The following is a 102,133-nucleotide window of genomic DNA, read 5'->3' as shown; positions in this document are numbered from 1 at the left end:
GGGACGGTGGGGGTGAAGCGGTACAACTTCTCGGCGTTACCACGAAGAAGCTTGTACTGGGTGGCCTCAGGCAGATGCTGGATCTGCTTACGCGCCACATTGATCGAATCCGGCCACGTCGAATCCGAATGCGGATAATCGGTTTCGAACATGATGTTGTCCTCACCGATCAAATCGATGTTCGCGATACCGGCCTCATCCTGAATGAAACAGCCATACACATGATCTTTGAAACGCTGCCGGATATCGAGATCCATCGGAACCTCGGTAGCAGCATGACCCTCATACTTCACACCCTTGGCAGCCCAAAAACGCTGCTTGTCATACACCTGCTCCGCCCGCTCCAGAAAATACGGAATCCACCCGATATTGCCCTCCGACAACGCGATCTTCAGATTCGGGAACTTCTCGAAATAATCACTGAACAACCACTGCAACATCGTGCCGGCAGTACGGGTGGCACCCCAGGTCAAGTTCGCCATGAACGGCGCATCAGAGGCGATCGTCGGCAACCGCGACGACGACCCCACATGCATCGAAATGACCAGATCATGATCAGCCGCAGCAGCCATCACCGGATCCCAATACCGGCCCGGATCGTTGATCGTCGGCAACCCCAACGGCTCCGGATTCTCCGAAAACGCCACACTGCGCGCACCCAGGGCCGCAGTACGTTCGATCTCCTTGACCGCCAGCTGCGGATCCCACAACGGGATGATCACCAACGGAATGAACCGGCCCGGATCGGTGGCGCACCACTCCTCAAAAATCCAGTCGTTATACACCTGCAAACACCGCAACGCCAGATCCTTGTCCTGGGCCTCATAAAAGATCTGGCCACAAAACCGCGGGAACGACGGAAAACCCAACGACGCCAAAATCCCGGCCTCGTTCATATGCTCCAAACGCGCCTTCGGGTCATAACACCCCGGATGCATATCGGCATACGTGATCGCCTCAGGACTGAACTCCTCCCGCGACTTACCCACCACCGCCGACAACCCACTGGTCGGCACCACCCGACCCTCATACACCCAGGTCTCCTTGTCACCGGTCCGCACCAACTTCGGCGCCCGATCACGATCCTTCGCCGCAATCCGGTCCTGCCAAATATGCGGCGGCTCCAAGATGTGGTCATCAACAGAAATCAACCAATTCAAATCAAGGGCACTGTGCTGCGCAGTCACTGTCATCTCCATTCACGGTTCAAAGGGATGGACACGGAACCGGTATGGACCGCCGATCTCCCTGTAACTAGAATCACACTCTCGTACAGTATAGAACGACGTTGCCGTTTGCAACGAAAACGAGAGCAGAAGTATTGGAGGGCAGCACAGGTCTACCCGAGAGCTGGCAGCAGAGGTCTACCCGAGAGCCGGGCTGTGTAGCGTTTACCCGCGCGTGCGGTTCAGAGTTGTTTGGTCAGTGAGGTTGTGGCGTCACTGACCGGCAAGAGTGGGAAATGGCAGGCCGCGTACTGTCCGGGACGGACTTCGCGAACTTCTGGTTCCGTTGTGGCACAGCGGTCTTGCGCGTTTGGGCAGCGGGTGCGGAATCGGCATCCGCTGGGCGGCGAGAGCGGTGAGGGCACGTCGCCCTCGAGGGCGGGGCCGGCGAAACCCTTGTCCGGGTCGGTCAGGGGTACCGAGTCCAGCAGGGCTCGGGTGTAGGGGTGTGAGGGGTTGTCGTAAACCTGCACGGAGTCGCCGAACTCGCAGACCTTACCCAGGTACATGACCATGACCTTGTCGCTGACTGTGCGTACGACGCCGAGGTCGTGGGCGATGAACACCACGGTCAGATCGAACTCGGCCTTGAGTTCTTCGATGAGGTTGAGGATCTGGGCTTGCACGGATACATCGAGCGCCGAGACGGGCTCATCGCAGATCAGCAGACGCGGACTCAGTGCCAGAGCGCGGGCGATCGCCACCCGCTGGGCCTGACCGCCGGACAGGGCGCGCGGGAGAACGTCCGAATAGCGTTCGGGTGCAAGGCCAACGGAGTCCAGAACCTGAGCTGATGTGGCGGCGCGGTCGGCTTTCGGTGCGCCGGCCACAGACATCCCTTCCACAACGATGTCCTTGACGGACCGGCGCGGATTGAGTGAGCTGACCGGATCCTGGAAGATCATCTGCATGTCGCGTCGCAAGACCCGCATGGCTTTCTCGTCGGCCTTTTCGATCCAGTCGTCCCCGAACCGGATGCGTCCGGCGGTGACCCGGTCCAGGCGCAGGACCGCGCGGCCGGTGGTCGATTTTCCGCACCCCGATTCGCCGACGATGCCCAGGGTTTCCCCGGGCAGCACATCGAAGCTGATCTTGGAGACCGCCTGCACTGTGCCTGCGCTGGTGGGGTATTCGACGACGAGGTCCTCGACACTGAGCAGTGCCTGATCGCCGCGTAGATGAGCGGTTCCGCTGCCGGCCATGAGATCTACCTTCCAGACAGAGTGAGAGTTTTTACCCGGTGCGGAGCGACCGGGTGCAGGCACGCCACCTCGTGGTCGGCGCCCACCGACTCCAGGACGGGTCCCGGGGTGAGGCAGTCGGACTGTGCGTGCTCGCACCGAGACGCGAACCGGCATCCCTGCGGCTGCCTGGTCGGGTCGGGTAGAGATCCTGAGATCACCCGCAACGGTGCGTGACGGGTGTGGTCGATGGTCGGAGTCGCGCCGAGGAGCGCGTGGGTGTAGCGATGCATCGGGGAGTCGAATACCGTCCGGGTGGCACCGACTTCGGCCAGGCGTCCGGCGTACATGACCGACACGCGATCGGTGCGGCCGGCCACGACGGCCAAGTCGTGACTGATCAGCATCATCCCCATATCCCGTTCCTTCTGGACACGGCGCAGCAGATCGAGGATTTGCCGTTGGATCGTCACATCCAGTGCTGTGGTCGGCTCATCGGCGATCAACAGGTCGGGCTCACAGGCCAGCGCGATCGCGATCATCACGCGCTGACGCATGCCGCCTGACATCTCGTGGGGATAGTTCCGCAGTCTGCGCTGTGGATCTGGGACCCCGACCTCTTGCAGGAGTTGCAGTGCCCGGCCCGTGGCTTCGGAGCGACCGATCCCGAGATGTTTGCGCATGCCTTCGGTGAGTTGGCGTTCGACCCGGACGACCGGGTTGAGTGAACGTCCCGGATCCTGAAAGACCATAGCGATCTGTTTGCCCCAGACCTCCAGCTTTTCTTTTTTCTTCAGGGCCAACAGATCCCGCCCCTGGAAGGTCACTTCACCCGAGCGTGCCGAGCGCGGCGGCATCAGGCCCATGATCGCCCGGGCCATCACCGATTTGCCCGAACCGGACTCCCCCACGATCCCCAGCGCCTGGCCGGTCTGCAGCGACAGGGACACATCGTCCACCGCCCGGACCGTCCCGCGGGCGGTGCCGATATAGGCCCGCAGATTGTTCACCTCCAGGAGCGGTGTGGCCCCCGGAAGTGGTGTGTCCGCCGACAGTGGTGATCCATTGTCATGGTTGTCCGTCGACCCGATAGTCATGGCGCCTCTACCCTTTCGCTCTCGCGAGTCAGTGGAATCTCAGATCCTGTGAATGACGAATTACGCAGTGCTGAAACATGTTCAGTGCTGAAGAGATTTGTCGAACCTGGTGCGTAGGTGGTCGCCGAGTTGGTTGAGGGCGAACACGGTGAAGAAGATGGCCAGCGCCGGTACGAAAACCAGATGTGGGGAGGTGGCCAGGGCGTCTTTACCGTCGCTGATCATGCCGCCCCAGCTCGGTGTGGGTGGCGGGATACCGAGACCGAGGAAGCTCAGCGAACCTTCGGCCACGATCAGCGCGGCCATCACGATCGGGAGGTACGACGCCAGCGGTGCGATGACGTTGGGCAAGATCTCCTTGAACAGGATCCGCGGATGGCCGGCGCCCATATTCCGCGCGGCCCGAACGAATTCGCGAGAGGACCAGGCCATCGTGTTGGCGCGGGACAGACGAATGAAGGCCGGAACGACAACCATCGTGAGACCGATGAGCATCGTCGTCACACTGGGTTCGAAGATGGAGGCCAGGGCAAGCAGCAGGATCAGCGGCGGGAAGGCGAGCATGGCGTCGGTCAGCAGTGAAATGCCGTTGTCGAGGTGACGGCCAAAATACCCACCGACCAAACCGACCAGCGATCCGATGGTGAAACCGACCACGCCGGCAGCGGTTCCCACCACCAGTGACACCCGCGCACCGTAGACGATTCGCGACAGCTCCGAGCGGCCGAAATTGTCTGTCCCCAACAACAAATCGAGAGATCCCCAGGCGGGCTTGAGCCGGGGCGCGCCGACGGGAACGTCGTAGGGAGCGATCGGCAACATATTGGCGAACAACGCCGCCAGGATCAGCGTCACCAGCCAACCCACCGACAGATACACCAGGATGGTGCGGGGCTTTCGGACCGCCGGCACCTGCAGTGCCGGGGTGCTCTCGCGCTCGCTCGTGGACGAGATGATCGTTTCGTTGGAAATCAGGTCGGTCATGCTGCTGCCGTCACCTTTCGGATGCGCGGGTCGATCAGTCCATAGCTCAGATCGACAATGGTGTTGATGGCGACGTAGACAACAGCGATGAAGACCACGATGCCCTGGACCATGATCAGGTCGCGGGTGGTGATCGAAGCCGCGATCAACTGTCCCAAACCTGGTAGCCCGAACAGGGTTTCAACGATCACGGTGCCGCCTATCAACCGGCCGAGATTCATTCCGGCCAGGGTGATCAATGAAAACGACGACGGCCGGAACGCGTGCCGGAACATGACATAGGTTCCCGACATCCCCTTGGCGCGCGCGGCAGCGATGTAGTCCTCACCCAGGGTGCCGATCAGGTCGGTGCGCAGGAGCCGGTGGAACGAGGCGATCTCGGTCAACGCGATCGCTATCGCCGGCAGCAGCGCACTCTGAAGATTGGGGCCAAGCCCCTCACTGAGGTCCGACCAGCCCAGAACCGGGAAGATCTGCAACTGGATGGCGAAAAAGTAGATGAGGATCGGTCCGGCGATGAAGGCCGGCACCGACAAGAACACCGCCGAGAGGGCGTTGATACCGCGGTCCAGAGCCGAACCGGGCCGCACCGCAGAAAGTACCCCCATCACGATCGCAACAACGAGGGCAATGATCAGTCCCAGCGCTGCGAGTTCCAACGTGACCGGCAAACGCTCAGCAATCGCCTCGGTCACCGGCTGATTGGTCAACGGTGACGTGCCGAGGTCACCGGTGACAGCGTTCTTGAGCCAGTCCAGATACTGGGACCAGACAGGTTGATCCAAGCCCAACTCGGCGTCCATCTCGGCGATGGCCTCCGGAGTGGCGTTCTCACCAAGGATGACCTCCGACGCCGATCCGGGAGCCAAGCTCAGCAGGGCCACGACCGCCATGGTCACCAACAGCACCACCGCAATGCTGCGTCCCAGACGTGTTGCGATTGTCTGAAGCATCAACAGCCAGCCTTCGTCCGGCGCGCTGCGCTGGTCCGATTCGTCGAAACCATCTGTCTCACAGTCCCTTTCTCGTCCAGAACATGCGCGGGTTGGCGGGGGTTCGACGCCCCGACAGCCGCTACACGGGGCCGGCTCGCATCACCAACGTTTCCGATTCTTTCCGGACACGTAGGGTCGGAATTAGAGTCCATACATTGGTAGAACATGACTCTCGTCGAAGACAGTGCCACGTACTCGCCATTTATGCAACCAAGATCACTATTTAGGCAGGTTGTGGTGCGCGCCATAAGGGCTGGATGGCGGGTCGCACCGTGCCCTAGCGTCAGTGGCATAGCGGATCACCGGCAGCATCAGCGATGCCGACGACGCCGTTCAGGAATCCTGGCTGAGCCTCGACGCAGCCGACAGCGACTCGATCGACCTCAGTGCCTCGCCGACAACGGTGACCGGCCGAATCTGCCTCGACCGCCTCAAATCAGCGGCCGTCAATCGCGAAAGCAAGGCGGGCCAACGGCTTCCGGAACCAATCGTGACGCCGATAGCCCCGGCTTCGCAGTAGGAGGCGATACGGGCGCCCGAGGCTCAGAGAACCTTCTTCACAACGCTCGACTTCAGCTGCATCTGTCCGAAACCCGGCACCTTCGCATCGATGTCGTGATCGCCCACACCATCGGTGATCAGCCGAATACCGCGCACCTTGGTGCCGATCTTGACGACCCCACCACCGGCACCTTTGACCTTCAGGCTCTTGACGATGGTCACGGTGTCGCCATCGGCGAGGACGTTCCCGACTGAATCGGTGACGACCTGCCCGGACTCAGCATCGTCGCCGGCACCGGGCGCCCACTCGTGACCACACATCGGGCAGACCAGTAACGCGCCGGACTCATATGCGAACTCACTCGCACACGCCGGACACGGAGGTACAACGTCAGACATTGAAGCGGAATTCCACGACATTTCGCTACCGATAAACGTTTCGGCTAGTATTGGGCGGATGACCACCGCTCGAACCCCTGCTCAGCGCCGCCGACGTACCGCCGCGCCCTCCCCCACGCCCTCCACCGCCCGCCGCCGGGCGTTCATCTATCTGCGCGTCAGCCTCGACCCGACCGGCGAGCGGCTGACCGTCCGCCGTCACGAGAAGGACTGCCGTGCGCTCTGCGCGCAGCGTGGCTGGGACGTGGCGCGGGTGTTCACCGACAACTCCGTCTCGGCGAAGGGTGATGTCTACCGAAAGGATTTCGCGGCGATGCTCGAAGCCATCGCGGCGGGCGGGGTGGATGTCGTGGTGGCGTGGGCGCTGGACCGGTTCGTCCGCAGCGCCCGTGACCGACTCACGCTGGTGGAGACGTGTCGCGAACACGGCGTGATGATTTCACTGGTCCAGGGCAGCGACATGGACCCCGCCACTGCGGCCGGTCGCATGATCATCGACGTGATCGGCGGGGCGGCGCAGATGGAGATCGACATGAAGTCCGAGCGCCAGCAGAGTGCGGCGCTGCAACGCGCCACCCTGGGTCGTCCACCGCTGGGGACGCGGCTCACCGGCTACACGCCGAAGGGCGAGATCGTGCCCGAGGAAGCGGCGCTGGTGCGCCGAATCTTCGCCCTGTTCCACGCCGGTGAATCGCTGCGCTCGATTGCCCGGACGCTCACCGATGAGGGCGTGACGACGCACGCGACGAACGCGGAGATCGCACGCACGGCGAAGCGAGCCGAGCAAACCCGCGACGCCCTCTCGACCGGGCGACCGGACCCGCACGCGAACCTGCCCGCGAAGAAGCGGCGGGTGTCACCCGAGTGGAACCCGTCGAGCATCACCAGCATTCTCACGAACCCGCGCTACGCCGGACGGGCGATCTACAACGGCGAGGTCATCGAGGGCGTGAACGCGACGTGGGAACCGCTGGTGAGCGGTGAGGTGTTCGACCTCGTGGCGGCGCGGCTGTCCGATCCCCGCCGCATCACCAACCGCGTCGGCACCGACCGCCGCCATCTCGGCTCCGGGCTCTACGTCTGCGAGACGTGCGAGGCGGCGGTGACATCGTTCAGCGGCGCACGCTATCGCTGCAAGTCGGCCTGCGTGAACCGAGCGCAGCGGGCCGTGGATGCGTACGTGCGGGAGGTGGTCGCCGAACGGCTGCGACGACCCGACCTCGCGGCGCTGCTCGCCCCGGCCGGAGTCGACGCCGCGCCGCTGCTCGACCAGATGGAGCGGCTGCGGGCTCGGTTGGCCACTGTCGCAGCCGATTACGACGCCGGGGTAATCGACGGGCTGCGGTACCGCGCAGCGACCAGTCGTGTGAACACCGAGCTGGCCGAGGTCGAGCGCGAGCTGTCCACGCTTCGCACCGGTGCGGCACTGGGCGAGTTGATCGCCTCCCCCGACCCCGCTGCCGCGTTCCTCGACGCGGGACTGATGGCGCAGCGCAGCGTGATCGACACACTGTGCACCGTGCGGCTGCGCCGGGGCACCCGTGGATCGAAGGTGTTCGACCCCGCGACGGTGCAGATCGTGTGGCGTTCATAATGCCCTCTAAGCGGGTATTCTCTTGCCTGCCAACACCTTTGCATTTTCCGTACTGACGGCTATCAGCTATCATTAGAGTTGCGTGCCGCATCGAAACGCCGCCCAGCAGCCAGCGGCACGCCCTCGCCGATCCGCCCATGCGGTGACCGAGGACGACGCCGCTGCCCGGGCACCGCGAGGTGTCCACACGTGTTACCCGACGACCTGCTGGGGGTCGAGCCTCGGGTTCAGCGCGTGAAACCCACCGAACCCTCGGGAAGTTTCACGTGTCCACAGCACCCCCCACCACAGCACCCACCACCGTCGATACGACTCGCCTACTCACCACCGGCCAGCTCGGGGAACGCCTCGGTGGCCTGACAATCCAGACCATCCGGCGCTGGGTCGCCGTCGAAGGTCTACCGTGCCACCGCATCATGCGCCGCCTGTACTTCGACCCCGATGCGGTCGATACGTGGCTGCGGGAACGCCACGCGCAACCCAACGACGACGCCGAGCGCCGGGCGTCGATCCGGGCGCTGGTCGACGCCGCACCTACGCTGACCGCTGACCAGGCCGCGCAGATCCGCACCGTGCTGAGCGGCGGTGTGAAATGAGCAAGAAGCGCACAACGAGCAAGAAGCGCAAACCCCGCGAGAGCCTGATGGACTTGGGCGACGGCGCGGTGATGCCCCGCTCGATTCCGGCACGACCGGCGTCCTCTCGTCACGCCCCAGGCGTCTGCACGGTCCTTCCGTAGCGTGTCGTCACCAGACCGACGAGAGGACGCCGCCGTGACCGACACCGCCGCGCTGCCCGTGCTGCTCACCGAAACCGAAGTCGCGCAATGGCTCGGCATGTCCACCGAGTCGTTGCGGGCGGATCGGGCGCGTGGCGTGGGGCTGCCGTTCATCAGGCTGGGCCTCCGGCGTGTCCGCTACAGCGCGGACGACGTGCGCGAGTACCTCGCCGCCCGGACCGTCCGGCCACGGGCCGCGCCGGAAGCGCCTGCGCCGCAAGGACAGTGACCGACAGACAGCGATGCCGCCCCCGGGTGTCCCAGGGGGCGGCATCACCCTCAGCGCGTCGCCGTAACCGAACAGGAGCGGACTGACGTGCAGCTCTGAATCTACGCCGCCGGTAGGCACGAACGCCGCCGATACGGCGAAGCTCCCCCGGCATGGCGAAGGCCCCGGAGTTCACCCGGGGCCACCTACCACCGCCCGGCCCACAACCGAAAGCGAAGGACACCATGACAATACCCGACGACCGCCCGGCCGATGAGGCACGCGACGAGCGGCCCACCGGGTTCGCCGACCTACTCGACCTGCTCAACTTCGAGGACGACGAGCGGCTGTCGATCTGCTCGCAGAAACCCGACGGGCCATTCGAGCACACGGCACCCCTCGACCGCGCCAACGCGGTGGGGGTGGCGACCTCGCCGCTCTACGTCGACCACCGGTGCGTGTGGTTCTCGGTCAACCCGGTCGCCGTGCCGCCCGGGTATCTCGGGCGCGGAACCGACGAGCATGTGACGAGGGTGGCCGCGCTGTTCGCCGACGTGGACCACAAGGCGGGCGGGGTGACCGACGCCGATACCGCGAACACAGTCACCAAGGCGATCAGCGCCGCGCTCGGGCAGTTCCCGGCGGCGGTGGTGTTCAGTGGCAACGGCGGGCATCCGTACTGGGTCACCGACCCCGAGGACGACGCCTGGACGCTCGACACCGAGGACAAGCGCGCCGCTGCGGCGGCGCTCTACCGCCGGTTTCACCGGCTCTGTGCCCACCTCGCAGGCACACACGGGGGCAGCGTCGACAACGTGGGCCAGCTCAGCCGGATTCTGCGGGTGCCGGGCACGTTCAACCGCAAGGATGCCGCGAACCCGGTGGCCGTGAGGCTGGAGGTCTACCCGTACGGCCCCGGAGGGCCGCTGACGTTCGCCGAGGTCGCCGAGGCCCTGGACGCCTACGACGTGCCGGAGGAGCCCGAGGACCGCGTGCTGCTGGGGGCGGTCGTGTCGGCACCGGAGGGCTGGGAGTTCGGTACTGCCACCACGCCTTACGTGCAGGCGATGATCTCGCGCTGGAGCACCGACGTGCCGCCGCAGGGGCGACACCCCTGGCTGGTTGGCCAGGCGGTCCGGCTGGCGTGTGCTCACCGGCTCGGCCGGATCACCGAGGCCGACCACGAACGTGCGGTGACGACGCTCGCCGGACGGTTCGAGGAGCTGATCGGCACCGGACCCGACAAGCGTGCCCCCACGCCCGGTGAGGTCGCCGGGACGCTGGCGTGGGGCGTGCTGAAGGCCGCGTCGATGTCCGACGCCCGGGCGGCGAAGGAGGTCGGTGGGGAGGAGATGTCCTTCGGCGACCCGAGCATGAATGGCGCGGCGTCGTCGTCCGGCGCGGCGGGCCTCGACCCGCTGGAGGCCCAGATCGCCGGACGGCAACAGTGGCTGTGGGTCGACCGGGAGGCCAAGGCACGGCTCGCGCACCATGACGCGGCGCTGATCGAGATTCCGCCGCCGATGTCGCTGACGGCCCTGCTGGCCGAGGACGACCCACCGGTCCGCCACCGCATTGCGCAGGTCTGGCCTGCGGGCGGGGCGCGGATCATGCTCGCCGCCCCGGAGAAGGCCGGTAAGACCACGCTGCTCGGCAACCTGGTCCGGTCGCTGGCCGACGGTGACCCGTTCCTCGGTGCGTTCGCGGTCGAGGCCGGGGAGCAGGCGCGGATGGTGCTGATCGACAACGAGATGAGCCGGGACATGACCCGCCGCTGGCTGCGGGAGCAGGGCATCGGCAACCCGGGCGCGTTGCTCGACGTGCAGACGCTGCGGGGCCGTGCGGGGCTGTTCGACCTCGGCAACGACCGGATACGGGGACGGTGGGCACGGCAACTGTCCGACCAGGGGTGCAACTTCCTGATCTTCGACTGCCTGCGCCCGGTCCTCGACGCGCTCGGTTTGAAAGAGAGCACCGAGGCGGGCATGTTCCTCGAACCGTTCGACCAGTTGCTGATCGAGGCCGGGATACCGGATGCGCTGATCGCCCACCACATGGGCCACTCGTCCGAGCGTGCCCGTGGCGACTCGCGGATCGTCGGATGGTCGGACGGCAACTGGAAGATCGTGCGCCTCGATGAGGGTCCGAACGCGCCGAAGTTCTTCACCGCGATGGCCCGCGACGGCGAGCCGGTTCCCGAGGGCGAGCTGAGATTCGATCCGCTCACGCGGCGGCTGACCTACATGGGCGGAGTGGACCGGAGCCAGTCGCGCCAGAACGACGCCGTCGACAAGAAAATGCATGAGGTGCTCACCGTGCTGGCCGAGCGGCTTGCGGACAGCAAGGACAGCGAGGAGGTCAAGGACAGCATGAACACCACCGAGATCAGGCAGGCGGTCGGCGGCAAGAAAGAACTCACAACCCAGGCACTGGCACAGGCGGTGGGCAGGAAGCCGTCGCCCTTGCTCACCCGGATCACAGACGGCCGGGCGGTCCGCTACCGCATCACACCCGAGGGCCTTGATCCGTTCACGTTCTGACGGGTCCGGCCCGGCGATTTCGGGCGGGGCCGATAGGTGGCGCGGAAGCGGCAAAAACCATGTTTGACCTGCGGTTTCTATCGGCCCCTTTTCGAGGGGCCGATACATCGGCCCCTTCCCCGGGGCCGATAGGGGCCGATAGGGGCCAAAAGTCGGTGAAAACACTGCCCTACCAGCGGTTTCTATCGGCCCCTTTTCGAGGGGCCGATAGGGGCCGATACCTATTAGCTATCGGCCCCCCCCTATATAAAGGGGGGCGATAGGGGGCTGATGGGTTGAAATGGGGATAACCAGAGCGGTGGTGAACAGGCTGCGAACCACCCGCGACTACCCGCGACTACCCGCGACTCAGGAGCAGTGGACGGGCCAGGCGGTGGACTGGCAGGAGCGGTGGTGACCGGGCTGCGACACCACCCGCCGCGCACCGAGTTTCGGACAATCTCGGTGAACTCTGCACGGTTACAGTGCATTTCGGACTTCACCCGATCAGCCTAGAATGCAACGGAATCCAACGGCTGACCTGGGAGGAAGCGATGGCGAACAAGGCACGGGCGGCGACAGCGGAGCGGGTGGGGCGCGCACTCGAAATGCGCAGCGGTGGGGCAACCTGGTCCTCTGTCGCCGACCAACTCGGCTACCGGTCGGCGAACGCCGCCGAGGCGTCGGTGCGCCAGTATGTCGGCCGCGCCGCCGAAGGCACCGACATCGGGCAGCTTCTGATGATGGAGGAGCTGAAGCTTCAGCAGCGCGAGCGGTACATCATGGCGGCGGCGGAGAAGGTGAGCGAACGGGACGTGTCCGGCCGGGACACTGTCGACAAGGCCCGGGACCGGATCGCCAAGCACCGGGCGTTCATCCACGGACTCGGCAAGGTCAACGTCGGCGTGGACGTGAACGTGTCCGCGTCGCCGGGGGCGATCCTCGACCGCGCCGAGGCCGACCTTTTGGCCCTGGCTCAGCACCAGCCGCAGATCATCGACGCCGAGGTCGTGACATCGTGACCACCAACGAGGCGGCGGCGATCAAGTCGGCGATGAGCGTCGCCAAGCAAGTCGCTGACGGCACGCTGCACCCGGCCGATCTCGACCGTGCCGCCGCCGACGAGTGCCGCGTCCTGTTCGGCACCGTCGCCGGTCCCGACGACCCGCTGTGGCCCTTGCACCTGGACGTGGCACGCGGCGTGCTCGCGGCCGGTGGCATCCCGGCGGACGAGCTGACCGAGTGGCTCGCCGTCGCCCGTCAGCGGGCCGGGGGTACACCAGGCCCACCAGAGCCGGGTGAGCCCGTCTCCGTGGCGCTGAGCCCCGAGAGCGGCGGTCTCTGAACGGAGCCCATCCCGGCGGTGCCGGATTCGCCTGGCCCACTGGAACTTTGACAATGCACGGTCAGCTCGCCGGCGAGGTGAGGGTGGGGCGGATCGCCCCACCCTGCGGCGCTGATCCGACGCAGCATCCGCCGCTCGGAAGATTTCAACGCGGCGGTCCGCCGCGTTGATCATCACCGCCGCAGCATCCGCCCGCTGGATCGTGCCCGGCGAAGGCCACGGCGCACGGACTGACCTCGGGGCGGATCGCCCCGAAGTTCGCCGCCCCAGGATCAACGACCCGGATCGGGTCGTTTGAACCGGCGGACCAATGACGCGGATCGCGTCGGGGTCGGACCTGTACTGCCGTGTATACTTACAAGTAATTATTGCACCCCAGGTCAAAGGTAGTTTTCCATCATGAAGGCAGTCGCCTACATCCGCACGTCGACCAAGGATCAGCTCGCCATGTACGGCCCCGACCGGCAGCGTGAGGCGATCCGCTCGTGGGCGCGTCAGCACCGGCACCGGATCGTGGCCGAGGTGGTCGAGGCCACGTCCGGCACAGTGCCGCCGCCCGCCCGTACCCTCTGGCCCTACGCGGTGGAGACCGCGTGCGAGAACGGCGGCGCTGTCGTCGTAGCCGACCTGTCCCGGCTGTCACGCGACCTGATCGAGCAGGAGACCGCGCTGCGCGAGATGGCCAGGTGCGGTACCCGGCTGTGCTCTACCTCCGAGGAGGAGCAGCGGATGCTCGATGACCCGAACGACCCGCAGCGCAAGCTCATTCGACAGGTCGTCGGCGCGGTCAATGAGTACGACCGGTCGCAGATCGTGAGGCGGATGCAGGACGGTCGCCGCCTCAAGAAACAGGCGGGCGGCTACGCGGGCGGGCAGCCGCCGTTCGGGTACAAGGGCCGCGACAAGTCCAAGGAACTCGTGCCCCACCCCGCCGAACAGGCTGTGCTCTCACGGATGCGCGACCTGCACGCCGCCGGGGCGTCCACCCGGGCCATCGCCGACGTGCTCAACCGCGAAGGCATGACCACCCGCCAGGACGGTCGATGGTCGTCGCCAATGGTCAGCCACCACCTTCGCGCTCCAGTGCGCGAGGCAGGGTCTACACAGCAGCGGTGATCGCAACCCGGTACGCGAGCGCCTCGTAGCTGACGGCCACGGCCCGCTCGACCACGGCCGACCGCACGTTCTTGTACGGGTCCACCGCCGTCCGCTCGAACACCGGCCCGGTCCAGATCGTGACCGGGCCGGTGATCACCAGTGTGTCGCCCAGGCCCGCCACGTAACCACCACCGAACGCCCAGGAGTGACCGAGCGGGCTGCGCGCAATCGGTGACCCGGTGGCGACCTTGTCGCGATGCGCCGCGCCTGCCCACTGCGCGCCCGCGTGGAGGACCCCGACCTGCCGGTGCCCGGCCATCGCGGCTTCGAGCACGGACACCGCGCCGACGATGTCGGCGACCGATCCGAGGTCCACAGCGTCGATCATCAGCCGGGCGGCGAAGTCTGCCTCGACCGCCGTCGGCTCGCCGAGCCGCTGGTTCTGCCGGGCCTGGACCAGCACCTGCTCGTCGGTCTCCTGGGGATCACACTCATCGAATCCCCAGGTGACCAGGGGGAAGAACGGTTCCAGCGGGGCGGGGCGCTCGCCGTCCTTCCGGGCGTCGGGGTCGAGCGGCGCATAGCACGGGTCCATCTCCCAAGTACCGAAACCGCCGCCCGCGTTGACCGGCTTGACGGCGATGCCGGACCAGGCGTGCTCGGGCAGACGCAGCGGTCCGGTGGCGACCCGCCACAACCCGCTCGGGGTGGGGCTGGCCAGGGGCGCGACGTACTCGACGGGCACGGGGCTGGGGTGGATCGTGGTGTCGCTCATAGTCGGCCACGGTAAGCCAGCCCCATGCACCCCTGGCTGCGATCGTGCAGCCATGCCCAGGACTGCCACAGCTCCACCGACAAACCCAGACCACTGGTCGGCCTCGCGCTGGTCCGGTCGGCTCGGCCAGCTCCGTCGTCAGGGGCGCGCCGACGACGACCCCGATGTCGTGCAGTGCGAGCGTGCGCTGGACTACGTCCGCTGTATCGACACACTCAACGACTCGCGCCGGTCGCTCGGCGATGCGGCCGTCGACTCGCTGACAGCCGCGCTGCGCCGCCGGGTCGAGGAACTGGAGGTGACCCCATGACCCGCGCCGCCCCGACCCGCTGCACCACACCGAACCCGCCCCCGTTGATCGAGGGGGAGGTCGTCGCCCGCGCTGCGCGGCGGATGGGCGCGACCCGCGCCACCCTCGCCGCCGCCGCGTCCTCGCTCCTCCAGACGGCCGACTACCTTGACGCGACCGGTACGGCGGCACCGCCTGACGAACTCGCGGCCCGCCTGGCGCTGCTCGCGGCGCGCATCCGTGAGTCGGCGCGGGATCTGGTGGACGAACGGGGTTCGCTCGACACCTTCACCGAAGGCTTGGGCTACGCGGCCTCCCGGCTTGCCAGTGACGCGGAGGTGACCGAATGACCCGCCTGCTGCGCCGCACCCGGCCCGACCGGGAAGCCGCGTTCGACCTCCCGGCCCTCGTCGCCGGGACCCTGGGCGAGGTCGCCGAACGGACGGCCCGACTGCGCAACCCGGCCGCGCTGGTCGATGAGGTCACCGGGGTGCTGCGCGAAGGCTGGCGTGCGCTCGACCGGATCGAGACCGTGGTGCTCGCACGGGAGACCGCCGCGCTGACAGCGCATCTCACCAGCTACCAGCAGAAGCAACATGCTGCGCAGGCGTTCCGAACGCTGCACCCGCTGCCCGAACCGCCGGACCTGCGCGCCGAGACGGTCGCCGAGCTGCTCGCCGCCGGGCCGTGGGACGCCGAGCTGCTCTCCCGCTCCGAGTCGCTGGCGCAGCGGGCGGCGGCGGTGCTGACCGGCCTCCCGCCGACCACCGCGACCGGGAAGACGACGAGCCGGGTGAAAGTCGACGCCGCGCTCAAGGTGTTCGCCGTCGCGGTCCGCGATCTCACCGCCAGACTGGACCGGATCGACAGGCACACCGCGAACGCACACAACGCGGCGGCAGCACGCGAGGACAGCGCGGAGCAGGCACGCATGTCCCACGCCCGAAAGACACTGGCCCAGTACGGAATCGAGGCATCGTGAACCACTTCACCTGCACACCCGCCGACCGCGCCGCCGCCGCGATGCACGAGGCAGGCCACGCGGTAGCCGCCGTCCTCCTCGGTGGAACGATCACCGAGGTGACGCTCGACCCCGACGGCGGCGGGCTCACCGGGTTCACCGGCGTCAGCACCGGTGCCGTCCCCGAGGTTGCCTACGCCGGGCCGTATGCCGAGGCCCGGCACCGGGCGGGGCGGCTGCCGACGCTCGGGCAGATACAGGATGACCTTCGTAACTGCGACCTGGACCGCGCCGCGCTGATCGCCAGCGGCAGCCCGTGGCCGAGGGGGATTGAGGGCGCGGTCGAGTTCCTCTTGCCGCACATCGCCCGGGTGGCGCTGGCGCTCAACACGTCCGGCCGTCTCGACCACGATCAGGTCGCCGCAGCCCTCGGGTTCCCAGCGGGTGACCGGCCGGTGGTGGTCGCGAGCCTCTGCGGCAGCGTCGGCACTCTGGAATGCCACCTCCCGCGCCGGGTCTCCCCGCTCCCACCCGTGCGGATGCGGTAACACCCACGCGGTCCGGTGGCGGTCCGGTCCCAAGGGGCCCCCTGGAAGCGGTCCCCCTCCTCCCGGGCCGCCTCCCGGCCGCGTGGGTGTTACCGACGACGGAAAGGCCGACGATGACCGATGACCCGACCTCACGGGCTGCGATGACGCTGGTCGCTGCACGCGCACTGGCCGTCGCCCGGCAGCGCCGACGCCCGGCGACCCCGGCCGAGCTGGCGGCGCGGCTCGTGCCGGAGTACCGGATCACCCCGGCCATCGCCCTGATCGGCGACGCGCTGGCCGACGCGATTCGTCACCCTGACAGACGGCTGATCATCACCACGCCGCCCCGCACCGGGAAGTCGGTGCTGGTGTCCCAGGTGGGCACGACGTTCGCCCTGGCGCGCAATCCCGACGCCCGGGTCATCCTCGCGAGCTACGCCGACTCACTGGCCCAGGAGCACTCCCACGCCGCCCGCGCACTGATCGCCGAGAACGCGGCGGCGCTGGGGTTCGGGATCTCCGCTGACAAGACAGCGGTCGGCCGGTGGCGGGTGGATGGGCGGGGCGGTGGCCTGCTCGCCGCCGGAATCCTGTCGGGCATCACCGGTTTCGGTGCCGACCTGCTGCTGGTGGACGACCCGGTCAAGAACGCCCAGGACGCCGACAGCAAGTCCCACCGCCGGAACGTGCTGCGCGAGTTCCGCTCCACTCTCATGACGCGGCTGCACCCCGGGGCCTCGGTGGTCATCATCGGCACACGCTGGCACGAACAGGACCTCATCGGCACGCTGCTCGCCGAGGAACCGGAGCGGTGGCAGCACATCAACATCCCGGCCATCAGCGAGTCCGGCGTGCCTGACGCGCTCGGCCGTGAGCCGGGCGTCGCGATGACCTCGGCGCTGGGACGGACTCCCGAGCAGTTCGCCGACATCCGCGCAGCCGTCGGCTCGCGCACTTGGCACAGCCTGTTCCAGGGCGTGCCGACCGCGCCGGACGGTGGGCTGATCAAACGGGAGTGGCTGGACACCTGGCGGCTCCCGGTCGCACCCCCGCGCCCGGTCCTGACCGTCGTCGGTGTGGACCCCAGCGACAGCGGCAGCGGCGATTCCTGCGGCCTGGTCGCGGCCTCGATGACCTCCGACGGGGTCGTGTCGGTGATCGCCGACGTGTCGGCCCCTATGACCTCCGATGCGTGGGCGCGGGCTGCGGTGGACCTGGCCGTGGCGGTGGGGGCGTCCGAGATCGCCGTGGAGGGCTTCGCGGCGCGGGAGACGTATCTGCGGGTCGTGCGTGACGCGCTGCGCCGGGCCAAGCTCGACCGTCCGGTCAGGGTGACGACGTGGCCACCGAAGGGATCAGGCCGGGGCGGTGGTGACGCGGTCGCCCGGTCGTCGGCGCTGATCCAGGGCCTGGAGGTCGGCACCGTCCGCATCGCCGGGCACCTGCCCGACCTTGAACAGGCCGCTGTCACCTGGCAGGCCGGGCAGCACCAACCGGATCAGCTCGCGGCGCTCGTCGTCGCTCACGACATCCTCACCCACGCGATAGGCGCTCGGATGACGTTCGCAGCGCCCCGAGGTCTGCTCGGTGCGGGCAGCGGTGGCAGCGCAGCCGCCGTGCCCACGTCGATCGAGGGCTACCGCCGCAGGCTCGGCGGTGGTGGTTACGATCCGCTGCTGCACGTGCGGCACACCCGCTGACGGTTCGCTGACCAGCCGATTCGACAACTTTCAGGGCAGTAACAGCAGAACTCTATGCGATGTCCGCTAGCTCGACCGCCAGGGCGTTCAGGACGCGCTGGCAATAGTTCAATCCCGTGTGACACATAGTCGTGTAAGCCTCCACTGTTCGCTCATGACGTGTCCGCTTCCCTCGGCCCGTCGCACCAGCGGACGTCATGTCCATTTCATGGGCGATCTGATTCCGCGCTTTGAACAGGGCGTTCAGCGATTGCGAGTCTTTGAACAGTTGCCGGTTATCTTGCAGCCCAAGGGCGGCAAGTGACGTTGTCACCTGTGTTTGAGATTGGAGACTCGACCCCGTAAGGCTCTCGATGTAGGCATCACGAAGCGTCTGCTCCGGAGTTGCCGTAACCAATAGCTTCGCGAGTTGACGAGCGCTCAGCCCGTCACCGTCCTGAATGTGGCGGACAACGAAGTCGATGTACTTCGTCCTGGCAGCCTCGGAACGGTCGACCTGGATTGGAATGCACGAGCGAAGCGACTGTTTGAGCACAGAGTCAACCCCGGCACCGGCGAACACCACAGCAGCGCGAAAGAGGTCGTGCTCAGCGTGCGTTAGGCGACCCCGACCGGCTGGCCGCTGAGCCCGCAGCGCAGGGTACGAAACGTCGACCAAACTCGCCACCGAGTCATAGGCGCTGGCCAAATAACGCTGCGAAATGTGGACCGGCGAGTCCAGGGCAACCTTTGTCGGCTCAAGGCCAGGGAAGCGTTGCGCCATTCGTCAATCCTCTCGCGCTGTCTATTGCGACGCTTAACGTGCAGCAGCTTTGCTCGTAAGCCGTTGGTCCAAAGCGGAACCGACAACTTTCAGGGCAAACGTCAGCCCTTGCTCGTAGACGTTGATCCAAAGCGGAACTCGACCACGTCGCCGTCGGCCATGACGTAGTCCTTGCCTTCCATCCGCACCTTGCCCGCGGCTTTGGCGGCAGCCATCGATCCGGCGGCGTCGAGGTCGGCGAAGGACACGATTTCTGCCTTGATGAAGCCCTTCTGGAAATCGGTGTGAATGACGCCGGCAGCCTGAGGCGCGGTGTCTCCCTTGTGAATTGTCCAGGCGCGGGACTCTTTTGGTCCGGCGGTCAGGTAGGTCTGCAGACCCAGTGTGTGGAATCCGGCACGTGCCAGTGAATGGAGTCCGGGCTCGTCCTGGCCGATCGAGTCGAGCAATTCCTGCGCGTCCTCGGGCTCGAGTTCGAGCAGTTCGCTCTCCACCTTGGCGTCGAGGAACACCGCATCTGCCGGTGCCACAGTCGCTTTGAGCTGCGCAATGCGGTCCGGATCGGTCAGCACCGACTCGTCGGCGTTGAACACGTAGAGGAACGGCTTCGTGGTCATCAGATGCAGTTCACGAACCTTCGCGAAGTCCAGCGAATCCTTCTGCGAGAACAGAGTCTTGCCCTCGTTGAGAACCTTCTGCGCTTCCAGGGCGGCGTTGAGGACCTCGACGAGCTCCTTGTTCTTGCGCGATTCCTTCTCGAGCCGCGGCAGTGCCTTCTCCAGCGTCTGCATGTCGGCGAGGATGAGCTCGGTCTCGATCACCTCGATATCGGACACCGGGTCGACACGACCGTCGACGTGCACCACGTCGTCGTCGGAAAATACCCGGACCACCTGACAGATGGCGTCGGCCTCACGAATGTTGGCCAGGAACTGGTTGCCCATCCCTTCGCCCTCGGACGCGCCCTTGACAATGCCGGCGATATCGACAAACGACACGGTCGCAGGGAGGATCTTCTCACTGGAGAAGATCTCGGCCAACCGGCCCAACCGCGCATCGGGCAGCTCAACCACACCGACGTTGGGTTCGATGGTGGCGAACGGGTAGTTCGCGGCCAGAACATCGTTGTTGGTCAGCGCGTTGAACAGGGTGGATTTGCCGACGTTGGGCAATCCGACGATTCCGAGGGTAAGGCTCACGAGCAGTCAGTCTAGTTTGCCGTCGCAACACCTCTGCGGGCCGTACGATCAGCGGCTATGACCGCGGGCTATTCGGGTTCTTCGCAGGCCCGCAAACTCGGCCTCAAAGACGGTCTCCAGGTGCTCGTCCTGGGTCGGCCCGGCGGCTGGGACTTCGACAATCCACCCCCGATTCACCTGGTCTCCCGCGCCGAGACCGCCGACATCGTGGTGGCCTTTCACTCCGCGCCAGCCGAGTTCCTCGAACAGATCGACGAACTCGGCACCATCGTCTTCCCCGCCGGGATGATCTGGATCCTCTGGCCACGCAAATCAGCCGGCCACGTGAGCGACATGAACGAGAACCTCATCCGTGACGCCGCACTGGAACGCGGTCTCGTCGACGTCAAGGTCGCAGCTGTCGACAACGATTGGTCCGGTCTCAAACTGGTGTGGCGCAAAGAGTTGCGCTAGGTGGCTTGCGGCTCTGTGCCACCGTCATCCGGGACGACCACGTTGTCGTCTTCATCGTCTGCGACGTCGGTCTCGCCCGCCCGGAGTGCGATCTGTTCGTTCAGATAACGCAGCACCACGGCCACCACCGCGGCCACCGGGACCGCAAGGAATGCACCGACGATGCCGAAGAGCGTACTGCCGGCGGTCACCGACAACAGCACGATCGCGGCATGCAGATTCATCGACTTCGACTGCAACCACGGCTGCAGCACGTTGCCCTCGAGCTGCTGCACCAACAGAATGATGCCGAGCACGATCAAGGCGGTCCACGGACCGTTGCCGACCAATGCCACCAGCACCGCGAGGGCGCCGGCGACAAACGCGCCGACGATCGGGATGAAGCCACCGAAGAACGTGATGATCGCCAGCGCGTAGGCCAGTGGCACACCGAGGATGACGAGGCCGGCGCCGATGAGTACCGCGTCGATGGCACTCACGACTGCTTGCGTCCGGATGAAGCCGCTCAGCGTCGCCCAGATGCGGGAGAGCACCTCCGCGATGTGCTCCGATGCAGGTGCACCGCTGGTCCGGCGTAGCCACGGGAGGAACCTCGGTCCGTCCTTGAGGAAGAAGAAGGTCAGAAACAACACCGTGAACAGCGTGATCAGTACCGACGTCGTTTTGGTGACACCGGAGAAGACGCCTGAGGCGATAGTGGTGCTGGAATCCTGAATCCGGCCGGTGATCGCATCGACCGCTGTGTTCAGCTGTTCATCACTGACCCGGAACGGTGGCCCCTGCAACCACTCTTCGATCTCCTCGATGCCGTCGATGGCCTGCGACGCCAGGTCGCCGGACTGATCAACGATCGACGGTGCGATGGCGGCCATGATGCCCACGACCACCCCGATCGCGAGCAGCAACACCAGGGCCGATGCAGCCGCCGGACCGATGCCCTTCTTCCGAAGCCAGCGAACCGGTGGCCATAGAACCGTGCAGACGATGACCGCGAGAACCACAGGCAGCAAGACCACCCAGGCCTTGCCGACGATCCAGGACAACACCCACGCGCCGCCGGCGATCAGGATCAAACGCAGGCTGTGTTTTGCCAGCCACTCGCCACCCTCCCCGATGACCTTGCCGCGAGTCTTCTTCGGCGGGGGCTGCACACCGGACACAACGTCCTTCCCGTCCGCGGTCCTCTTCTTGGCCGGTTCCCCGGCCGATGATGTCGCCATGCGTCGATCGTCACATGCCCGCGGTCCCGATGACGCGTCGACCTGCCGCGCCAGTACAAGATGTCCGCCACACTTTGTACGGTGGCCGCACAAGGAGGCAGACATGCAGGCAGTCACACGGCAACAGCTATTGGCTGCGCGATGGCACGTCCAACAAGCCGGCCGCGACGGCAAGGCGTCCGACTGCGACATCCTCGACTACGGGGTGCAGGATTCGGGACCCGATGGTGCGCCGTGGGCGCTGCGGATCCGGGGCGCCGTTGTGCCCGACGAAAACCTCGCCGTGGCATGGACCATTCGCGGCGCACCTCATTACTACCGCCGCTCCGACCTCACTGAGATCGCTGTCGCGGTATGCCCGTTGTCCTCGGCGGATGCGGGCAAGCGAATCTTCGACGCGAACAAGCAGTTCAAAGAGTCCGGTGTGGATTCGTTGGTGGCGATGTCCGAACTCTCCACCGCAATGCGCACAATCGTTGACCGTCCCACCCCAAAAGGTGAAATGTCACGTCAACTGACCGACGTCCTGCCCGATCATTTTCTGCGGTTCTGCAAGCCCTGCAACGCCATTCATCCCTACGAGATCTCGTTTCGCATCGCCGCACTGCAGGCCGGACTCGAACTTCGGGCAGGAACCAGCCCGCCGATCGTGCAACGAATCAAAGGGTTGCAGCCCAACAACTTCCGACGCCTCGGCACCGATGCGACCGCACGGTTCGATGTGATCCGCAACCATCTCCGCTTCTACGGAGCAGCGACCCCCAAGCAGGTCGCATCGTTCCTCGACGCCCCCGTGCAGGATGTGAAGGCGCATTGGCCCTCGGACGTCACACCGGTGACCGTCGAAGGCGAGACCCGCTCGGCGCTCACCGAGTACGTGGATGTGCTCACCGATCCCCCGAAACCCACGGGTGTATTTCTTCTCGGCCCCTACGATCCGCTCCTGCAGACCCGCGACCGCGACCTACTGATTCCGGATGCCCGGATTCGTAAAACCATCTGGCCGGCACTCGGTCGGCCCGGAGTCATATTCTCGAATGCCGAACCGATCGGCACCTGGCGCCCGGCCAAGGCGGGAAAGAAGCTCAACATCAACATTGAGTTGTGGACCCGGCAGACCGCCGCCGTCTCCGGCGCGATCAAAGAGCAGGCGCAGCAGCTCGCGGAGTTCCGCGGCGCGACCCTCAGCGAGGTCAGGTCCGAGTAGAGGCCTCAGGCGCGGCGGCGTTGCAGCCAGCGACGCCTTTCACCGACGGCATCATCGCCGCGCGAGTGTGCTTCCCCGGCCAGATCTGACACCTCGTCGGCGGCAGCCGGTTGCTGGGCCAGACCCTTTTCTGCTTCGATCGCCGACCGCACCGACTGCTCGCCATAGAGACCCATCATGATCTCCACACCCCAGCCGGGGAATTGCGACAACGGCGCTTCTTTGCGTCCCCATCGTGTTACGTACATGTGACCACCCTCGCACGACCACCCGCGCTTTGTCCCCGTTTTCCTGCGGGAAGAGCCTAAATACGGGACGTAAGTCCCAATCCGCGCGAATACCTTAGTGTGACGTCGGACACTGCATATTTTGGGGTCTGTGTCCAGTATCCAGACAGTCGTATTGTGGCGTCCGATTTCCGCTAGTCCCCGGCCACGAAGACTGGGACAGTGGTCTCATGTCCACCGCCACCGCGCCGAATCCGGGTCAGCTCGACTTCGATGCCTGCTTTCGGGCCCTGCAGGCCAGGGATGAGAGATTCGACGGCCAATTCTTTGTGGCCGTCCGGACCACTGGCATCTACTGCCGACCGTCGTGTCCGGCCATCACACCCAAGCCGCGGAACGTCTCGTTTGTCCTGACCGCAGCCGCCGCCCAGCAACAGGGCTACCGCGCCTGCCGGCGTTGCCTGCCCGACGCGGTACCGGGGTCACCGCGATGGAATGTCAATTCGGATCTGGCATCCCGCGCGATGCGCCTGATCGAGGACGGCCTGGTCGACCGCACCGGCGTGACCGGTCTCGCCGACCATCTGGGCTACTCCCCCCGCCAGTTGGGCCGGGTGCTGGGCGAACAGATCGGCGCCGGCCCACTCGCCCTGGCCCGCGCCTATCGCGCCACCACCGCCCGGATGTTGATCCAGTGCACAACGATGTCGATGTCGGATGTGGCGTTCGCCGCCGGATTCGCCAGCATCCGCCAGTTCAACGACACCATCCGAGAGGTCTTCGCCCAGACGCCCACCCAGCTCAGAGCAAAGGGCGCACCCCGGCAAGCTGCCGCCACCGGCGCTGCCGTCACCCTCAAGCTTGCTGTTCGACAACCCTTCTCTGCGCCATGGTTGCATTGGTTCCTGTCCGCACACGCGGTACCCGGCGTCGAGAGCTGGGACGGTCAGTTCTACCGGCGGTCGATGCCACTACCCCATGGACCGGGAGTCGTGACGCTGGAGATCAAACCCGATCACGTCCGGGCGGACCTCCATCTGCATGACATGCGGGATCTGGGGGTGGCGGTTCACCGGATCCGGCAACTCCTCGACCTCGACGCCGATGTCGCGGCGGCCAACGATTCACTCAGCACCGATCACGCACTGGCACCACTGCTGAACCGCATGCCCGGGATCCGCGTCCCCGGCAGCATCGATCCGACGGAGTTGCTGATCCGCACCATGATCGGCCAGCAGATCTCGCTGCCGGCTGCCCGCACCCACGCCGGCAAACTCGTCGCCGCACTCGGGGAGCCGCTGGAGAACCCACTGGGCGACATCACCCACCTGTTCCCCACCGCCGCGGCGATCGCCTCCCGCGGATCCGAAGTACTGACCGGCCCGGCCGCACGTACGCAATCCGTCGTCGACGTGGCCCGTGAGATCGCCGACGGTCGCCTGGTGATGCATGCCGGGATGCCAGCCGCCGATCTGCGCACTGAATTGCTGGCTCAACGCGGGGTCGGCGCGTGGACCGCCGACTATGTGTCGATGCGCCTGCTCAACAATCCAGACGTCCTGCTGCATACCGACCTGGTGGTGCGCCGGTCGGCAGCCGGACTCGGCATCGACATCACCAACACGCAGCATTGGTCACCGTGGCGCTCTTACGTGTCAATGCATCTGTGGCACAACATCATCGCCCGCGACTCCCCGCTACTGTCCACCGGCTCAACACCCGATTCACCACGAAAGCAGGTCTCATGAGCACCGCAGCCTGGTCCACCATCTCAACACCAACCGGCCCGTTCACGATGATCATCAACGATGACGGAGAGGTCCTCGCGTCGGGCTGGTCCGGCGACCCCGACTATCTCAATGCGCTGATACACAAGACGATCCGACCGTTGACGCTCGTGTACAAACCAGACCTGGGTTCGGTGACCGCCGCCGCCGAGAACTACCACCAGGGTGACCTCACGGCCATCGACAACATCGCCGTCCGACAACGTTCGGGCGAGTTCCTCGAACACGCCTGGGACGTGCTACGCACGGTGCCGGCCGGATCGCCGGTCAGCTACACCGAATATGCCGAGCTCAGCGGACGTCCCGCTGCAATCCGAGGCGCCGCGAGCGCGTGCGCCCGCAACGCCGCAGCCCTGTTTGTTCCATGCCATCGAGTCCTGCGTTCCGACCGGTCACTCGGGGGCTTCCGATACGGGCTCGACATCAAGGCATGGCTGTTGGCACACGAGGAACCCAGCGCACCAACGCACCAACGCACCAATGAGTGGATGTCAGACCGCGTTGATAGGCTGGCGGGTTCGACTCTCCAAATCTGGTGAAAATGATTGCAGCACAACAGAAATAGTCCTCTAGAACACTTGTGCGAACGACGATTCGCGGGTACCTTGGAGTCATGGACTTCGGGGGAATGTTCGCCAGACTTTCAGATCTGGCTGGGGATGCGGCTTTGGTTGCCGGTGATGACACTGAGGTGTCTTCGCGTACGGTGGCGGTTATTCGAATCAATCATGTTGTGGAACAACTACTTTTCCGACTGGTCGGCGAACTCGAGGTACGTGGAGTCGCCAAAAAGTCAGGGGAAGGTTCCACCGCGAGGTTGTTGCAGCAGGCAGGGATGGCGCCGGCGGTGGCGCATCGATACGTGCGGGTAGGCAAGGCGCTCAAGGACATTCCATCGGTCGCGTCGTACGGGGTGGACGGAACTCTCTCGGGCGAGCACATCGACTCGATAGTGAAGGGCCTCAGCCATATTGAGCGACGCAACCCAGAGCTGCCCGATTCAGATCGGACTGATTGTGTGCGTGGCCTGCTGGCCGAAGCGTTGACCACCAGTCCGTCTGCGGTAGCGGCTCGGGCACGGCATATGGCGATCGTGTTGTCGCCACCGGATAAGCCGATACCTGATGCCGAGAATCACGAGCTCAATGAGTTCTCGTTCGGGACCGGTGACGACGGGCGCAGTCACGGCACGTTGGACCTGGACAACCTGCTGGGCGAGAAACTGCGGGTGGCGCTCGATCCGTTGTCGCAGCCAGTACTTGAACCGGACGGTTCACCCGACAGTCGCACGAGCGCTCAAGTGCGCGCGGACGCCCTTGAGCAACTGCTTGATTCGTACCTCGATCAGGAAGACCGACCCACCCGCGGCGGCGCGAAACCCCACGTCAACCTGACGGTGTCACCCGAACATCTACAGGCACTTCAACTGCGTGGATTGGGTGGTGTGAAGCCGCCCGAGTTGGCGGCGTCGTTTGAATGGACCGGCCCGGCCTCCGCATCGACAGCCCAGATGGTGGCCTGCGATTCGGTCATCACGAAAATCTTGGTCGACAACAACATGGTCCCGCTCGACGTCGGTCGTGACCATCGGACCGTCACACCCGCGATCCGGAAGGCCTTGATCGCCCGGGACCGGGGATGTGCGTACCCAGGGTGCGGTTGCCCGCCCGGGCGGACGCCCACCACATCGTGCAGTGGAGTCAAGGCGGGGTCACCAGCCTGACCAACACCGTTCTCCTGTGCCGGCGCCACCACCGGTACATCCATCACATTCGTTGGGAAGTCTTCATCGGTACCGACGGGCACCCCTGGTTCATCAACCCGGACGACGCCACCAAAACGCCTCTGCGATCCCACGCCCGCAGGACCATGACGTCCGACCTCGCCGCCGCATAACCAGGCGAAGCCGGAACCGCAAGACCACCAACCTACGACGACATATTCCAAGTACCCCAAGCAACACAGCAACGGCTGTGTACTGCACGACCTTTGAGAACTTCATAGTGAAACGCGGGTCGGGCCATGACCCGGCCCGGGCCGAGTCAAGCTGCGCATCAGTGCAGCGGACGCACGGTCCGGCCGGGTTCGTGGTTCCGAGACACTCCAACGGCGATCATCGGTGATGTCAGACCTCTGGTGCACCATCATCACCATGAGTATCACCGCAGTCGTACTGCTGATCGTCGGTCTGGCGGTCGGGTTCGCCCTGGGTTGGCTGGTGCACGCGAACAAGTCCGGGACCGAAGTGGCTGTTGCGCGCGCCGAAGCCGACGCTGCGCATGCCAACCACGACGTCTTGGTCCGGTCGTTGTCGGCCGCCAGTGAGGATGCTGCGCGCCGGCAATCGGGCGCCATCGGACAACAGGTCTCGCACATCGTGGGCCCTCTGCGCGAAACACTCGATTCGCTGGCCGGCGAATTGCGGCGCACTGAGCGCAACCGGATTGCGGCCTACGCAGGACTGTCCGAGCAGGTCAGTGGCATGCGCGAGACCTCGGAACACCTGGGATATCAAGCGCAGCAGTTGGCTGGTGCCATGCGTTCGCCGCAGGCTCGCGGGCGATGGGGCGAGCTCCATCTCGAGCGGGTGATCGAGGCGGCGGGCCTGCAGCGGCACTGCGACTTCACCACCCAGGTCAGCGGAACGACCGGTGACTCCACGCGAGTCCGGCCGGATCTGGTGGTCCACCTCGCGGGCGGCCGAGATGTGGTGATCGACGCGAAGGTCCCGTTGTCCGCCTATCTCGAGGCCTCCGACAGCACCGACCCCGCCGTCCGCACGACGGCCTACCGCGCACACGCAAAGGCGCTGCGCACCCATGTCCAGCAACTCTCGTCCAAGTCGTATTGGGAAGCGCTGAACAGCTCACCGGAGTTCGTGGTCCTCTTTGTCCCGGGCGAGGCGATCCTGGAAATGGCGTGCCGCGCAGATCCCGAACTGATCGATTACGGGTTCAGCAACAACGTGGTGATCGCCACCCCGACCAATCTCGTGGCGCTGCTCCGCACGATTGCGCTCGGCTGGCGCCACGAGGCGCTGACCCGCGACGCACAGCAGATTCATCAGCTCGGCAAGGAGCTTTACCAGCGCATCGGCATGGTGACCAGGCACTTGGACAAGCTCGGTGGATCGCTCGGCAAAGCAGTCGAGTCCTATAACAGCGCCATCGGCACCATCGATGCGCGAGTGACGGTCACCGCGCGCAAACTGTCCGATCTCGACGCCTTCGCCGACCTCGACGACCTCGAGCCGCCGGTACCCATCGACGCCCAGCCCCGACGTACCGGAATCGGTCTCACTTGAGCCGATCGATTGCGGATTCAGTCGAGTAGATGGCTCAAAACTGAGCAACTTGGATGCTGAACCTCGAGACTCCTAGTGAACTTCAAGCCCACTCCAAGCGGCACAGGACAACCTGATTCCAGTCGCCCTTCACCCCTGGAGTCATTCACATGTATGTCAGCCACGATCGTCGGTCCGATGTCACCGCCGCCACCGCCTGCCCGGGCAGCGTTGTTGTCGGAGGATGGCTCCTCACGATGGCCGCCGTCGCGGCATTTGCATTCACCACGGGCGACACCTTGCGGGACAACGACGACGCGGTCCTGGTGAGCCAGGCGGTTGCCTCCTATGAACAGAGCCTGTCGGCCACCGGTTCGGCGCCGGAGGCACGCCCAACTTCGACGCACGTCGTCAAGACCGGCGTAAACAGCACCACTGCGCAGACCCCCGGGACGAAAACGGCCGCGGCTCCCGGTGGTACCTGCACTACTCCCCAGGTGACCTCCACCACCGGCAACGTGCAGCGGGTCAGCACACGAGAACTCACCTCACGATCGACCCGCACCCACAGCGGCGCGAGCATCTCCCGGATCTCAGCTTCCGCCTGCCGTGTCGGTGCCTCGGCGAAGCTGAACACCGCCGGGGGGTCCTCTCCCGCCGCCGTCCGGTCTGCGGGTGCCGCACGTCCCGCTCAGACTGCGCCGGCGACGAACTGAACCGCGTCGGCACGCGCGTTCAATGAATTCTTAGGGTTTACCGGTACGGTCAGTATGTGATTTCTGGCTCGCGCTCGCGTTCGGGGGTACCCCTCGATGAGCAATCCGCAGTTCCTACCGCACCAGGTGTGCCCTGGTGGGGTGCTGTGCTGTTGGCAGTCGGCCTGACCTCGGTCGGAGCAGTGATCGTGGTCGCGGGCGACGCCACCGCACTCGGTACGTCGTTCAAAACGTTCTATGTGGTCGGCTGCATAGCCGCGGTGCTGGCTGTCCGGCGTCGCGCTTTGTTCACCGCCGTTGCGCAGCCACCCCTGGTCCTTTTCGGTGTGGCGGTCATCACGCTCTACTTCTTGGTTTCCGGCACCGATTCGGGGCTGAAGAAACTGATCTTCAACGTGGCCCTGCCGGTGGCGAAACTGTTCCCGTTGATGGGATGGACATTCCTCATCGTTCTGGCCATCGCTGCCGCACGGATTTGGCTGACGCATCCCATGAACGCCGGCAAGGCTGTCGAGACCGGCGACCGCAAGACGTCCGCGTCGCCGAAGAAGGCAGCCGGCAAATCTGCGTCACGCACAGCGGACAAGGCACGCCCGGCTGGTAGCAAAGCCCGCACCGACAAGACCCGCGCCGGAGCGGCCAAGCCGGCTCGACCGCAGCCTCGCGCAGCGGTCGACAACGATGTTCCGGCACCCACTGCAGCGACCATGCCCCGCATTGCGCAGACTCCCCGGCCGCCGGTCCGCACCACTGACCCGCGCCCCCGGGCAGCCGAACCCCGCGCAACCGAGCGCGGCGATGATCTCGCGGTTCCGCCCCGACGCCGACGTGCGGCCCCGGATGTACCGCCCGAGGCCCGCCCGCGTCGCGCAGCGACCTACGACGACCAGCCTCCGCCGCCCGGCGCCCGCGCATATCGCGCCCCGAATGATTTCATCTACGCGCCACCACCCCGGATGCGCGACCGCGACCTGCACTGACTCGTCGCCTCCACGCCCGAATCCCGCCAGGTCACCCGATGAGTTCCAGGGTGTTCCGCGCCGCGCGGCCCAACTCGGCGCCATACCCCGGCCCGTGTCCGGCAGCGTGTACCGCCAGCGGATGCAATTGGTGCAAAGCGACCCGATCAGGCCAACGGTCGACGAGCGGGTACACCTCCTGATACCCCTCGATGACCACGTCGAGAGCAGGACACCCGAACAGCGCGAGCATCGCCAGATCGGTCTCACGATGACCGCCATGTGCCGCCGGATCGATCATCACCACGCCGTCGGGCGTCCACACCACGTTGCCGTTCCAGAGGTCGCCGTGAATACGGGCCGGCGACTGTCCGTCGTCGAACACACCGGACGCGATCAGTTCGCACACCTTGCGGGTATCCGACTCGTCGGCACCGGTCAGGTTTCCGGCGGCCACCGCATCATCGACAAACGCCAGGACGCGTTGCCGGGCGTAGAACTCACCCCAGCGCTCGGTGGGAGTCGATGGCATCGGGCGGTTCCCGATGAACATCTGACCGGTGAATCCCGCCGGACCATCGCCGAACCGGTCGGCGCCCGAACCGTGCATCCGGGCCAGTGCAGCGCCGAATTCCCGGGCATCCTGCCGCGTTGGTGCGACGGTTGTCAGCCGGCGCAGCGTGATGTGGTCGGCACCGACATCGAGCACCTCGACAACCGGTGCGCCGGCTTCGGCGAGCCAGCGCAGACCCGCGGCCTCGGCAGCAAAAAAGTCACGATGGGCACCGGTTCGACTTTTGTGGAATTCACCTGAGCTCACCGTTCCAGCGTGCCGGACCGGTCCCTGTCCCACTACCATTTGGGAATGGCCAGCCTGCAAGAGCGAATCATCGCCGAACTCGACGTGTCCGCGACCATCGACCCCCAGCAGGAGGTGGACCGGCGGGTGGACTTCCTCAAGCAGTACCTCCTGAGCACCGGTACCAACGGCTTTGTGCTGGGTGTCAGTGGTGGACAGGACTCCTGCCTGACCGGTCGGCTCTGCCAGCTGGCCGTGGAATCCGTGCGCTCCGACGGCGGCCGCGCAACATTTGTCGCCGTGCGGCTGCCCTACGGCGAACAGGCCGACGAAGAGGACGCCCAGATCGCACTCAAGTTCATCGACCCCGACCGGTCAGAGGTCTACAACGTCAAGCCGGGCTCGGACGCCACCGCCGAGGTGGTTGTCCAGACGCTCGGTGAACCTCTCCGGGACCTCGTGCGCGGCAACATCAAGGCCCGCGAACGCATGATCCTGCAGTACGCGGTGGCCGGACAGGAAAACCTGCTGGTGGTCGGCACCGACCACGCCGCCGAAGCGGTCAGCGGATTCTTCACCAAGTACGGCGACGGTGGCGTCGACGTCACGCCCTTGACCGGACTCACCAAACGTCAAGGAGCCCAGATCCTCTGGCATCTCGGCGCTCCCGATTCGGTCACCTCGAAGGTTCCGACCGCCGACCTCGAAGACGACCGCCCGGCGCTGCCCGACGAGGAAGTCCTCGGAGTCACGTACAGCCAGATCGACGACTACCTCGAGGGCCTCGAGGTAGATGCCGAGGCCGCCGAACGCATCGAATCACTGTTCCTCCGCTCGGCGCACAAGCGGACCGTCCCGGTCACCCCTTTTGACGACTGGTGGAAGAGCTAGCATCCGAATCTGACGCGGCGGCAGACGCTTCGAGGCTCCGGGCGCTGACCCGGGCCAGATGATCGAACTGGTTGTTCGCGATCCGCATCACGATCTCGTACGGCAGCGCGAACTTTCGGGACATCCAGTAACCGAACCGGATGTCGAATGATGTGTAGACCATGAACTTGTTCTTGCGAACACCCTTGAGGATGGCGTCTGCCGCCTTCTCGGGGGTCACCGCGACCTTGTGGAACCGGCCGACCTGACGCGCGATGACCGGGTTGTCCCGATCGATCCCGGCGATGTCGACGGTGTGTACCAGCGGGGTGTCCACTCCACCGGGACAGACCAGCGAAACGCCGATCTTGTGGCGCCGCAAGTCCATCCGCAGCACCTCGGATACACCACGGATTCCGAACTTGCTGGCGCTGTAGGCAGCGTGCCACGGGAGGGCCAGCAAACCCGCCGCCGACGACACGTTGACCAGATGGCCACCACGGCCCCGCCGCACGATCTGCGGCACAAAACATTCGATGATGTGGATGGGCCCCATCAGATTGACGTCGACCATCTGCTTCCACTGCCGATGCTCGAGGTTTTCCACTGTGCCCCAGACGGATACACCCGCGATGTTCATCACGACATCCATCACGCCGACCTCGGCGTCGACCTGCTGGGCGAATCTCTTGACCCACTCGTAGTCCGACACGTCGCCGGCGCGGTGGAACACCACGGTCCCGTCGGCACCGCGGACCTCGGCGACGGTCTCGTCGAGATTCTGCCCGTTGATATCGGTGAGCACCAGGGCCGCACCCGCCCGCGCCGACGCCAGCGCGGTGGCCTTTCCGATCCCGCTACCGGCGCCGGTGATCAGCACCCGCTTCCCCTGGAGGTTTTTCACGGGAGGCTTCATCACCAGTAGGTCTTTGACACTCATGACTCGACCCTACGGGTCACACTCGTACTCAGACAGGTAGTTTGCCGCCAAAGATCTCGTAGAGCACCGAGAGCATCGAATCCAGGATCTGCGACGCCGCGTCGTTGCCCTGCGTTTCCAACAGTCCCGTGATCGCGTCCGAATCGTCCGCCTCGATCAGTGAGCTGACGAGCGGCAGCAGCGACTGCAGACCGGACAGATCGATTCCCTCAGTCGCAGTGCCGGATTCAGGCACCGTCGACGGGGCCGGCGTTCCCTTCTCCTTACCGAGTGGCAGGCTCGGCAGACCCAGGCCCGGATCAACCGGTTTGGCGGGCGTGGTGGTCTTGGCAGTCGAGGTGGCCGGTGCCGGTGTGCTCGGTGCCGAAGTCTTGGCCGTCGATGCGCCCGGTGCCGGCGTCGTGGGTGCCGGAGCTGCAGTTGTCGATTGCGGTGCCGCCGCCTGCGGTGTGGCCTTCGGTTGGGCCGGCGCCCCGGTCAAGAGGAACCGGAGCATGCCGTCGACCAGACCGACGGCGTACTTGAGCTGACCATCGGCACCGGTGAGGGCCGCGGCGTCGGTGGGGTTGGACAAGTTGCCCAACTCGACGAACACGTTGGGCACCTTGGTGAGGTTGGCCGCGGCGATATCCGTCCTGGTCTGCAGACCGTCCTGCGCTCCGGCGTAGTTCGCGGGTACCAGCCCCGCGTCCTTGAATGCGTCACGCATCAGGCCGGCGGCGGTGCGGCCGGGTCCGGACTGCACCTGCTGCACGGTGGCATCGGGAACCGGGAGCTGAGGAACGATGATGTGGAAACCGCTCTTGCTCTCATCTGTTCCCAGCGAGGTCGAATCGGCGTGGACGTTGACCGCGATATCGGCGTTCGAGGCGTTGGCGGCGTTGATCCGCTCGTCGATGCATCCGCCCCACCCGGAGTCGTCCTGGCGGCTGAGCACCACCTTGGCGCCCTGGCTTTCCAGACCGGCCTTCACCAGCTGGGTGATGTCCCAGTTGACCTTGTGTTCGGCCACCCCGCTCGGGCTGGTGGCGCCTGTGGTCTGGCACGCCTTGGTGCCGCCTCGGCCGTCGGGCACGGGCTTGTTCAGGTCGTGCCCCGCTGACGAACCCTGATGTCCGGGGTCGATGAAGATCGTTTTTCCGGCGAGCGCATTGCCCTGCGCCGGAGCGGGTTCGGCTGACGCCGTCATGGGCATCGCGATCAGTGAAGCGGCGAGCGCCAAGGTGGTGAGCCCGGCGACGCGCATGTTCTTCTTGGTCACGGTGTTCCTTTCGCGTGCGCCGGAATCGGCCGGCGCGGCCTTGGGACCGTTCGGTGGATGCTGTGGCCGGCCAGGACTCGACTCAGACGCCACAGACGCACCATCAGTCACAAAATTCACTTCCGTAACAGTGAAGCAGTCCTTGAGACTTTTGGGAAATCGGTATCCAGCACCTCGAAAACCGTTGTCAGGTCGTGACCGAGGCGATGCTAAATCGTTCGGTCACAGCCGATGACGGCACCGTTATCGCCCGGTACCCTGCGCGGGCGCAGACAGCGGGCTGTTCGAGTCCGTGGCTCGGAATCCGTCGATCGCGAGGGCTGCGAACCGGCGGGCGGCCGCGGTTCGGCCGTTTATCTTTGCTGTTGCCAGTCCACGACCGGCGAGCAGGACGAGGACAAAATCGTCGACGACAAAATCGGCGCGAAGCGCGCCGGCATCCTTGGCCCGACGGGCGATACCGGACAGTTCCTGCAACATCTGGCTGCGATGCGCCGCGAAGTCGATCGCCCCCGGCTGGGCCGACATGAACGCATCCGTGAACCCCTGGTTCTGAGCGTTGAGGACAGCGAGGCGCTCGATCACGGTGCAAAATGCCCGCCACGGATCGGGATCATCCACAGCGTCGCGAACGATGCCGCGGCAAGCACCGAGCTCGTCCATGAAGGCCTCGACCACGAGCGCGTGCTTGGTCGAAAATCGCCGGTAGAGCGTCGCCGGACCGACCTCGGCGTACCGCGCGATCTGACGCATCGTGACATCGAGTCCATCACGGGCGAACAACTCGCGCGCTGCGGCGAGCACGCGGTCCCGGTTCTCTTGCGCATCTGCGCGAAGCACCTGAGGCAATGTCTCGTCCATCTCTCTCACTTTAGCGATGTGGACGCCGGCGTCCACTAACTTCGATCCAGGGAGGGCCTCCCCCAACAACTTTCGCGGTATCGGTTTAGGAGCACACCCCATGCGCGCAGTGACCATTCGAACTTTCGGCGACCCGGACGGTATGGAGATCGTCGATCTGCCTGAACCCTCCCCGGCCCCCGGTGAGGTGGTGATCCGCACCGACGCGATCGGGGTAGGCGGTGTCGACGTCGTGATCCGGCGAGGCATGCTCGGTGGATCCGGCTTCGACGCAGGCATGATCCCCGGCAGTGAGATCGCGGGCACCGTGACCGCAGTCGGCGACGGTGTCGACTCGTCGTGGATCGGCCGGCGTGTCTGGGCGTTCACGGGCACCACCGGCGGATACGTCGAGCAGGCAGTGGCCGCTGTGGACGACATCGTGCCGCTGCCGTCCGACCTCTCCTCGGTGGACGCCGTCACCCTCGGAAGTGCCGGGCCCGTTGCGCATTTCGGTCTCCGGCGCGCACAGCTCGTCACCGGCGAGACCGTGCTGGTGCGCGGGGCGGCGGGCAGCATCGGCATCGCGGCCGTGGAACTCGCGGCCCGGGCCGGGGCTGCCGCGGTGGCGGTCACCGCGTCGTCCACCGACCGCGGAGATCGGCTCCGCTTGTTCGGGGCCACCCATGTGCTGGATCGAGCCGGCAACGGCGATGCTGCCGCGCCCACCGAATTCGACGTGATCCTCGACATCGTCGGCGGGCCGGCGTTGCCGTCTTTCATCGGACGACTCGCCCCGAACGGCAGGATGATCGCCGTGGGTGTTGTCGGCGGTTATCCGCCGGCGGACTTCGGAACTGCGATCCTCGGCGCGTTCCGGAAGTCGATCTCATTCGGCACCCTGAGTCTCGACACGGTGCCACGAGACGAGCTCACCCGGGTTCGCGCGGAAATGTTCGACGCGGCCGTTCGCGGCGATCTCCATGCCGTGGTCCACGACGTCCTGCCCTTGGGTTTCGCCGCCGATGCACATCGGCGGATGGATTCCGGCGAGGTGTTCGGCCGGATCGTGCTGGTGCCTGAGCCGCGGCCCTAGCGCTGGTAGCGGGTGATGCTCAGCATCGACTGCTCATCGGCGTCACTGTCCGCCCGGCATCCGGCGAGTACCGAAAGCACTTGCGCCTCATCGATTCCCGCGCCGATGGTCACGAGCTCGGTGCGCCGCGGCTCCCCCGGTTCCCACCGCTGCGCGTGCACGCTGACGTAGTTGCCGACAGTGTGGACGAGGTACTTGCTTCGATGACCTGCGACATCGAAATGCACAAAACCCTTGATGCGGAAGACGCCCGTCGGTGGCTGCTCGAGGAACGCCGCCAGTGACCGCGGCTCAATCGGACCGGACTCGGTGAAGGTGACCGCCTGATAGTCGTGGTGCAGGTGCCCGCAGTGGTCGTCGGCTCCGTCTTCCGCAAGTGACTCGAGCAACAGTTCGTCCAGACCCAGCTGACGCGGACCGTCGTCGGGTTCGGTGCGAGGCGTCAGGTCGGTCAGCAACCCCAGATCGACCACAGAGTCCCGGGTTTCGATGATCGGGGCCGTCGGATTGTTGCCGCGAGCCACCTTCCGTGCGGCGTCGAGCACGTCGGCGTCAGCGAGATCGACCTTGTTCAGCACGATCAGGTCGGCGAGCGCCAGGTGCTGATCGAGCCGAGAGTGCTGCGCGCGGGTATCGGCGTGATGCGCGGCGTCCACCAGGTACACCAATCCGCCGTATTCGACCCGTGAATTGTTGCTGCCCACCACCATTCGGATCAGATTGCGCGGTTCCGCCAATCCACTGGCCTCGACGACGATGAGGTCGAGGCCCGCACGCGGCGCCGCCAGCGCCTCGAATGTGGCATCGAGTCCGTCGTCGTCGACGGTGCAGCACATGCAGCCGTTGCCCAACGCGACCGCGCCGTCCACCTGTCCGGCCACCAGCATCGCATCGATGTTCACCGACCCGAAGTCGTTGACCACCACGCCGATTCGCAATCCGGACCGGGTGCGCAGCAGGTTGTTGAGCAATGTTGTCTTGCCGGCACCGAGAAATCCGGCGACCAGCAGAACCGGTATCCGCCTCACGCGTTCCTCATACCTCCGCGGGGGCCAGACACTGCTCGCAGACCACCACCAATTCGCGGCCGCCGGGATCAGGATAGTTCGCGACGTTCTTGGTCTCGCCGCCACAGCGGGTGCAGGCCCCGATGACCTTCGTGTGGTCGGAGAAGTCCAGGCTCATCCGCTTGTCGAACACATACAGCGAGCCGTCCCACAGACCGTCGTCGCCGTACTTCTCGCCATATCGGACGATGCCACCGTCGAGTTGGTACACCTCGTTGAAGCCGCGGTTGCGCATCAGGACCGACAGCACTTCACAGCGCACGCCGCCGGTGCAGTAGGTGACAACCGGCTTGTCCTTGAGGTGGTCGTAGTCGCCGCGTTCGATCAGGTCGATGAAATCGCGCGTGGTCTCGGTCGGCGGGACCACGGCATCGCGGAACCGGCCGATCTCTGCTTCGAGGTGGTTGCGACCGTCGAAGAAGACAACGTCGTCGCCCCGCTCGTCGACGAGCTGGTGCACTGCCTCGGGGCTCAGGTGAGTGCCACCGCCGACAACGCCGGACTCGTCGACCTGCAGTTCGCCGGGCCTGCCGAAAGTAACGATCTCGGGCCGGACCTTCACGCTCAGGCGAGGGAAGTCGTCGCCGAGCCCGTCGGACCACTTGATATCGGCATTCTTGAACGCCGCATACGCCCGCGTACCCCGTACATACTTCTTGACGGCATGGATATCGCCGCCGACCGTGCTGTTGATCCCATGCTCGGAGATGATGATCCGGCCCGTCACTCCGGCTGCTTCACATAGTGTGTGCTGCCAAAGCCGAATGGCCTCGGGGTCGGCGATCGGCGTGAAGACGTAAAAAAGCACAATCTTGGGTGTCGACACAGAGGTAAGGGTACTGACATGGGGAAATCAGTGGTCGGGATGGTGCTGCTGTGCACCGCGGCGATCGTCGCGCTCGGGGGATGCTTTGCCGAGGACGGGCCGAGCACAAAGGAACTTCCGCCGACCGACGAGTTGTCCACCGAGCAGTCGGTGACCACAACCACCACGAGCCGCACCACGACCACCGCGACCCGGGCCGGCGCCCAGACGATCGCAGAGGCGATCAGCATCGCACCGCGGGTCAACAACACCGACTACCACGAAGCGGCCCCCGCCGAGGGCAAGCCGGTCGAGGACACATCCCAGTTCCACTTCAGCACCGCCGACGGCGAGGTGCACTGTTCCACCGTGGATCGCGACACCGACACCCTCGCGTGTGATGTGGCCGGCGAGGACGCCGCGCCCGCACCCGGCTCGACGCCCGCGGGGTGCACGTGGCAGGGCAGCTACGTGGTCCTCACCGAGACATCCACCCAGGGCACCTGCACCGACACGCCGTGGGTCTGGGTCCGGAGCGAGCCGCTGTTGTCCGGCTCGGCGATCTCGATCGGAAATTTCCAGTGCCTGGCCGTCCCCACCGGCGTGTATTGCCTGAACACCAGGTCAGACAACGGCTTTGCCGTGCGCGACGGTGCCTATCGGGTGATCTCGGGCGCCGACCCGGTACCTGCGGCACTGACCGAGATCCCGGCACCGGGCGAACAGACGACAACAACCGGTTGACCGCCGAAACGGCGATAGACTGCATCGCATCGCAGGTGGCCCGGCCGGAAACCGCTTGATGTCCGTGAAAGGTGTGGTCATGTCCTATCCCCCGCCGTACGACCCGAACAACGATCCGCTGCGCAAGCGCGACAACAGCTCCGGCGCGCAAGGCAGTACCCCGACACCTGGTGACGAATACCAACAGCCCGGATATCAGGCACCGGGCTACCAGCAGCCGTACGCACAGCCCGGTTATCAGCAACCGGTGTCCGGATACCAGCAACCGGGCTACCAGGACCCGGCCTACGGATATCAGCAACCCGGTTACCCGGCCGCCGGCGCCTATGGCTATCCCGCCGCCAAGCAGACGAACACCAACGCGATCATCGCGCTGGTCTGTGGCATCGCCACTTTTGTGATCTGCGGGCTCGCCGTCATCCCGGCCATCATCTTCGGCAACAAGGCCATCGACGAGATCAACGCGTCGGGCGGTACCCAGGACGGCCGCGGGATGGCTCAGGCCGGGCGCATCCTGGGATGGGTGGGGGTCGTGTTGTGGGCCATCGGCATCGCCCTGTTCGTGATCCTCCTGATCGCGGCCGGCGCGTCGTCGTCCACCTGACCTGACTCAGTTCAGCAGCAGCACACCGCACGCGATCAGTGCGGCGAACTTGGCCACCTCGAAGCCGATGTAGACCAGGTGCACCCGCGAACCGGCCCCGCTCTCGTCACCGGCCAGTACGCGGTCCGAGCGACGGGTCAGGGCGGGCCTGACGCCGACGATCTGGATGGCCAGTGCGGCGATGGCAACGGCAGCGGTGGCCACGATCGCCGACGTCGGCGAGCCGATGATGAGCCCCACGATCACCGCGACGGCGAGCACCACTTCGGCAATGTTCAACGCCCGGAACACGAGTCGCCCGATACCCAGACCGATGCGGAGCGTGACGTCCGGTGCCCGGAACTTCAGGGGCGCCTCGATGAACGAGATCGCCAGCACCATGCCGATCCACACGAATACCGCTGCCGTTGCCAATGCCACGTCCTTGACCTCGTTCTGCTTTGCGCCGACTAATCGGCTGGCAGACCGGAGAATTCGATGACCGCGATGAGGTCGTCGATGGCCTGACACAGCTCGATGATCCGCTCCACGGTGCCGGGCGCCGACAGGATCTTCAACCGGTCCGCCGGCCCCAGACCCAGCCGGACCGCGGTGTCGTAGACCTTGGCATCGATGGGCCCGTCGCTCTCCAACGGCTCGATCAGCCGGTCTTCGACAACAATTCCGCGCACGCGGGACAGCACCGACGACAGGCCGGTGAGTCGTTCCCGGATGGGTGCCAGATCTGCGGGGTACGCAATGGGGTCGGTGCTCGGCCACAGGGTGATGTCTGCCATCGGATACGGGTCGTCGGGCAGCCACGACCGCACCCTGAAGCGGTCCGTCCCCACGCACGAGAGGTGGTAGCGGCCATCGGGGCGCTCAGTGGATGTCTCGATGTGTGCCAGCGTCCCGACATCGACGCGTTCATCGCCACCGCCGACCTCACTGCCACGCGAGATCAACACCACACCAAAGCTGTTCGTTCCGTCGACGGCCGTGCAGTCGGCCACCATCTGCCGGTATCGGGGTTCGAATACCTGCAGACTCAGCGTCTCGCCGGGCAGCAACGTCATGCCCAACGGGAACATCGGGTGTGCGGTCATCTGTCAAGCATGCCTTGGTAACTCCGCTCGGGACAGTCGGAACGGCCGATCAGATCGCGCCCGTCACGTCAGTCCCCGGCGCAGCACCCGGTCTGTGCCCGCGGCGCGGATCGCCGACACCCGCTGCAGCACCCGCGCATACCGCGGCATCACCTCCGCCGGCCGGTGACGGACCGTGTGGGTGATCCACGATGCCGCGTCGTCCGCAGTCAATGCGGGCAATCCGTTGTACTCGGCGGTCGGCGCGATCATCGGTGTGCGGATGAGCGGGAAGTAGATCGTGGTGACCGCGATCCCGTCGCCGGAAAGTTCTGTTCCGATACTGCGGCCGACGATGCTCAGCGCGGCCTTTGATCCCGCGTACGCCGAGAACTTCGGCATCGATCCGGCCGGCACACCCCACGTCGAGATGTTGATGATGTGCCCGCTGCCACGAGATTTCATGCCGGGAAGGAATCCCAGCATCAGGCCCACCGGACCGAAGTAGTTCACCGCCATGGTGCGGCGGTAATCGTGCAGCCGGTCCACCGAGTCCATCGCCGTGCGCCGGATGGACCGGCCGGCGTTGTTGATCAACACATCTGGTGTTCCGTGGTCGGCGAGGATCGCATCCACGAGCCGCCGCACATCGTCTTCGTCGGCGAGATCGGCGGGATGGCAGTGCGCGACACCGCCCGCGGCGACGATGCGATCGCGAACGACGGTCAACCCCTCGGTACCGCGCGCAACGAGGATGAGTTCGGCACCCTCGCGGCCGAGTGCCAGAGCCGCGGCCTCACCGACCCCCGATGACGCGCCGGTGATGACGATCCTGCGACCACGTATCCGGGCCGGTGTACCCGCGGCGAACGTGTCATCGAGCGAGTACGGACGGGCGAGACCGAATCGCGCCAGGAGTGCACCGAGGCGCCGGGCTGTCTTCATGACTGCCCACCCTTACACACCCGTCGCGCATCGGGCAGACCTTCGGCCCCGGTCAGGATTTATCGGCGGCGAACTCACGCACGATGGCCTCGTTGAAGGCCGGGAGATCATGGGGATTGCGACTGGTGATCAGCACGTTGGGGCCGGAGGTACAGACGACCACTTCACGGTCGACCCATTGGCCACCCGCATTGCTGACGTCGGTACGCACGCTCGGATACGAGGTCAGGGTGCGCCCTTTCAGAACCCCGGCCTCCACCAGCGTCCAGGGCGCATGACAGATCGCTGCCACCGGCTTGCCCTCGGTGAAGAACGACGCGATGAACTTCACCGCATCACCGTCGGTCCGCAGGTTGTCAGGGTTCGCGACACCGCCCGGCAGCACCAATGCATCGAATTCGGCGGACGGAACCTCCGAAACGACGGCGTCGACCGGAAAGGTGTCGCCCTTGTCGAGGTGGTTGTACGCCTGGATCTCACCGGCGTCCGTCGACACCAGACGTGGTGTCCCACCGGCATTGTGGACCGCTTCCCAGGGTTCGGTCAGCTCCACCTGTTCGGCGCCCTCGGGTGCCACCAGAAACGCGATCCGTAGTCCGTCGAGTTCATGTGCCATGGTCTTTCGGTACCCGCGTCGGCGCGGTCACAAACAACTCTCAGCGCACGACTGCCGGTGCCGAAGCGGGCCGCACCAGCCCGCGCGGACGAACGATGCCGAGTTCGAGATGTGTGATCACGCCCGGCGGCGCATCGCAGACATCGGGGATGGCATTGGCGCCGATATACCCCGTCCACGGCAATGCGCCGTTGCCGTCTTGGTCGTTGCTGCGGATACCGCGAGACAGGCTCAGGTCCAGACCCGGATCGCCCTCGATGACCACGCGGTAGCTGGAGTCGTCGCCGCAATCGAATCGGGGCTCGATGTCGTCACCCATCGTCCAGAAGCCGTGGAAGGTGATCAAGGGCGCGCCGTCAGCCCACGCGGTCCATTCGTAGTGCTGCCCGGCGACGGTTCCCGCCTCGACGACACCACCGGGATAAGGGATGTCCTTGGTGGCGGTGGCCAATTCCAGCGTGGTGGTGATGTCGGTGATCGTGGCGCCAAGGGTTTGCGCGATCATTTCCATCGACTGCGCGTAGATGTGGTGGGTGTCCGGCGATCGGCTCGGGTTGGCGAGAACATCGTCGGGTGCGCGCCCGAATCCCAGGGCGGGAATGTAATTGGATGGATGGGCGAAGAAGTTGACGGTCTCGTAGACGTGGATCCGCTCGATCCGGCTCATCAGGCGAATCAGGGTGAGCGGCAAGAGATCGCTGGCGTAACCCGGATGCAGTCCGGACCCATGAAATGAGGTGCCGCCGGCCTGGCACGCCGCCTCGATCGTGTCGAGGTACTCCCCCGTGCGCTCTGTCCGGAAGAAGGGGCCCATCGGGGTGACCACGTTCTTGCCCGACCGCAGCAACCGGCAGACCGTGTCGAGGTCCGGCAGCGTTCCGCGGGGCGCGAAGTGCACGCAGTCGGCGTCCAGCGCGATGATGGCGTCGATGTCGTCCGTGGCGATCACACCGGTGTCCGGCAGGTCCGCGAGCTCACCGGCATCCTTCCCGACCTTGGCAGGGTTGGTGACCAGGACGCCCACCAGGTCGAAAGCCGGATTTTCCACGAAATACCGAATCGCCTGACGACCGACTTTTCCGGTGGCCCACTGGATCACGCGGTAGGTGGGTTCTGCATGCGACGTCGCCATCGGACTCCTCGGTGTGTGTTGGATCACTCAACGTAGCACGCGAAAGAGTCCCCTTCTCGAAATCGAGAATCATGTTCCGGAAAGTTTCAAAACCCCACGCCAGCGCAATACTGGACGTGACCGCCGTCACAGTTCTACCGTGGGGTATGGCTACCAAGACATATCTGAAGCAGGTTGTTCACCACTGCCCCGTCTGCGGTCAGCACATGGAGGTGGAGGTCCACGAGTTCCGCACATTTGGAGGCGATATCCACAAGACCAAGTCCGAGCCGACGTGCACGAACCCCAAGTGCTCGTCACAAAACAACTGACCAGCCAAGCCCAACCCCCGAACGACCGGACCGTCGCGTCCGGTCGTTCGTTGTGGGTCAGCGCGGGGCCATGCGGATCGAACCGTCGACGCGAATGGTCTCGCCGTTGACGTAGCCGTTCTGTAGCAACGTGAGCGCCATCCCCGCGTAATCGTCGGGACGGCCGAGCCGCTTGGGGAACGGGACATCGGCGGCGAGGCCCTCCCGGATGTCGTCGCGCAGACGGGCCAGCATCGGCGTGTCGAACACGCCCGGCGCGATGGTGTTCACCCGGATACCCACGCTCGCGAGGTCCCGCGCGGCCACGAGGGTCATGCCGTGAACGGCCGCCTTGGAGGCGGTGTACGACGTCTGCCCGATCTGACCGTCGAAGGCCGCGACCGAGGCGGTCAGCACTATAGCGCCGCGCTCGCTGTCGATCGGTTCGTTGCGCGCGATGCGAGATGCCGCCAGTCGCAGAACGTTGTACGTGCCGATGAGGTTCACCTCGAGGACATCTCGAAAACTCTGCAGCGGGGCAGGATTCTTGTCGCGGTCGAGAATCCGCATCCGGTCGCCGCCCCGGCCTGCGCAATGTACGACACCACGCAGGGGTCCGTGGGACTCGGCAGCGTCGAGCGCTTCGGTGAGCGACGCCTCGTCGGTGATGTCGCTGGGAACGAACAGTGCCGCATCACCGAGGTTCTTCGCGGTCGTCTCACCATCCGAGGCCGGAAGGTCGGTGATCACCACCCGGCCGCCACCGGCGACGATGGCCGCAGCAGTCGCGGCACCGAGTCCCGATGCTCCGCCGGTGACGAGGAATGTGTTGTCTTTCAGTTGCATTGGTGGACAGACTTTCTGTTGTCGGGATTCAGCGCCATCGCGCGGTGCCAGTCGATTCACAGAATGGTTGCATTGGACCCAGCCCCCTAGGTCAGCACTAGGTATTTGCCTAGTGTGATTCAGGCCACTGGATGTGACGGTAGTGCAAGCAACTCACATCTGGAGGTACTGATGAGCGCACCGACAACCGGCGATCGCAACCACGTGGCAGAGGTCCTTGCCGACGCGGTCATCGACGACCGTGAGGCCGGGATCTACCGGACCAATCGCCGGATCTTCACCGACGAGGACATCTTCGAACTCGAGATGAAACACATCTTCGAGGGCAACTGGATCTATCTGGCCCACGAGAGCCAGCTGCCGAACCCCGGCGACTACTTCACGACCAACATCGGCCGCCAGCCCGTGGTCATCACGCGGGACAAGCAGGGTGAGTTGCACCTTCTGGTGAATGCCTGCGCACATCGCGGCGCCATGATCTGCCGGCGCAAGACCGACAACCGGACAACGCTGACCTGCCCGTTCCACGGGTGGACGTTCCGCAACGACGGAACCCTGCTCAAGGTGAAGGATCCCGACGGCGCCGGCTATCCGGAGTCGTTCAACGTCAATGGTTCTCACAACATGACCAAGGTGGCCCGGTTCGACAGCTACCGGGGGTTCTTGTTCGGCAGCCTGAACGACGACGTGCTGCCGCTACGCGAGCACCTGGGCGACACCACCACCGTCATCGACATGCTCGTCGATCAGTCCCCCGAGGGCCTGGAGGTCCTGAGGGGTTCCTCGACGTACACCTACGACGGCAATTGGAAGGTGCAGGCCGAGAACGGGGCCGACGGCTATCACGTCACCGCAACCCACTGGAATTACGCGGCGACCACATCCCGTCGCAGCACCGGCGAGTCGAAGAACGACACCAAAGCACTCGACGCCGGCAGTTGGGGCAAGACCGGTGGCGGCTACTGGTCATATCCGAACGGTCACCTGTGCCTCTGGACCTGGGCCGGGAATCCGCAGGACCGACCGCTCTGGGACAAACTCGACACGCTCAAGGAAGAATTCGGAGATGCCAAGGGAGAGTTCATGGTCAAGGGTTCACGCAACCTCTGCCTCTACCCGAACGTGTACCTGATGGACCAATTCTCCACGCAGATCCGCCACTTCCGTCCGATCGCACCGGACAAGACGGAAGTGACCATCTACTGCATCGCACCCAGGGGTGAAAGCAATGAGGCTCGCGCACACCGGATCCGGCAATACGAGGACTTCTTCAACGCGTCCGGGATGGCGACCCCCGACGACCTGGAAGAGTTCCGGTCCTGCCAGCTGACATTCCGGGCCCAGGCCGCACCATGGAACGACATGAGTCGCGGCGCCGAGCACTGGAAGGACGGTCCCGATGAGGTGGCCACGTCTTTGGGGATGGACAACGTCATCTCGTCCGGTGTGAAGAACGAGGACGAGGGCCTCTACCCGGTCCAGCACGGCTATTGGCTCGACACCATGCGGGCTGCAGTGGCGTCGGACGACGAGATCGAGACGGGAGCACGCTCATGACCACCACCGAGACCGGCAGTACGTTGATCACGCAGAACATGATCGAGCAGTTTCTCTATCGCGAAGCGCGGTACCTCGACGATCGCGAGTTCGAGAAGTGGCTCGAATGCTATGCCGATGACGTTGTCTACTGGATGCCGTCCTGGGACGACAACGACAAACTGGTCGAAGATCCCCAGCGCGACATCTCCCTGATCTACTACGGCAACAAGGGCGGACTCGAAGACCGGGTTTTCCGGATCCGCACCGAACGATCTTCTGCCACATCCCTTCCCGAACCCCGCACGAGCCACAACATCAGCAATGTCGAGGTGATCGAGCGACGCGGTGATCTCGTCGACGTTCGTTTCAACTGGCACACGATGTACTTCCGGTACAAGACCGTCGACCCGTACTACGGAACATCGTTCTACACCATCGATTTCACCGGGGAACAACCGCTGATCCGCCGAAAGACCGTGGTGCTGAAGAACGACTACATCCACCACGTCGTTGACGTCTACCACTTCTGAGGGAACTGACATGACCACCACACAGGAGGCGCCCAGCGGTACCACCGGCCATCAGGTCGCGCTGGCGTTCGAAGACGGCGTCACCCGCTTCATCACCTGCCGGGAAGATCAGACGGTGGCTGACGCGTCGTACCGGCAGCGCATCAACATTCCGCTGGACTGTCGCGACGGCGCCTGCGGTACGTGCAAGGCATTCTGTGAATCCGGCGAGTTCGACGGTGGCACATACATTTCCGATGCCCTGTCCGACGACGAGGCGGCGGCCGGATACACCTTGCCGTGCAGCATGAAGCCACGATCGGATCTGGTCCTCCAGATCGCTGCCACGTCCGCGATCGCGAAGACCGAGGCGGCCACGTTCGAGTCCACACTTGTGGAGCTGGACCGGATCTCGCCGACCACGGTGCGATTCGGCGTCGAGGTGGCCAATCGTTCATCGCTGGCCTTCCTGCCCGGGCAATATGTCAACATCTCGGTTCCCGGCACCGACGTCACCCGCAGCTATTCGTTCAGCAACAATCCGGACGACGAGCGGCTCAGCTTCCTGGTCAAGCTCAGTCCCGGCGGCGCGATGTCGGACTACCTCACCGACCGGGCCCGGGTCGGCGACACACTCACCTTCACCGGACCGCATGGCTCGTTCTTTCTCCGTGAGAGCGACCGGCCGATCCTGATGCTTGCCGGCGGGACCGGGCTGGCGCCGATCCTGTCGATGCTGCGCAAGCTCACCACCGACGGCAGCAGCCGACGAGCCCACCTGATCTACGGGGTGAGCTCTGACGACGACCTCGTGGAGACGTCGGTCCTCGATGAACTCTCGGGCGCCCTCGAAGGATTCACGTGGGATCACTGTGTCTCCGATCCGTCGAGTGCCGCGAAGAACAAGGGCTACGTGATGAGCCTGATCACGCCACAGCATCTGAACGACGGCGACGTGGCGATGTATCTCTGCGGTCCGCCGCCGATGGTGGAGGCGGCACGCACACACGTCCGGGACGCGGGTATCGCACCCACCGGCTTCTACTACGAGAAGTTTGCCCTCGCCGCACCCGCCGGAACGGCTACAACTCCCGAAACAGCTTCTCCTGCAAGAAAGTCAGCCGACGACGAGGAGATCATCCTGGCGCCGGACGCGCGCTCCGTTGCCGCGCAGACGATGTTGCCGGCGACCCGGATCGAACCGTGGACGAGGTCGGTCACTGTCACCGACGAGGGCGATACGCCACGGCGAATCGCCGGTCAGGACATGTTCCCCGTGGACAAGACCGTCGAACCGGCCACCGCACCCCTTCGGGTGGTCGCCCCGGACATCGAGGCACCGGCGCCCCCGGCACAGGAGGCGCCTGCCGCGACAAGCGCCATCACCGTCGGCACCGGCGGTTACCAGATCGGTGAGGATCATCCGGCCGTCCACGAATCCGATGCGATATTCGAGGCCCGCTCGGCACTCGAACTCGGTGCACTCGAAGTGACGTTGGGGCGCTTGAACACTCAACAGCTGGCCGGCTACCGCCTGCTCGCCGAGTCCACGGTTCCGTACGTATCGGGTGAGCATTTCGTCGATGCGGCCGAGTACACCGAGACCAACGCGGCATTCCACGACTACCTGTTCACCCTCACCGGCAACGAGCATCTGTTGCAGGCCTACAAGGCCCTGGGCGTCAAAGGCCGGATGACCGAGGTACTGCGCAACGCGACGTGGTGCCACTCGCTGTGCGCGCAGGACCACCTCGACATCGTTGCCGCCTTCGAGGCCGGTGACCGCGACACCGCTCGATCGCTGATCATCGCGCATGCCGACAGGTCCAAGCAGACGATGCGCCGGGCCATGGCCGACAACCTCGCCGCCCACGCTCCGCGCTTTGTCACACCTGGCCGGTTCACCGGACAGGTCGTGGTGGTCACCGGTGCCGCGCAGGGCATCGGCGAACAGACCGCACGCCGCATCAGCGCCGAGGGTGGACTGCTCGTCCTGGTCGACCGGTCCGAACTCGTCAAGGAACTCGCTGACGAGCTCACCGCCGGCGGCGCCAATGCCATTGCCGTGACCGCGGATCTGGAGCACTGGGAGGGCGCGGAGTCCGTTGTCCACCAGACACTGTCGGCGTTCGGGCAAGTGGATGTCCTGATCAACAATGTCGGTGGCGCGATCAATTTCAAGCCGTTTATCGAGTTCACCGATGCCGAAATCCGCTCCGAGCTCGATCGCTCATTGCTGACCACGCTCTACGCCTGCCGCGCCGCGCTGCCGGCGATGGTGAATCGTGGTCGCGGCGTGATCGTCAACGTGTCGTCCGCTGCCACGCGTGGCATCCATCGCATCCCATACTCGGCAGCCAAGGGCGGGATCAACGCGATCACGGCCTCGCTCGCGATGGAATACGCCGATGCCGGTGTCCGCGTCGTGGCCACCGCACCCGGTGGTACGGAGGCCCCGCCGCGCCGCATTTCGCGCGGCACACCGGAGCCGGTGGATGAGACCCAACGCGCATGGCTGCAGGCCCATGTGGACCAGACGATCTCATCGTCGCTGATGAAGCGGTACGGCACGCTCGATGAACAGGCCGCCGCCATCTGCTTCCTGGCATCGGACGAAGCCTCGTACATCACCGGAACAGTCCTCCCCGTCGCCGGCGGCGACTGCGGATGATTCGGGAGGGTCCGCATCCGGCAAACGCGCCGGACGCCGGACGACCCGGCAATAGAATGGACCGATGAGGTCCGCGACGGTGTGTGTCGGGCGCGACCGTGAACTCGGTGTGCTGGCTGCGCAGCTCGCCGCGACCGCAACTGACGGCGCGTTGATCGTCGCGGTGCGCGGAGACAACGGCATCGGGAAGTCGACGTTGGTGCAGGCGCTTGCCGACCGACACGGCGGCCCGGTGTGGTCGGCGACCACCGCACCATGGGAGACCTCGAGTCCTGGTGCGGTGTTGCACCAACTCTTCCAGCAGGACCTGTCCGGCAACCCGCTGGATGTCGCCACGCAGATTGTCGACCATGTCACTGCCGCAACATCTTCCACCAATCAAGGCCTTGTCATCATCGACGACGCCGAACAATCCGACGAGCTGTCTCTGCAGGCACTGACCACCGCGGTGCGGCATCATCGCGACGTTCCGATGCTGGTGGTGCTGACGATCACCGACCCGGCCGCATCGGCGGTCGACCTCGCATCCGACATCATCGTGCTCTGCAGCCTCGACTCCGCCGCGATCGGCGAACTCGCCCGCGGCCGAGGGGTGGTGGTCCATCCGGCGATGGTGCCGGCGCTGGCCGTCCACACCGGTGGCAACCCGCGTTATGTCACGGCGCTGCTCGACGAGTTACCCGCGCAGGTATGGACCCACCCGGGCGCAGCGCTCCCAGCACCGTCATCGGTGGTGTCGCGCGTGCGGAAGCAACTCGACGACTGTGGTCCACAGGGACGGTCGCTGGTCGAGGCATTGGCCATCCTGGGTGAGCGCGGTTTCTTCACCGAAGCTGCGGCACTTGCTGATTCGACGACACCACTGATCGCCATCGACGAAGGCAAGGCTGCCGGACTTCTGATCGATGCACCCGAGCCGTCGCGTTCCCGCACCGCCGCTATCCGCGATCGGATCACCCGGGTCGCGGTCCTCGACATCATGGGTGCCGCCGCAGCGGGACGTGCCCATCTGCGGGCCGCCGACGTTGTCGACGACCCGGTACGCAGCCTGATCCACCGCGTGAGCGCCACCGCCACGCCCGATCAAGCGCTGGCCGATGCCACTGATGCCCTGGCGCGCGAACGTGGTAACGCCGGCGCCTGGGCCGAAGCAGCCGGACTGTTCAGAGAGGCCTTTCGCCTCTCGACCGACCGGTCGCTGCGCGAGGACAGATTGATCCGAACAGCGGATTCCCTGGTGGCAGCCGGCGATATCGCAGCTGCACTCGCGCTGGTCCCGGACCTCGAGGCGTTGACCGAGACGGCACTGCGCGACGCGGTGCTCGCCTATCTCGCGATCGTTCGTGGCCGCGCCGCAGAAGCGGAGATCCGCATGAATCGGGCGTGGGACATCGTCGACAGCACCACTGACCCGGCGTCGGCAGCGCTCATCGCACAGCGCCACGTCCTGCATTCGCTGAGCCGTTGCGGTGGCGTCGAGGTGGTCGAATGGGCAGACCGGGCACTGTCTTTGGCGCAACCCGACTCCCCCGCAGCCATCGAGGCCGAAGCCATCCGGGGCCTCGGCCTGGCCTCATCCGGCCGGCCCGATCTGGCCGATGACGCCTACCGCAACCTGGGGCAACGCGTCCACCCCGGCGTCCAGGCACAACGCGTCAGCCTCGGTCGAGGCTGGCTGCAACTCGCCAACGACGACGTGGACGGCGCCCGCCCCAATCTCGAAACTGCTGTCGCGACCGCACATATGGGCGGTTCGGCCCGAATCTCGATGTGGGCCTACGGCTGGCTGGCCAGGCTGCAGTTTCTCACCGGCGACTGGGATCAGGCGCTGCACACGGTCGCCGATGGGCGTCAGTTGGCCGAATCGAGTGGAATCGTGCTGGCCACACCACTGTTGGAATGGACTGCCGCCCAAGTCCACGTGCTACGTGGATCCTGGGATCTGGCCGGCGACGCCCTGCGCGCCGCGGAGGCGGTCACACAGGACTACGAGATCATGCGCGCCCCGGCACTGATCGCACGCGCACAGATCGCCGAGGCGAACGCCGACTACGGCGCCGTGATCCGGGCACTGGACCCGGTCCGTGCGATGTCTCCGGGAACGGCTTTGGCACAGCCGGGTTTCTGGCCCTGGGCCGACGTGCTCGCCAATGCACTGGTGGTCGACGGACAACTCGCGACCGCGGAATCCTTCTTGGACTCACAGGAAGAACTCGCCCGCGACGCCGGTCACCGGTCGACACAGGCCCGCCTCGGCTATGCCCGCGGGCGACTCCTCGGCGCGACCGGTGATCTCCATGGGGCCCGGCGCGCCTTCGAGAATTCATTGACCTTGCTCGACGGCCTGCCGCTGCGATACGACCTGGCCCGCATCAACTTCGCGTACGGCCAGACCTTGCGCCGGGCCGGCAAACGTCGGTCAGCCGACCCGGTGCTGGCCGCGGCCCGCGACATCTACGCGTCACTTGGCGCGACAACGTACGTCGAGCGCTGCGACCGAGAGCTACGGGCCGGCGGCGTCAACGCGACGCTGTCCCGTAGTGACGTCGAACTGACACCACAGGAAGAAGCCGTCACCCGACTGGTCGCCCAAGGACTTTCGAACAAAGAAGTCGCCGCGGAACTCTACGTCTCACCCAAAACAGTGCAGTACCACCTCACCCGCATCTACTCGAAACTCGGTGTGCGGTCCCGCGTCGACCTGGCAAATCGATACCACTAGCCGCTGGCAGCGGCACCACCCGCGCGAACCGCCGAGCGTGCCGATCCAACCGCCGACCGTGCCGAAATCACCGCCGACAGTGCCGAAAATCTTGGTGCGCCATCACTTTCGGCACACTCAGCGGCAACGACGGCACGCTCGGCGGTCGTGCTGTGACGGTGAAGCTTTCAGCGGTGCCGGTTACCCAGATCCGCGCTGAGGTCGGCCGCCACCTCGACCAGGAAGTCGGCAGTCTGTGCCGCAAAGGATTCCGGGGTTGAGCGCGCCGACGACGTCGAGCAGGCCAGCGCGCCGACCACGGTTCCGGCCGCATCACGCACCGGCGCCGCCAGTGAGATCAACCCGACCTCGAGTTCCTGTTCGGTCAACGCGTATCCACGCGTCCGGACGGTTTCGAGTTCACGTTCGAGGTCGGCACCCGATGCCACCGTCGACTCCGTCAAGCGATGACCGAAGTCGGTCTGCTCGATCAGCGATTGCACCGCGGTGGGCGATGCCCAGGCCAGCAACACCCGGCCCATCGACGTGGCATACGCCGGGATCCGGGTTCCCACCGACACATTGATGCTCATGATCCGACGCACCGGGACACGCGCCGCATAGACCACGTCCGGGCCGTCGAGTACACCCAACGACGCCGACTCATGCGTTGTCTCCGCGATGCGCAGCAGGTGCGGCATCGCGGTGTCGGCCAGCGAATGCGATGCGGTGTAATGCTGCCCGATGCTCAACACGCGCGGGGTGAGCGACCACTTTCCGCCGGAGCCGGTGACATAACCGAGCCGCTGCAGGGTCAGCAGGATTCTGCGCACCACAGGACGCGAAAGATCGGTGGCAGTGGCCAATTCGGCCAGCGTCGGATTCGGTCGATCGGCATCGAAAGCCAGGAGCACCGCGAATCCGCGCTCGATGCTCTGGATGTAGTCGCGGTCTCTGTCTTCACCGACCTCGGACACCACCGCCCCCTTCTGTTGTCGCGGGATCCACCGTACGCAGTACGGACAGCACTGGGGCGCTCAGGTGGTGCGTTCGAACACCGCCGCCAGCCCCTGACCGCCACCGATGCACATCGTCTCCAGTCCGTAGCGGCCCTCGCGACGATCGAGTTCATGCAACAAGGTCGCGAGGATCCGAGCACCGGTGGCCCCGACCGGATGTCCGAGCGAGATCCCCGATCCGTGTGGATTGAGCCGCTCGTCGCCGGCATCGAGTTGCCAGGCCTGCAATACCGCCAGCACCTGGGCGGCAAACGCCTCATTCAGCTCGATCAGGTTCATGTCGTCCATCGTCAGTCCGAGTCGGCCGAGCACCTTCGCGACGGCGCCCACCGGACCAAAGCCCATCCGCGAGGGCTCCAGCCCGCTGACACCCCAACCCGCCAGGCGGGCCAGCGGACGTAGTCCCAGTTCTGCCGCGCGCTCGGGTGTGGTCACGATGCACGCCGCGGCGCCATCGTTCTGACCGCTGGCGTTACCTGCCGTCACGGTCGATTCGGGGTCGACCTTCACGCGGATCGGGCGCAGGGCGGCCAGCGATTCGATCGTGGTGTCGGCGCGTGGATGCTCGTCGGTGTCGATCACCACGGCCGGACCACGACGCTGCGGCACGCTCACCGGGACGATCTCCTCTGCGAACAGTCCACTGGTTTGTGCCGCAACAGCTTTCCGATGCGACTCGACCGCGAGTGCATCCTGGTCGGCCCGGCTGATCCCGAACTCCGCTCGTAGATTCTCGGCGGTCTCGATCATCCCGCCCGGCACCGGGAAGTTGATGCCGCCGGCGGTGACCCGCGCACGGGCCAGTCGGTCGGACAACTCGACACCGGATCCCTTGACACCCCAACGGATCGAATCCGTATAGAACTCGGCCTGACTCATCGATTCGGCACCACCGGCGATCACCAGATCACTGGCACCCGTGGCGACCTGCATGCACGCCTGCAACACCGCCTGCAGGCCCGATCCGCACCGACGGTCGACCTGCATGCCAGGCGCCCCGATACCCAGCCCGGCATCGAGCGCGGCAACCCGGCCGATTGCGGGCGCTTCACCATTTGGTGTGCCCTGACCGAGGATCACGTCGTCGACCTGATCCGGGAAGATTCCCGTCCGATTCATGAGCTCGCTGATGACGGTTGCCGCAAGTGACTGTGGTGCAATGTCTTTGAACTGTCCACCGAAGCGGCCCACCGGGGTACGCAGGGGTTCGCAGATGACGGCGTCGGGCATGATGGTCCTCCTGGTTGGTCGATCAGAGCGCAGATGAGGCGCGGGTCAGGTCAGCGGTCATCGCCGACGCGGCTTTCAGCAATTCGGGTAGTAGATCGCCGCGCACGGCATCAAGGCTGTAGCGCGCCGACTGGGTGGATATGTTGACCGCAGCGATCACCGAGCCGTCCCGCCCGTGCACCGGAGCGGCCAGGGAACGCAGACCCAATTCGAGTTCCTCCTCGACGATGCAAAATCCGTCGAGCCGGGCCCGCTCGATCGCGTCACGCAGTTCGGCGGTCGTGAGCTTGGTGTGTTCGGTCAATGCCACGGGTGACACCCGCTCGAGGTGCTCGTCGAGGTCCGCCGGCGACAGATCGGCGAGCAGAACCCGTCCCATCGACGTTGCGTATGCCGGGAACCGGGTGCCGATCGTGATGGACACCGCCATGATCCGGCTCACCGGAACACGTGCGACGTAGACGATGTCGTCGCCGTCGAGGATCGAGACCGACGCCGATTCGTGCACCCTCGCGGTGAGGGCTTCGAGATGCGGACCCGCGATCTCCGGCAGCGACAGGCTCGACAGGTAGCTGTAGCCGAGGTCCAGAACACGCGGGGTGAGCCAGAAGACCGTCCCGTCGGATCGGACGTATCCGAGGTCGGCAAGGGTGAGCAGGAAGCGCCGGGCCGCCGGCCGGGACAACCCGGTGGACGACGCGATCTCGCTGGCACTCTGCCGTGGATGTTCGGCGTCGAACGCACGGATCACCGCCAGCCCACGGGCGAGGGACTGGACGTGGTCACCGGAGCCGGCCGTCATGAGCGCAGGATGTGATCGCGGAGGAGCGCGGACACCGCGGTGGGTTGCTCTTGATTCACCAGATGCGCTCCCGGGTCGAGGATTTCGAGACGAGAGCCTGCGATCCCGTCGACCAGTACCTGCAGTGTCGCCGGCGGGGTCGACGGATCCTGGGCTCCGGCGATAGCCAGCGTGGGGGCACCGATCGCGGCGAGGTCGTCGCGTGAATCCCAGTGCGCCAGCGCATCACAACACGCCGCGTAACCCTCGTCGTCCGTGCCCGTGACCATGTCGAGGGCTGCGTGCACCAGCAAGGTGTCGCTGCCGGCGAGATCCATGGTGAACCAGCGTGCGACAACCGCATCGGCGATGGCCGCGGTCCCCTGCGCCCGCACCGTTGCCGCCCGATCGAACCAGCCGTCGGGCTCACCGAACTTGGCGGCGGTGCACAGCAACGCCAGAGTGGTGACGCGAGCGGGATACGAGATCGCGAGTTGTTGCGCGACCGCACCACCGAGTGAGAGACCCACAACGTGAAATGCGCTGACACCCAATGAGTCCAGGGTCGCGATCACGTCGTCGGCCAATTCGGCGACGCTGTACGGACCTGGGGGCGTCGGCGAGTCTCCGTGTCCACGCAGATCCATCGCAATGACACGGAATCCGTCATCCGCCAAGGCCTGACGCTGCGGATCCCACATCGCGCTGGTCGAACCGAGAGATCCGAGGAGCACAACAGTCTGCGCGGAGTCGTCGGTACCGCTCACCACATGGCCTAGCTGGACGGACATCGTCACCCTTTCGCCGCTGTACGCTGGTCGTACACTTGTACTATATGCGTACGGACGCTACGGTGTCCACATGCTCGACAAAGTCATCAGCACCGCATCCCAGGCCGTCAGCGACATCCCTGACGGCGCATCGCTCGCCGTCGGCGGCTTCGGACTCGTCGGCGTCCCCGAAGTTCTCATCAAAGCGCTGCTCGAACAGGGCGCCACCGACCTCGAGACGGTGAGCAACAACTGCGGCACCAACGGTTTCGGCCTGGGCCTCCTGCTCAACGAACACCGCATCCGGCGGACGATCTCGTCCTATGTGGGATCCAACGAGGAGTTCGCGCGGCAATACCTATCCGGCGAACTCGAGGTCGAACTAACGCCACAGGGCACCCTCGCCGAACGTCTCCGCGCCGGAGGTGCCGGCATCTCCGCGTTCTTCACCCCGGCCGGCGTCGGCACCCCGGTCGCCGAAGGTGGACTGCCGTTGCGCTACGACGGTGCGGGCGGTGTCCTGCTGGCCAGTCCCCCGAAGGAAACGCGCGAGTTCGACGGCCAGACCTATGTCCTCGAGCGTGGCATCGTGACCGACTACGCGCTGGTGCACGCCTGGAAGGGCGACCGGCACGGCAATCTCGTCTTCCGCCGCAGCGCACGCAATTTCAATCCGCCGGCCGCGACCGCCGGGCGTATCACCATCGCCCAGGTCGAAGAGCTCGTCGAACCCGGCGACATCGATCCCGACCAGGTGCACATCCCGGGCATCCACGTCCAACGCGTGGTTCACGTCGGGAAGGTCGAGGTCGGCATCGAGAACAGGACGGTACGAGCATGAGCTGGACACGCGAACAGATGGCCGCACGGGTGGCCGCCGAACTCGAGGACGGACAGTACGTCAACCTCGGCATCGGCATGCCGACGCTCGTCCCGAGCTTCCTCCCGCCGGACATCTCCGTCGAATTGCACTCGGAGAACGGTGTTCTCGGCGTCGGACCGTACCCGACGGAAGACGAAGTCGACCCGGAGCTGATCAACGCCGGCAAGGAGACGATCACCGTCAACCCGGGCGCGTCCTACTTCGACTCGGCCGCATCGTTCGGGATGATCCGCGGCGGTCACGTCGATGTCGCGGTCCTGGGCGCGATGCAGGTCAGTGCCGGCGGCGATCTGGCGAACTGGATGGTCCCCGGCCAGATGGTGAAAGGTATGGGCGGCGCGATGGATCTGGTCCACGGCGCCCGCAAAGTCATCGTGATGATGGATCACGTCACCCGCAAAGGCGCCCCGAAAATCCTCGACACCTGCGAGCTACCCCTGACCGGAAAAGCCTGCGTCCAAAGGATCATCACCGATCTCGCGGTTCTCGACATCACACCCGAGGGTGTCCGCCTGGTCGAACTCGCACCCGACGTGACCGTCGACGATGTCCGGGCCAAAACCGCCACCACCATCCTCATCGACACCCCGATCCCCGCCTGATCCTTTAGCCCACAAACCCACCAAATCTGGTCAAATCCATGAGCCTCAAACCCGTGGGTTTGACCAGATTTGGTGGGTTTGCGTCGCTAGATGACCTCGGCCCGCGCGAGCGCCTTGCGGATCCGGGCGCGTAAGACCGCCGGCTTCCTGAAGTCGTCCCACACCCAGCGCACCACGGTCACTCCCTCATCACGAAGTCGGTCTTCCCTCAGTTTTTCTCGGATCACCACGTCGGTGACGGATTCACCTGGGCGTCTGTGCTTCTGGTACTTGACCTTCCCGTCGAACTCACCGACGACTTTGCCTTCCCAGTCGAAGTCGACGCGGGCAATCAGCTCGCCGTTTTCGTCGCGATACTCCGTCTGCAAGTCTGGGACCGGTATATCGCACCACTCGATCATGAGGGCGCGGCTGAGGGATTCACCGACCGATTCAGAATTCGTATCGGCGACGTCGAGTGCTCGCCTCAGTGTCGCAATGCCCTTGGTTGTCGCGAATCGCTTCGTGATTGACCTGAGTTCCTCGCGGGTGACACCGAGACGCAGTGCGTGATCGAGAACCACTACCGCTTGGACGAAGGACCCCTGCCGCGCGATGTCGCACGCGGTCAGTGCCAGTTTGGTCAGCAACACCCCATCGATGACGGTGACATCATCGGCGCTCAATGCGTATTCGTGCAAATGGACCTCGCGTCCGCGGCGGCCACCGCCGGTCACATAGAAGTGGACTCGACGTTGGTCAGGAGCGAGTTGGTTCAAACCGTGCAGCACTGCGGCCGAGGAGTGGCTGATCACCCGATGTTTGGTCCGGCCGGCGACAGCGACAACGAGTTCGCGGTACTTCTCGTCGAAATCGGGGTCGCGCGTGGTCTCGTCGGGCTCGACCGGACGATAGACACCGCGGGTGACGCGAACCACCGTCCCGTGTCTTTTGGCACCGCGGAGTTGGGAATCGTCACCACCACCATGCAGATGTCTTGCCCGGCGGATCAGGCCGTCTTCGTCAGGTGTGAGGTCCATGCACAGATCATCGGTGGCCGAACCTGGTTTCAGGTCTGCAGCAAGTGCAGTTCGCCGAACCCTGTTGATGCACTATCGGACTGTGGACAGCAACAAACCCACCAGATCTGATCAAAACCAAGGGTTTGCGACTCGTGGGTTTGACCAGATCTGGTGGGTTTGTGGACGGCGGCGACTACTTGATCGACGACGGGTGCTTCGCCAGTGGCATGATGTCGATGGTCATGTAGGGGAACAGTGGCAGGTTCCACAGCAGATCGTGGAGTTCGTCGGGTGACTCGACGTCAAAGATGCTGACGTTGCTGTATTTTCCGGCGATCCGCCAGATGTGGACCCACTTGCCCTGCCGCTGCAGATCTTGCGAGTATGCCTTCTCTTTGGCGAGCGTCTGTGTGCGAAGCCCCGGATCGAGGTCGAGGGGGATGTCGACGTCCATCCGCACATGGAAAAGTGCCATAGCAGTATTGCCTTTCAGATCGCGGTGGTCAGTTCCGGGTCAGTTTGTCGACCATGTCCATGTCGAGTTCGACACCGAGCCCCGGACCTTCGGGCAACTGGACCTTGCCGTCTCCGTATCGCAGGGGTTCGGAGAGGATATCCACCGCAAACAGCAGCGGCCCGAACAGTTCGGTCCCGAAATTGATGCCCGGCTCGCTACACGCGAAGTGGATCGATGCCGCGGTGCCGATCGGGCCTTCGATCGAGGTCGCTCCGTGGCAGGCGATGCCGGCAGCTTTTGCGATGGCGGCGATTTCACGGCTCTTCGAGAGACCACCACATTTGGTGGTCTTGATTGCGATGACGTCGGCGGCACCCTGCCGGACCACCTCGAGGGCGTCGTGGGGTGTGCTGACACTCTCGTCAGCCATGATCGGCACCGGCAACAGATGATTCAGCTCGGCGAGCACATCGATCTGCTCCCCCGGCGTCGGCTGTTCGATGAGTTCGACTCCGCCGTCGGCCAAGCGCGGCAGATACTTCAACGCGGTGAACCGATCCCAGCGAGCGTTGACATCGACGCGCACGCCCGCACGTCCGTCCAATCCGTCGACGATGGCGAGGATCCGCCGGGTGTCGACCTCCGGTTCGAGGGCACCCATCTTCAGTTTGAAACTGAAATGCATACGGCTGCCGAGCTTTTCCGTGGCCTCGTCGAGAATCTCGGCGACCGGTGCGGCGCCGAGCGCCCAGGTCACGTCGACGCTGTTCCGGAACGCCCCGCCCAGCAGTGTGTGCACCGGGACATTCAGGCACCTCGCCCAGGCATCGTGCAGCGCGATCTCGACCGACGCCTTCGCAAACCGCGCATTCGCCACCACCCGCTCGATGTCGAGCATGATCTTGGTGAGGTCATCCACGGTGCGGCCCAACAGAATCGGGGTGATGTATCGGTCGACGATGACCTTCATGGTCTCGACCGATTCACCGCCCCACCACGGACCGCCGGGCACAACACCTTCACCGTGACCGACCACTCCACCGTCGGTCTTGATCGACACCAGCAGGATCGGCTGGGCATCCATCGATGTGGTCGCGAACTTGTGGCTGCGAACCAGGGGTACGTCGATGATCCGGGTCTGGACCTCAACGATTTTCAGGTCAGGCACCGGTTTTTACTCTCCTGCCGGGTCAAGCGCAAAGTTATAGTCGACGTGGTTCTTGCCGTCGTCCCCGGCTGTCGGCGACAGGATCAGCTCCGGCTTGGTGGCCGAGGCGACATCGGAGTCGAGCCATTCCCCACCCTCGAAGTAGAGCTGGGTGGTGACGGATTCCTTGCCCGGCGCCGAAACGATCAGGTGCAGATGTGCCGGCCGCCACGGATGCCCGTTCTGGGCGAGGATGAACTGACCGGTCGGACCATCGGTCGGAATCTGGTACGGCGCAGGCTGAATCGTGGTGATCTCGTAGCGACCCTCGGAGTCGGTGATGATCTTGCCGCGCAGATTCCACTCCGGCAGATGATCGGCAAACTGCGAGTAGTAGCCGTCTGCGTCCGCATGCCAGAGTTCGATGATGGCGCCGTCGATGCCCTTGCCGTCGAGGTCGGTGACCTGACCGCCGAACACCAGTTGGGTCTGCTCGCGATCGACATCGCGCATCGGCAGCGTGCAGACAGACGGCAATTCAGGTGCGTTTGCCACGTAGTACGGACCCTCGATGGTGCCCTTGGTGCCCTTGCGACTGCGGGCGAGGACCTCTTCGACGGCGTGCTCGATGAACACGTCGAGGAACAGGGGCCACTCGCCACCCTCGCCGACGTCGATCAGCCACTGCTTGAGCACGCGGTACTCGGGGTAGGTGACGTTGTGGTCGAGGATCACCTTGTGGAGCGCCGACAGGGCATCTTTTGCGATGGCGGCAACCCGCTCGGGTGAGGTGTCTGCGCTGACGCGTTCGTTCTTGAACTTGTCGGTGGCAGCAGTGCCGGAACCGACCGCGGACGGGCTGTTGAACTCGGTGGCTGTCATTGGGGTCTCCCTGGTTGCTAAGTTAGGTGTACGCATTGCGTACTTAACGTTCGCATTGCGTACTCACACTGTGCGGCCAGTCACACCCGCTTGTCAAGTACCAGTCAGGCGAAAGATCGAGCTGCATCCCACCCCGACCCCCGCCCCGACCCCGCCGAGCGTGCCGAAATCACCGTCGAGCGTGCCAAAGCTGTTGCAGCATTGGCATTTTCGGCACACTCGGCGGCAACGAAGGCACGCTCGGCGGTCGGATCGGCACGGTCGGCGGAGGCGGGGGCGTGTGTGCTGACGTCGTGTCAGTGACGACGACCGGGAAAGATGTTTCAATTTCGGGTACAAGCTGATCCCCAGCGGTGGTTGGAGGATGACGTGGACCAGTGGACCGGTGCGGGCCATGTTGGCAAACGGAAAAAGGTCAGGTCGACGCCATTCCGTGAGAAGAACGGCAAGGTTCCGTTCAATGCCTCTGGGGTCGCGCTGGTGGGGCCGGGGCGGTTCGTCTTCATCGACAATCGGGACCCGGGTGCGCTCTTCGAATTCGCTCTCGACGACGACGGCGCAGAAGTCGGCAGAATCCGGCGACGCCCACTGGTCGGTGTGACCGATGGGATGTTGCAGGACCCCGAAGGCCTCGCCAGCGTAGAAAGCCAGGGTGACACCTACCTCGTCATCGGATCGTCGCTCGGTGTCGCCGGCGCCGACGGGTCCGGACGAAAAAGGGTCTACGACGGGCTGGTACGAGTTCGCTACAACCCCGACGGCGACTTGCATGCGGAAGCCATGCACGGATTCCGCGCGTGGCTACTTACCCACGAACCCTCGCTCGCCGTTGCCGGCGACCGCGAACCGGACGCGGGCGGGCTGAACATCGAAGGCCTGGCCTGGGATCCGCGGGTGAGTGCGCTCGTGCTCGGCCTGCGGGGGCCGATAAATCCCGGAAGAATCGCGGTCGTGGCGATCCGCGTCGGCGCCAGCACAGCCCCGTGGACGACGGCGTCGCTCGAGGCTTCCTCAATCCTGCACGCCCGCATCCCGCGCGCGGGCGCGCGACAGGGGGTTCGCGATCTTACCTACGACGAGCGAACCGGAGAATTCCTGATCCTGTTGGGGCGCACGATCAGTCGAGACGACGAACCGTTTCAGCTGTGCACCTGGAACGGCTGTGACGATGATGTCCAATTGCTTGATGTTGCCTTCCACCGGTCCATGAAGCCGGAGGGCATCACGACATTCTCGAGTGGCGGCGAAAACAAGCTCCTGATTGTCGACGACGACGGTGGGTATGCGGTGCTCGGTTGACCCGATCAGGTGAAGAACAGTTTGAAGTCGCCGGTCTCCTGATGAACTCTCGGTTTCCCTGACGGCGTGGTGTCGGTCCCGAACCTCGTACTCAGACCGGTCCGTTTGCTGACCAGGTTGAAATAGCCGCTGAAGGTGAACTTGTCCGGAGAATCGAGGGGAACGACCGAAAACTCTTCAGCACTCTCGCTGTTGTTCGCCGGACCTGTGTAGAGCAGTTTGTTCCCTTGGCTGGACACAATCGAGCTCGCATGGAGAAAACGTCCGAAAGCCTTGCTGGTCACCGACTTTCCGGATCCGAGATCGTCGAAGCACCACAGATCCGAATCGTCCACCACGGCCGGACGGGGGCGATGGACCACCTCGAAATTGACCGGATCCGGTATATCTTTCGGAATCCCCTCGGTGTTGCCGGCATGCAGACAGTCGTTGGTGGTGTCGTCGCGAATGTAGGCCCCGTCGGCGTCGGGCAGTCCGGCGCACAGATAGCCGGCCGATCCGGCCAATCGCAGCTGCTTTCGCACCGACCCCAGCTCCGCTGGCACGTTGGGCACACCCAGTCCGGTCAGCAGCGCCTCCATCTTCAGAATCATCGGAGTCAACACAGTCTCCTGCGCAGCACGACCGAACACCGTTTCCCGATACGTCACGATTTGATCGAGCAATTGCGCCCGGCGTGCTGAGTCGTTGCGCACGAGCTTCGCGATCAGTCCAGTGGTGTCGAGCTTGAAATGTCGGGTGGCCTGGAGAGTCTGGTCGAGGCCCCAGGGAATCATCTTGAAATTGACGTTGCCCACACCTGGTGCTGCCACGGCGGTCGTGTCGTTGTAGACGTAGGTGTTGTTGGTGTTTCTGGAGTAACCGTCCCAGTGCTTCAGAAAGAATTCCATCGCGTTGAGTCGAATGAACTGATCCAGGTCGAATACCTCGCTCGCCCCGGCCAATCCATGTTCGTCGATATGGTCGATGGCGAACCGCAGATCGGCCTTGTCGTCGAACTCAGAAAGCGACTCCACCCCGATGAACTTGAACCGTCCGCCGACGAAATCGTCGTTGTGTTCGAGTTCGTACAGGTTCCCTTTCATGTTGCCGTTGAAGTTGCGCTCGATGTAGCGCGGCATGATCGGTTCGGCGTTGACGAAAACGCCCGGACTGTTGACGCCGGCGAAACCTTGACCGATTGGGGTGCCGTTCACGAAGACCCTGGCGAAGTTGCAGCGCGAGTACGGCAAGCCGGCCATCTCAAACAGTTTGTAACCCAGTGGCTGTCGAATGTAGGACGGATCCTGGATGGAATTGTTCATCGTCAGATAGCGTGACCCGATCAGCTGCGCGGCCACTGCAGTATTGGCCTTCCGAAATTTTCCGAAATCGATGTGAAGGCATGGCTTTTCGCTGCTGATCGAGCCGCAGAACGACTTCTTCTTGATGCCGACCTCGGTGAAGGTGGTCCGCGCGGGAAACTTGGTGCCCACTATTTCGACCGACGTTGCCTTTCGCCACGTGTACCGGGCGCCGTCGGTCCAGTCGAAGTTGCACCTCCCGCCTTTCGGCTGTTCAGTGCGCACTGCTTCCCAGTCGGATTGCGGCATCGAGATATTGATAGTCAGCACGTTGTCGAGTGCGTACACGGAATCGAGTGCTTGTTGCTCCTGCTGGCTCATCGTCAGACCTCTGCGCGTCGGTGCAAGCTCCTGCTGACGGCAATCGGAGATCCGTAGCCGCAGCTCCGGCCTGCACGTGCGATGCTGTCGACTGGTTCCGACGCTAGTCGAGCGACGGCAGCACGTCGTGAGTAGTCGACTACTCGATCGCCGACTGCGGCTACTTCAATTCGAACGAGTCGCGGACTCGAGTCGATCCCGCAGCGACTCGAGCCCGGCGCGATATGACGAGGCGATTGCTTCAACCAGGCGGCCGGCGGTGTTCGGTCGGGCGGCTTCGAATTCGCCCGACCACACGACCCGAGAACCCTCACCGGCATCCTCCACCTGAATCCGGGATCGGTAGTCCACCATCCCGAACTGGTTCCCTTCGACCGCGTATACGTAATACCGATCTTCGTCGGAGTGCTCGACGATCAACTCGGTAACCTCACCCCGCCCACCATCGTGCAGTGTCGCGATCCGTTCGATTCGGACGACGAGTCGATACCGGGATGCCACTGCGAGAGTGCCCCGGGAGACCCTATGACCGACCACACCGACGCCGGGCGGGCCGCTATCGCAATCTCTTCGCGAACTTTGGTCATCTACGTTTCCTCGCTAACTGGCTGGAGTCGTGCGGGCTGCGGCGGCGAACGCACGGAGTTCCCTGGCCACGTCCGGCCCACTCGGGTTGTACATCACTTCGCGGTAACCGGCGTCCGCGAGCTCCTCGAACTTGCTCCGCACCGCGGCGTGGTCCCCGACGATCTCGTTGCCGAGCGGGCCACTCGAATCGGGAGATTGCAGCAGCGGTCGGTCGCGCTCGGTGAGGTGGGTGGCGTGACCGTCGAAGGTCAACAGATGCTGCTCGCCTTCGCGCGCCCGTGATTCCAGGTCCAGGCGCCAGGCCTTACCACCGGGCAGCCGGTCGACGGCGGCGGCTCCGCCGTAGGCGTAGGCGCCGTGCCACTGCACGACGCGCCATGGGCCGACCGCCTCCAGCACCCGAGGTGATCGTGGATCCTCCGGGTTCGAGCACTGTCCCGGACACCATCGTCGCTGTGGGTAGCGTCGAGTGAACCGGTCCGATGGTTCCATCGGCGACTTCGGCTGCCCGCCGCATTCCCCGTGGACCCAGGACACTGAGCCAGATGGGTACGTCGACCGGTCGCGGCGCCGCCAACCCGGGCCAATGCAGCATCTTGACCGCCTTGCCCCGGAGCTGCACCGTTTCCCCGGCGAGCAGCCCGCGCACCGCGGCGACGTGCTCGAAGAGCTCGTCATGCGACACCGGAGGACGACCAACCGTCAAGCGCGCGGTGTAGCCGGTCCCGAAACCCGCGCGGAAGCGGCCACCGGAGAGTCGTGCGATCGTAGCGATCGCCGAAGCCTCCGCGACGGCCGAACGTTCCCCCGGTATCAGCACGGCAGTCCCGAGACCGATCCGCGTGGTTCGGGTGGCGGCCAACGCGAGGTGGACGAACGGGTCCTCCCACAGCGATGCGGAACCGAAGATCCAGACCCGTCGATAACCGAGTTGCTCGGCCAGCACCGCAAGATCGGCGAAATCTGGTCCCGGGGGCAATCCACAGGACAACTCGAAATCGGTGCTCACCAAAATCCTTTCCACCGGGTCGACCACGGCAGTCGCTCGACGCCGAAGGTCAACCTACCGGCGATACGCACCCGGCGGTGCGCGAATCGCCATCCTGAACCGCGAAAAGCCTTGGAAGAAAAGCGTTACCGATCCACGAGGATCATCTCCGCAGCCGCCAGGCGACGTCATGGCGATCGCCCTGACTTCGGCGAGTTCAGGTTCTGCTGGCGTTCGGGGCGAGGCGGGCCATCCCGCGAAGGATCCATGGTGTCCGCCTCGCCACCAGCCCCACTGCGCGGTCTGTTCGGCGCATCGTGGCGCGCGGGCCCGGGGTCGGCGTGGACACCAGTGCGGCCTCGGCCGAACCCGCCCGCGCACTGTGCCGATCGACCGCCAGGAGTTGCCACATGCCGGGCACACCGCGCAACTCGACGCTGCCGCGGTCCTCGAAGCCCGTGCCCGAGCCGACGACCAGATCACGGACCGTTCCTGAGACGACGATGTCCCCGGCCCCGGCTTGGCCGAGAATCCGCGCCGCGATGTGTACGGCGATTCCGCCGATGTCGTTGTCAAGCAGTTCGCACTCGCCGGTGTGGATGCCGGCGCGGATCTCGATGCCCAGCGTCTCGGCGTCAGAACGCAATGCCTCGGCACATCGGATGGCCTGCGTCGGACCGTCGAACGTGGCAAGGTGCCCGTCTCCAGTGCTCTTGACCAGCGTGCCGCCGAATCGTTGCGTGACATCGGCGGCGATCTCACCAAAGCGCGCCAGCACCGCCCGCCACCGCTCGTCACCCGCTGCCGCGGCCTGTCGCGTTGAGGCGACCATGTCGGTGAACAACACCGTGCGCAGGGCGCGATGCGACTGGGCCGGCGCGGCATGGCCACCAGTGAGGAACTCCTCGATCGCGGTCAGGATCCTGTCGGGACTTGTGATCCAGGGCGCGTGGTCCACGCCTTCGACCTCTAGCCACCGCGCACCGGGAATATGGTCGGCGAGGTAGCGGCCGCATTGCACCGGCATGCAGTCGTCGCGGGCATGACTGACCAGGGTTGGCACGGTGATCGTCGACAGGATGGGCCGAATGTCGAGACGAAACACCGATTCGGCCGTCGCCCGGACCATTCCGGGGCTTGCGCTCATCCGCTCGAACATTGCGAGCTGGCGTATCGACCGAACTGACGGGAACATGCACCTGGCTGCAGCACCGGTGCCCCACGCCGAGCGGATAGCGCGTCCCATTTCCACGAGGCCGGCGAGCTGCTCGGTCGACGGCACGTAATCCGCACCGGTCCCGGACAAATCCTCACCGGCGTCAGCTACGAGACGTTTGCGCAGATCGACCGGGTCGCGATCACAGTCCTCCCAATCGATGGCCATGAACGGGTAGGCGCCATAGACGATCAGTGCTTGTGTTCGCTCCGGTCGTTTCGCCGCAAACACGATCGAGGCCGTGCCACCCTCGCTCATACCGAAGACGGAGGCCTTTCCGAAGCCGGCGGCGTCCATGACGGCCTCGATCTCGGCCACCCGGTCATCCAGCGTGCGAACCTTCGCCACCGGATCCGAAAGCCCGACTCCGGCCTTGTCGAACATAAGGACCCGACAGAACGTGCCGAGCTGGTCGAAGAAAGCCTTGAACTCGGGCATCGTCCAGAACAGCTCGATATGGCTGACGAAAGGCCCGACAAAGACCAGGTCGACGGGCCCGGCGCCGAACACCTGGTACGCCAGACTCAGATCGCCGCAGGGCGCGTATGAGGTTTCCGGCACGGCCCTAATCATACGGATTACAACGCCAGGAACAATGGCTCGAAATCGGTTCGGCACCTGGTGGAGTACAGATCCCAGTCGTTAGCGTGCCTCCGAAATATGCGGTGTCTGTGGAACATTGGCAGTCCTGGGCATCCGCACCCAATGAGAACACAGCGTTGTCGCATTGTGACAACGCGTTGTCACGCCTCTTTCAATGAAGGTCATCAACCATATCGTCAGGAGTAATTCGATGCATATCACCAAGAATGAGATCCCGGTAAAAATCGACGTGCCGGGAGCAAAGGCTCGTCAGTTGCCCGACTTCGGGGTCACGACCGCCGGCGCAATCGGTGCGGAGTATTTCAGCCTTGGAGCCGGCACCGACATCGCACCACTGCTGCAGGGGCTGGACAACGACGCCTGCCATGCGCCTCACTGGGGCTACATGATCTCGGGCGAAGTGGTTGTCAGCTTCAGCGACGGCACCACCGAGACGTGTATTGAGGGCGACCTGTACTACTGGCCCCCCGGGCACTCGGTACGGGTGGCGCAGGATTCAGAAGTGGTCATGTTCAGTCCGCAGGTCGAGCACGGTGCCGTGATGGACCACATGCTCACCAAACTTGCGGACGCAACGCAGTAATTCGACCGCAGGCTTCAGCGAGTCACTGTCCAGCTGATCGGGGCCACCGTATCGGGCATGTAGCTACAGCAGCTTCCCGTCCGGACGGTCCTCTTCAGGTGCGTCCCCAACACCTCGTCATGGTCGGTGAGGCGGTCGAGTGCGTACCGCAGCGATCTGGTGACGCTGGTCCGTGCCCGCTCGGCCGCGCCTCCTGTTTCCCGTAGCCGCCCACCCAGTCCGACGGCACCGTTCAGCTCTTCGAGCAGAAACTCACGGTCGCGCCGCGCCAGTTCAGCGCGGGCGAGGTCGTTGTTGGCCTTCGCCTCGGCGATGTCCTGGTCGACCTCGTCGAGTCGACGCCGATATGCGTACCGTGCTCGCTGGTCGAGGATCGGTATCGGATCGCCGACGTCGTGACCACCGCACAGGTCCATCGCCCTGAACTCATGCCCTGGCCGCGACAGCAACGCGGCCAGATATTGCAGGCCTCTGAGATTGCCCAACACGATCTCGGCGTCTCGGAATGCGAAATGCCAGTGGCCACCGGTCCACACCATCGTCGCGGCCAGCGACGCCTGCCGTGGGAGCGCGGATTCTCCGTTGAGCAGAGCGATCACCTCTGCGGCCCGTTTCACCGCACCGAACGACACGAACTCTGCGTGGGCGGCCTGCCAGTCCAGACGGCTTCTCGCGGTGTCGCCGGTTGCGGCGTAGGCCGACCCCAGAACCACTCGGGCAACGGCAGCCTCATAGGGAGCGTCCAGTTCACACCAATGAACCACCGCCGCGGACGCGTCGCCGATGGCGAACGAGGCGTCGCCGGCCAGCAGATGGGCCCTGGCGGTGGCCAGTGCAGCACATGCGGCGAGGCCGGAACTTGCAAATCGCGCTGCGATGTCGCGCAACCGGGAGGCAGATTGCACGGCAGTCGCCGCGTCGCCATTCGCGAACGCGATCTCCGACTGGGCATCGAGCAAGGGCGCCAGACGCAGGTCGCCGAACGGCGGCCGCTCCTTCCACGGCAGATCCGGCGGATTGTCCACCGCACCCGCGATGAGTTCCGCTGCAGACTCGAGGTCGCCCTGATCCTTTCGCAGCAACGCGATACCTGGCAATGGCGGCCAGGCCCGACGGTATGCCTGCATGTAAGCGTCCTCCGCACCCGGAAGATCACCGAGCCGGAGTCTGATGTTGCCGAGTTCCACCAGGGGCCAACCGAATTCACGACGCATCCACGGCCTGAGTTCATCGCAGGCCTTTAGCGCCTCGAGTTCGGCTTCGACACCTGGCCCGCTGACTCGCAGCAGTTCGGCCCGATGCACCCGGCACCGCCCGTGAATGCCTCCATACGCGCGGCCGTGACGCCAATGCTCCATGACATCGGTCCATTCGCGGGCCCGATCGTATGCGAGCAATCCCTGGGCGGCGCAGACCAGTTCGCAGTAGAGCATGCCCGTGGTGAAGTGGTCGACGGCGCCGGACATCAGCCGAAGCGCAGCATCGTCGAGCGCGGCGAGGCCTTGCTCCACATCGCCGTCGGCGATGAGCAATCGTGCGGTCGCGACCTGCCCGAGCATGACCGCCGGCGGAACATTCAGCCGAGCACCGAGTTCCATCGACCGAAGCGCCTGTCGGTGCGCCCCGTCCGGGTCACCAGACATGAAGCGCTCATACGTCCGGACCATCGCGAGCAACGCGTGCGCCGGCACCTCCCCGACGTCCTGAAGTTCACGGTCGGCACGCGCCACCCAGCCGCGGACCGGTGCCATCAGACCGGTGTCGACCAGAAGATAGAGCGCGACATTCGCCGCTGCCCAGGCCGCGGCCGGGTGGTCGTTTGCTTCTCGGTGCCGGTCGTAGAGCGATTCCCATTCCGCGACAGCAACTTCGAACTCTCCCTTGCCGTAGTGGGCGACCGCCCGTACCTCAGCGGCCTCAACAGAGTTGTCGTCCGCGAGCAGAGCCAGCGCGGCAGTCCAATCGTCGCGCGACATTGCCGCCCGGGCGTCGGCCAGAACGGTCATTGTCCTACATCAATCATCGACCCAGTATGGCAATCGGGTGATGTCCGATCGGGCGAACGCGCAAACGCAGATCGCGATCGCGAGAACCTCCGGAACCTGCTAGTCCCGGGCGAGCGGACTGTAGAAGACCAGGCCGTTGCCCTTGTTGTCGTAGACAACGGCGCGGCGTTCGTGGGCGTCGTCGTATGGGCCCTTGACGATGCCACCACCGCTGGCCTCAACGGCTCGTGCCGCGGCGTCGACATCGGCGGTCTTGATACCGACGACAACCTGGCCGTGGATCGGATGATCCACAGCGGTCGCCAGCGCCAGCGTGATCGAGCCGCCATCGAGGGCTGCGAAGTGGGCGCCGTCGCGAAACTTCAGTGCCATCCCGAGTGTCTCGCTGTAGAACTTGATCGATTCCTCGAGGTTGTCGGTCGACAGGACGATCATCCGCACGTCGTGGTCACTCACCAGGGGCCTCCTTGGTCGGATCGCCACCAGACGCGGTGACGAATGGGTAAAACTAAGTCTGTCGCACCTCCGACGTCAGGTTCGGATATTCGTCGCACGTGATGAGAGCGCGACTGAGTTGGCGGTAGGTCGACCAGGGAGGCGGCGGCCCCGGCGACCTCGACGCGTCACACGTCATAGTGTCGAAACCGGACCGGACGGGAGAAGATCATGTGCGCAAGCGAGGCGGCCACGCCCCTGGACAAGCAGTTCACTGCTCGCCTTCAGAAAAGCCCGAACAAGGGTGGATGGACCTACGTCGTGATGCCCGGATCGGCCGAATACTTCGGCACCCGAGGCCTGGTCAAGGTACGCGGAACCGTCGAAGGACACCCGTTCCGAACATCGTTCATGGCACTCGGCGACGGGACACACAAACTCCCGATCAAAAAGGATCTGCTTCGGATCCTGGGCAAGGCCGTCGGCGACAACGTCACGATCCATTTGGACGAGCGCATCACCTGACTGCCCTCGGGACTGACTCGGCCACCCCTGGCCACATAACAAAAGAGCAGGTCAGACATTGGTCTGACCTGCTCTTTTTCGGTGGAGCTAAGGGGATTCGAACCCCTGACCCCCACACTGCCAGTGTGGTGCGCTACCAGCTGCGCCATAGCCCCGTATTCGGTTTTCACAAGCTTCGCGGCTTATTTCTCCGCTCTGCTTGCTCGACCGAAATTACACCATCAGCGTCAGCGCGACCAAATCCGCTCGTTGGTGGGACCCGGTTGGGACCCGACCGTCAGCTCTGGTCGGGTGCGATGAGCGCGGCAACCCACTCGGGTCCGCTGGTCACCTCGACCTGCTTACCGTCTTCAAGCACGCTGGGCGTTCCTACCTGTCCACCGAGAGCTGTGGACAGCTCTGCCTGTGACTGCTCCGCGAGTTGCTGCGCAGCCGCCACCTCAGCGCCATCAGCGATGCACTGCTGTGTCGCCTCACTGGCGCCGACATCCTTGGCGAAGGCCGCCAAGGCCTGGTTGTCGTGGTCGACGTCACCTTCCGCGGGCTGTTCTTTGAAAAGGAGCGAGTGGTACGCCATCTGGATGGTCTGGTCTTCGGTGGTGGCCACACACTTCATCGCGCCGGCGGCCCGTGAACTGTAATCACCCGAACCCGAGCGCTTGTCCAGGAAATTCAGCATGTGATAGCGGATCTGGAGCTGGCCGCTATTCGCCGCATCGGTCAGCGCAGCTCCCGAGGTCTCCTCGAGGTTGCGGCAGGCCGGACACTGGAAGTCCTCGAACATGTCGATGGTGGTGGGCGCCGAAGCGCTACCTGCGGTGAAAACAGCGGTGGTGGCCAGAACATTGGTGTCCGCAGTTCCCTTGTCACTGTTGCTGTTCCAAAGGATTCCACCGATCACCACAGCGGCGAGGACAACCACGGCCAGTCCGGCAAGGACGTACGTCGTCACGCTCGACTGTGCGCGGGGCTGATACTTGCCGCCAGATGCCTTTGATACCGGCTGTTTCTTCTTGTTGCTCACTGTGTCCTCACCGAAACCAATTCACACCGATTGAGACCTCGTGCGACCTACACGCGTCGTAATAAGGGTAACGAGCCACGCCTGAGAACAATCTGAGCAGAAGCGCCCCGGGGCTGCGGGATACCATCGCGAGGTGTCTCAGCGCATACCGTCGGATGAACCACCACATCCGCCCCGATCCGGCAGCAACGAGGCCAGTCACACCCACGCCGACGTCTCCGGCGGACGCCTGCGTGCTGCGACATTCGGCGCGATGGACGGACTGGTCACCAACATCAGCCTGGTCGCCGGTGTCGGCGCAGCAGGGGCCTCCGGCCACACGATCATCCTCAGCGGCATGTCAGGCCTGGTGGCCGGCGCATTCTCGATGGCACTGGGCGAGTACACGTCCGTGACCACACAGAACGAGCAGGTCGACGCCGAGGTCGTGGTCGAACGGCGCGAATTGACCAGGCACCCCGACGCAGAACTCCACGAATTGATCGAGACTTTTGTCGAGATGGGGATGTGCGAGGAAACAGCGACCGCCGCCGCCACCGAAATCCACCGTGACACCGACCGCGCCGTGAATCTGCACCTGACCCACGAACTCGGGGTCGACCCCCAGGATCAGCCGTCGCCGATGGTCGCGGCCCTCTCCTCGTTCGCGATGTTCGCGGTCGGCGCGGTGATCCCACTGATCACCTACCTACTCGGATTCGAGTCGCTGCCCGCCGCCCTCGTGGTCGGCGGGCTGGGACTGCTCCTGGCCGGCGCCGCTGCCGCACAGTTCACCGACCAGCCGATCTGGAAAGGCGCGCTACGGCAACTCGCCTTCGGCGTGATCGCCGCCGGCGCGACCTATCTCGTCGGCTACCTGATCGGCGTCCCGGCGTCGGGATGACGTGCGGTCACCGGGTCAGCCGAGAACACCGTCGACGAGTTCTTGCGCCTGGGCCTGCACCTGCGCCAAATGCTCTGGCCCGTTGAATGATTCGGCGTAGATCTTATAGACGTCCTCGGTACCCGACGGCCTCGCGGCGAACCACGCGTTCTCGGTGGTGACCTTCAATCCACCGATCTTCGCCCCGTTGCCCGGCGCCTCGGTCAGGATCGCGGTGATCTTTTCACCGACGAGTTCGGTGGCGGTGACCTGATCCGCCGACAACTTTGCCAGCACGGCCTTCTGTTCGCGTCCCGCCGGCGCATCAATACGAGCATAGGAGGGCGAACCACCATGCCGCTCTGCAAGTTCGGCGTAGCGTTGTGACGGCGTCTTCCCGGTCACGGCCAGGATTTCCGAGGCCAGCAGAGCCAAGATGATGCCGTCTTTGTCGGTGGTCCAGACGGTTCCATCGGTCCGCAAGAAGGACGCGCCCGCGCTCTCCTCACCGCCGAAACCGACCGAGCCGTCGAGCAATCCAGGCACGAACCATTTGAATCCGACCGGCACCTCGATCAGCGTCCGGCCGATGCCGGCAACCACCCGGTCGATCATCGACGACGACACCAGGGTCTTGCCCACCGCCGCACTCGGCGACCACCCGTCCCGGTGTGTGAACAGGTAGTCGATGGCCACGGCCAGAAAGTGATTCGGATTCATCAGGCCACCATCGGGTGTCACGATGCCGTGCCGGTCGGCGTCGGCGTCGTTGCCGGTGGCGATGTCGTACTCATCGCGGGCCCCGATCAGCGACGCCATGGCATTCGGCGAACTGCAGTCCATCCGGATCTTGCCGTCGGTATCGAGGGTCATGAACGAAAATGCCGGATCCACAGTCGGATTGACCACGGTCAGGTTCCGCAGCGTATAACGCTCACCGATCTCGCCCCAGTACCCGACCGAGGCGCCCCCGAGGGGATCGGCGCCGATGCGGATACCTGCCGACCGGATCGCCTCCATGTTGACCACCGACGCCAGGTCATCGACGTATCCGGCCCCGTAGTCGTAGGTCCCGTAAAACTCGGACTTCTGCGCACTCTCGAAGGCGATCCGTTTCACACCCGACAGCCCCCCGCGGAGGAGTTCGTTGGCACGGGCGGCGACCAGCGACGTGATGTCGGTATCAGCGGGACCGCCGTTGGGTGGGTTGTATTTGAAGCCGCCGTCGCGAGGTGGATTGTGCGACGGGGTGACAACGATACCGTCGGCCTTCGCGCCACTGCCCTTGTTGTGGGTCAAGATCGCGTGACTCAAGGCCGGAGTCGGGGTGAATCGGTCCTTGTTGTCGACCAGGACACGGACGTCGTTCGCGACGAGCACCTCGATCGCGGTCTGCCATGCGGGCAGCGAGAGTGCGTGCGTGTCGCGGGCGATGAACAGCGGTCCGGTGATACCCGCACCGGCCCGGTATTCGACGATGGCCTGCGTGGTCGCCACGATGTGATCTTCGTTGAATGCGTTGTCCAGGCTCGAACCGCGATGACCAGAAGTACCGAAAACGACTTGCTGCGAAGGATTTTCGGGATCAGGTTTGCCGGAATAGTAGGCATCGATCACAGCCGACACATCGATCAGATCTTCCGGCAATGCCACGGTTCCCGCACGCGGATGAGCCATTGGTTCTTCCTTCCGGTTGTGCTGCAGCAGTCCGGCGAACCGGCGGCTGCGTCCTGGCGACTTCGACTGGACGCCCTGAATTCTGCCACCGATCGCCTTTGGTGGTCGGGCGAGCGGGATACACTCGGCCGTAGAAATGCCGCGCTCCACAACCAGGGACGGCAAAACCTCGGTTGGGGGACGGAGGGAACATCATGCGTGTTCGAAAACTGCTCGGCCGGCGATTCCTCGGAGGTGTTGCCGCCGTTGCGCTCACCACCGCCACGGTCGTCGGATTCACTGCGGTCCCGGCCGGTGCCGCACCCTTCATGCCCGCACCCAACAGCGATCCGTTCTATGCCGCACCCGGCGATCTGGGCTCGGCGGCCAATGGCCAGGTCCTCAAGGTGCAGAACCTGGCCAGCCCGTTTCCCGGATCCACCGCCCAGAAGATCCAGTTCCGCAGCACCAACTCTGCCGGTGACCCGATCGCCGCGGTGACCACCGTCCTCGTCCCCGACGGTGGGGGCCGCCACGACCTGCTGTCTTACCAACCGTTCACCAACTCGCTCGGTCTGCAGTGCGCGCCGTCGCACCAGCTGTTCTCCGGCGGCCTGCAAGAACAACAGCTGATCGGACTGGCCCTCGCCCGCGGTGTAGCGGTCAACGTGCCCGATCATCTCGGCCCCACCAGTGCGTACGGCGCCGCGAGGCTCGGAGGCACCATCACGCTCGACTCCATCCGCGCGGTGCAGTCCAGCCCGGGCTTCCGGGTCGGCAACACCCCCACCGTTCTGGCCGGATACTCCGGTGGCGCAATGGCCAGCGCCTACGCTGCGGTGCTCGAACCGAGCTATGCCCCCGAGCTGAACCTCGTCGGGCTCTCAGCCGGAGGAACCCCCGTCAACCTCGAGGCCATCGCCCGAACCCTCGGCAACACCGGCAACCCGCTGTTCGGACTGGGCTTCGCCGCATCGGTCGGCCTGGAACGCGAATACCCGACCGAACTGGTGCTGTCCGAGCAACTGAACGCCCGGGGTGTCGCATTGGCCGACCAGATCCGCAACGACTGCACGCAACAGATCATCGACGCCGGGGCCAACCTCAAGACGTCCGACGTCGTCACCGGCGGGCGTCTGTCGGAAGATCCGGCCAGTACCGCCGCCCTCAACCGGAACAGCGTGCAGATGTACCCCGGCGCCCCGCAGATCCCGGTGCTGCTCTACCAAGGTGCCGACGACCAGCTGACACCCACCTCGCGTGTGCTCGCCACTGCAGCCAACTGGTGCAGGCAGGGCACCCGGGTCCAGACGATCATCCTGCCGGGCGACCACGGCTCCACCATCGCAACGGGCGTGCCGTTCGCGTTGGCGTACATCAACGACCGACTCTCGGGTGCGCCCGCACCGAGCACGTGCTGATCGGCCGCACGGCACCGACCGCATCCGTCCTCGTGCTACCCGGCGGAACCGACCAGTCGTACAAGCCGTTCAGTCGGACCCAACCGGCAGCGCTGCGTATGTACCCGTTCACGTTGTCACTCGCGGCGTTACCCGGAGTGGTTGTGCGCCAGGCCCAGTACCGGGTCTACGGCTGGAACGGGGAGCAGAACAGCCCGATGCCCTGCGCGCAGGCCGCTCTCACCGAACTCCTCGAGGCCCACCCCGACGTCCCGGTGATCGTGATCGGACACTCCATGGGGGGACGGGTCGCCGCCCAGCTGGCTGCGGACAAACGGGTCGCCGGGGTACTCGCCCTCGCCCCCTGGTGGCAGCACGCAGACTGGCGCCACATCAACGACGACGCCAGGGTCCTCGCCCTCCACGGCACCGCCGACACCCGCACCTACGCCAGGCGCACCGCCAAGGGCATCAGAGAACTCCGTGAGCGCGGAGTCGACGCCGAGTTCGTCGCCATCGAGGGTGGTGGGCACGCACTGCTCGACCACCTGTGGACGTGGCAATCAACCGCCGTTCGATTCGTCCGCAGCTTTCGCTGAGTTCGCGGCCGAACTCAACCCACCCAGTCGAAGACGTCCGGGTGGGGGCTCCGGCGACCGGCTTCACCCTTGTCGAGCGCGTCGATCGCGCTCATCGCGTCGTTGTCGAGTTCGAAGTCGAAGATCGCGAAGTTCTCTTGCACGCGTTTCGGGGTCACCGACTTCGGGAAGATGACGTCACCGCGCTGGATGTGCCAACGCAACACCACCTGCGCCGGCGATTTGCCGACCCGCGCGGCGATCCCGGCGATCGCGGGTTCACCGAGAACGTCGCCTTGCGCAATCGGGGACCACGCCTGCGTCACGATGCCGTGATCACTGTTGTACTTCCGTAGCGAATTGTTGGCGAAGTACGGGTGGATCTCGACCTGGTTCACAGCGGGTACCAGGGACGTCTCGGCGGCCAGCCGTTCGAGATGATCCTCGGTGAAGTTGGACACGCCGACCGCGCTCGCTCGACCGTCTTTCGCAAAGTCGATCAGGGTCTCCCATGTCGACACGAAGTCGCCGCCATACCGGGTCGGCAACGGCCAGTGGATGAGGAACAGGTCGATGTGGTCCAGCCCGAGATCCGACAGCGTCGTTGCGAACGCCTCACGGGCCGCATCAGGCTCGTGGAACGTGTTGTTCAGCTTGCTGGTCACGAATATCTCGTCGCGCGGGACACCCGACTCACGGATACCTTCGCCGACCTCTTTTTCGTTGCCGTACATCTCGGCGGTGTCGAAGTGCCGGTAACCGACCTCAAGGGCGGACCGCACAGCGGCCGCCGTGTCTGCGGGATTGATCTGGAAGACACCGAACCCGAGTTGCGGGATGGTGTTTCCGTTGTTGAGCGTGATGTTCGGAACCTGAGTCATCGTTGTCCAATCCACTGTTCGATTCGAGCCCCGAACACAAAAACGGGGAGAGAACCTTTTTGGGTTCTCTCCCCGTTTCTGCGATAGACGGTGGAGCTGCCGGGAATTGAACCCGGGTCCTTCGCCGTGTCAGTAGGGCTTCTCCGTGTGCAGTTCGCTAAGTCTCTACTCGGATCTCTCGGTCACGCAAACAAGCCGAGATGACGATCCCAGTCGCTGTTGGATGTCCCACCGCGGTCCGCGACCGACCGCAGTGGTGAGCTTCCTGAATGATGCCGGTACCCGGGGCGGAAGCACACCCGGGCCGACAGACCAGCCTTCGCTTAGGCAGCGAGGGCGTAGTCGCGCTGATTTTTGTCGGCGCTTAATTGGTTGCTACGACGCTTACGGTGGTCTCTAGCCTGCACCGACACGCTTCCCCTACCTCAACAAACCAAGTCGAAACCGTTCAGCCCCGTTTGGGTGACACTGTGGCAGGTGCCCGCCACTGGATGCGGCGGACAAATCATTGTAACAAGGTTGCCGCCCTTGTCATTCCCTTTACCGGCGGGGGCACAGCGAGCCACCGGGTCACGGACAACGAAAAGGGCCTCACCCTCGCCGGCTGCGGCGAAGATGAGGCCCTTGTCCGAGTTCATCGAGAACCTCGGTGGATCTCTACTTTCAGTTGATGACCGGAGCAGTACCGAACTGCGACAACGCGTCGCCGATCTGTACCAGCCCAGCGGTTCCCTGCTGGGTCGCGTTGACCAGGTCGCCAACATTCCCGACGGTGTCAGCCACCTGTTCGACAGTGTCGATGACCGGCTGAATCGGCTCGAGAGCCTGCTCAACCTGAGCAACCGTTTGATCGACGGCCTCGAACACCTGCTCCACCGCTGCCGCACCTTGATCGATCACCTCGGTCACATCAGCGACCTGGGTCTCGACCTGCGTACCCGCAGCGGCGTTGTTGGCCACGTCGGTGAGTGCATCGACAACAGTCGGCAACTGCCGGACAACCGTCGCGCCCGCATCGGCGACCGCAACCCCGGTTGTCACATCGTTCGCCAGCGGGTCAGAAACCGACGATGTCACAACTTCCGGTTCCGCAACCGCTTCGACACTTCCCGACTGCGTGCTGCTCTCGGCAGACTCCCGGAGCCACGAACTCACGTAATTCGTGCCGGTGCGTCCCGTCTGGTCACGATTGGTGAAGTAGCTTCCATGCGACTGCCACGGGTACCAGTACTCCGGGTACGCCGCCATGGTGAGCACCCCGACGTTGTTACCGATACCGAGAACCAGCTCCTGCTGCACTTTCGCTTCCCAGGCGTTCGGGAACTCCAGCGCAAATGTCGCCACACCGTATCCGGACTGCAGCAAGAGCAGCGGATCCGTGTAGTCCGGCACCGTGTAGTTCGGATCGGTCGTCGTTGCGACCACATCGCCCAGCGTCTCCGAGGACAGCATCCAATGCGGCGTCGTCACCACGTGAAGTCCGGTCAGCAACGCCGAGCGCAGAGCAACTGTTCCGACATCCGTCGCGATCTGCTCCGGATCGGTCGTGTCGATGTGGACCTGTTCGGCCACATTGGCACCAATCCGAACCACCTGCGCATTCTCCGGAATCGCACAGGCGAAGTCACCGGTCGCGCACAGCGACACAACGCGTCCGGTCAACGCACCGAATTGGGCATCATCTCCCGATCCGATTCCGCCACCGAGAGCCGCGTCCGAGCTCGCCGCCAAGGTCCGCGCACCGTTCAGTGGTGCCGCCAACCCCGGCGCACCGGGTACGAGGTCCGCACCCACGGTCCGGTTGGGGTCGGAGATCAAATAGACGCCACGCACCCGAGATGCCGGCACCGGCCCGTGGCCCGAACCGATGTCCACCGCCACGCGATTGGCGATGTCCGCACCCTGGCTGTAACCGACGATCGCAATTTCGGTGTCAGATCCACATTCCTGCTGAATCTGGGCGATCTGAGCTTCCGTCGCCGCCACACCCGCATCTACCGACTGCGCGTACGGCGTGCCTGCCGACGTGTAGCCGAAGTCTGCGGGATACGCCACATAGGTCGTCTGCATCGACCCGGCAGGCGCACCCTGCTCGGCATCCGCGATCACCGGCGCGAGAATGCCGCTCTGATCGTGAGGATTCCGATTCACGCTCGAATCCAGCGTTCCCGGGACCGCCACCACGTGGAGGTCCGGGCAATCGCTGATCGTTTGTGCCGACACGTTCGACTGAACGAGTGCCGGCACCACACCCAATGTCATGGTCGCCGCAACAGAAGCGAACACCATCGCCACTGCGGGGCGCCATCGACGGCGCCGTCGATCCATCAGGACCGCAGCACCACCCCCGGCCCTAGAACTTTTTCGGGTCATTGTTCGAATGCTCCTGTTGAGGCTCACGTCCATGTGGACAGTGCGCTTGGGACTTGTGAGTTGCCCCCAATTCGGTGATGACCGGACCCACGGCCAGATCCCGACTTGGCTAGCAGACTGAATCCTTTATGTGAAACCGCCGTGGGACTCCTGTGGAAACTCTCCGGACCCGTTATGTACAGTTCAGGGCACATGAATCCCTGTCCGGTCCGGATCCTGAGCAAAAGACACGTTCCCGGACGACCCCAGGGAATCATGTGACCTACATCTCTTTCGGTTGTGCAAGTAGTTGGTTTCTTGAACAGTCGTTTAGCGCTTCTATAGATCGGCAGTAACGGGTTGGACGACGCAACACAGGGCACGCCCACCCGCGATGCTCGCCTGGAATTCGCTGCACGCTTCCGATTGCTGCACGAGACCGCCGGATCGCCGGCGCTCAAATCACTCGCGTCCCGCGCCTCGATGTCACTGCTCACCGGCGACTCCCCGCGCGCCGGCTCCGTATCACCCCAACGGCTGTCTGATTGGCGAACCGGACGCAATGTTCCCGCCAAGTTCGAAGGGCTTGCGGCCACACTCCGCGTCCTGATCGCCGCGGCCCGTCGACGTCGTCCGGAACCGCCGGCCCGCGGCCTGTACTCCATGGTCGAATGGCAGAACCTGTGGAATCAGGCGTTGACCTCGCCGGCCATCGCGGAAAAAAGCAGCCAGACGCGTCCGAAACCGGCCGCCAAACCCGACTCCGAGCGCCTGAACGTCTGCCCGTTCCCCGGACTCACTCCCCTGTCTGACGGGGATGCCGACTTCTACTTCGGCAGAGCCAAGGCGATCTCGACACTCGTCGAGCGATTCACCGGCAATCTCGGTTCCCGGCGGCTGACGTTTGTGGTCGGGGCCTCGGGTTCGGGCAAGTCGTCGCTCCTGCAGGCCGGCTTCGCCGTCGCGATCGGCGCCGACTACACCGTCGTATCCATGACTCCGGGCTCGCGCCCCACCCAGGCGCTCACCGAAGCACTCGGTTCCACGAGCGCCGGCAATCCACGGGTACTCGTCGTCGACCAGTTCGAGGAGATCTTCACCACCTGCGACGACGTCGAGCGCTCGATGTTCATCTCCATGCTGACCGAGCTCTGCGATGAACTCGGCGCGCCGGACGGCTTCGCGGGCGTGGTTGTCGCGGTGCGTTCGGACTTCTACCAGCAGTGCGTCGAACTGCCGACTCTCACCGAGTCCCTGGTGCACAACCAGATGGTGTTGAGCCGGATGTCCCGAGCGGCGCTGACCTCGGCCATCGTCGGTCCGGCCACCGCGGTTGGACTGTCGGTCGCCGACGGTCTGGTCGATGTCATCTTGTCCGACCTCGGTGTGACATCCCGGCGCCCGACGGCGGTCCCGTCGGATCCGGGTGTGCTCCCCCTGCTGGCCCATGCGCTGAACCGCACCTGGGAAGCCCGGACCGGCAATACCCTCACGATCGCCGGATACCGGGAAACCGGCGGGGTCCACGGCGCGATCATGCTCAGTGCCGAAGACCGCTGGTCGCAGTTCACCGACACACAACGCGACGTCGCCCGTGACCTGCTGCTGCACATGATCCACATCGGGGAGGACGGACGCGGAACCCGGCGCCACGTTCCGACCCTCGAGCTGCGCAACCGCCATCCCGAGGCTCCGGCGATTCTCGACGCACTCGGGCAGGCGCGCATCGTCAGCCACGACGAACACGGGACCACGCTCGCCCACGAAGCCGTCATCGAGGCGTGGCCGCGCTTGTCGCAGTGGCTCGACGACGACCGCGAAGACGTCCTCCGCAGACAACGTGTGGATGCGGACGCCCGCGAATGGCGAGCCCACGACCACGAGCGATCACTGCTCTACAGCGGCGCCCGACTGGCCGCAGCCAGAGACTGGCAGAAGAACTCTCGCAGTCCCGTCTCGCCGACCACTTCCGAGTTCCTCAATACGGCACGCGCATTTCACCGCCGGGGCGCGCGAATCCGGCGTGGACTGGTCCTGCTCCTGGTGCTACTGCTGCTGACAACGGCGACGGCGGCACTTGTCGCGGTGCGGCAGCAACGCGATGCCGACGCGGATCGATCCGACGCCCAGTTCAACGCATTGCTGGCGCAGGCCGCCCTGTCGCAATCGGTCGACCCCACCGCGTCGGCTCGTCTGTCCCTGGCCGCAGCCGAACAACGCCCCGACGATCCACGCCCGAATGCCTTGCTGATGGGAACGCAGACGTCCGCACTGGCAACCGTCGTCGACGGCCACGAGGGAGCCGTCTACGACGTCGCGATCAACAATCGCAATCTGGTCGCGACCGCAAGCTACGACCGCACCATCCGCCTGTGGAAGGAAAACGGCACCGGGCTACCCGCCGCGATGGGCCAACCGCTCTCCGGCCACCAGTCGTGGGTCACCAGCGTCGAGTACTCCACCGACGGCAACACCCTGTTCTCCGGCGACGGCAGCGGCGCTGTCCAGGTCTGGGACGTCAGCGACCCGGTCAATTCCCACCTGCGCTCGGACACGCCCCTCACCGGCCATATCGGTGCCGTCTATCAGATTGCCGTGCGCCCCGAGGCCGACGGTGTGACCCGCTGGATCGCCACCGCCGGCGACGACCACACCGCCCGTCTGTGGAATCTGGAGACCGGCGAGACAAGGGTTCTGGCCGGACACACCGACGCGCTTCGGACCCTCGATTTCTCGCCCGACGGGAACACCCTCGTCACCGGCAGCGACGACCGGACCGCGATCGTCTGGGACACCACCAACCCGTCGGCGCCGGAGCAGCTCGGAGCACCACTGACCGGCTACGACGCCACCGTGCACGCCGTCGGTTTCAGCCCCGACGGATCCCTGCTGGCCACCGCCAGTGACGACCAGACCATTCGGATGTGGTCGATGGCCGATCGTGCGGCCCCCACACCCGTGGGTCCTCCCACCGAGGCCCACACCGCCGCGATCTGGTCGATGGAGTTCAACTACGACGGCTCACTGCTCGCGACGGCCAGCTGGGACGGAACCGCCAAGGTGTGGAGCCTGACAGACCCGGCCCGACCCGTGCTCCTCGGTCAACCACTGACCGGCAGCAGTGGAGGCCTGACCACCGTCACGTTCGGAGGCGAGGGCGGCCGGTTGATCACCGGCGGCCAGGATGGGGCGATCCGGTTCTGGACCCTGCCCGCCGGAACGGTTCTCGGCCACACCGGGAGGGTCGCGCAGCCGGCCTTCAACGCATCCGGATCACGGATGGCGACGGGGTCACGCGACGGCACCGTGCGCCTGTGGGACACCACCGACGGCACCGGTCCACGCCCGATCGCGCTCTTGGCCGATCCGGCCGGACCCCAGGAGATCGAGAACATCGCGCTGTCCGGAGATGGCCGCATATTGGCATACGCAAGCCTCGGCACCGGCCAGGTGCGTCTGTGGGACGTCTCCGATCCGGCGGCCCCGCAACCTCGCGGCAGCGTATTGGACACGCGTGCGCGGTACACCCACGAGCTTGCCTTCTCCCCCGACTCCCGATCGCTGGTAACCGCTTTCGACGACCAGAGCGTACAGATCTGGAACCTGGCCGATCCGGCGAAGGCCGTCCCGAGCGGGGCGCCGCTCACCGGACCACAGGGCTGGATCAACGATGTGGCGTACTCGCCCGATGGCCGGTACCTGGCCGCGGCGAGTAGCGACAAGAATCTGCACCTGTGGGACCTGCATCGGGGTGGGCCGTTGTCGCAGGTCTACCCAGGGCACAGCGGACCCATCAATTCTGTTGCGATCAGCCCTGATTCCAAATGGGCGGCAACCGGTAGCGACGACCAGACCATCCGGCTGTGGAAGTTGGACGCCCCCGAGTCGGTGACGGTCGAGCTGACCGGTCACGACTCGACCGTACGGTCGGTGAGCTTCGATCCGACCGGCACCATGCTCGCCTCGGGCAGCGACGACCAGACCGTACGGATGTGGGACCTGCGCAACATCACCAAGCCCACCGCGATCGGCCGGACGGTGACACCTCCGGGGACCGTCCGATGGAAGGTCGCGTTCAGCCCGGATGGCGAACACCTGGCCGGCGCCGGCGAGAACGGCGCACTGCGCTGGTGGACGCACCGGGTCACGGCCGACACCGCGCTCTGCCAGGCCACGGCCGGCGGGATGACCGAGGACAAGTGGAAAGACCTGATGCCCGACATCCCCTACCGCGAGACCTGTTCGGAATTCGAGTCGGCGCCGGGCTGAGAGTCTGTGTCGCGCTTGGCTTTCGGCAGGCTCCGCCTAGCGGATGCCCTTCGCGCGACGACCCAGTTCCCGGGTGATCTCGCGATCGGCGTCCCGCTTGGCCAGATCATGACGTTTGTCGTGGGCCTGCTTGCCGCGGGCCAGGGCCAGTTCGACCTTCACCTTGCCGTCGTTGAAATACATCGACAGCGGGACCAGGGTCAGATTGCCGTCGCGGATCTTGCCGACCAGGCCGTCGATCTCTTTGCGGTGCAAGAGCAGTTTGCGACTGCGCCGCGGCGCGTGGTTGGTCCACGATCCGTTGCCGTACTCCGGGATGTGCAACCCGCGGAGCCACACTTCCCCGTTGTCGACGGTGGCGAAGGCGTCCGCGAGGGATGCCTTCCCGTCGCGCAGGCTCTTGACCTCGGTGCCCACCAGGGCGACGCCTGCTTCGTATGTGTCGAGGATGGCGTAGTTGTGCCGCGCCTTACGGTTCGTCGCAATTGCCTTGCGGCCCTTTTCCTTCATCCTCGTCACCTACTCTCGGTTTGCATCATCGGGTCTGAAGTCACATCGATATCGATGGCGTCATCGATGGCCCCGCAACAATACACATCGCGGGGCCGGGGTGTCGCATCCTTATTCGCGGACGTAGAAGCGCAGCGTCGCGTAGGCGGTGAGGCTCGACATCACCACGCCGATGATGATCAGCCACGGTGCCACGAACACCACATCCGAGATTCCGATCTTGGCGAGGATGTTGACTCCGTAGAGGTCCTGGAGCGCCCGGTCGAAGAACAACGACTTGGCCGCGAACAGACCACCGATCGCGAGCAGTGAACCCACCAGTGTCGCGATCACCGCCTCGAGCAGGAACGGCAACTGGGTGTACCAGCGGGTGGCACCGACCAACCGCATGATGCCCACCTCGGTGCGTCGGGTGTAGGCGGCCACCTGCACCGTGTTGGCGATCAGCAGGATCGCGGCGATCGCCTGCACCAGCGCAATGGTGAAGGCGGCGTTACGGGCGCCGTCGAGCACACTGAAGATCCGGCTCACCAGTTCGCGCTGGTCGAGGACGCTGTCCACACCGTCGGCTCCGCGGAACTCGTCGAGCACGGCCCCGAACTTGTCCGGGTCGGCCATCCGGACCTTGAACGATGCCGGCAACGTGTCCTCGCGGACCAGCGCGGCGATGTCCGGATTGTTGGCGAAGGTCTTGGTCGTCGCATCACGGAAAGCCTCGGCCCGGTCGATGTACTGCACCGAGTCGACGCCGTCGGCCGCCTCGATCTGCTCACGCAGCGTCAGGCATGGTGCGCTCTGACAGTTCGGGTCGGCGTCGGTCACCTGATCCGAGAGGAAGATCTGCATCTCCACCCGATCGAGAAAGATCTCCTGGGTCTTGTCGGCCATCTGGACCACCAGCAGGCCCGCACCGAACATGCCGAGGGTGATGGCCGTGGTGATGATCATGGCCATGGTCATGGTGATGTTCCGGCGCAGGCCGTTCAGGACCTCGCTGAATATGAAACTCGCACGCATGTGAGTTGGGGTGTCCTCCCGGTCGGGACTGCAGAAGTGAAAGTCGTGAGGGCAGGCAGGCCGGCTGGGTCAGCCGCCGAGGCCGTAGACGCCGTGTTCGTCGTCGCGGGCGAGACGTCCGTTGCTGAACTCGAGGACGCGCCGACGCATCGAGTCGACGATCGCCCGGTCGTGGGTGGCCATCACCACGGTGGTCCCGCGGCGGTTCACCCGATCGAGTACCTCCACGATTTCGCGGCTGGTGTCGGGATCGAGGTTTCCGGTCGGCTCGTCGGCGAGGAGGAGCAGCGGCCGGTTCGCGATGGCGCGGGCGATCGCCACGCGCTGCATCTCACCACCGGAGAGTTCGTACGGCATGCGGTCGGCCTTGCCGGACAGTCCGACGTACTCGAGGACCTCGGGCACGACTTTGTCAACGGTGCTGCGCGGCTTGCCGATCACCTCGAGTGCAAATGCGACGTTCTCGGCCACGGACTTCTGCTGCAACAACCGGAAGTCCTGGAACACACAGCCCACCGACTGCCGCAGCTTCGGGACCTTGCGGCTGGGCAGCTTGTTGACGTGGAACTCTCCGACGTAGACGTCACCCGTGGTGGGTTTGTCTTCTTTCAGGAGCAGCCGAAAAAAGGTCGACTTGCCCGATCCGGAGGGCCCGATGAGGAAAGCGAAATCGCCTTTGTCGACGTCGAGGGACAGATCCCGCAGAGCGGGCCGGGTCGATGCCTTGTATTGCATCGTCACATTCTTGACGCTGATCACGGTCTGCCAGTGTAGCCACGGATCAGCAACAAGCCGCTGTGGCTTGCCCGGCCGGAGTGGGCGCAGTTCCCGGTTTTCCCATGAGTCATGGGGCGATGCTGATCGTCGGGAGTTCCCATTGCGGCAGGATCCCTGGGCGTGTCGACTCCGATGTCGACTCCGGAGGCGGCATCGTTGCCGAGTTCTGACCTGCCGGCGCGGACTCCTCGGTGGTCTCGGTCGTCGACGGTTCCACGGTGCTCTCGGGCGTCTCGGTGTACTCGGGCTCCGGCGCGGGCGCCTCGGTTTCCGGTGTGGTGGCCCGGGGTTGCTGCACTTGGGACAGCTTGGCCTGACGCTCCTGCTCATCGATGGTGTCGTAGTGATCCGACCGGGCGCCGTAGAGCCACAGTGCCCCGATGAAGAGCACCACCAACACGGCGGTCGTGGTCCGGACCTTTCCACGGAACAACCGCCGCGGAATGCGCTCCCACAGTGACTTCTTACGTTCCGGCGGCGCGGCCGGCGTCGGGTTCGTCGGTGTCTCGTCGCTCATCGGGCGCCCTCCTCTTCAAGGGTGGGATCGACCGCACTGGTCTCGATCGCTGTTCCCGGGGCCAGCGCGATGCCGGCCCGGCCGAATGCCCGGACGAGCCGCACGCGCAGGTCACGACTGACCTCGAATTGGCGGCCGGGCAGCGTCCGCGCCACGATCCGGACGGTCATCGTGTCGACCTCGATGTCGGTGACCCCCATCGCGGTGGGCTCGTCGAGCAGGAGTTTGTGCATTCGGGGGTCGTTGAACGCCTGGTGCCCGATCTGCGCGATGAGATCGTTGACCCTGCCCATGTCGACGCCGATCGGCAGCGGGATGTCGACAACCGACCGGGCCCAGTCCTTGGACAGGTTGATGGCCTTCACGATCTGCCCGTTGGGGATGGTGATCATCTCACCGTCCGCGGAACGCAGCTTGGTGACCCGCAGCGTGACGTCTTCGACGGTGCCCTCGGCCGGATCCACCGAACCCAGGACCGCCAGGCTGACGACGTCACCGAATCCGTACTGCTTCTCCGTGATGATGAAGAAACCGGAGAGCAGGTCCTGCACGATGCGTTGAGCGCCGAAACCGAGCGCCGCGCCGAGCACCGTTGCCGGCGCCACAAACCCGGTGATGGGCACGCCGAGCTCTCGGACGATGCTGAATCCGGCGATGATGTAGACGACCGCGATGGAGCCCCACGCGATCACCTGTGCGACGGAATGCCGATGTTTGATGGCCTCCGACCGCACCAGGGCGTCGGATTCGGTGAAGCCGGAGTCGATCCTCGTGGTGACCTTGTCGACCGTCCACTGGATGAATCGGGTCGCCAGCAGGGCACCGAGGATCCAGAGCACGATGGTGAGCCCCTGGAGAGACAGCCACCGGATCAAACGATCCGATCCCGCCAGGTTCTCCGGGTCGGCCGTGACGAGCACGGCCAGGTCATGAATCACTTGTGTGGTCCTCCAGGTCATGTGACGGCGGCGGCCGCTGCGGGGTCAGCCAGGTCAGTGCCGGAGTCAGATCACGCGTTCTGGGCCATCCTCCACCGGATACCCGACTCGATGAATCCGTCGATGTCACCATCGAGCACCGCGGTCGGATTGTTGACCTCGAACTCGGTCCGCAGGTCTTTGACCATCTGGTACGGATGCAGCACGTACGACCGCATCTGGTTGCCCCAGCTGGACCCGCCGTCGCCTTTGAGAGCGTCCATTTCAGCGCGCTCTTCTTTACGTTTACGTTCGAGAAGCTTTGCCTGCAGCACGCGCATCGCGGCCGCTTTGTTCTGCAATTGGCTCTTCTCGTTCTGACAGGTCACCACGATACCTGTCGGAATGTGGGTGAGCCGGACAGCGGAGTCAGTCGTGTTGACCGACTGCCCACCGGGGCCCGATGATCGGTAAACATCAACGCGCAGTTCGGTTTCCGGGATGTCGATATGGTCTGTGGTTTCGACCACAGGGAGCACTTCGACCTCGGCGAACGACGTCTGACGGCGGCCCTGGTTGTCGAATGGGCTGATCCGCACCAGCCGGTGGGTGCCCATCTCGATGGAGAGTGTGCCGTACATATACGGTCCCTTCACCGCGAAGGTCGCGGATTTGAGTCCGGCTTCTTCGGCGTAGGACGTGTCGTAGACCTCGACCTTGTGATCGTGCTTCTCGGCCCAGCGGATGTACATGCGCATGAGCATCTCGGCCCAGTCCGCGGCGTCCACGCCACCGGCACCGGAACGGATGTTGACCAGTGCATCGCGGTGGTCGTACTCACCGGCGAGCATGGTCTTGACTTCCATGGCCTCGATGTCGGTGCGCAGTGAGGCACGCTCTGCATCGGCGTCGGCGAGAGCCTCGACCTGCGAGTCACCTTCTTCGGATTCGGCGAGCTCGTAGAGCAGCGGCATGTCCTCGACACGCTGTCGGAGTTCAGAGACCCGGCGCAGTTCTGTCTGGGCATGCGAGAGCTCGCTGGTCACCTTTTGGGCGTGATCCTGGTTGTTCCACAGCTCGGGATCGGCGGCCTGATGCTCGAGCTCGCCGATCCGTCGCCGGAGCTCCTCGAGATCGAGAACCTTCTCCACAGTGGTGAGGGTCGAATCGAGGGCGTCGAGGTCTGCTGAAACGTCTGGATGCACGATCACTCAGGTTACCGGTCTTGGGGACAGAGTCCTATCTGCGCAGTTCTCAGTCTTTGCGCAGGTTGGGTCCGGCGCCGCCGGGTTCGTCGCCGATCGGGCCGGCGATCTCCCAGCTCGACTCGGCTTTCCCGGGTTTGTAGGTCACCGGGATCTCGTCACCGATCGACGGCCAGCTCATCGCCATGGTCACCACGAAACGGCCGTAGACGTCGGTCGGAGGTGTGTCCGGGCCGGTGATGGTGCCCGATACCGTGCAGAAGACGTGGTTGTTCTTGTCCCCCTCGAGGGGCTTGTCGGACACGCCCGTCACCTTCAGAGTGCCGGGTACACGGTTGACGAAGCGGGCGTCCCCGAGAGCTCCGGCGGCAGGTTGACCCGGGCGCGAGCGGCGCCACTGGACGAGGACAGCGCCGAGCATCGCCGCGAACATGAGGATGATGATGATCTCGAACATGGCCTGGCTGGCTCCTCCGTAGTGGGTCGGTGGTTTCAGGCTAGTAGCGTGAGAGCCCGTGACGGACTCAAGTGGCCTGAAGAACGTGTCGAGCGATCTGGAGCTCGCGCTGTCGCTGGCCGAACTCGCCGACATCATCACCATCGACCGGTTTGGCGCCATCGACCTGCAGGTTGATTCCAAACCGGACCTGACCCCGGTGTCCGATGCCGATCTGGCCGTCGAGACGAGCCTGCGGGACGAACTCCGACAGATCCGCCCCGACGACGCGGTTCTCGGCGAGGAGTTCGGTGGCGATGTGGCCCTGACCGGACGTCAGTGGGTGATCGATCCGATCGACGGCACCAAGAACTTCGTCCGCGGTGTGCCGGTGTGGGCCACTCTGATCTCACTGCTTGTCGACGGTGTTCCGCAGGTGGGTGTCGTCAGCGCACCAGCCCTCGGCCGGCGTTGGTGGGCCAGCACCGGAGACGGGGCCTTCGCCCAGGCGCCCGACGGCGAGTTCCGGCGCATCCGGGTCTCGCAGGTGCCCGACCTCGCGTCGGCGAGCCTGGCGTTCTCGAGCCTGTCGGGGTGGCGAGACCGGGGTATCCGGGATCAGTTCGTCGATCTCACCGACACCGTCTGGCGGGTCCGGGGGTACGGCGACTTCTACAACTACTGCCTCGTGGCCGAAGGTGCGGTGGACATCGCCGCGGAGCCTGAGGTGTCGTTGTGGGACCTGGCCGCCCTCGACATCCTGGTCCGTGAGGCCGGAGGAGCCTTCACCGGCCTCGACGGGATCGCCGGACCACATCAGGGCAGCGCGGTCGCCTCCAACGGCGTTCTGCAGCCTGAAGTTCTCGCGGCACTGACCCGCCCCTGACACCGTCTCGTGGGCGCATACTTGTTCCCATGCAGATCACACACTTTGGTCATTCCTGCATCCTCGTCGAGCTCGGCGGCACCAAAATCTTGTTCGATCCGGGCAACTTCTCGCACGGATTCACCGGTGTCAGCGGCCTCGACGCAATCCTGATCACGCATCAACATCCCGATCATGTCGACACCGCGGCCTTGCCGGATCTGGTGGCAGGCAATCCCGATGCCGTGCTCTACGCCGATCCGCAAACGACCGCACAGCTCAACGGCGACGACGTCGCCGGCGTCTGGACTGCAGCACACCCGGGCGACGAGTTCGCGATCGGTGAACTCACCGCACGCATCCGCGGCGGCACCCACGCGGTGATCCACCCGGACATCCCCACCATCGACAACGTCGCATACCTGCTCGGCGACAACAACAATCCGGCCCAGCTCATGCATCCGGGCGATTCGCTGTCCATCCCGGAAGAGAAGGTCGACGTCCTCGCGATGCCGACGATGGCTCCGTGGATGAAGATCAGTGAGGCCGTCGACTTTCTCCGCGCAATGAGTCCGCGCCTGAGTTTCCCGATTCATCAGGGCCTGCTGTCGAATGTCGGACTGAAGATGCACTACGCGCGATTGTCGGAAATGAGCGATCCGACAACCGAGTTCATCGTCTTGCCGGACGAGGACGCGCTGACCCTCACCTAAAGCTGCAGGCCCTTTTCACCGCTGCCCACCTGAATTCGCGCCATCCAGGCGCAATTGCACCTGGATGGTGCAAATTCGGGTGGGCCGGCAGCTTGAAGTGAGCACCGGGGAACGTTAGGCGATGTCGGGGAAGATCCCGGTACCGGTGAGTTGATCGACCACCCGGGCAATCCCGTAGAGGACCCAGATGGCCACGAGGGCGATCACAACGGGGTGCCGGAGAACTCGGACGACAGCGGTCATCGGACGGTGCCGCACCTGCAGCACGGCCACCGCGATCACAAACGCGGCGACGGCGATCAGGCTGATCGGACCGAAGAGGTTGTACGAAAAGGCATCGGCGACGTGTCCGTGCGCGGCCGCTGTCCAGCTGCGGGTCAAACCACAACCGGGACAGGGCAGGCCGGTGACCAGACGCATCGGACACAGGGTGGGACCGGACGTACTCAGCGCCGGGGTGACGGCAAATGCCGTGACGATCGCCGCGGCACCGACACCGGCAGCGACCCGAACAGATCGTTCGGGTCGCCGCTGATGCGGCACCGTCGACGAAGCAGTCACTTCAGTGGCAGGCCGTCGGAGTCGGTCACCTTGCGCATCGCGACGAGCACGATGTCGATGATCGTCCATACACCCAGCCCACCACAGGTGAGCAGCTTTGCAATACCGAGGCCGGTGTATCCGAGGTAGAAGCGGTCGATGCCGAAGCCACCGACGATCACCGAGAGCAGCAGGGTGGTCAGCCATTCCTTGGACGAGAAGAGCCCCGGCACCTGAGATACCGGGAACCAGCTGCTCGACTGTGTCCGGACCTGGGTCTCGGGTTTGACCTGCCCGGACCGGGTCAACCCGGCCAGATCCTGGTAGCCCATCGGGCCCTGTTCCTGACCGAACAGCGAGACGTAGAAGGTGTCGTTCTGAGGGCCGCCCATGGGCTGCGGCGGCTGCGGCGGAAAGCCGGGAGGAGGTTGTGTCATGGGGGGAAGCGTATGGCACAAATGTGGCGGATAGGCGTCGCTGACGAAAAATGTCATTGATTGAATGACGCCGTTCGATCAACGGCCTGACCAGGGGTGATAGGGATTGATTCCAACTCATTAGTTGTTCAAAGCACCACCGAGCTCGAGCGCCCGCCCCAGCCACGTGACAAACACCTTACTCCGAAGTAAGATCGATCTTACTGTTGAGTAAGATCAACGATGTCCGGGCACCGTCCGGACATACATCACGCCCGTACACGCACGAGACAAGCTGGTGAGAATGAGCACTCATACCGAGCCCCGCGACACGTCCGCTGTTGGCAAGAACCCCCACCGCCGTAGCGCAATAGGTACCGCCATGCGAGTACTGACCACGGTGACGGGCTCCGAGTTCGCCGACAAATACAAGATTCGCGAGCCACTCAACCGAATTGCGTACGAGGGCACCAAGACCGGGTTCAAGACCATCGGCGCAGCCAATCGCGCATTTGCGGCGGCCCAGGGTGGCGGCGAGGCCAAGCGCCTGACCACCACCCCCAAGGACTACTTCAACCTGTACCCCGACGACGAACAGAAGATGATCGCGGACACCGTCAAGGAGTTCGCCACCGAGATCCTGCGGCCGGCCGCCTTCGACGCCGACGCCGCAGCCGCCACCCCGGCGGAAATCCTCACCCGCAGCGCCGAATTGGGCATCACCATGGTGAATGTGCCCGAAGAGTTCGACGGCGCCGCCAGCGAACGCGGCGTGGTCACCAACTCACTGGTCGCTGAGGCGATGGCCTACGGCGACATGGGCCTGGCCCTGCCACTGCTCGCTCCGAGTGGCGTCGCCACCACCCTCACCCAGTTCGGCAGCGATGCCCAGCAGAAGACCTACCTCCCCGCCTTTGCCGGTGAGAGTGTGCCGCAGTCGGCAGTTGTCATCGCCGAACCGCGGCCGTTGTTCGACGCCATGTCGCTGCAGACCAAAGCAACTCGGGTTCCGAGCGGCTACCGGCTGAGCGGCGTCAAATCGTTTGTTCCGGCAGCCGGCTCGTCAGAACTGTTCATCATCGGCGCACAGCTCGACGGACGTCCCGCACTGTTCATCGTCGAGTCGGGCGCCAAAGGACTTGTGGTCGAGGCGGATCCGGGAATGGGCGTCCGCGCCGCCGGAATGGGCCGACTGCTGCTGACGGATGTCAGCGTGCCCACCGGGGCGCTGCTGGGCGAGGAAGAGGGCGAGGGCGCCTACGCCGCCTACCGCGACGTCGTCCGCCTCGCCCGCCTGGGCTGGTCGTCGCTGGCCGTCGGTACCGCGCACGCGGTCCTCGATTACGTCGTCCCTTACGTCAACGAGCGTGAGGCGTTCGGCGAGCCGATCTCCAATCGCCAGGGCGTGGCCTTCATGGTCGCCAACATGGCGACCGAGCTCGACTCGATCCGCCTGGTCACCCTCCGCGGCGCCTCCCGCGCCGAACAGGGTCTCTCGTTTGCCCGCGAGGCGGCGTTGGCCCGCAAGCTCACCGCGGACAAGGGCATGCAGATCGGATCCGACGGCGTCCAGTTGCTCGGTGGACACGGATTCACGAAGGAGCACCCGGTGGAACGCTGGTTCCGCGACTTGCGCGGTGCCGCGATCGGTGAAGGCATCGTCGTCCTCTGAGGACGCGGCCGACTCCCCCACCCTGCATCCAATTCCACGTCCCTGACGTCCATTTCACCGAAAGACAACAGCTATGGCTATCAATCTCGAGCTTCCCCGGAAGCTGAAAACGACGGTCGATCAGGCCCACCAGGCCGCGGCCCAGATCTTCCGGCCCATCTCCCGCAAGTACGACCTGCGTGAGCACGACTATCCGGTCGAGCTCGACACTCTCGCGAGCCTGTACGACGGCCTCTCCGAGGCCGGCGCTGCCGGTGCCGGCGTCGACGGCGGCCGCAGCCAGAAGAAGGACAAGAAAGACCTTCCCGCGGGTGCCGTCGTCAACGGCGGAAACATGCAGTCGGTGCTCAACGCACTCGAAACCTGCTGGGGCGACGCCGGAATGATGTTGACCATCCCGTACCAGGGCTTGGGCAATGCCGCCATCGCCGCCGTCGCAACCGACGAGCAGCTCGCCGAGTTCGGCAAGGTGTGGGCCGCAATGGCCATCACCGAACCGAGTTTCGGATCCGACTCGGCCGCCGTGTCGACCACGGCAACCCGTGACGGTGACGACTACCTGATCAACGGCGAGAAGATCTTCGTGACCGCCGGATCGCGGGCCAGCCACATCGTGGTCTGGGCAACCGTCGACAAGAGCCTGGGTCGCGCGGCCATCAAGAGCTTCGTGGTCCCGCGCGATAGTGAAGGTCTCACCGTGGTGCGCCTCGAGCACAAGCTCGGCATCAGGGTCTCCGATACTGCCGTGGTGCGATTCGACAACGTCCGCGTGCCGTCCGAAAACCTGCTCGGCTCACCAGAAGTCGATGTCAAGAAGGGTTTCGGCGGGGTCATGCAGACCTTCGACAACACCCGTCCGATGGTGGCCGCGATGGCTGTCGGTGTCACGCGTGCGGCACTCGAAGAGCTGCGCAAACTGCTCGAAGACGCCGGCGTCGAGATCGACTACGACAAGCCGGTCAACAATCAGCATGCCGCGGCCGCAGAGTTCATCCGGATGGAATCGGATTACGAAGCCGCATATCTGCATTCGTTGCGGGCAGCCTGGATGGCCGACAACTCCGAGCCCAACTCCAAAGAGGCCTCGATGTCGAAGGCCAAGGCCGGCCGCACCGTCACCGACATCACCACCAAGACCGTGGAACTCGCCGGCACCTTGGGTTACTCCGAGCGTCTCCTGCTCGAAAAGTGGGCTCGCGACTCGAAGATCCTCGACATCTTCGAAGGTACCCAGCAGATCCAGAACCTGATCATCGCTCGCCGGGTTCTCGGCAAGAGCAGCAGCGAGCTCAAGTGACGAGGCACCGATAAGAGACACCTGCAGCGAGTTCACCACTCGCGCTCTCAGAAAGTCCCGCGGCATCGAGGGGTAGCCGGCGGGGCTTTCTGCTGTCTGGGGCACAACCACTTTCGGCCCCGGGCAATCCGGCATATCCGGCGCCATCATTGTGTTCCCCGCCACAATCCTTGTTCAAACACGCATTTGAAACCGGCAACTGTTTCTCCACCTGACCAGCGCGGACCCAAATCACAAGCAGCACTGGTCTTTTAGCAGTGAAACACCGCGGACGTGACCTTTCCGAGATCCACCCGTACCGTCGCCAACGTGCTCGGAACACTTTCCTGGGCATGTCAACGGAAATCACCGATCCCCATGGCGTTCGAGATTCGGGCGCCGCGGTGCGAGGAGGAACACCAATGACCGATATTCGTAAACTTGCTGTCCGGACCGCTGTGGCCGGCGCGCTCACCCTGGCACCTCTGGGTGCATTCGCCGCCAACGCCTCGGCGGAGGGCGCGCACAACTGGGATGCTGTCGCACAGTGCGAGAGCAGCGGCGACTGGTCGATCAACACCGGCAACGGCTACTACGGCGGCCTACAGTTCACCCAGTCAACGTGGGAAGCCAATGGTGGTGTCGGCAGCCCGTCCGATGCGAGCCGTGAGGAACAGATCCGGGTGGCCGAGAACGTCCTCGCCACACAGGGTATCGGGGCGTGGCCGGTCTGCGGCCAGAACCTCTACACCTGATCTGAGCACCTGGTTCAGGCCGAGACAGTGCGCCGGTCGCCGGCGGTGACCACGACCCGGTGCACAAACTCCAGTTTTCGGACCACCGGCTCCGAGATCGTGAACGGGTACAGGTCGCGCTTGCCCATCGACTGGTTGATCCGGTTGAACGCGCCGGCCAGAACCTGCCAGTCCGCGAGCACCGACTCGATGGTGCTACCCGCATAGTTGCTTCGGGGTACCACGTCCGCTGTCAGGTTCCACCGAACTCGCTCGGCCTGAACCACCAGCCCGGATTCGGCCGCTGTATCCAATGTGTCCGAGATATGCAGGTAGTGGGCAAAGCACTCTGCGAAGTCCTCCCACGGGTGCATCGTCGCGTACTCGGAGATGTACGACTGCTCCCATCCCTCTGGTGCCCCGAACTTGTAGTGGCGATCGAGCGCATCGGTATAGCTGGCGCGCTCGTCCCCGAACAGTTCACGGCATTCGTCGATCATCCGGCCGTTCTCGACCAGGATGCTCTGGTAGTAGTGGCCGACCTCGTGGCGGAAATGGCCGAGCATCGTCCGATAGGGCTCTCCGAGGCGCACCCGCAACGATTCGCGATGCTCATCGAGCGATTCGGCGAGATCGATCGTGATCACACCGTTCGCGTGCCCGATCACCACCGGAGTCCCCGACGTCCGGCTCGAGATCAGGTCGAAGGCCAACCCACGGCCCTGGCGATAATAAGGTTCGACGGGCAATTCCAGTTCGATGAGCTGGTAGAGCAACCGGCGCAACGACTTCGCCGTCTGCGCCAGTCTCTCGAGAGCAAGCGTGTCGTCGCCGGCCGGCCGGGCGCGGATGAACGAACCGGCAAAGCACTGTCCGCTCCCCGAATCGTCGGCGACCAGCCAGTTGCATTCCCACGCCCAGTTCGAGCATCGCAGAAGTCGGGTGCCGTCGATCGTGACCGAGTCACCGGGGATGGCGACCAGTTTCATCGAGGGCACGTGAAACGCGAGTGGTACTTGGCAGGAGGGGCAACTCTGTGCCTCGAACGGGGCCGGTCCCCCACACTCGGGACAGTCGAAAGCGCGCATTCCCACAGACTGGCACACGGCGCCCGGTCAGGTGCGGCACATCGCCGATCAATTCGTGAACATCTGGCAAACCTCCCAATTCTCCTCACTCGGACCCGCCGCTCATGTTTACGTCGGAGCATGAAAATCGAGATCCAGCTCGATGCCCCGCCGGGTGCCTGTGCCGATCGTGCCGAAACACTCACCGCGTCGGGCATCGACGGGCTGTTCACGTTCGAAGGCCCTCACGATGTCTTCTTCCCGCTGGTCGAGGCGGCGACCCGGGTCCAGGTCGACATGATGACCAATGTCGCAATCTCCCTGCCGCGCAGCGCTGTTCATCTTGCGCATATGGCATGGGATCTGCAGACGCAGACGGGCGGACGGTTCCGGCTGGGCCTGGGATCACAGGTCAAGACCCATATCGTGCGGCGCTATGGGTCATCCTGGTCGAGACCGGCGGCCCGGATGGCCGAGCAGGTCGACGCGATCCGGGCTGTCTTCGACACCTGGCAGAGCGGCACCCGCCTCGACTTCACCGGCGAGTTCTACAGCCACACCTACATGCCGCCGATGTTCAACCCCGGCCCCTTGGAATGCGGTCCACCCCCGATCTTCCTGGGAGCACTCGGTCCGATAATGACCCGCACCGCTGCCGAGGTCGCCGACGGACTGCTGGTGATGCCGTTCAACTCGCTCGACCACATCACCGAGCGCACCCTCCCCGCGGTCGAGGCGGGTCTGGATCGCGCCGGTCGTGACCATGGCGATCTACAGATCATCCCGCAGGTGATCTGCGGTGTCGGACGCAATGAGACGGAGATGACCACCGCGGTCGCAGGAGTGCGCACACTGCTGGCGTTCTACGGTTCGACACCGGCGTACCGGCCCGTCCTCGAGGTGGCCGGTTGCCCCGAACTCCAGGGCGCACTCCAGACACTGGCCAAGACCGGCGACTACCCGCGGATGTTCGATCTCATCGACGACGACCTGCTCACGCAGCTGTCGGTGGTCGGCACACCCGAAGAGTGCGCGTCGCAGATCATCAACCGCTTCGGCACCATCGCCGACCGTGTCTGCTGCTACTTCCCGGGACAGGACCTACCCCCGCAACACCTACGGGATCTCGTGAACGCACTCCACGACGGCTAGCGGTCACCACGCCCACACAGCCCGGGCGGTGGGTGTCATCGGTGGATCAGTAGTCGGTGTCGATCACGTGCATGGCGGCTTCCTCGGCTGATGCCCCGCCGCCGTCGATGCCGGCGTCGGTTGCCACGCGTTCCTGGACGTCGTGGATGACACCGCCCTCATCGGGTGCGATCAGACGTCCGGCCCGGAGATTGCCCACCTCGTTGCCGGTGGGGAATTCGGCGTCGTAGTCGGACTCGTCACTGCGCCAATCGTCCTTTGCCGCATCCGGCTGGTAGGCCAGCGCCGACGGGTCCAACTCTTCTTCGGCCAAATGCTGCGCCAGACTCTCCCCGGTCGCCTGTTCGGCGGCGGTCATCCCGAACCGTTCCGACGCCAACGGCCGCTCCGGAGGCGAATAACCCTCATCCAGGACGTCCTCGACGCCGCGGTCATCGAGGGTATCGCCAGGTTGCAGTTGATTACCCTCGTCGAGGCTGTACTCCCCGGTGGAGCCTTCCTGCGTGCCATCGCGGTTCGTCATGACTTCACGATGCCACCAGCGTCGCCGTCGCGCACCCTTCTGACCGATGCGCGCTGCGCAGGATGCGCGAGGGTGAGGACAGTGAGCGAACGCCGGACAACGCAAGAGGCCCCCGAGACAATGTCTCGAGGGCCTCTTGACCTTCGTAGCGGGGACAGGATTTGAACCTGCGACCTCTGGGTTATGAGCCCAGCGAGCTACCGAGCTGCTCCACCCCGCGGTGTGAACACAACGTTACAGGCGAGGGCATCTGAATCCAAATCGCCTTATCCGCCAACGCAAAAGACCCCACAATCGGCGCTGCGCGATGCTCGACAAGTGTGCTCCTGGCCTTCGGAGTCCGGACAACGCAAGAGGCCCCCGAGACGATGTCTCGAGGGCCTCTTGACCTTCGTAGCGGGGACAGGATTTGAACCTGCGACCTCTGGGTTATGAGCCCAGCGAGCTACCGAGCTGCTCCACCCCGCGGTGGTGAACGCAACGTTACAGGCGGGTCCGTCCGAACCGCAAATCGCTTGCCTGTAACGCGCGTCACCTCCCCTGAGCTGCGTAAACGCTAGCTCGTGGGCAGTGCCTCATAATCCCCGACCGCGGCCTGCAGATCAGACTGCGCCTTGCCGTAGGCGGTGAAGTCGCCCGCCTGCATCGCCGTCTGCATCGCGTCCAGCGCGGTGTTCATCCGATTGATGATCGCATCGCGCTCCGGCGATGCCGGAACGGCTCCGCCGGTATCCGGCGCCGGTGCCTGCCCTTGCTGCGGGGGCGTTGTCGTCTGCCCCTCGGGTGGCGGCGCAACGGGTTCGACGTTGCCTTCGGATATCTCCGCCACCGACGAGGGATCGATCCCGACACCCCGCAGTGCGCCGGCCACCGTGGGCGCATAGCCGATCTTGTTGTTGTACCGGACGATCACCCTGAACAAACGCGGGAACGTACCCGCGGTGCTCTTTGCCTGCGCGTACATCGGGACCACGCTCAAGATCCCGTTGTCGCCCACCGGCAACGTCAGCAGGTTGCCGAACGTGACATTCGCGGTGTTCTCCAGATTCTTCCGGCCCGATGCGACCCGGCCGTCCGTCTCCATCGCACTGAAGACCTGTTTGGGGCCCTCACGTTGCGTATTGGCCGGCAGCGTCTTGATCGTCATCTGCCCGTAGGTGTCCGGATCGGACGACACGGTCAGATATGCCGACAGGAACTCCTGCTTCAGGACGTTGAACACGGACGTCAACTGGAATGACGCCTTCTTCGACTCCGGATCGGCAGCAACGAAGTAGTACGGGGGCTGATCGAGGCCCTGCGTCACCGCTGCGCTGTCGGTGGGATCGAGCGGCACCGACCAGAAGGCGTCACCCTGGAAGAACGTCTGCGGGTCGTCCACGTGGTACTTGGTCAGCAGGGACCGCTGGATCTTGAACAGATCCTCCGGGTACCGCACGTGCTCGCTCAGGCTTGTGTTCTTGTCGAACTCGGCCCGTGACTCGACCGAACCCGGGAAGACTTTCATCCAGGTCTTGAGGACCGGATCCTGGTCATCGAACTGGTACAGCGTGACTTCGCCGGAGTAGGCATCGACCGTCGCCTTCACCGAGTTGCGGACGTACGAGACCTGCTTGTTGACCTGCGAACGACCCGTCTGCCCTTGATTCAGCTGCTGCGCATCGGAAGTCGCATCGTCGAGCGACATGTTCTGTGCGTACGGGTAGGCGTCGAGGGTGGTGTATCCGTCCACGATCCACTTGACCGATCCGTCCGCCATCACGGCGGGATAGGTCTTGGAATCGACGGTGAGCCACGGCGCTGCCTTCTTGACGCGGTCCCGGGGGTCACGGTTGTAGATGATCTTCGAATCTTTGTTGATGGCACCGGACAGCAACAGGTTGCGTTCGGTGTACTTGATCGAATACGCCAGCCGGTTGAACCAATTCGACAGCGGCACACCGGCATCGCCCTGGTAGGTGTATTTCGAATCGGCCGTGTCGAACTCGCGGGCCTCCCCGTTGTCCGATCCGACGATCGCGTAATCGGGGTTGACCTTGGCGATGAGCTCGCCGAAGTAGATCCGTGGCTGAGTGACCTGGATCGGCGCGGTCGCCTTGTACTCGTCGGTCTGATAGTTGCTCAGATCGCTGACGTTGAACACCGGTTCGCCGCCACCACTGCTGACGTCGTTTTCGTTCGAAACAGCTTCGTTGACGGTGTTTGCCGGCGCCGCGATGAATCCGTTGCCGTGGGTGTACACGGTGTGTTTGTTGAGCCAGTTCTGCTGGTTGGCCTCGAACTTGCTGGGATCGAGCTCGCGCGCGGCCACGACGAAATCGCGGAGCTGTCCGTCGACCGTGTAGCGGTCGAGTGCCAATTGACTGGGGAACCCGTAGAAGTTCTGCTGCCGCTTGAGCTGGGTGAATGCCGGGGACACGACGTTCGGATCGAGAATCCGGATGTTCGACAGGGTCGGCTCGTCCTGATCGACCTGTGCCTGGTCGACGGGTTGGCCGGTCCAATTCTGTTGGTACCGAATCTTGTCCGCACCGATGCCGTACGCCTGCTCGGTGGCGGCGATGTTGCGGCTGATGAACTCGGCTTCCTTCTCGGCCGCGTTCGGCTTGACGGAGAACTGCTCCATCGCCGCGGGCCAGCCGACACCGATGACCAGTGCCGAGAGCAACATCATCGCGGTTGCGAGGGCCGGGATACGCAGATCCTTGAGGACCACACCGGCGAAGAATGCCAGTGCACAGATGATCGCGATGGCCATCAGGATCAGTTTCGACGGCAGCACCGCATTGATGTCGGTGTAACTGGCGCCGGTGAAGATCTCCTGCTTTCGGGTGCTGCTGAGCAAAGTGTACCGGTCGAGCCAGTAGGCAATCGCCTTGAGCAGCAAGAAGGTTCCGGCGAGGACCGCGAGCTGGACGCGGGCCGCGTTGGTGAGTGATCCCCCGCGTCCGGCCAGTCGGATTCCACCAAAGATGTAGTGGGTCACCAGGTTCACGATGAACGCGATCACCACGATCACGAACAGGAAGTTCAGGACGAAACGGTAGAACGGGAGATCGAATGCGTAGAAACCGACATCGAGTCCGAACTGCGGGTCTTTGATCCCGAACGACTCACCGTGCAGGAACACCTGGATCGTCGCCCACGATCCCTGCGCCACCAACCCGGCGAGCAGACCGACCAGGACGGACGGCACGATCGCGAACCAGCGGATCCGGCTCATCACCACCGTGCGGTAGCGGGCGATCGGATCACCCGGGCCGCTGGTCGGCACAAAAACCGGACGGCTGCGGTAGGCGAGCCAGAGCGCACTGAAGAGGATCAGCCCGGCGATGAGGGCACTGATCGCGAACACCGCGATCCGGGTCCAGATGATCTTGGAGTACACCGACTGGTAACCGATGTCCTCGAACCACAGCCAGTCGGTGTAGATCGAGATGAACCTCGGACCCACCAACAAGATCAGCAATACGCCTACAGCGACTGCGATGAGCGCCTTGCTACGTCGCGACAGCGTTGGCATAGCTGCCGGACCCCGGATTCCCACGTGAACGACTCCCAATTTCTTGCCGGACGCACCGCGACCGGTCCTTGACGAACACTTTACTTAGCGAAAGCTGCAGTCGACCGGCGGTGAGGGCCACGGCGTGAGCCGGCAGCCTTCGAGTCCTGTGCATTCGCTTTGAACAGTACCTATCCCCGCTGAGATCGCCCGTCGGGTCATGTGGCGCTTCTCACATCCAACGCCCGGTACACCACACCGGTTCCCGAGGCATTACATAAAAGGCGCGTCGTCAATGCGACTATTGAGCGGTGACCGACTCGCAGCCCCCCATCCTCTCCCCCGACGCGCTGGGCAGTGCGATCCGGGAGGTGATCGAGTTCGTCGATGCCGCCGGCTGGGGACAACCTCCACAGTTGTTCGCCCTTGTACCGACCTCGCTGCTCGCCGACACCCAGCCCGAGTGGGTCGATGAGCACGACACCTCTGAGTTGACACTCATCGAGCAGGAACCGCTGCCGGTCTCGCCGGAAAGCGGGATGGCCGAGCTCGAACACGTCCTCGCCACCACCAGCTGGCCGTCCGAGGTCGAGGGATGTGCGCTGGTCCAGGAGATCATCGTGTTGCCGCCCGAGGCCGAGAACGACCTCGACGACGCGCTCGGACCGCTGCTGGCCGACCCGGACGCCGCCGACCACGTGGCACGCAGTGCCGCCGAGGCACTGCCGGAGAGCCGGACCGCCCGACTGGCGGCCGCGGTCCTGCGTGATGGCCGGACGCTCAGTCTGTTGCAACTGGCGCCGGACGACGACGACTTCGACGGCCCGATCGAACTGCTGCAGCATCCGGACCTGGCACCGAACCTGGTGGCCGCACTGGCCGCGACGCTGGAAAACGTGCCGTTCGACGACTGACAGCCCCCACCATTTCGCAAACGAGCCAGTTGTACGAGGACGAGCCACATATTCGCCGGTTGCCAGGATGTTTGTGAGACACCTGGTGACCGGTGTGGGGAATCGGAGTATGTGATGCTCAGTGAGCCAGTGGGTCGTACCACAACGGGCAGGCGGTCCATGACCGTCGCTTATAAGATCGAGTTTTTGCAGGCCTGGGATCAGGCCGTCGAGCGGGGTGCCAAGACGCGGTTGCTGCGGGAGAACAGCCTTGGGCACAACACGGTCAGACGTTGGATCAAAGCTCGGGATCAGGGACAATTCACTGCAGCGATGACCGCTGCGGCGACCCAGATCCCGAGGAGCA

The 102,133-nt window shown here is 64.7% G+C and carries 98 protein-coding genes, 3 tRNA genes, 1 other RNA gene and 3 pseudogenes; 47 read left to right on the top strand and 58 right to left on the bottom strand.

The features are described 5' to 3' along the window. The 5 genes from H290_RS0125145 to H290_RS0125125 all read right to left on the bottom strand — a co-directional run. The coding region (locus tag H290_RS0125145; RefSeq protein WP_036520235.1) for an amidohydrolase family protein at positions 1–1,193 on the bottom strand (1,193 nt) is incomplete at its 3' end. Positions 1,194–1,408: 215 nt separating this feature from the next. Next, positions 1,409–2,428: an ABC transporter ATP-binding protein gene (locus tag H290_RS0125140; RefSeq protein ID WP_020109620.1), complete on the bottom strand. Its 1,020-nt coding sequence runs from the start codon at positions 2,426–2,428 to the stop codon at positions 1,409–1,411. A gap of 5 nt (positions 2,429–2,433) precedes the next feature. Continuing rightward, a complete protein-coding gene (locus H290_RS0125135) occupies positions 2,434–3,504 on the bottom strand; it encodes an ABC transporter ATP-binding protein (protein ID WP_020109619.1) in 1,071 nt (356 codons plus the stop codon). Between the two features lie 81 nt (positions 3,505–3,585). Beyond that, a complete protein-coding gene (locus tag H290_RS0125130) occupies positions 3,586–4,488 on the bottom strand; it encodes an ABC transporter permease (protein WP_020109618.1) in 903 nt (300 codons plus the stop codon). Further along, positions 4,485–5,441 (bottom strand): ABC transporter permease, encoded by a 957-nt coding sequence (locus tag H290_RS0125125; protein WP_020109617.1) that lies wholly within the window; start codon positions 5,439–5,441, stop codon positions 4,485–4,487. The genes H290_RS0125130 and H290_RS0125125 overlap by 4 nt, the downstream gene beginning before the upstream one ends. 337 nt (positions 5,442–5,778) lie before the next feature. On the opposite strand from H290_RS0125125, the pseudogene H290_RS31845 reads away from it, so the two are divergent. Then, positions 5,779–6,000: pseudogene (locus tag H290_RS31845) on the top strand (RNA polymerase sigma factor SigJ); the annotation flags it as partial. A 26-nt stretch (positions 6,001–6,026) separates the two neighbouring features. Here the strand turns inward: H290_RS31845 and H290_RS0125120 are convergent. Further along, the gene (locus H290_RS0125120) at positions 6,027–6,383 is read right to left on the bottom strand and encodes a zinc ribbon domain-containing protein YjdM (protein ID WP_028463677.1); all 357 of its coding nucleotides are present in this window, start codon (positions 6,381–6,383) and stop codon (positions 6,027–6,029) included. 58 nt (positions 6,384–6,441) lie between these two features. Between H290_RS0125120 and H290_RS0125115 the strand changes: the two genes are divergently transcribed. The 7 genes from H290_RS0125115 (at position 6,442) to H290_RS29715 (ending at position 13,943) form a co-directional block, all read left to right on the top strand. Beyond that, complete coding sequence (locus H290_RS0125115; protein ID WP_020109615.1) at positions 6,442–7,977, top strand: recombinase family protein; 1,536 nt, start codon at positions 6,442–6,444, stop codon at positions 7,975–7,977. Between the two features lie 266 nt (positions 7,978–8,243). Further along, complete coding sequence (locus tag H290_RS0125110) at positions 8,244–8,573, top strand: helix-turn-helix domain-containing protein (RefSeq protein ID WP_020109614.1); 330 nt, start codon at positions 8,244–8,246, stop codon at positions 8,571–8,573. A gap of 144 nt (positions 8,574–8,717) precedes the next feature. Further along, complete coding sequence (locus H290_RS0125105; protein WP_155977040.1) at positions 8,718–8,984, top strand: AlpA family transcriptional regulator; 267 nt, start codon at positions 8,718–8,720, stop codon at positions 8,982–8,984. 224 nt (positions 8,985–9,208) lie between these two features. Next, complete coding sequence (locus H290_RS0125100; protein WP_020109612.1) at positions 9,209–11,503, top strand: AAA family ATPase; 2,295 nt, start codon at positions 9,209–9,211, stop codon at positions 11,501–11,503. Between the two features lie 533 nt (positions 11,504–12,036). Then, the gene (locus H290_RS30435; protein WP_155977038.1) at positions 12,037–12,504 is read left to right on the top strand and encodes a hypothetical protein; all 468 of its coding nucleotides are present in this window, start codon (positions 12,037–12,039) and stop codon (positions 12,502–12,504) included. Then, positions 12,501–12,827, top strand: a complete 327-nt coding sequence (locus H290_RS29720) for a hypothetical protein (protein WP_020109609.1) — start codon at positions 12,501–12,503, stop codon at positions 12,825–12,827. Before H290_RS30435 ends, H290_RS29720 begins: the two co-directional genes overlap by 4 nt. Before the next feature lie 399 nt (positions 12,828–13,226). Next, a complete protein-coding gene (locus H290_RS29715) occupies positions 13,227–13,943 on the top strand; it encodes a recombinase family protein (RefSeq protein ID WP_020109608.1) in 717 nt (238 codons plus the stop codon). On the opposite strand, the gene H290_RS0125080 is transcribed toward H290_RS29715, so the two are convergent. After that, positions 13,927–14,700 carry a hypothetical protein gene (locus H290_RS0125080; protein ID WP_020109607.1) on the bottom strand — a complete coding sequence of 258 codons (774 nt, stop codon included), beginning with the start codon at positions 14,698–14,700 and terminating at the stop codon, positions 13,927–13,929. The genes H290_RS29715 and H290_RS0125080 overlap by 17 nt on opposite strands. 52 nt (positions 14,701–14,752) lie before the next feature. On the opposite strand from H290_RS0125080, the gene H290_RS0125075 reads away from it, so the two are divergent. The 5 genes from H290_RS0125075 to H290_RS0125055 all read left to right on the top strand — a co-directional run bounded on the left by H290_RS0125075 (position 14,753) and on the right by H290_RS0125055 (position 18,180). Next, positions 14,753–15,010, top strand: a complete 258-nt coding sequence (locus tag H290_RS0125075; protein WP_028463675.1) for a hypothetical protein — start codon at positions 14,753–14,755, stop codon at positions 15,008–15,010. Then, positions 15,007–15,339, top strand: coding sequence for a hypothetical protein (locus H290_RS0125070; RefSeq protein WP_020109605.1), 333 nt, complete (start codon positions 15,007–15,009; stop codon positions 15,337–15,339). Before H290_RS0125075 ends, H290_RS0125070 begins: the two co-directional genes overlap by 4 nt. Next, positions 15,336–15,971 carry a hypothetical protein gene (locus H290_RS30430; protein WP_020109604.1) on the top strand — a complete coding sequence of 212 codons (636 nt, stop codon included), beginning with the start codon at positions 15,336–15,338 and terminating at the stop codon, positions 15,969–15,971. Before H290_RS0125070 ends, H290_RS30430 begins: the two co-directional genes overlap by 4 nt. Continuing rightward, positions 15,968–16,498, top strand: a complete 531-nt coding sequence (locus tag H290_RS30425) for a M50 family metallopeptidase (protein ID WP_020109603.1) — start codon at positions 15,968–15,970, stop codon at positions 16,496–16,498. The genes H290_RS30430 and H290_RS30425 overlap by 4 nt, the downstream gene beginning before the upstream one ends. Positions 16,499–16,611: 113 nt before the next feature. After that, complete coding sequence (locus H290_RS0125055) at positions 16,612–18,180, top strand: terminase large subunit domain-containing protein (RefSeq protein WP_020109602.1); 1,569 nt, start codon at positions 16,612–16,614, stop codon at positions 18,178–18,180. A 52-nt stretch (positions 18,181–18,232) separates the two neighbouring features. Here H290_RS0125055 and H290_RS0125050 read toward each other — a convergent pair whose 3' ends face one another. Both H290_RS0125050 and ychF read right to left on the bottom strand, forming a co-directional pair. Beyond that, a complete protein-coding gene (locus tag H290_RS0125050; protein WP_020109601.1) occupies positions 18,233–18,943 on the bottom strand; it encodes a hypothetical protein in 711 nt (236 codons plus the stop codon). A 101-nt stretch (positions 18,944–19,044) separates the two neighbouring features. After that, entirely contained in the window at positions 19,045–20,142 is a 1,098-nt protein-coding gene (gene ychF, locus H290_RS0125045; protein WP_020109600.1) for a redox-regulated ATPase YchF, read from the bottom strand. Positions 20,143–20,199: 57 nt separating this feature from the next. Between ychF and H290_RS0125040 the strand changes: the two genes are divergently transcribed. Next, complete coding sequence (locus H290_RS0125040; RefSeq protein ID WP_020109599.1) at positions 20,200–20,595, top strand: DUF3052 family protein; 396 nt, start codon at positions 20,200–20,202, stop codon at positions 20,593–20,595. Here H290_RS0125040 and H290_RS0125035 read toward each other — a convergent pair. After that, positions 20,592–21,815, bottom strand: a complete 1,224-nt coding sequence (locus H290_RS0125035) for an AI-2E family transporter (RefSeq protein ID WP_020109598.1) — start codon at positions 21,813–21,815, stop codon at positions 20,592–20,594. The two genes, H290_RS0125040 and H290_RS0125035, sit on opposite strands and share 4 nt — an antisense overlap. 103 nt (positions 21,816–21,918) lie before the next feature. On the opposite strand from H290_RS0125035, the gene H290_RS0125030 reads away from it, so the two are divergent. Next, a complete protein-coding gene (locus H290_RS0125030) occupies positions 21,919–23,022 on the top strand; it encodes a DNA glycosylase AlkZ-like family protein (protein ID WP_020109597.1) in 1,104 nt (367 codons plus the stop codon). Between the two features lie 5 nt (positions 23,023–23,027). On the opposite strand, the gene H290_RS0125025 is transcribed toward H290_RS0125030, so the two are convergent. Next, complete coding sequence (locus tag H290_RS0125025) at positions 23,028–23,270, bottom strand: hypothetical protein (RefSeq protein WP_155977036.1); 243 nt, start codon at positions 23,268–23,270, stop codon at positions 23,028–23,030. A 209-nt stretch (positions 23,271–23,479) separates the two neighbouring features. Between H290_RS0125025 and H290_RS0125020 the strand changes: the two genes are divergently transcribed. The 7 genes from H290_RS0125020 to H290_RS30415 all read left to right on the top strand — a co-directional run bounded on the left by H290_RS0125020 (position 23,480) and on the right by H290_RS30415 (position 30,015). After that, entirely contained in the window at positions 23,480–24,997 is a 1,518-nt protein-coding gene (locus tag H290_RS0125020) for an AlkA N-terminal domain-containing protein (RefSeq protein ID WP_020109595.1), read from the top strand. Continuing rightward, a complete protein-coding gene (locus H290_RS0125015) occupies positions 24,994–25,575 on the top strand; it encodes a methylated-DNA--[protein]-cysteine S-methyltransferase (RefSeq protein ID WP_020109594.1) in 582 nt (193 codons plus the stop codon). Before H290_RS0125020 ends, H290_RS0125015 begins: the two co-directional genes overlap by 4 nt. Before the next feature lie 74 nt (positions 25,576–25,649). After that, the gene (locus H290_RS29700; protein ID WP_081631711.1) at positions 25,650–26,759 is read left to right on the top strand and encodes a DUF222 domain-containing protein; all 1,110 of its coding nucleotides are present in this window, start codon (positions 25,650–25,652) and stop codon (positions 26,757–26,759) included. After that, positions 26,675–26,932 (top strand): HNH endonuclease signature motif containing protein, encoded by a 258-nt coding sequence (locus H290_RS31840; RefSeq protein WP_155977032.1) that lies wholly within the window; start codon positions 26,675–26,677, stop codon positions 26,930–26,932. Before H290_RS29700 ends, H290_RS31840 begins: the two co-directional genes overlap by 85 nt. A gap of 256 nt (positions 26,933–27,188) precedes the next feature. Then, positions 27,189–28,340: a DNA recombination protein RmuC gene (locus tag H290_RS29695; RefSeq protein ID WP_036520212.1), complete on the top strand. Its 1,152-nt coding sequence runs from the start codon at positions 27,189–27,191 to the stop codon at positions 28,338–28,340. 149 nt (positions 28,341–28,489) lie between these two features. Continuing rightward, positions 28,490–29,035: a hypothetical protein gene (locus tag H290_RS0125000; RefSeq protein WP_020109591.1), complete on the top strand. Its 546-nt coding sequence runs from the start codon at positions 28,490–28,492 to the stop codon at positions 29,033–29,035. Between the two features lie 56 nt (positions 29,036–29,091). Then, entirely contained in the window at positions 29,092–30,015 is a 924-nt protein-coding gene (locus H290_RS30415; protein WP_369758848.1) for a DUF6542 domain-containing protein, read from the top strand. Between the two features lie 31 nt (positions 30,016–30,046). On the opposite strand, the gene H290_RS0124990 is transcribed toward H290_RS30415, so the two are convergent. Beyond that, positions 30,047–30,853: a fructosamine kinase family protein gene (locus tag H290_RS0124990; protein WP_051122197.1), complete on the bottom strand. Its 807-nt coding sequence runs from the start codon at positions 30,851–30,853 to the stop codon at positions 30,047–30,049. 6 nt (positions 30,854–30,859) lie between these two features. Between H290_RS0124990 and nadE the strand changes: the two genes are divergently transcribed. Continuing rightward, complete coding sequence (nadE, locus tag H290_RS0124985) at positions 30,860–31,684, top strand: ammonia-dependent NAD(+) synthetase (protein WP_028463674.1); 825 nt, start codon at positions 30,860–30,862, stop codon at positions 31,682–31,684. On the opposite strand, the gene H290_RS0124980 is transcribed toward nadE, so the two are convergent. The 3 genes from H290_RS0124980 to H290_RS29685 all read right to left on the bottom strand — a co-directional run bounded on the left by H290_RS0124980 (position 31,653) and on the right by H290_RS29685 (position 34,725). Beyond that, a complete protein-coding gene (locus tag H290_RS0124980) occupies positions 31,653–32,603 on the bottom strand; it encodes an SDR family oxidoreductase (protein ID WP_020109587.1) in 951 nt (316 codons plus the stop codon). The two genes, nadE and H290_RS0124980, sit on opposite strands and share 32 nt — an antisense overlap. A gap of 28 nt (positions 32,604–32,631) precedes the next feature. Continuing rightward, positions 32,632–33,957, bottom strand: a complete 1,326-nt coding sequence (locus H290_RS0124975) for an N-acetylmuramoyl-L-alanine amidase (RefSeq protein ID WP_020109586.1) — start codon at positions 33,955–33,957, stop codon at positions 32,632–32,634. 150 nt (positions 33,958–34,107) lie between these two features. Then, entirely contained in the window at positions 34,108–34,725 is a 618-nt protein-coding gene (locus H290_RS29685) for a TetR/AcrR family transcriptional regulator (RefSeq protein WP_020109585.1), read from the bottom strand. A 100-nt stretch (positions 34,726–34,825) separates the two neighbouring features. Here H290_RS29685 and H290_RS0124965 point away from each other — a divergent pair, with 100 nt between their 5' ends. Then, positions 34,826–35,800: a zinc-binding dehydrogenase gene (locus H290_RS0124965; protein WP_020109584.1), complete on the top strand. Its 975-nt coding sequence runs from the start codon at positions 34,826–34,828 to the stop codon at positions 35,798–35,800. On the opposite strand, the gene H290_RS0124960 is transcribed toward H290_RS0124965, so the two are convergent. Further along, positions 35,797–36,828, bottom strand: a complete 1,032-nt coding sequence (locus H290_RS0124960; protein WP_020109583.1) for a GTP-binding protein — start codon at positions 36,826–36,828, stop codon at positions 35,797–35,799. The genes H290_RS0124965 and H290_RS0124960 overlap by 4 nt on opposite strands. A gap of 7 nt (positions 36,829–36,835) precedes the next feature. Continuing rightward, a complete protein-coding gene (locus H290_RS0124955; RefSeq protein ID WP_020109582.1) occupies positions 36,836–37,693 on the bottom strand; it encodes a rhodanese-related sulfurtransferase in 858 nt (285 codons plus the stop codon). A gap of 18 nt (positions 37,694–37,711) precedes the next feature. Between H290_RS0124955 and H290_RS29680 the strand changes: the two genes are divergently transcribed. Together H290_RS29680 and H290_RS29675 are read left to right on the top strand one after the other, a co-directional pair. Beyond that, the gene (locus H290_RS29680; protein ID WP_155977028.1) at positions 37,712–38,416 is read left to right on the top strand and encodes a hypothetical protein; all 705 of its coding nucleotides are present in this window, start codon (positions 37,712–37,714) and stop codon (positions 38,414–38,416) included. Between the two features lie 79 nt (positions 38,417–38,495). Continuing rightward, entirely contained in the window at positions 38,496–39,020 is a 525-nt protein-coding gene (locus H290_RS29675; protein ID WP_196809626.1) for a DUF4190 domain-containing protein, read from the top strand. A 6-nt stretch (positions 39,021–39,026) separates the two neighbouring features. Here H290_RS29675 and H290_RS0124940 read toward each other — a convergent pair whose 3' ends face one another. The 6 genes from H290_RS0124940 to H290_RS0124910 all read right to left on the bottom strand — a co-directional run bounded on the left by H290_RS0124940 (position 39,027) and on the right by H290_RS0124910 (position 43,913). Next, positions 39,027–39,401, bottom strand: a complete 375-nt coding sequence (locus H290_RS0124940; protein WP_051122199.1) for a hypothetical protein — start codon at positions 39,399–39,401, stop codon at positions 39,027–39,029. 68 nt (positions 39,402–39,469) lie between these two features. Then, positions 39,470–40,105 (bottom strand): LON peptidase substrate-binding domain-containing protein, encoded by a 636-nt coding sequence (locus H290_RS0124935; protein ID WP_020109578.1) that lies wholly within the window; start codon positions 40,103–40,105, stop codon positions 39,470–39,472. A gap of 63 nt (positions 40,106–40,168) precedes the next feature. Further along, complete coding sequence (locus H290_RS0124930) at positions 40,169–41,029, bottom strand: SDR family NAD(P)-dependent oxidoreductase (protein ID WP_020109577.1); 861 nt, start codon at positions 41,027–41,029, stop codon at positions 40,169–40,171. 52 nt (positions 41,030–41,081) lie between these two features. After that, positions 41,082–41,645, bottom strand: a complete 564-nt coding sequence (locus H290_RS0124925; protein ID WP_020109576.1) for a type 1 glutamine amidotransferase domain-containing protein — start codon at positions 41,643–41,645, stop codon at positions 41,082–41,084. 40 nt (positions 41,646–41,685) lie between these two features. Further along, complete coding sequence (locus H290_RS0124920; RefSeq protein ID WP_020109575.1) at positions 41,686–42,777, bottom strand: hypothetical protein; 1,092 nt, start codon at positions 42,775–42,777, stop codon at positions 41,686–41,688. A gap of 368 nt (positions 42,778–43,145) precedes the next feature. Beyond that, positions 43,146–43,913: an SDR family oxidoreductase gene (locus H290_RS0124910; protein WP_020109573.1), complete on the bottom strand. Its 768-nt coding sequence runs from the start codon at positions 43,911–43,913 to the stop codon at positions 43,146–43,148. A gap of 171 nt (positions 43,914–44,084) precedes the next feature. Between H290_RS0124910 and benA the strand changes: the two genes are divergently transcribed. The 4 genes from benA to H290_RS0124890 all read left to right on the top strand — a co-directional run bounded on the left by benA (position 44,085) and on the right by H290_RS0124890 (position 51,354). Continuing rightward, complete coding sequence (benA, locus tag H290_RS0124905) at positions 44,085–45,470, top strand: benzoate 1,2-dioxygenase large subunit (RefSeq protein WP_020109572.1); 1,386 nt, start codon at positions 44,085–44,087, stop codon at positions 45,468–45,470. After that, positions 45,467–45,982, top strand: coding sequence for a benzoate 1,2-dioxygenase small subunit (benB, locus tag H290_RS0124900; RefSeq protein WP_020109571.1), 516 nt, complete (start codon positions 45,467–45,469; stop codon positions 45,980–45,982). Before benA ends, benB begins: the two co-directional genes overlap by 4 nt. A gap of 10 nt (positions 45,983–45,992) precedes the next feature. Beyond that, positions 45,993–48,632: a benzoate 1,2-dioxygenase electron transfer component BenC gene (benC, locus tag H290_RS0124895; protein ID WP_020109570.1), complete on the top strand. Its 2,640-nt coding sequence runs from the start codon at positions 45,993–45,995 to the stop codon at positions 48,630–48,632. Positions 48,633–48,696: 64 nt separating this feature from the next. Beyond that, positions 48,697–51,354 (top strand): LuxR family transcriptional regulator, encoded by a 2,658-nt coding sequence (locus tag H290_RS0124890; protein WP_028463673.1) that lies wholly within the window; start codon positions 48,697–48,699, stop codon positions 51,352–51,354. 167 nt (positions 51,355–51,521) lie between these two features. Here H290_RS0124890 and H290_RS0124885 read toward each other — a convergent pair whose 3' ends face one another. From H290_RS0124885 to pcaD, 4 genes are read right to left on the bottom strand one after another with little or no spacing between them, the layout of a single operon-like run. Next, complete coding sequence (locus H290_RS0124885; RefSeq protein WP_020109568.1) at positions 51,522–52,313, bottom strand: IclR family transcriptional regulator C-terminal domain-containing protein; 792 nt, start codon at positions 52,311–52,313, stop codon at positions 51,522–51,524. Positions 52,314–52,370: 57 nt separating this feature from the next. Next, a complete protein-coding gene (locus tag H290_RS0124880; protein WP_020109567.1) occupies positions 52,371–53,582 on the bottom strand; it encodes an acetyl-CoA C-acetyltransferase in 1,212 nt (403 codons plus the stop codon). Between the two features lie 22 nt (positions 53,583–53,604). Next, positions 53,605–54,384: an IclR family transcriptional regulator C-terminal domain-containing protein gene (locus H290_RS0124875; RefSeq protein ID WP_020109566.1), complete on the bottom strand. Its 780-nt coding sequence runs from the start codon at positions 54,382–54,384 to the stop codon at positions 53,605–53,607. Continuing rightward, positions 54,381–55,154, bottom strand: coding sequence for a 3-oxoadipate enol-lactonase (gene pcaD, locus H290_RS29670; RefSeq protein ID WP_036520197.1), 774 nt, complete (start codon positions 55,152–55,154; stop codon positions 54,381–54,383). Before pcaD ends, H290_RS0124875 begins: the two co-directional genes overlap by 4 nt. 70 nt (positions 55,155–55,224) lie before the next feature. Here pcaD and H290_RS0124865 point away from each other — a divergent pair, with 70 nt between their 5' ends. Both H290_RS0124865 and H290_RS0124860 read left to right on the top strand, forming a co-directional pair. Beyond that, on the top strand, positions 55,225–55,974 hold the full coding sequence (locus tag H290_RS0124865) for a CoA transferase subunit A (protein WP_020109564.1): 750 nt from the start codon (positions 55,225–55,227) through the stop codon (positions 55,972–55,974). Then, positions 55,971–56,618 (top strand): CoA transferase subunit B, encoded by a 648-nt coding sequence (locus H290_RS0124860; protein ID WP_020109563.1) that lies wholly within the window; start codon positions 55,971–55,973, stop codon positions 56,616–56,618. The genes H290_RS0124865 and H290_RS0124860 overlap by 4 nt, the downstream gene beginning before the upstream one ends. An 86-nt stretch (positions 56,619–56,704) precedes the next feature. On the opposite strand, the gene H290_RS0124855 is transcribed toward H290_RS0124860, so the two are convergent. The 4 genes from H290_RS0124855 to catA form a co-directional block, all read right to left on the bottom strand. Next, positions 56,705–57,637: a hypothetical protein gene (locus H290_RS0124855; protein ID WP_020109562.1), complete on the bottom strand. Its 933-nt coding sequence runs from the start codon at positions 57,635–57,637 to the stop codon at positions 56,705–56,707. Between the two features lie 175 nt (positions 57,638–57,812). After that, positions 57,813–58,094 (bottom strand): muconolactone Delta-isomerase, encoded by a 282-nt coding sequence (gene catC, locus H290_RS0124850; RefSeq protein ID WP_020109561.1) that lies wholly within the window; start codon positions 58,092–58,094, stop codon positions 57,813–57,815. Between the two features lie 28 nt (positions 58,095–58,122). Next, complete coding sequence (locus H290_RS0124845; RefSeq protein ID WP_020109560.1) at positions 58,123–59,244, bottom strand: muconate/chloromuconate family cycloisomerase; 1,122 nt, start codon at positions 59,242–59,244, stop codon at positions 58,123–58,125. Between the two features lie 6 nt (positions 59,245–59,250). Further along, positions 59,251–60,105 (bottom strand): catechol 1,2-dioxygenase, encoded by an 855-nt coding sequence (gene catA / locus H290_RS0124840; RefSeq protein ID WP_020109559.1) that lies wholly within the window; start codon positions 60,103–60,105, stop codon positions 59,251–59,253. 369 nt (positions 60,106–60,474) lie between these two features. Between catA and H290_RS0124835 the strand changes: the two genes are divergently transcribed. After that, positions 60,475–61,404: a DUF3616 domain-containing protein gene (locus H290_RS0124835; RefSeq protein WP_020109558.1), complete on the top strand. Its 930-nt coding sequence runs from the start codon at positions 60,475–60,477 to the stop codon at positions 61,402–61,404. Positions 61,405–61,409: 5 nt separating this feature from the next. On the opposite strand, the gene H290_RS0124830 is transcribed toward H290_RS0124835, so the two are convergent. From H290_RS0124830 to H290_RS0124815, 5 genes and pseudogenes are all read right to left on the bottom strand, one after another. Beyond that, positions 61,410–63,068 carry a CotH kinase family protein gene (locus H290_RS0124830; protein WP_020109557.1) on the bottom strand — a complete coding sequence of 553 codons (1,659 nt, stop codon included), beginning with the start codon at positions 63,066–63,068 and terminating at the stop codon, positions 61,410–61,412. 165 nt (positions 63,069–63,233) lie between these two features. Then, positions 63,234–63,655 (bottom strand): annotated as a pseudogene (locus tag H290_RS30410) (SRPBCC family protein). Between the two features lie 13 nt (positions 63,656–63,668). Continuing rightward, positions 63,669–64,025, bottom strand: a complete 357-nt coding sequence (locus tag H290_RS31540; RefSeq protein ID WP_196809625.1) for a hypothetical protein — start codon at positions 64,023–64,025, stop codon at positions 63,669–63,671. After that, positions 63,961–64,665 (bottom strand): LLM class flavin-dependent oxidoreductase, encoded by a 705-nt coding sequence (locus H290_RS29660; protein ID WP_196809624.1) that lies wholly within the window; start codon positions 64,663–64,665, stop codon positions 63,961–63,963. The genes H290_RS31540 and H290_RS29660 overlap by 65 nt, the downstream gene beginning before the upstream one ends. Positions 64,666–64,861: 196 nt before the next feature. Next, entirely contained in the window at positions 64,862–66,421 is a 1,560-nt protein-coding gene (locus H290_RS0124815) for an adenylate/guanylate cyclase domain-containing protein (protein ID WP_020109556.1), read from the bottom strand. A gap of 232 nt (positions 66,422–66,653) precedes the next feature. On the opposite strand from H290_RS0124815, the gene H290_RS0124810 reads away from it, so the two are divergent. Next, entirely contained in the window at positions 66,654–67,046 is a 393-nt protein-coding gene (locus tag H290_RS0124810) for a hypothetical protein (protein WP_028463671.1), read from the top strand. A 14-nt stretch (positions 67,047–67,060) separates the two neighbouring features. Here the strand turns inward: H290_RS0124810 and H290_RS0124805 are convergent, their stop codons facing one another. Together H290_RS0124805 and H290_RS0124800 are read right to left on the bottom strand one after the other, a co-directional pair. Further along, the gene (locus H290_RS0124805) at positions 67,061–69,052 is read right to left on the bottom strand and encodes a hypothetical protein (RefSeq protein WP_020109554.1); all 1,992 of its coding nucleotides are present in this window, start codon (positions 69,050–69,052) and stop codon (positions 67,061–67,063) included. 99 nt (positions 69,053–69,151) lie between these two features. After that, entirely contained in the window at positions 69,152–69,508 is a 357-nt protein-coding gene (locus tag H290_RS0124800) for a VOC family protein (RefSeq protein ID WP_020109553.1), read from the bottom strand. Between the two features lie 210 nt (positions 69,509–69,718). Here H290_RS0124800 and H290_RS0124795 point away from each other — a divergent pair, with 210 nt between their 5' ends. Further along, complete coding sequence (locus tag H290_RS0124795) at positions 69,719–70,012, top strand: DUF1905 domain-containing protein (protein WP_020109552.1); 294 nt, start codon at positions 69,719–69,721, stop codon at positions 70,010–70,012. Positions 70,013–70,094: 82 nt separating this feature from the next. Here H290_RS0124795 and H290_RS0124790 read toward each other — a convergent pair. Both H290_RS0124790 and H290_RS0124785 read right to left on the bottom strand, forming a co-directional pair. Then, a tRNA-Ala gene (locus H290_RS0124790) sits at positions 70,095–70,167 on the bottom strand. 122 nt (positions 70,168–70,289) lie between these two features. Then, positions 70,290–71,036 carry a thioredoxin domain-containing protein gene (locus H290_RS0124785; protein WP_020109551.1) on the bottom strand — a complete coding sequence of 249 codons (747 nt, stop codon included), beginning with the start codon at positions 71,034–71,036 and terminating at the stop codon, positions 70,290–70,292. A gap of 133 nt (positions 71,037–71,169) precedes the next feature. Between H290_RS0124785 and H290_RS0124780 the strand changes: the two genes are divergently transcribed. Next, positions 71,170–71,919 carry a VIT1/CCC1 transporter family protein gene (locus H290_RS0124780; protein WP_020109550.1) on the top strand — a complete coding sequence of 250 codons (750 nt, stop codon included), beginning with the start codon at positions 71,170–71,172 and terminating at the stop codon, positions 71,917–71,919. A gap of 15 nt (positions 71,920–71,934) precedes the next feature. Here H290_RS0124780 and pgm read toward each other — a convergent pair whose 3' ends face one another. Beyond that, positions 71,935–73,575 carry a phosphoglucomutase (alpha-D-glucose-1,6-bisphosphate-dependent) gene (gene pgm, locus H290_RS0124775; RefSeq protein ID WP_020109549.1) on the bottom strand — a complete coding sequence of 547 codons (1,641 nt, stop codon included), beginning with the start codon at positions 73,573–73,575 and terminating at the stop codon, positions 71,935–71,937. 194 nt (positions 73,576–73,769) lie between these two features. Between pgm and H290_RS0124770 the strand changes: the two genes are divergently transcribed. Further along, on the top strand, positions 73,770–74,975 hold the full coding sequence (locus H290_RS0124770; RefSeq protein ID WP_020109548.1) for a lipase family protein: 1,206 nt from the start codon (positions 73,770–73,772) through the stop codon (positions 74,973–74,975). After that, positions 74,969–75,553 carry an alpha/beta fold hydrolase gene (locus H290_RS0124765; RefSeq protein ID WP_020109547.1) on the top strand — a complete coding sequence of 195 codons (585 nt, stop codon included), beginning with the start codon at positions 74,969–74,971 and terminating at the stop codon, positions 75,551–75,553. The genes H290_RS0124770 and H290_RS0124765 overlap by 7 nt, the downstream gene beginning before the upstream one ends. Positions 75,554–75,567: 14 nt before the next feature. On the opposite strand, the gene H290_RS0124760 is transcribed toward H290_RS0124765, so the two are convergent. The 3 genes from H290_RS0124760 to H290_RS30405 form a co-directional block, all read right to left on the bottom strand. After that, positions 75,568–76,413 carry an aldo/keto reductase gene (locus H290_RS0124760; RefSeq protein ID WP_020109546.1) on the bottom strand — a complete coding sequence of 282 codons (846 nt, stop codon included), beginning with the start codon at positions 76,411–76,413 and terminating at the stop codon, positions 75,568–75,570. Between the two features lie 88 nt (positions 76,414–76,501). Next, positions 76,502–76,869, bottom strand: a transfer-messenger RNA (tmRNA) gene (gene ssrA / locus H290_RS30955). Between the two features lie 207 nt (positions 76,870–77,076). Further along, a complete protein-coding gene (locus H290_RS30405; RefSeq protein WP_196809623.1) occupies positions 77,077–78,786 on the bottom strand; it encodes a cutinase family protein in 1,710 nt (569 codons plus the stop codon). 339 nt (positions 78,787–79,125) lie between these two features. On the opposite strand from H290_RS30405, the gene H290_RS0124745 reads away from it, so the two are divergent. After that, positions 79,126–83,034: a hypothetical protein gene (locus H290_RS0124745; protein ID WP_020109543.1), complete on the top strand. Its 3,909-nt coding sequence runs from the start codon at positions 79,126–79,128 to the stop codon at positions 83,032–83,034. A 36-nt stretch (positions 83,035–83,070) separates the two neighbouring features. Here H290_RS0124745 and smpB read toward each other — a convergent pair whose 3' ends face one another. From smpB to H290_RS29650, 7 genes are all read right to left on the bottom strand, one after another. Then, positions 83,071–83,544, bottom strand: coding sequence for an SsrA-binding protein SmpB (smpB, locus tag H290_RS0124740; RefSeq protein WP_020109542.1), 474 nt, complete (start codon positions 83,542–83,544; stop codon positions 83,071–83,073). Positions 83,545–83,655: 111 nt separating this feature from the next. After that, on the bottom strand, positions 83,656–84,561 hold the full coding sequence (gene ftsX, locus H290_RS0124735) for a permease-like cell division protein FtsX (RefSeq protein WP_020109541.1): 906 nt from the start codon (positions 84,559–84,561) through the stop codon (positions 83,656–83,658). 69 nt (positions 84,562–84,630) lie between these two features. Further along, on the bottom strand, positions 84,631–85,320 hold the full coding sequence (gene ftsE, locus H290_RS0124730) for a cell division ATP-binding protein FtsE (protein WP_020109540.1): 690 nt from the start codon (positions 85,318–85,320) through the stop codon (positions 84,631–84,633). An 85-nt stretch (positions 85,321–85,405) separates the two neighbouring features. Next, positions 85,406–85,855 (bottom strand): hypothetical protein, encoded by a 450-nt coding sequence (locus H290_RS0124725; RefSeq protein ID WP_020109539.1) that lies wholly within the window; start codon positions 85,853–85,855, stop codon positions 85,406–85,408. After that, on the bottom strand, positions 85,852–86,814 hold the full coding sequence (locus H290_RS0124720; protein WP_020109538.1) for a mechanosensitive ion channel domain-containing protein: 963 nt from the start codon (positions 86,812–86,814) through the stop codon (positions 85,852–85,854). The genes H290_RS0124725 and H290_RS0124720 overlap by 4 nt, the downstream gene beginning before the upstream one ends. A 50-nt stretch (positions 86,815–86,864) precedes the next feature. Then, complete coding sequence (prfB, locus tag H290_RS0124715; RefSeq protein WP_028463666.1) at positions 86,865–87,977, bottom strand: peptide chain release factor 2; 1,113 nt, start codon at positions 87,975–87,977, stop codon at positions 86,865–86,867. 49 nt (positions 87,978–88,026) lie between these two features. Next, complete coding sequence (locus tag H290_RS29650; RefSeq protein ID WP_020109536.1) at positions 88,027–88,434, bottom strand: hypothetical protein; 408 nt, start codon at positions 88,432–88,434, stop codon at positions 88,027–88,029. Positions 88,435–88,492: 58 nt separating this feature from the next. On the opposite strand from H290_RS29650, the gene hisN reads away from it, so the two are divergent. Both hisN and H290_RS0124700 read left to right on the top strand, forming a co-directional pair. Next, entirely contained in the window at positions 88,493–89,299 is an 807-nt protein-coding gene (gene hisN / locus H290_RS0124705; RefSeq protein ID WP_020109535.1) for a histidinol-phosphatase, read from the top strand. Positions 89,300–89,328: 29 nt separating this feature from the next. Beyond that, entirely contained in the window at positions 89,329–89,991 is a 663-nt protein-coding gene (locus H290_RS0124700) for an MBL fold metallo-hydrolase (protein WP_020109534.1), read from the top strand. A 114-nt stretch (positions 89,992–90,105) separates the two neighbouring features. Here H290_RS0124700 and H290_RS0124695 read toward each other — a convergent pair whose 3' ends face one another. Further along, on the bottom strand, positions 90,106–90,552 hold the full coding sequence (locus H290_RS0124695; protein ID WP_020109533.1) for a DUF2752 domain-containing protein: 447 nt from the start codon (positions 90,550–90,552) through the stop codon (positions 90,106–90,108). Continuing rightward, the gene (locus H290_RS0124690; RefSeq protein ID WP_110261273.1) at positions 90,549–90,968 is read right to left on the bottom strand and encodes an NINE protein; all 420 of its coding nucleotides are present in this window, start codon (positions 90,966–90,968) and stop codon (positions 90,549–90,551) included. The genes H290_RS0124695 and H290_RS0124690 overlap by 4 nt, the downstream gene beginning before the upstream one ends. Positions 90,969–91,251: 283 nt before the next feature. Here H290_RS0124690 and H290_RS0124685 point away from each other — a divergent pair, with 283 nt between their 5' ends. The 3 genes from H290_RS0124685 (at position 91,252) to H290_RS0124675 (ending at position 94,650) form a co-directional block, all read left to right on the top strand. Further along, positions 91,252–92,619 carry an acyl-CoA dehydrogenase family protein gene (locus tag H290_RS0124685; protein ID WP_036520176.1) on the top strand — a complete coding sequence of 456 codons (1,368 nt, stop codon included), beginning with the start codon at positions 91,252–91,254 and terminating at the stop codon, positions 92,617–92,619. Between the two features lie 73 nt (positions 92,620–92,692). Continuing rightward, positions 92,693–93,916: an acyl-CoA dehydrogenase family protein gene (locus H290_RS0124680; RefSeq protein WP_020109530.1), complete on the top strand. Its 1,224-nt coding sequence runs from the start codon at positions 92,693–92,695 to the stop codon at positions 93,914–93,916. A 401-nt stretch (positions 93,917–94,317) separates the two neighbouring features. Beyond that, a complete protein-coding gene (locus tag H290_RS0124675; RefSeq protein WP_020109529.1) occupies positions 94,318–94,650 on the top strand; it encodes a transglycosylase family protein in 333 nt (110 codons plus the stop codon). Between the two features lie 14 nt (positions 94,651–94,664). Here H290_RS0124675 and H290_RS0124670 read toward each other — a convergent pair whose 3' ends face one another. Next, positions 94,665–95,717, bottom strand: a complete 1,053-nt coding sequence (locus H290_RS0124670; protein ID WP_028463664.1) for a putative zinc-binding metallopeptidase — start codon at positions 95,715–95,717, stop codon at positions 94,665–94,667. Between the two features lie 120 nt (positions 95,718–95,837). Between H290_RS0124670 and H290_RS0124665 the strand changes: the two genes are divergently transcribed. Next, positions 95,838–96,848, top strand: coding sequence for a TIGR03617 family F420-dependent LLM class oxidoreductase (locus H290_RS0124665; protein WP_020109527.1), 1,011 nt, complete (start codon positions 95,838–95,840; stop codon positions 96,846–96,848). 46 nt (positions 96,849–96,894) lie between these two features. On the opposite strand, the gene H290_RS0124660 is transcribed toward H290_RS0124665, so the two are convergent. The 4 genes from H290_RS0124660 to H290_RS0124645 all read right to left on the bottom strand — a co-directional run bounded on the left by H290_RS0124660 (position 96,895) and on the right by H290_RS0124645 (position 100,918). After that, on the bottom strand, positions 96,895–97,371 hold the full coding sequence (locus H290_RS0124660) for a DUF5709 domain-containing protein (RefSeq protein ID WP_020109526.1): 477 nt from the start codon (positions 97,369–97,371) through the stop codon (positions 96,895–96,897). A 146-nt stretch (positions 97,372–97,517) separates the two neighbouring features. After that, positions 97,518–97,591 (bottom strand) — tRNA-Met (locus H290_RS0124655). Positions 97,592–97,765: 174 nt separating this feature from the next. Beyond that, positions 97,766–97,839 (bottom strand) — tRNA-Met (locus tag H290_RS0124650). A gap of 88 nt (positions 97,840–97,927) precedes the next feature. Continuing rightward, positions 97,928–100,918 carry a UPF0182 family protein gene (locus H290_RS0124645; RefSeq protein WP_369758846.1) on the bottom strand — a complete coding sequence of 997 codons (2,991 nt, stop codon included), beginning with the start codon at positions 100,916–100,918 and terminating at the stop codon, positions 97,928–97,930. Positions 100,919–101,184: 266 nt separating this feature from the next. Here H290_RS0124645 and H290_RS0124640 point away from each other — a divergent pair, with 266 nt between their 5' ends. Both H290_RS0124640 and H290_RS0124635 read left to right on the top strand, forming a co-directional pair. Continuing rightward, positions 101,185–101,787: a PPA1309 family protein gene (locus H290_RS0124640; RefSeq protein WP_020109524.1), complete on the top strand. Its 603-nt coding sequence runs from the start codon at positions 101,185–101,187 to the stop codon at positions 101,785–101,787. 159 nt (positions 101,788–101,946) lie between these two features. Continuing rightward, positions 101,947–102,133: pseudogene (locus H290_RS0124635) on the top strand (hypothetical protein); the annotation flags it as partial.

This window comes from Nocardia sp. 348MFTsu5.1 (assembly GCF_000383535.1).
Lineage (GTDB): Bacteria > Actinomycetota > Actinomycetes > Mycobacteriales > Mycobacteriaceae > Williamsia > Williamsia faeni.
This window is presented reverse-complemented; position numbering and strand designations above follow the sequence as displayed.

Coding starts and splice junctions, on each gene's coding strand:
- H290_RS0125140 (WP_020109620.1), bottom strand. CDS start 2,428: ATGGCCGGCAGCGGAACCGCTCATCTACGCGGCGATCAGGCACTGCTC.
- H290_RS0125135 (WP_020109619.1), bottom strand. CDS start 3,504: ATGACTATCGGGTCGACGGACAACCATGACAATGGATCACCACTGTCG.
- H290_RS0125130 (WP_020109618.1), bottom strand. CDS start 4,488: ATGACCGACCTGATTTCCAACGAAACGATCATCTCGTCCACGAGCGAG.
- H290_RS0125125 (WP_020109617.1), bottom strand. CDS start 5,441: ATGCTTCAGACAATCGCAACACGTCTGGGACGCAGCATTGCGGTGGTG.
- H290_RS0125120 (WP_028463677.1), bottom strand. CDS start 6,383: ATGTCTGACGTTGTACCTCCGTGTCCGGCGTGTGCGAGTGAGTTCGCA.
- H290_RS0125115 (WP_020109615.1), top strand. CDS start 6,442: ATGACCACCGCTCGAACCCCTGCTCAGCGCCGCCGACGTACCGCCGCG.
- H290_RS0125100 (WP_020109612.1), top strand. CDS start 9,209: ATGACAATACCCGACGACCGCCCGGCCGATGAGGCACGCGACGAGCGG.
- H290_RS30435 (WP_155977038.1), top strand. CDS start 12,037: ATGGCGAACAAGGCACGGGCGGCGACAGCGGAGCGGGTGGGGCGCGCA.
- H290_RS29715 (WP_020109608.1), top strand. CDS start 13,227: ATGAAGGCAGTCGCCTACATCCGCACGTCGACCAAGGATCAGCTCGCC.
- H290_RS0125080 (WP_020109607.1), bottom strand. CDS start 14,700: ATGAGCGACACCACGATCCACCCCAGCCCCGTGCCCGTCGAGTACGTC.
- H290_RS0125075 (WP_028463675.1), top strand. CDS start 14,753: ATGCCCAGGACTGCCACAGCTCCACCGACAAACCCAGACCACTGGTCG.
- H290_RS0125070 (WP_020109605.1), top strand. CDS start 15,007: ATGACCCGCGCCGCCCCGACCCGCTGCACCACACCGAACCCGCCCCCG.
- H290_RS30430 (WP_020109604.1), top strand. CDS start 15,336: ATGACCCGCCTGCTGCGCCGCACCCGGCCCGACCGGGAAGCCGCGTTC.
- H290_RS0125055 (WP_020109602.1), top strand. CDS start 16,612: ATGACCGATGACCCGACCTCACGGGCTGCGATGACGCTGGTCGCTGCA.
- H290_RS0125050 (WP_020109601.1), bottom strand. CDS start 18,943: ATGGCGCAACGCTTCCCTGGCCTTGAGCCGACAAAGGTTGCCCTGGAC.
- H290_RS0125040 (WP_020109599.1), top strand. CDS start 20,200: ATGACCGCGGGCTATTCGGGTTCTTCGCAGGCCCGCAAACTCGGCCTC.
- H290_RS0125035 (WP_020109598.1), bottom strand. CDS start 21,815: ATGGCGACATCATCGGCCGGGGAACCGGCCAAGAAGAGGACCGCGGAC.
- H290_RS0125030 (WP_020109597.1), top strand. CDS start 21,919: ATGCAGGCAGTCACACGGCAACAGCTATTGGCTGCGCGATGGCACGTC.
- H290_RS0125025 (WP_155977036.1), bottom strand. CDS start 23,270: ATGTACGTAACACGATGGGGACGCAAAGAAGCGCCGTTGTCGCAATTC.
- H290_RS0125020 (WP_020109595.1), top strand. CDS start 23,480: ATGTCCACCGCCACCGCGCCGAATCCGGGTCAGCTCGACTTCGATGCC.
- H290_RS0125015 (WP_020109594.1), top strand. CDS start 24,994: ATGAGCACCGCAGCCTGGTCCACCATCTCAACACCAACCGGCCCGTTC.
- H290_RS29700 (WP_081631711.1), top strand. CDS start 25,650: ATGGACTTCGGGGGAATGTTCGCCAGACTTTCAGATCTGGCTGGGGAT.
- H290_RS31840 (WP_155977032.1), top strand. CDS start 26,675: ATGTGCGTACCCAGGGTGCGGTTGCCCGCCCGGGCGGACGCCCACCAC.
- H290_RS29695 (WP_036520212.1), top strand. CDS start 27,189: ATGAGTATCACCGCAGTCGTACTGCTGATCGTCGGTCTGGCGGTCGGG.
- H290_RS0125000 (WP_020109591.1), top strand. CDS start 28,490: ATGTATGTCAGCCACGATCGTCGGTCCGATGTCACCGCCGCCACCGCC.
- H290_RS0124990 (WP_051122197.1), bottom strand. CDS start 30,853: ATGGTAGTGGGACAGGGACCGGTCCGGCACGCTGGAACGGTGAGCTCA.
- nadE (WP_028463674.1), top strand. CDS start 30,860: ATGGCCAGCCTGCAAGAGCGAATCATCGCCGAACTCGACGTGTCCGCG.
- H290_RS0124980 (WP_020109587.1), bottom strand. CDS start 32,603: ATGAGTGTCAAAGACCTACTGGTGATGAAGCCTCCCGTGAAAAACCTC.
- H290_RS29685 (WP_020109585.1), bottom strand. CDS start 34,725: ATGGACGAGACATTGCCTCAGGTGCTTCGCGCAGATGCGCAAGAGAAC.
- H290_RS0124965 (WP_020109584.1), top strand. CDS start 34,826: ATGCGCGCAGTGACCATTCGAACTTTCGGCGACCCGGACGGTATGGAG.
- H290_RS29680 (WP_155977028.1), top strand. CDS start 37,712: ATGGGGAAATCAGTGGTCGGGATGGTGCTGCTGTGCACCGCGGCGATC.
- H290_RS29675 (WP_196809626.1), top strand. CDS start 38,496: ATGTCCTATCCCCCGCCGTACGACCCGAACAACGATCCGCTGCGCAAG.
- H290_RS0124940 (WP_051122199.1), bottom strand. CDS start 39,401: ATGGTGCTGGCGATCTCGTTCATCGAGGCGCCCCTGAAGTTCCGGGCA.
- H290_RS0124935 (WP_020109578.1), bottom strand. CDS start 40,105: ATGACCGCACACCCGATGTTCCCGTTGGGCATGACGTTGCTGCCCGGC.
- H290_RS0124930 (WP_020109577.1), bottom strand. CDS start 41,029: ATGAAGACAGCCCGGCGCCTCGGTGCACTCCTGGCGCGATTCGGTCTC.
- H290_RS0124925 (WP_020109576.1), bottom strand. CDS start 41,645: ATGGCACATGAACTCGACGGACTACGGATCGCGTTTCTGGTGGCACCC.
- H290_RS0124920 (WP_020109575.1), bottom strand. CDS start 42,777: ATGGCGACGTCGCATGCAGAACCCACCTACCGCGTGATCCAGTGGGCC.
- H290_RS0124910 (WP_020109573.1), bottom strand. CDS start 43,913: ATGCAACTGAAAGACAACACATTCCTCGTCACCGGCGGAGCATCGGGA.
- benA (WP_020109572.1), top strand. CDS start 44,085: ATGAGCGCACCGACAACCGGCGATCGCAACCACGTGGCAGAGGTCCTT.
- benB (WP_020109571.1), top strand. CDS start 45,467: ATGACCACCACCGAGACCGGCAGTACGTTGATCACGCAGAACATGATC.
- benC (WP_020109570.1), top strand. CDS start 45,993: ATGACCACCACACAGGAGGCGCCCAGCGGTACCACCGGCCATCAGGTC.
- H290_RS0124890 (WP_028463673.1), top strand. CDS start 48,697: ATGAGGTCCGCGACGGTGTGTGTCGGGCGCGACCGTGAACTCGGTGTG.
- H290_RS0124880 (WP_020109567.1), bottom strand. CDS start 53,582: ATGCCCGACGCCGTCATCTGCGAACCCCTGCGTACCCCGGTGGGCCGC.
- H290_RS0124875 (WP_020109566.1), bottom strand. CDS start 54,384: ATGACGGCCGGCTCCGGTGACCACGTCCAGTCCCTCGCCCGTGGGCTG.
- pcaD (WP_036520197.1), bottom strand. CDS start 55,154: ATGTCCGTCCAGCTAGGCCATGTGGTGAGCGGTACCGACGACTCCGCG.
- H290_RS0124865 (WP_020109564.1), top strand. CDS start 55,225: ATGCTCGACAAAGTCATCAGCACCGCATCCCAGGCCGTCAGCGACATC.
- H290_RS0124860 (WP_020109563.1), top strand. CDS start 55,971: ATGAGCTGGACACGCGAACAGATGGCCGCACGGGTGGCCGCCGAACTC.
- H290_RS0124855 (WP_020109562.1), bottom strand. CDS start 57,637: ATGGACCTCACACCTGACGAAGACGGCCTGATCCGCCGGGCAAGACAT.
- catC (WP_020109561.1), bottom strand. CDS start 58,094: ATGGCACTTTTCCATGTGCGGATGGACGTCGACATCCCCCTCGACCTC.
- catA (WP_020109559.1), bottom strand. CDS start 60,105: ATGACAGCCACCGAGTTCAACAGCCCGTCCGCGGTCGGTTCCGGCACT.
- H290_RS0124830 (WP_020109557.1), bottom strand. CDS start 63,068: ATGAGCCAGCAGGAGCAACAAGCACTCGATTCCGTGTACGCACTCGAC.
- H290_RS0124810 (WP_028463671.1), top strand. CDS start 66,654: ATGCATATCACCAAGAATGAGATCCCGGTAAAAATCGACGTGCCGGGA.
- H290_RS0124805 (WP_020109554.1), bottom strand. CDS start 69,052: ATGACCGTTCTGGCCGACGCCCGGGCGGCAATGTCGCGCGACGATTGG.
- H290_RS0124795 (WP_020109552.1), top strand. CDS start 69,719: ATGTGCGCAAGCGAGGCGGCCACGCCCCTGGACAAGCAGTTCACTGCT.
- pgm (WP_020109549.1), bottom strand. CDS start 73,575: ATGGCTCATCCGCGTGCGGGAACCGTGGCATTGCCGGAAGATCTGATC.
- H290_RS0124770 (WP_020109548.1), top strand. CDS start 73,770: ATGCGTGTTCGAAAACTGCTCGGCCGGCGATTCCTCGGAGGTGTTGCC.
- H290_RS0124760 (WP_020109546.1), bottom strand. CDS start 76,413: ATGACTCAGGTTCCGAACATCACGCTCAACAACGGAAACACCATCCCG.
- H290_RS30405 (WP_196809623.1), bottom strand. CDS start 78,786: ATGACCCGAAAAAGTTCTAGGGCCGGGGGTGGTGCTGCGGTCCTGATG.
- smpB (WP_020109542.1), bottom strand. CDS start 83,544: ATGAAGGAAAAGGGCCGCAAGGCAATTGCGACGAACCGTAAGGCGCGG.
- ftsX (WP_020109541.1), bottom strand. CDS start 84,561: ATGCGTGCGAGTTTCATATTCAGCGAGGTCCTGAACGGCCTGCGCCGG.
- H290_RS0124725 (WP_020109539.1), bottom strand. CDS start 85,855: ATGAGCGACGAGACACCGACGAACCCGACGCCGGCCGCGCCGCCGGAA.
- H290_RS0124720 (WP_020109538.1), bottom strand. CDS start 86,814: ATGACCTGGAGGACCACACAAGTGATTCATGACCTGGCCGTGCTCGTC.
- H290_RS29650 (WP_020109536.1), bottom strand. CDS start 88,434: ATGTTCGAGATCATCATCATCCTCATGTTCGCGGCGATGCTCGGCGCT.
- H290_RS0124700 (WP_020109534.1), top strand. CDS start 89,329: ATGCAGATCACACACTTTGGTCATTCCTGCATCCTCGTCGAGCTCGGC.
- H290_RS0124690 (WP_110261273.1), bottom strand. CDS start 90,968: ATGACACAACCTCCTCCCGGCTTTCCGCCGCAGCCGCCGCAGCCCATG.
- H290_RS0124685 (WP_036520176.1), top strand. CDS start 91,252: ATGAGCACTCATACCGAGCCCCGCGACACGTCCGCTGTTGGCAAGAAC.
- H290_RS0124680 (WP_020109530.1), top strand. CDS start 92,693: ATGGCTATCAATCTCGAGCTTCCCCGGAAGCTGAAAACGACGGTCGAT.
- H290_RS0124675 (WP_020109529.1), top strand. CDS start 94,318: ATGACCGATATTCGTAAACTTGCTGTCCGGACCGCTGTGGCCGGCGCG.
- H290_RS0124670 (WP_028463664.1), bottom strand. CDS start 95,717: ATGCGCGCTTTCGACTGTCCCGAGTGTGGGGGACCGGCCCCGTTCGAG.
- H290_RS0124665 (WP_020109527.1), top strand. CDS start 95,838: ATGAAAATCGAGATCCAGCTCGATGCCCCGCCGGGTGCCTGTGCCGAT.
- H290_RS0124660 (WP_020109526.1), bottom strand. CDS start 97,371: ATGACGAACCGCGATGGCACGCAGGAAGGCTCCACCGGGGAGTACAGC.